This window comes from Bradyrhizobium sp. AUGA SZCCT0160 (assembly GCF_018130105.1).
Taxonomy (GTDB): Bacteria; Pseudomonadota; Alphaproteobacteria; order Rhizobiales; family Xanthobacteraceae; genus Bradyrhizobium.
This window is the reverse complement of the sequence record NZ_JAFCMD010000004.1, coordinates 1-115,343: the sequence shown is the minus strand read 5'-3', so window position 1 is coordinate 115,343 and position 115,343 is coordinate 1. Positions and strand designations below refer to the sequence as shown.

General features: G+C 62.1%; 75 protein-coding genes and 2 tRNA genes (1 of these 77 running past the window's edge). 33 read left to right on the top strand and 44 right to left on the bottom strand.

The genetic code is table 11. From position 1 onward, the window contains the following. The 6 genes from JQ558_RS08680 to JQ558_RS08660 form a co-directional block, all read left to right on the top strand. A protein-coding gene (locus tag JQ558_RS08680; RefSeq protein WP_212293388.1) for a VCBS domain-containing protein crosses the window boundary here: on the top strand, positions 1 to 9,487 show its 3' portion. The gene continues 5,690 nt to the left of window position 1, outside the view; only the last 9,487 of its 15,177 coding nucleotides appear in the window; the start codon falls outside the window, past its left edge; the stop codon is at positions 9,485 to 9,487. 572 nt (positions 9,488 to 10,059) lie between these two features. Continuing rightward, positions 10,060 to 10,776: a hypothetical protein gene (locus JQ558_RS08675; RefSeq protein ID WP_212208664.1), complete on the top strand. Its 717-nt coding sequence runs from the start codon at positions 10,060 to 10,062 to the stop codon at positions 10,774 to 10,776. 75 nt (positions 10,777 to 10,851) lie between these two features. Further along, positions 10,852 to 21,639 (top strand): leukotoxin LktA family filamentous adhesin, encoded by a 10,788-nt coding sequence (locus tag JQ558_RS37165; RefSeq protein WP_249142400.1) that lies wholly within the window; start codon positions 10,852 to 10,854, stop codon positions 21,637 to 21,639. Beyond that, entirely contained in the window at positions 21,636 to 29,153 is a 7,518-nt protein-coding gene (locus tag JQ558_RS37160; RefSeq protein WP_249142399.1) for a beta strand repeat-containing protein, read from the top strand. Before JQ558_RS37165 ends, JQ558_RS37160 begins: the two co-directional genes overlap by 4 nt. A 15-nt stretch (positions 29,154 to 29,168) precedes the next feature. Then, positions 29,169 to 30,830, top strand: coding sequence for a ShlB/FhaC/HecB family hemolysin secretion/activation protein (locus JQ558_RS08665; protein WP_212293387.1), 1,662 nt, complete (start codon positions 29,169 to 29,171; stop codon positions 30,828 to 30,830). A 142-nt stretch (positions 30,831 to 30,972) separates the two neighbouring features. Then, positions 30,973 to 31,785 carry an aspartate dehydrogenase gene (locus tag JQ558_RS08660; RefSeq protein ID WP_212293386.1) on the top strand — a complete coding sequence of 271 codons (813 nt, stop codon included), beginning with the start codon at positions 30,973 to 30,975 and terminating at the stop codon, positions 31,783 to 31,785. Between the two features lie 39 nt (positions 31,786 to 31,824). On the opposite strand, the gene JQ558_RS08655 is transcribed toward JQ558_RS08660, so the two are convergent. Then, positions 31,825 to 32,094, bottom strand: coding sequence for a hypothetical protein (locus tag JQ558_RS08655; RefSeq protein WP_212293385.1), 270 nt, complete (start codon positions 32,092 to 32,094; stop codon positions 31,825 to 31,827). A 742-nt stretch (positions 32,095 to 32,836) separates the two neighbouring features. Here JQ558_RS08655 and JQ558_RS08650 point away from each other — a divergent pair. The 5 genes from JQ558_RS08650 (at position 32,837) to JQ558_RS08630 (ending at position 43,574) form a co-directional block, all read left to right on the top strand. Next, positions 32,837 to 33,979, top strand: coding sequence for a LuxR C-terminal-related transcriptional regulator (locus JQ558_RS08650; RefSeq protein ID WP_212293384.1), 1,143 nt, complete (start codon positions 32,837 to 32,839; stop codon positions 33,977 to 33,979). Between the two features lie 15 nt (positions 33,980 to 33,994). After that, a complete protein-coding gene (locus JQ558_RS08645; RefSeq protein WP_212293383.1) occupies positions 33,995 to 35,170 on the top strand; it encodes a helix-turn-helix transcriptional regulator in 1,176 nt (391 codons plus the stop codon). 405 nt (positions 35,171 to 35,575) lie between these two features. Continuing rightward, a complete protein-coding gene (locus JQ558_RS08640) occupies positions 35,576 to 35,767 on the top strand; it encodes a LuxR C-terminal-related transcriptional regulator (protein ID WP_212208672.1) in 192 nt (63 codons plus the stop codon). Positions 35,768 to 36,145: 378 nt separating this feature from the next. Further along, a complete protein-coding gene (locus JQ558_RS08635) occupies positions 36,146 to 43,018 on the top strand; it encodes an FG-GAP-like repeat-containing protein (protein ID WP_212293382.1) in 6,873 nt (2,290 codons plus the stop codon). A 40-nt stretch (positions 43,019 to 43,058) separates the two neighbouring features. After that, complete coding sequence (locus JQ558_RS08630) at positions 43,059 to 43,574, top strand: hypothetical protein (protein WP_212208674.1); 516 nt, start codon at positions 43,059 to 43,061, stop codon at positions 43,572 to 43,574. Positions 43,575 to 44,076: 502 nt separating this feature from the next. Here JQ558_RS08630 and JQ558_RS08625 read toward each other — a convergent pair. After that, positions 44,077 to 44,166: transfer RNA gene (locus JQ558_RS08625), tRNA-Ser, on the bottom strand. A gap of 781 nt (positions 44,167 to 44,947) precedes the next feature. On the opposite strand from JQ558_RS08625, the gene JQ558_RS08620 reads away from it, so the two are divergent. After that, positions 44,948 to 45,874: a septal ring lytic transglycosylase RlpA family protein gene (locus JQ558_RS08620; RefSeq protein ID WP_212208799.1), complete on the top strand. Its 927-nt coding sequence runs from the start codon at positions 44,948 to 44,950 to the stop codon at positions 45,872 to 45,874. Here JQ558_RS08620 and JQ558_RS08615 read toward each other — a convergent pair. Continuing rightward, entirely contained in the window at positions 45,868 to 46,809 is a 942-nt protein-coding gene (locus tag JQ558_RS08615; protein WP_212275279.1) for an alpha/beta fold hydrolase, read from the bottom strand. The two genes, JQ558_RS08620 and JQ558_RS08615, sit on opposite strands and share 7 nt — an antisense overlap. Before the next feature lie 166 nt (positions 46,810 to 46,975). Here JQ558_RS08615 and JQ558_RS08610 point away from each other — a divergent pair, with 166 nt between their 5' ends. From JQ558_RS08610 to JQ558_RS08600, 3 genes are read left to right on the top strand one after another with little or no spacing between them, the layout of a single operon-like run. Then, complete coding sequence (locus JQ558_RS08610; protein WP_212208699.1) at positions 46,976 to 48,238, top strand: D-alanyl-D-alanine carboxypeptidase family protein; 1,263 nt, start codon at positions 46,976 to 46,978, stop codon at positions 48,236 to 48,238. 2 nt (positions 48,239 to 48,240) lie between these two features. Further along, complete coding sequence (tmk, locus tag JQ558_RS08605; RefSeq protein ID WP_212293381.1) at positions 48,241 to 48,927, top strand: dTMP kinase; 687 nt, start codon at positions 48,241 to 48,243, stop codon at positions 48,925 to 48,927. Continuing rightward, a complete protein-coding gene (locus tag JQ558_RS08600) occupies positions 48,924 to 49,964 on the top strand; it encodes a DNA polymerase III subunit delta' (protein ID WP_212293380.1) in 1,041 nt (346 codons plus the stop codon). The genes tmk and JQ558_RS08600 overlap by 4 nt, the downstream gene beginning before the upstream one ends. Positions 49,965 to 50,005: 41 nt before the next feature. Here the strand turns inward: JQ558_RS08600 and JQ558_RS37150 are convergent, their stop codons facing one another. Continuing rightward, positions 50,006 to 50,392, bottom strand: a complete 387-nt coding sequence (locus JQ558_RS37150) for a hypothetical protein (protein ID WP_249142420.1) — start codon at positions 50,390 to 50,392, stop codon at positions 50,006 to 50,008. On the opposite strand from JQ558_RS37150, the gene metG reads away from it, so the two are divergent. From metG to JQ558_RS08575, 5 genes are all read left to right on the top strand, one after another. Next, positions 50,367 to 51,932, top strand: a complete 1,566-nt coding sequence (metG, locus tag JQ558_RS08595; RefSeq protein WP_249142411.1) for a methionine--tRNA ligase — start codon at positions 50,367 to 50,369, stop codon at positions 51,930 to 51,932. The two genes, JQ558_RS37150 and metG, sit on opposite strands and share 26 nt — an antisense overlap. A 14-nt stretch (positions 51,933 to 51,946) precedes the next feature. Next, positions 51,947 to 52,738, top strand: coding sequence for a TatD family hydrolase (locus tag JQ558_RS08590; RefSeq protein ID WP_212293378.1), 792 nt, complete (start codon positions 51,947 to 51,949; stop codon positions 52,736 to 52,738). Further along, on the top strand, positions 52,735 to 53,541 hold the full coding sequence (locus JQ558_RS08585; RefSeq protein WP_212293377.1) for an MBL fold metallo-hydrolase: 807 nt from the start codon (positions 52,735 to 52,737) through the stop codon (positions 53,539 to 53,541). The genes JQ558_RS08590 and JQ558_RS08585 overlap by 4 nt, the downstream gene beginning before the upstream one ends. Positions 53,542 to 53,618: 77 nt before the next feature. Beyond that, complete coding sequence (locus tag JQ558_RS08580; RefSeq protein WP_212293376.1) at positions 53,619 to 54,617, top strand: L,D-transpeptidase; 999 nt, start codon at positions 53,619 to 53,621, stop codon at positions 54,615 to 54,617. A gap of 163 nt (positions 54,618 to 54,780) precedes the next feature. Then, positions 54,781 to 55,413, top strand: coding sequence for an antibiotic biosynthesis monooxygenase (locus tag JQ558_RS08575; protein ID WP_212293375.1), 633 nt, complete (start codon positions 54,781 to 54,783; stop codon positions 55,411 to 55,413). A 106-nt stretch (positions 55,414 to 55,519) separates the two neighbouring features. Here the strand turns inward: JQ558_RS08575 and JQ558_RS08570 are convergent, their stop codons facing one another. From JQ558_RS08570 to JQ558_RS08550, 5 genes are all read right to left on the bottom strand, one after another. Next, a complete protein-coding gene (locus JQ558_RS08570; RefSeq protein ID WP_212293374.1) occupies positions 55,520 to 57,181 on the bottom strand; it encodes an acyl-CoA synthetase in 1,662 nt (553 codons plus the stop codon). Between the two features lie 27 nt (positions 57,182 to 57,208). Continuing rightward, a complete protein-coding gene (locus JQ558_RS08565; protein ID WP_212293373.1) occupies positions 57,209 to 59,107 on the bottom strand; it encodes a TRAP transporter large permease subunit in 1,899 nt (632 codons plus the stop codon). Positions 59,108 to 59,169: 62 nt separating this feature from the next. Further along, complete coding sequence (locus tag JQ558_RS08560; RefSeq protein WP_212208715.1) at positions 59,170 to 60,189, bottom strand: TRAP transporter substrate-binding protein; 1,020 nt, start codon at positions 60,187 to 60,189, stop codon at positions 59,170 to 59,172. Positions 60,190 to 60,529: 340 nt separating this feature from the next. Then, positions 60,530 to 61,336: an enoyl-CoA hydratase/isomerase family protein gene (locus JQ558_RS08555; protein ID WP_212293372.1), complete on the bottom strand. Its 807-nt coding sequence runs from the start codon at positions 61,334 to 61,336 to the stop codon at positions 60,530 to 60,532. 117 nt (positions 61,337 to 61,453) lie between these two features. Beyond that, the gene (locus JQ558_RS08550; protein ID WP_249142398.1) at positions 61,454 to 62,227 is read right to left on the bottom strand and encodes a hypothetical protein; all 774 of its coding nucleotides are present in this window, start codon (positions 62,225 to 62,227) and stop codon (positions 61,454 to 61,456) included. 62 nt (positions 62,228 to 62,289) lie between these two features. Here JQ558_RS08550 and nthA point away from each other — a divergent pair, with 62 nt between their 5' ends. From nthA to JQ558_RS08520, 6 genes are all read left to right on the top strand, one after another. Further along, a complete protein-coding gene (nthA, locus tag JQ558_RS08545) occupies positions 62,290 to 62,931 on the top strand; it encodes a nitrile hydratase subunit alpha (protein WP_212275257.1) in 642 nt (213 codons plus the stop codon). Further along, the gene (nthB, locus tag JQ558_RS08540; protein WP_212208721.1) at positions 62,931 to 63,590 is read left to right on the top strand and encodes a nitrile hydratase subunit beta; all 660 of its coding nucleotides are present in this window, start codon (positions 62,931 to 62,933) and stop codon (positions 63,588 to 63,590) included. The genes nthA and nthB overlap by 1 nt, the downstream gene beginning before the upstream one ends. Then, the gene (locus tag JQ558_RS08535) at positions 63,590 to 63,973 is read left to right on the top strand and encodes a nitrile hydratase accessory protein (protein ID WP_212208723.1); all 384 of its coding nucleotides are present in this window, start codon (positions 63,590 to 63,592) and stop codon (positions 63,971 to 63,973) included. Before nthB ends, JQ558_RS08535 begins: the two co-directional genes overlap by 1 nt. Before the next feature lie 231 nt (positions 63,974 to 64,204). Next, the gene (locus tag JQ558_RS08530; protein WP_212208724.1) at positions 64,205 to 65,212 is read left to right on the top strand and encodes a TRAP transporter substrate-binding protein; all 1,008 of its coding nucleotides are present in this window, start codon (positions 64,205 to 64,207) and stop codon (positions 65,210 to 65,212) included. Between the two features lie 10 nt (positions 65,213 to 65,222). Beyond that, complete coding sequence (locus tag JQ558_RS08525; protein WP_212275252.1) at positions 65,223 to 65,765, top strand: TRAP transporter small permease; 543 nt, start codon at positions 65,223 to 65,225, stop codon at positions 65,763 to 65,765. Positions 65,766 to 65,791: 26 nt separating this feature from the next. After that, positions 65,792 to 67,084, top strand: coding sequence for a TRAP transporter large permease (locus JQ558_RS08520; RefSeq protein ID WP_212293371.1), 1,293 nt, complete (start codon positions 65,792 to 65,794; stop codon positions 67,082 to 67,084). 3 nt (positions 67,085 to 67,087) lie between these two features. On the opposite strand, the gene queC is transcribed toward JQ558_RS08520, so the two are convergent. Then, positions 67,088 to 67,798 carry a 7-cyano-7-deazaguanine synthase QueC gene (queC, locus tag JQ558_RS08515; protein WP_212293370.1) on the bottom strand — a complete coding sequence of 237 codons (711 nt, stop codon included), beginning with the start codon at positions 67,796 to 67,798 and terminating at the stop codon, positions 67,088 to 67,090. Between the two features lie 133 nt (positions 67,799 to 67,931). Between queC and mazG the strand changes: the two genes are divergently transcribed. Beyond that, positions 67,932 to 68,762 (top strand): nucleoside triphosphate pyrophosphohydrolase, encoded by an 831-nt coding sequence (gene mazG / locus JQ558_RS08510; RefSeq protein WP_212293369.1) that lies wholly within the window; start codon positions 67,932 to 67,934, stop codon positions 68,760 to 68,762. Positions 68,763 to 68,877: 115 nt separating this feature from the next. Then, complete coding sequence (locus tag JQ558_RS08505) at positions 68,878 to 69,285, top strand: nuclear transport factor 2 family protein (protein WP_212293368.1); 408 nt, start codon at positions 68,878 to 68,880, stop codon at positions 69,283 to 69,285. A gap of 22 nt (positions 69,286 to 69,307) precedes the next feature. Here the strand turns inward: JQ558_RS08505 and hflX are convergent, their stop codons facing one another. The 7 genes from hflX to dusB form a co-directional block, all read right to left on the bottom strand. Further along, positions 69,308 to 70,684: a GTPase HflX gene (gene hflX / locus JQ558_RS08500; protein WP_212275246.1), complete on the bottom strand. Its 1,377-nt coding sequence runs from the start codon at positions 70,682 to 70,684 to the stop codon at positions 69,308 to 69,310. A gap of 11 nt (positions 70,685 to 70,695) precedes the next feature. After that, a complete protein-coding gene (gene hfq / locus JQ558_RS08495; RefSeq protein WP_006020546.1) occupies positions 70,696 to 70,944 on the bottom strand; it encodes an RNA chaperone Hfq in 249 nt (82 codons plus the stop codon). 314 nt (positions 70,945 to 71,258) lie between these two features. Next, positions 71,259 to 72,629, bottom strand: coding sequence for a sigma-54 dependent transcriptional regulator (locus tag JQ558_RS08490; RefSeq protein WP_211996903.1), 1,371 nt, complete (start codon positions 72,627 to 72,629; stop codon positions 71,259 to 71,261). A 17-nt stretch (positions 72,630 to 72,646) separates the two neighbouring features. Continuing rightward, positions 72,647 to 74,995: a PAS domain-containing sensor histidine kinase gene (locus tag JQ558_RS08485; protein WP_212275244.1), complete on the bottom strand. Its 2,349-nt coding sequence runs from the start codon at positions 74,993 to 74,995 to the stop codon at positions 72,647 to 72,649. A 146-nt stretch (positions 74,996 to 75,141) separates the two neighbouring features. Continuing rightward, the gene (gene ntrC, locus JQ558_RS08480) at positions 75,142 to 76,584 is read right to left on the bottom strand and encodes a nitrogen regulation protein NR(I) (protein WP_212208736.1); all 1,443 of its coding nucleotides are present in this window, start codon (positions 76,582 to 76,584) and stop codon (positions 75,142 to 75,144) included. A 9-nt stretch (positions 76,585 to 76,593) separates the two neighbouring features. After that, positions 76,594 to 77,769 (bottom strand): nitrogen regulation protein NR(II), encoded by a 1,176-nt coding sequence (locus tag JQ558_RS08475; RefSeq protein WP_192735942.1) that lies wholly within the window; start codon positions 77,767 to 77,769, stop codon positions 76,594 to 76,596. Next, on the bottom strand, positions 77,766 to 78,767 hold the full coding sequence (gene dusB, locus JQ558_RS08470) for a tRNA dihydrouridine synthase DusB (RefSeq protein ID WP_212293527.1): 1,002 nt from the start codon (positions 78,765 to 78,767) through the stop codon (positions 77,766 to 77,768). The genes JQ558_RS08475 and dusB overlap by 4 nt, the downstream gene beginning before the upstream one ends. A gap of 287 nt (positions 78,768 to 79,054) precedes the next feature. Between dusB and JQ558_RS08465 the strand changes: the two genes are divergently transcribed. Both JQ558_RS08465 and JQ558_RS08460 read left to right on the top strand, forming a co-directional pair. After that, positions 79,055 to 80,251, top strand: coding sequence for a bifunctional 2-C-methyl-D-erythritol 4-phosphate cytidylyltransferase/2-C-methyl-D-erythritol 2,4-cyclodiphosphate synthase (locus tag JQ558_RS08465; RefSeq protein WP_212293367.1), 1,197 nt, complete (start codon positions 79,055 to 79,057; stop codon positions 80,249 to 80,251). A 1-nt stretch (position 80,252) separates the two neighbouring features. Beyond that, entirely contained in the window at positions 80,253 to 80,855 is a 603-nt protein-coding gene (locus JQ558_RS08460) for a CinA family protein (protein ID WP_212293366.1), read from the top strand. Between the two features lie 12 nt (positions 80,856 to 80,867). Here the strand turns inward: JQ558_RS08460 and JQ558_RS08455 are convergent, their stop codons facing one another. From JQ558_RS08455 to lipA, 4 genes are read right to left on the bottom strand one after another with little or no spacing between them, the layout of a single operon-like run. After that, on the bottom strand, positions 80,868 to 82,547 hold the full coding sequence (locus JQ558_RS08455) for a thiamine pyrophosphate-binding protein (RefSeq protein ID WP_212293365.1): 1,680 nt from the start codon (positions 82,545 to 82,547) through the stop codon (positions 80,868 to 80,870). A gap of 35 nt (positions 82,548 to 82,582) precedes the next feature. Continuing rightward, the gene (locus tag JQ558_RS08450; RefSeq protein ID WP_212208740.1) at positions 82,583 to 83,503 is read right to left on the bottom strand and encodes an NAD(P)-dependent oxidoreductase; all 921 of its coding nucleotides are present in this window, start codon (positions 83,501 to 83,503) and stop codon (positions 82,583 to 82,585) included. 1 nt (position 83,504) lies between these two features. Further along, positions 83,505 to 83,963 carry a type II toxin-antitoxin system RatA family toxin gene (locus JQ558_RS08445; protein ID WP_212208742.1) on the bottom strand — a complete coding sequence of 153 codons (459 nt, stop codon included), beginning with the start codon at positions 83,961 to 83,963 and terminating at the stop codon, positions 83,505 to 83,507. A gap of 8 nt (positions 83,964 to 83,971) precedes the next feature. Then, positions 83,972 to 84,931 carry a lipoyl synthase gene (gene lipA, locus JQ558_RS08440; RefSeq protein WP_212275230.1) on the bottom strand — a complete coding sequence of 320 codons (960 nt, stop codon included), beginning with the start codon at positions 84,929 to 84,931 and terminating at the stop codon, positions 83,972 to 83,974. A gap of 166 nt (positions 84,932 to 85,097) precedes the next feature. Here lipA and JQ558_RS08435 point away from each other — a divergent pair, with 166 nt between their 5' ends. Further along, complete coding sequence (locus JQ558_RS08435; RefSeq protein WP_212293364.1) at positions 85,098 to 85,703, top strand: DNA-3-methyladenine glycosylase; 606 nt, start codon at positions 85,098 to 85,100, stop codon at positions 85,701 to 85,703. A 636-nt stretch (positions 85,704 to 86,339) separates the two neighbouring features. On the opposite strand, the gene JQ558_RS08430 is transcribed toward JQ558_RS08435, so the two are convergent. The 6 genes from JQ558_RS08430 to JQ558_RS08405 form a co-directional block, all read right to left on the bottom strand. Further along, positions 86,340 to 86,726: a VOC family protein gene (locus tag JQ558_RS08430; RefSeq protein WP_212215124.1), complete on the bottom strand. Its 387-nt coding sequence runs from the start codon at positions 86,724 to 86,726 to the stop codon at positions 86,340 to 86,342. Positions 86,727 to 86,933: 207 nt separating this feature from the next. Beyond that, entirely contained in the window at positions 86,934 to 89,801 is a 2,868-nt protein-coding gene (locus tag JQ558_RS08425; protein WP_212293363.1) for a valine--tRNA ligase, read from the bottom strand. A 236-nt stretch (positions 89,802 to 90,037) separates the two neighbouring features. Next, positions 90,038 to 90,799 (bottom strand): PopZ family protein, encoded by a 762-nt coding sequence (locus JQ558_RS08420; RefSeq protein ID WP_212293362.1) that lies wholly within the window; start codon positions 90,797 to 90,799, stop codon positions 90,038 to 90,040. A gap of 409 nt (positions 90,800 to 91,208) precedes the next feature. Continuing rightward, the gene (locus JQ558_RS08415; protein ID WP_212215118.1) at positions 91,209 to 92,615 is read right to left on the bottom strand and encodes a TolC family outer membrane protein; all 1,407 of its coding nucleotides are present in this window, start codon (positions 92,613 to 92,615) and stop codon (positions 91,209 to 91,211) included. Between the two features lie 280 nt (positions 92,616 to 92,895). Next, positions 92,896 to 93,480: a protein-L-isoaspartate O-methyltransferase gene (locus JQ558_RS08410; protein WP_212215116.1), complete on the bottom strand. Its 585-nt coding sequence runs from the start codon at positions 93,478 to 93,480 to the stop codon at positions 92,896 to 92,898. A gap of 136 nt (positions 93,481 to 93,616) precedes the next feature. Then, positions 93,617 to 93,796 carry a hypothetical protein gene (locus JQ558_RS08405; protein ID WP_212215114.1) on the bottom strand — a complete coding sequence of 60 codons (180 nt, stop codon included), beginning with the start codon at positions 93,794 to 93,796 and terminating at the stop codon, positions 93,617 to 93,619. Positions 93,797 to 94,066: 270 nt separating this feature from the next. Here JQ558_RS08405 and JQ558_RS08400 point away from each other — a divergent pair. Beyond that, positions 94,067 to 94,141, top strand: a tRNA-Asn gene (locus tag JQ558_RS08400). Positions 94,142 to 94,276: 135 nt separating this feature from the next. On the opposite strand, the gene JQ558_RS08395 is transcribed toward JQ558_RS08400, so the two are convergent. Then, positions 94,277 to 94,624, bottom strand: coding sequence for a hypothetical protein (locus tag JQ558_RS08395; protein ID WP_212293361.1), 348 nt, complete (start codon positions 94,622 to 94,624; stop codon positions 94,277 to 94,279). Positions 94,625 to 95,574: 950 nt separating this feature from the next. Here JQ558_RS08395 and JQ558_RS08390 point away from each other — a divergent pair. Beyond that, complete coding sequence (locus JQ558_RS08390) at positions 95,575 to 96,111, top strand: hypothetical protein (protein ID WP_212293360.1); 537 nt, start codon at positions 95,575 to 95,577, stop codon at positions 96,109 to 96,111. Between the two features lie 39 nt (positions 96,112 to 96,150). Here JQ558_RS08390 and JQ558_RS08385 read toward each other — a convergent pair whose 3' ends face one another. The 16 genes from JQ558_RS08385 to JQ558_RS08310 all read right to left on the bottom strand — a co-directional run bounded on the left by JQ558_RS08385 (position 96,151) and on the right by JQ558_RS08310 (position 115,307). Continuing rightward, positions 96,151 to 96,522, bottom strand: a complete 372-nt coding sequence (locus JQ558_RS08385; RefSeq protein WP_312014971.1) for a tetratricopeptide repeat protein — start codon at positions 96,520 to 96,522, stop codon at positions 96,151 to 96,153. 245 nt (positions 96,523 to 96,767) lie between these two features. Beyond that, positions 96,768 to 97,166, bottom strand: coding sequence for a hypothetical protein (locus tag JQ558_RS08380; RefSeq protein WP_212293358.1), 399 nt, complete (start codon positions 97,164 to 97,166; stop codon positions 96,768 to 96,770). Between the two features lie 9 nt (positions 97,167 to 97,175). Continuing rightward, positions 97,176 to 98,783, bottom strand: coding sequence for a type II and III secretion system protein family protein (locus tag JQ558_RS08375; RefSeq protein ID WP_212293357.1), 1,608 nt, complete (start codon positions 98,781 to 98,783; stop codon positions 97,176 to 97,178). 605 nt (positions 98,784 to 99,388) lie between these two features. Next, positions 99,389 to 99,793 carry a TadE family protein gene (locus JQ558_RS08370; RefSeq protein WP_249142397.1) on the bottom strand — a complete coding sequence of 135 codons (405 nt, stop codon included), beginning with the start codon at positions 99,791 to 99,793 and terminating at the stop codon, positions 99,389 to 99,391. Further along, positions 99,793 to 101,121 carry a pilus assembly protein TadG-related protein gene (locus JQ558_RS08365; RefSeq protein ID WP_212293356.1) on the bottom strand — a complete coding sequence of 443 codons (1,329 nt, stop codon included), beginning with the start codon at positions 101,119 to 101,121 and terminating at the stop codon, positions 99,793 to 99,795. Before JQ558_RS08365 ends, JQ558_RS08370 begins: the two co-directional genes overlap by 1 nt. 9 nt (positions 101,122 to 101,130) lie before the next feature. Continuing rightward, on the bottom strand, positions 101,131 to 101,562 hold the full coding sequence (locus tag JQ558_RS08360; protein WP_312014970.1) for a hypothetical protein: 432 nt from the start codon (positions 101,560 to 101,562) through the stop codon (positions 101,131 to 101,133). A 121-nt stretch (positions 101,563 to 101,683) separates the two neighbouring features. After that, a complete protein-coding gene (locus JQ558_RS08355; protein WP_212293355.1) occupies positions 101,684 to 102,328 on the bottom strand; it encodes an isoprenylcysteine carboxylmethyltransferase family protein in 645 nt (214 codons plus the stop codon). A 3-nt stretch (positions 102,329 to 102,331) separates the two neighbouring features. Continuing rightward, positions 102,332 to 103,243, bottom strand: a complete 912-nt coding sequence (locus JQ558_RS08350; RefSeq protein ID WP_212293354.1) for a type II secretion system F family protein — start codon at positions 103,241 to 103,243, stop codon at positions 102,332 to 102,334. Further along, a complete protein-coding gene (locus JQ558_RS08345) occupies positions 103,240 to 104,169 on the bottom strand; it encodes a type II secretion system F family protein (RefSeq protein ID WP_212293353.1) in 930 nt (309 codons plus the stop codon). Before JQ558_RS08345 ends, JQ558_RS08350 begins: the two co-directional genes overlap by 4 nt. After that, positions 104,169 to 105,551 carry a CpaF family protein gene (locus JQ558_RS08340; protein WP_212293352.1) on the bottom strand — a complete coding sequence of 461 codons (1,383 nt, stop codon included), beginning with the start codon at positions 105,549 to 105,551 and terminating at the stop codon, positions 104,169 to 104,171. The genes JQ558_RS08345 and JQ558_RS08340 overlap by 1 nt, the downstream gene beginning before the upstream one ends. Then, on the bottom strand, positions 105,548 to 106,744 hold the full coding sequence (locus tag JQ558_RS08335) for an AAA family ATPase (protein ID WP_212293351.1): 1,197 nt from the start codon (positions 106,742 to 106,744) through the stop codon (positions 105,548 to 105,550). Before JQ558_RS08335 ends, JQ558_RS08340 begins: the two co-directional genes overlap by 4 nt. Next, positions 106,744 to 107,700, bottom strand: coding sequence for a Flp pilus assembly protein CpaB (cpaB, locus tag JQ558_RS08330; RefSeq protein ID WP_212293350.1), 957 nt, complete (start codon positions 107,698 to 107,700; stop codon positions 106,744 to 106,746). The genes JQ558_RS08335 and cpaB overlap by 1 nt, the downstream gene beginning before the upstream one ends. A gap of 1 nt (position 107,701) precedes the next feature. Beyond that, a complete protein-coding gene (locus JQ558_RS08325) occupies positions 107,702 to 108,208 on the bottom strand; it encodes a prepilin peptidase (protein ID WP_212293349.1) in 507 nt (168 codons plus the stop codon). A 61-nt stretch (positions 108,209 to 108,269) separates the two neighbouring features. Further along, positions 108,270 to 108,479, bottom strand: a complete 210-nt coding sequence (locus JQ558_RS08320; protein WP_212293348.1) for a hypothetical protein — start codon at positions 108,477 to 108,479, stop codon at positions 108,270 to 108,272. Between the two features lie 591 nt (positions 108,480 to 109,070). Further along, on the bottom strand, positions 109,071 to 109,529 hold the full coding sequence (locus JQ558_RS08315; protein WP_212293347.1) for a hypothetical protein: 459 nt from the start codon (positions 109,527 to 109,529) through the stop codon (positions 109,071 to 109,073). A gap of 120 nt (positions 109,530 to 109,649) precedes the next feature. Beyond that, positions 109,650 to 115,307 (bottom strand): VCBS domain-containing protein, encoded by a 5,658-nt coding sequence (locus JQ558_RS08310; protein WP_312014975.1) that lies wholly within the window; start codon positions 115,305 to 115,307, stop codon positions 109,650 to 109,652. Between the last annotated feature and the right edge of the window lie 36 nt (positions 115,308 to 115,343).

The window sequence follows — 115,343 nt, the reverse complement described above, 5'->3', positions numbered from 1 at the left end:
TGCGGGTACTGTGATCGGCAATGCGTCGATCGGCACCGACACGCTGCGCTCGATCGAAGGCATTCAAGGCACCCATTTCGCTGACACCTTCAACGCGGCGGGTTACGGTCAGGCGGGCGCGGCCAACTTCAGCAGCACCAACGGCAACTTCAACCAGTTCGAAGGCCTCGGCGGCGACGACATCATCACCGGCAACGGCAACACCCGGCTGGGCTATTTCAACGCGACCGCGGGCGTCACCGTCGTGTTCACCGGTTCAGGCAGCGGCACGGCTGTCGGCAATCCGTCGGTTGGCACGGACACCTTTACCCTCGTCAACGCCGTCACCGGATCTGCTCACGGCGACAGCATCACGGGCGACAACACCAATAACCTCTTTGACGGTGGAGCCGGTGACGACATCATCAACGGCGGCGGCGGTAGCGACACCATCACCGGTGGCGCTGGCAACGATACGATCGATGGCGGCAGCGGCTTCGCCGACATGGCGGTCTATACCGGCGCGCGAGGATCCTACACCCTCAATCTCACCGGAGCAGGTGCCGGATCCATCTCCGGGCCAGATGGCAGCGACACCTTCAATGGCATCGAGGTCCTGCAGTTCAGCAATCAATATCTGCTGACGGCGTCGGGCACCTCGGGTTCACAGGTCAACGTGACCGGGTTGAACTTTGTTGGGGGCCTGATGGTCACGACGGCGACCGGCTCGAACGATGACTTCCTGACGATCGGGCAGCAACTCTCCAATCGCGTCATCAATCTCGGCGACGGTACCAGCGATACGATTACCCTTGGCGTCACCGGCGGTTACAACCTCAATCTCGCTAATGTCGAGAACCTCAAAGGCACCGGCGGCGACGACTCCGTCAGCATGATCACGAACGTCAACGGCCTCGCGATCGATCTTGGTGCTGGCATCAATGGTGACAGCGTCTTCCTGGCGAACGGCGCCAACACGGTAAGCGTCGTCAATGTCGAGAACCTCAACGGCAGCGACTTTGCGGTAGGCAGCGTATCCAATGACACGTTGATCCTCTCGAGCACCGTTAACGGCGTGTCGATCAACCTCGGAAACGGAGTGAACACGATCAATCTGGCGGCGGGGAACAACTCCCTCGTCAACGTCATTGGTACCAACGTCATCAACGGCACAGCCTCCGGCGATACGCTCACCGTCGTCAACGGACTGTATCAGTCCACAGTCGATCTCGGCGGTGGAACCGATACGCTGATCCTGTCGAATGTCTTCAGCACCCTTGGTCTCGTCGGAGTCGAAAACGTAATTGGCGCAGCAGGCGACGATTATCTCGTCCTGCAGAACGCGGTTACTGGCGCCACGTTCGATCTCGGGACCGGCAACGACACCCTCAATCTCGCCAACGGCGTGAACTCTGTCGGCGTCGTGGACGTCGAAGCCATCAACGGCAGCGACTTCGGCGGGTTGAATCCGTCCGACGATACGCTGACACTGCTCAACAATGTCAGCGACATCCGCATCAACCTGGGTGACGGGAACAACACGCTTAACCTCGCGGCCGGAATCAATTCAGTCCAGGGCCACGGCCTCCAGACGATCAACGGCACGACCTCGGACGACGCGCTCACGACGCTGGAGAACGCCGCCGGCAGTACGATTGACCTTGGCGCCGGCACGGACACGCTGAACCTTGGGGTGATCGCCACAGGCGTCACCGTCAGGAACGTCGAGAACGTCAACGGCAGCGCGTTCAACGACACCATCACGATCGCAAACACCTCCGGAACGACCACGGTGACCGGCGGAATGGGTTCGGATTTCATCACCGCCAGCGCCGGACAGGACAACATCCGCTACACCGACGCCGCGCAAGCCGGGATCGGGGGAGGCGAAACCGTCAACGACTTCAACGCTGCCAACGATACGTTCGCGCTCGATCACGTCGCTGGCCTCGCCGGGCAGATCCATTTCGTCGGCAACGGCGCGTTCACTGGCTCGGTAGGGAACCTCCATTCGGAAGCCCGTCTCAACGGCAACACTCTGCAAATCGACGTCGACGGTGACGGACAGATGGGCGCGGGTGACATGGAGATCACCCTCAATGGCCTGAACGGCACGCTCACCGACGCCAACTTCGTCACCTCCGGCGTCAACCACACGCCTACAGACATTTCGCTGGTCGGGTCGTCGATCGCGGAAAACACGACGGCCGGAACCGTTGTTGGCACCTTGTCCGGCACCGATCCGGATGCCGGTGACATCCTGACCTTCAGCATCGTCAATCCCAACGGAATGTTTGCGATCAACGGCAACGATCTCGTCGTCGCCGGTCCGATCGACTACGAGGCGGGTGCGTCACAATCGGTGACGGTGCGCGTTACTGACGCCAGCGGCGCAACGTACGACAAGCTGTTTAACATCGGCGTCACCGATGCGAACGACGCACCCACGGTGATCTCGGGCACGACCGGCAGCGTTGCCGAAAACGCGGCCATCAGCACCGTGGTCTATCAGGCGATCGCCAGCGATCAGGACGCCACCGCGCCCAACAACACGATCACCTGGAGCCTTACCGGCACCGACGCGGCCGCCTTTAGTATCGACGCCAGCGGCAACGTCACCCTGAACGATTCTGCGAACTACGAGTTCAAGAACTCCTACAGCATCAACGTGGTCGCGACCGACGGGGGGACTCTGTCCAGCACCAAGGCGGTCACGATCAGCGTCACCGACGTCAACGAGGCACCGACCAATATCGGGCTCAGCGGCAACACGATCGCCGAGGGCAGCGCCAATGGAACAGTCGTCGGTACGCTCTCGGACGTCGATCCGGACGCGGGCGATTCCGCTACCTACACATTGACCGGCAATGCGGGCGGTCGGTTTGCCGTCAGCAACGGCCAGATCGTCGTCGCCGGCGCGCTGGACTTTGAATCGGCAACCTCGCATCAGATCACGGTCCGGGTAACGGATGGCGGTGGCAACACCTTCGACAAGAACTTCACCATTGGCGTGACTGATGTGACCGGTGTCACCCTGAACGGTGACAGCGACGACAATACGCTGATCGGAACTTCCGAAGCTGACACGCTGAACGGCCTGGGCGGCAATGATTTGCTGAAAGGTCTGGCCGGCAATGACACCCTCGATGGTGGGCTCGGCTTCGATCGGGCGGATTACAGCGACGCCACTGGCGGCATCACGGTCAATCTGGCGGCCGGCACCGTTACGGGTCCGGGTGTCGGCAGCGACACGCTGGTCGGCATCGAGGCCGTCACCGGTAGCAACTTCGCCGACACATTCAATGGCGCCGGATTCACGGGTTCGACCGGCGCGTCGAACACCGTTGTCGGCCAGGACGATTTCGAAGGCCGCGGCGGCGATGACACGATCACCGGCACAGTGAACGCACTTGGTCAAATGACGACCCGCATCACCTACATCAGCGCAGCCACCGGTGTGACGGTAGATTTGGCTGCGGGTATTGCTGACGGCGATGTGAGCGTGGGCCATGACACGTTCACGAACGTCAATTCGATCATAGGCTCGAACCATGACGACACGCTCTACGGCAGCGATAATGCGCTCTTCACCTATGAGACCTATGAAGGTCGCGCGGGCAACGACTTCATCGACGGCCGTGGCGGCTTCGACCAGGTCAATTACAACAACAACCCGGCGACGACGTCGGGTATCGTGATCGAGCTTGCGGACGGGATTGTGACCGGTGACGCCTCCGTGGGCACCGACACGCTCCGTAACGTCGAAGCGGCCCGCGGCACGATCTTCGATGACATTTTCGATGCGACTGGCTTCGGCAGCGCCGGTGCGGTCAATGCCGGCTATAGCGGAGGCTTCAACGATTTCGGCGGGGCGGCCGGCAACGATACGATCATCGGTAACGGCAGCACCCGGCTGAACTACCAGACCGCGGCAAGCAGCATCAGCGTTGATCTCGAAACGAGTGCGCCTGGAACCAACGCGGTCACCGTCGCCGGCGCCGCCAATAGCGTCACCGAAGGGACCGACAGCTTTACCGGCGTCAACGCCGTCCAGGGTTCCATGTTCGGCGATACACTGCTGGGCAGCAGCTTCAACAATACGCTTATCGGACTTGGCGGCGACGACTTCATCGACGGTCGCGGCGGGTTCGATACCGCGGGCTACAACAGCCTGGGCACCGTCACCAGTGGCGTGACCGTCAACATGGGAGCGGGCGCCGCCTCCGGCGACGGGTCGATCGGCGCGGATACGCTGCGCAACATTGAAGGTGTTCAGGGCACCATGCTGGCCGACAGCTATGATGCGAGCACCTATGGTGCTTTGGGGGCGCTGAACGTCAGTTCCAGCAACGGCGCCTTCAACCAGTTCGAGGGATTGGGCGGTAACGACTCCATCACCGGCAACGGCAGTACGCGCGTACTCTATTCCAATTCTTTGGCTGGAGTGACGATCACGATCGGTTTGGGCGGCTCCGGTTCAGCGCACGGAACGGCAGGCGGTGACACGGCCAATGTCGGTACCGACACGTTCGTCAGCGGCGTTAACAGCGCCATCGGCAGCAACAATGCTGACGTCTATGACGCGTCCGGATTTAACAATGGCTACAATTCGTTCCAGGGCAATGCCGGCAACGATCAGATCACCGGCAATGGCGCCACGCAGGTGCAATATGGCAACGCCACCTCTGGTGTGACGATTGCGATCGGTGCCGGTGGCACCGGATCGGCGGCCGGAGATATCTCGGTCGGCACCGACACCTTTACCGGTGGCGTCAACAGTGCGATCGGCAGCAATTCGGCCGACAGCTACGATGCCTCCGCTTATGTCGGCTTCAACGCGTTCCAGGGTCAGGGCGGCAACGACACCATCACCGGCAATGGCGCGACCGAGATCCAGTTCAACAGCGCCACCGGCGGGGTCAACGTCAACCTGTCGACCGGTGTTGTCACTGGCAACGCCTCGGTTGGTGCCGACACCATTACCGGCGGCGTCAACCGTGTGGTTGGCACGAACTTCAACGACACACTGACAGGCGGCGCCGGCAACGAGACGCTTATCGGCAACGGCGGCAACGATACGATCAATGGCGGAGCCGGCAACGACGTCCTCAGCGGCGGCGGGGGAGCCGACAAGTTCGTCTTCGCAACCGGCACCGGCGCGGACACCGTCACGGACTTCGTCCTCGGCTTCGGCAAGCAGATTGACCTGACCGGCATGAACGGCGTTTACAGCTTTGCCGACGTTCAGGCACATGCAACCCAGGTCGGCGGCAACACTGTGCTGACCTTCGGCACGGACAGCATCACGCTGCAGGGCGTGATGTCCGGAAACCTCGCGGCAAGCGACTTCATCTTCGGTTCCAACAGCGCGCCGACGGACATCCTGCTATCCGCCAACTCGATTGCCGAGAACAGCGCCGCAGGAACGGTCGTCGGAACCTTGTCTGACGTCGACGTCGATGTCGGCGATTCCGCGACCTATACGCTGACCAACGATGCGAACGGTCGCTTCGCGATCAGCAACGGACAAATCGTCGTCGTGGGTGGGCTGGATTATGAGACGACAACGTCGCACCAGGTCACCGTGAGAGTCACGGACGGAGGCGGCAATATCTTCGACAAGAGCTTCAGCATTGCCGTGACCAACGCCAACGAGGCGCCGACCAATATTTCGGTCTCGAACGCGGCTGTCCCGCAGGGTAGTGCGAACGGCACGGTCATAGGCGCATTGTCGGCAATTGATCCCGATGCGGGCGATACCGCGGCGTTCTCGCTGGTCGACGGTGCTGGCGGCCAGTTCAACGTGACTGGCGGCAATATCGTGGTGGCAGGTCCGCTGACAGCCGGCGCACAGCAGGTGATCGTACGCGTCACCGACGCCCTTGGACTGACGTTCGACAAGACGATCACGATCAACGTCAATGCCGGTTCAACGATTGTTGGCACGGCGGGATCAGACCCCGCACTGAACGGCACGCCTGGCGACGACCTGATTCAAGGTCTCGGCGGCAATGACCGACTGCAAGGCATGGCCGGCATGGATACGCTCGATGGCGGGTTGGGCTTCGACCGCGCTGTCTACACGGACGCCACTGGCGGTGTCACGGTCAATCTCGCCGCTGGTACCGTATCCGGTGCAGGCGTCGGCAGCGATACGCTGACCGGCATCGAAGGGATCGTCGGCAGCGAATCCGCGGATACCTATGACGCGAGCGGATTTGCCGGCAACACCGGTATTGCAGGCACCAACGTCGGATTCAACGAATTCGAAGGTCGGGGCGGTAATGACACGATCACCAGCTCCGTCAACAGCCAGGGCGCACTGCTGACCCGCATTTCCTACGCCAACGCCGCAACCGGCGTTACCGTTGACCTCGACGCGCATAGCGCGTCCGGCGGCGACGGTAACGACATCCTTGTTGGTTCGGGATTTGCAGGCGTTGTCGGATCGGGTTTTGATGACCAGTTGCTCGGCTCCGCAAATGCTGCCGGAACGGTTGAGGTCTTCGAAGGCCGCGCCGGCAACGACACGATCAATGGCCGGGGCGGCTTCGACCGCGCGGACTATGCGCAGGATCCTGCGGCGCAGGGTGTGGGCATCACCGTAAACCTGGCGATAGGAGAAGTAACCGGCGATCCCACTTTGGTTGGCACGGATACGCTTAGATCCGTCGAATCCGTGCGCGGTACGAACAGCGCCGATACGTTCAACGCCGGCGGCTTCGGCAACGGTCAACCGACCACGCTTAACATCGGCAACAACGGTACCTTCAACGAATTCAACGGCATGGGCGGCAACGACACCATCAACGGTAACGGCAATACGCGCGTTACCTATATCAACGCGACTGGTGGGGTCGTTGTCGACATGCAGACCGGCGGCACACCGGGAACGGGCACCGCGACTGGTGACCTATCGACCGGAACGGACACGTTCAGCGGCGTCAATGCAGTTCAGGCGTCGATGTTCAACGACACGCTAAGCGGCAGCAACAGTACCGGCACCACCGAAACTTTCTTTGGTGCAGCCGGCGATGATTTCATCGACGGCCGAGGCGGCTTCGACGTTGCAACTTACAACAACATCTATTTCTCGACTGGCCCGATAACCGTCAACTTTGCGGCAGGTACCGTAACCGGCGATGCATCGGTCGGCTCCGATACGCTGCGTTCCATCGAGGCGCTTCAAGCGACCAACTTCAACGACGTCTTCGTCGCCACGGGGTATGGTGTTGCGGGCGCTCTCAACGTCAGCAACAGCAGCGGCAACTTCAACCAGTTCGAAGGCCTCGGCGGCAACGATACCATCACTGGTAACGGCAATACGCGCCTTACTCACGGCAATGCCACCGCCGGCGTGACGATCAGCATGCTGGCCGGCACTGTAACTGGAGATAGTTCGGTAGGCAGCGACACGTTTGTCGGCGTCAATAGCGCGAACGGCAGCAATTTGAACGATACCTATAATGCTGCTGGCTTTACCGGCGTCACCTCGGCGGGATCGTTTGGTTCCTTCAATATCTTCGAAGGTCTTGGCGGCGCCGATAACATCACCGGCAACGGCAACACGCGCGTCTCCTACTCCCAGGCGAGCGGAGGCGGGGTCATCGTCAATCTCGCGACGGGCGTCGTGAGTGGCGCGGCCGGCGCGGACGTCATCAGTGGCGGCGTCAACAGCGTCCAGGGGTCGAACCAGGTCGACACCCTTACCGGCGGTTCCAGCGATGAGACCTTCTTCGGCGCCGGTGGCGGCGATACGATCAACGGCGGCGGCGGCAACGACGGCATCACCGGTCAGGGTGGCAACGACCTCATCGACGGTGGTGCCGGTACCGACATGGTGTTCTTCACCGGCGCGCAAGGGACATACACGGTCAATCCGAATACTCCCACGGTTGGACAGACCCAAGTCGTTGACTCCCAGGGAGTGGCCCGGGACGCAACGGACACCCTTAGCAACGTCGAGGTGTTGCACTTCAATGACGCCATCGTGCTGCTGTCATCCGGCACCGTGGGAAGTCCGATCGATATCTCCAGTCAGAACCTCTTCGCTAGCGGCGGGGTGACGGGAACCGGAGGTGATGATTTCCTCACCATTGGTGCCAATGTTAACGGTCGCCAAGTCAACCTGGCAGGAGGTACCGATACCGTTACCGTAAGCGGCACCATGTTCGGTTCATTCTTCTCGCTCGGTCTGGTCGGTGTGGAGAATCTGAAAGGCAGCAACGACGATAACTTTGTCAATCTTACTAACACTGTCACCAGTCTGACCGTTGACCTCGGCGGAGGCGTTGACAATCTCGTTCTGATGGCCGGCAGCAACAGCATGTCAATCGTGAATGTTGAAAGCATCGGCTATGGGGACTTTGGAGCCACTTCCTCCAACGATGCGTTGACCCTGCTGAACAACGTCACCGGCGTGTCCGTCAATCTGGGGAACGGCGACAACACCCTGCAACTCGCGGGTGGAACGAACTCGCTGGGTGACGTCTTCAACGCCAACCACATCAATGGAAGCTCTACCGATGATGCCCTGACGATCGGCGGCTTCTTTGGCAGCGCGGCGAATTCGACCATCGATCTCGGTCTGGGCGACGACGCTGTAACTATCCACTCGGGAAATACGGCATTCGGCCTCGTCGGTGTCGAGCATCTCAACGGCAGCGGTCAGGACAACGCGCTGACCATTCAGACCAACGCTACCGGCCTCGCAATCAATCTCGGCGGAGGAAACGATTCGGTTTGGCTCGCCAACGGCTCGAATTCCGTCAGTGTGACGGACGTGGAGAATGTCAACGGCAGCGACTTCACCGGTGGCATTACCCCCAGCAACGACACGTTGGAGTTGCTCAACAACGTGTCGGGCGTCACCGTCAATCTTGGCGACGGCACCAACACGTTGAATCTCGCTGACGGCAACAACTCGTTCGACGCGCTCCATGGAGTCAATTTTGTTAACGGCACTTCGTCAAGCGATACGTTGACCCTGAATGGCTATCAAGGCTCCGTCGATCTTGGTGGCGGGACCGACACGCTTAACTTGAACGGAGGCTCGTTCAACCTGACCGTGATCGATGTTGAAACGATCAATGGCAGCGCCCTGCAAGACAACCTTACGATCAGCAACACATCGGGTAGCACGACCGTTACAGCGGGTGCGGGCTACGATGGGATTACGGCCGGCGCGGGACAGGACAATTTCCGCTTTACCAGCGTGTCGGATTCGCTCGTGGGCGGCTCGGCTGACCAGATTACCAATTTCGATGCCAGCAGCGATACGTTCACCTTCTCCGGCATCGCGATTGGTGACGATCACATCGAGTATGTCGGCACCGGTGCCTTTGCCGGTAGCGGTCAGGCATCGGCCCATCTGCTTAATAATGGGCCCGGTGCCAACGTCCTGCAGATTGATATCGACGGCGACGGCACAATGACGTCGGCCGACATGGAGATCGGGCTGAACAACCTCAACGGCACGCTGAGTAATTCCAACTTCCTGCTGATCTGACGCAAAATCGGCGCAACATACGCATCGTAATCAAGAAGCCGCGCGCCAAGCGCGGCTTCTTCGCATTCTGCAACTGGAGTGGCGCCGTCTGCTGGCTTTTGAGTTGGCGAATCCCGATTTTTCGATGCCTCACGAGTGTGCGCCGCGTGAGAAATGAGGCGATCTGATCGTGCACTGGATGAGAATCGACACCGTTCGAATTCTCGCCGCCACCGACATTAACGATCGACAGGTCCGCCTGAATGCCAACGGCCCGAACGTTTCCAGGCATCGCAATCCGCTTACAATGCTGTCGCTATAAGCAGCTGATTTGTATCACCAATCCAAAATTCTCCGATGGCATTTGGCTCGAATGTCGCAAGTGCGCAGCATGCCGTATCAGCGCGCACTCGTGTCGGGCCAGCGACGCATCCGCGCCAATATTAGCCATCGGTGCTCATTCTCCCATCGCCGCTATGTTCGGTGTGGGGAACGCGGTATTGTTACGGGGTAACGAGGCCAATTGCTAATTTCCGGTTACCGAATTGCGGCGTTGCCTAAAGTTTATGTCTGGTGTTTCGGAAGGTTTTTGAATGCGCAAGATTTCGATGTTCCTGGCATGTTGCGGTATCGCATCTGTCGTAGCCGGCCCGGCGTATGCACAGGGCACGCCCAAGCAGAAGGCAGTGCCGGCGCCAAGGCCAGCAACCCAGGCCGAGGCGACGGTGCCGGCAGCAGCGGCGGCGGTCGATGAAAAAACCGCCAAAGCGATCGATGGATTCCGTTCTTCGAAGTTCGGCATGAACGAGGCGGATGTCCGCGCGGCGATCACCAAGGATTTCGGCGTCAAGCCGGATGCGATCAAGTCGCAGGACAATCCGGCCGAGCTGACCCGCAGCGTATTGCTGGCCGTTCCGGACCTGCTGCCGAGCGGCGGGATCGCCGAAGTATCCTACGTGTTCGGCTACAAGTCGAAGACGCTCATCCAGGTCGGCACGGTCTGGTCGAAAGGGACGGATCCGGCGATGACGCCGGAGAAGCTGTTCTCGAATGCCAACATTCTGCGCGCCCACTTCCTGGGCGAAGGTTTCAAGCCCGACACCATCGCCGTCAACACGCCCGTCGCCGGCGGTGTCCTGATGTTTCGCGGCAGCGATGCCAAGGATCGATCGGTGATCCTGCTGCTGCAGGGAACGTTCGAGACCAAAGAGAACAACCAGCGGGTCCTGACCCCGACCGGCCTGCTGCTGTTCTATGTGGCCGACACCAAGAGCCCCGACGTTTTCAAGCTCCCGCCTGGTCAATTCTGATGTCGTCCCGCTCCGGATCAACCCGACGCATGGCCGCCGGCCGCGCGCTCTTGTCACCAGCGAAGGTGAGCTGACATGCGTATGCCGCTCTCAGCCAGAAGCGAGGGCGGTCTGACGTTACGCAGGTTCTCGCGCCTGCGTTTCGTCTCGTTGATCTGCATTGCGCAGATGACGATCCTGCCGTTGCTCGGCACCAGTGTAAGAGCGCAGACGGCCAACGTGATCATTCCCGACGGCCGCACCGGAACCAGCCTGCAGACGTCGGGCAATGTCACCAACATCACCACGACCACCGTTTCCGGCGCCAACGCGTTCAATTCGTTTTCGCAGTTCGGGGTCGGGCAGGGCAACACCGTCAACCTGCAGGTGCCCAACGGCAGCCAGAACCTGATCAATATCGTCCGGGACGCGCCGGCTTACGTCAATGGAACGCTCAACTCCTATCAAAACGGCAAAATCGGCGGCAATGTCTATTTCGCCGATCCCTACGGCTTCGTGGTCGGCAAGACCGGCGTCGTCAATGTCGGCAGCCTGAACGTTTCCACGCCGTCGAAGGAATTCACCGACAGCATCATCGGCGCCACCGGGCAGATTAACAACGCCGCCGTAAGCAGCCTGATGAACGGCTCATTCCCGATATCGCCGGACGGCAATATCCGGATTCTCGGCCGTATCAACGCCGCGGATGGGGTTCGTCTGACGGGCCAGAACGTCTTCGTCGGCGGCGGGAGGAGCCAGCGCGAGCGTGTCAACCACGAACATGCCTCCAAATTCGCGGCCTCGGTCAATTCCAAGGGCCTGCGCAGCGCCAGCGCCATCACCGTCCGCAACGGATCAATTCACATCGGGGCGGTCAACAACGCAACCATCTCCGGGCGGCTGACGGCGCGCAGCCGCACCACCACGCCGAGCACGATCACCGTCACCGCCGGAAACAATATCCAACTCGGCAAGAACGCCAGCCTGAGCACCGCCGCCAGCAAGACAGGCGACGCCGGCAACATCACGCTCAAGAGCACCGGCGACCTGACCGTGAAGAGCGGTGCCCGGATCAATGCCAGTTCCGCCAAGGGTAATGCGGCGGTCGTCGATCTGAGCGCCAACGGCATCGTCGACATCGCCAGCGGCGTCAAAGTCAACGTTGCCGCGCCTAACGGCAATGCCGGCAAGCTCATCCTCGATCCGACGGATATCGTTGTCGGCGGGGCCACCGGTGTCGCCGGCGTCAACATGTCAAATGCCACGGTCGCTGCTGCGATCTCCGCGCTCAACGGCACTGGCACATTCACGCTTTTGGCGAGCAACTCGATCACGATCAATGGGAACGGCGTCGTCGACGGCGGGACCACCGTTAACGTGACCCTGAATGCGCCGACGCTGAACCTGCTGGCGGGCAGCTACGTGAGGGGCGACACGGTCGCCCTGAGTGCCAACACGTCGGGTGGCCAGGTCAATATCAATGCGGCCAGCAATGGCGGCGCTCAGGTTTTGACGAACACCGCACTGCAGATCATTGCGTCACGGGTCGTCTTCTCCAGCACCGCCAACATGATCGTCGGCAATGGCAGCACGAGCACCAACACCGGCGCGGCCGGCTTTGTCTCCAATGCCACGATCTCCCGCTACGCCGGCGTACTAGGCGGCGGCGCCACTCTCTCGCTCAGCGCATCGTCGCAGATCACCGTCGACTCCACTGGTATTGTCGACGGCCGCCGCATGAACGGCGCCGTTTCGAACGCACATTCGGTGGAAAACATCGTATTGAGCGCGCCGACGATCAACATTGACAACGGCGGGCAGGTTCTTGCGCAGGCTGTCAATGCCGGCGGCACCAGTTTTACCTCCGGCCGGGTCATCATGAACGCCTTCGGTGCGGGTTCGGGTTTGAACATTTCGGGCACGGTCAAGGGTGCATTCCTTGGCTTCAGTACGGACCAGGCCTCGATCACCGTGGGATCGACGGCCGTGATCGTTGCCGATCCGTCCCGTGTCATCAATTTCAATGGACCATCGATCAACGTAGTGACCGGCGCGAGCATCACCGGCAGCACCGTCGGCTTCTTCTTCAACCAAAGCACGCTGACGGTCGGTGGCGCCTCGCTTACCGGGGGCAACGTACTCGCAAACAACGGCCAAGCCGGCCAGTTGTCGAATGCGATGATCGCCAAATACATCGCGGCGGTAAACGGCTCCGCAACGTTGTTGCTGTCGGCTCAGGCCAACACGCTGAATCTCAACGCCGATGCGGTGATCAACGCCGGCAGCACGATGAAGGTCGCGCTGCAGGCCCGTACGCTCAACGTCATGTCGGGCGCACAGATCACCGCGGGCGCCGCCGCGTTTGCCTTCGACCGGGACAACGTCATCATCGGCAGTTCGGCCGATCCCAGTGCCGGGAGCGCCGGGTTCGTCAACAACACCCAGATCGCCTCGTTGATGCTGGCGCTTTCCGGAGCCAGCGGATTCGAGATATCGGCGAACAATTCGATCACCCTCAACGCGACCGCCGTCATCGATTCACGTTCACTGAACGCCTCGCAGAATTCGCAGGCCAACTCGCGGAACGTTACGTTGAGCGCGCCGACGATCACGATGGTCCAGGGATCGAAGATCCTTGCTCAAGCCGTCAATTTCGGTGGCTCGACCTTCACCAGCGGTGCCGTCACGCTCAACGCGACCGCGAGCGACAACCGGTCATCCGGCCATGCCAGCGCGACGACCGGCATTACGATCGACGGCCAAATCACGGGCGGGGCGATCAACATCAGCGCAACGTCGGAGGCCGTATCAAGTTTCTCGAGCAACATCGTGTCCGATTTTGCAGTTCTCGGACAGGCCATTCCAGGTTTAATCCTGGGCCTCAACGGTGGATATGTCGCCGCAAGCGCAACGGCGAATGTTGCCATCAACAGTCACGCAAACATTACCGGCACCGGCAATGTTACGATCAGCGCGAATGGCAAGGAGGTCGCCGAAGATCCCGTCATCGCCAGCACCTTGCTTGGCCTCTCGCCCGTTGGAGCAGGCGTGGTCGTCGGCACCCTCTCAGGAAACGTCTCGACCAATGTCGCATCCGGCGCGACGATCAGCGCCGGCGGCAGCCTGAACATCAACGCCATCAACGATGCGACGCTCAAGGTTTCCGCGGTGGCTGCGACCACCAGCGCACTCGTCGTTGCGACCGTCGCCTATTCGGAGGCCAACGTCACGACGACGGCGAACGTCGCGACCGGCGCCAACCTGACGGTCGGCACGGCGAGTGGGTCGACCGGCGGCTTCGCGCTGCGCGCGCTGAACAACAACAGTTTCTCGACGTCGGCGACGTCGGTAGCCCTCAGTACCCCGGCGCTGAATGGCGGCGTTGGCGGCGCGGTAGCCATCAGCAATGCCACCACGACCGCGACGGCGACGCTCGGCGCATCGCTCGGCACCTTCGCAAACCGAATGGTCGGCTCCGTGCTGGTCGAGGCCACATCCAACACCCAGTCAAACTCGACCATGGCCTCGACTACCGTCGGCACCCCGGCATTGATTGGAGCCTTGCAAGGTGCGCTGCTTCCCAGCGCTACGGCGCCTGCCAATTTGTTCTTGCTGCAGATGAGCACGCTGTTCCAGTCGGACCTGGGTCTCAAGGCGGCGGCTGCGTTGTCGGTCGCGAATAGTACCCAAAACGCAACGGCGGCGATCGCGCAAAATCCGAGCGGCGGTGCGCCATCGATTTACTCGACCGGAAATGTAGCCGTCGTCAGCAACGTGATCGACGTCGGCGTCCGCAGCAATTCGACGGCCTCTGCGATCGCCTCAAGCTTCCCCGGCGGTACGCCGGAACCCACCGCCGTCAGTGCGGCGGTGGCATGGGGCAAATTCACACATAATTCGAACGCCTATATCGGTGCCGGTACCTTGATCGACGCACCGAATATCGGCGTGACGGCGAACACCTACATGCCGATAACCAATACCTGGCTGAAATGGGCCGGCCTTGGCGAGGTGTTGAGCCACCTCAACGGCACGCTCGGCGTCGGCGGCAACATCCTGACCAGCTACGCCAACTCGAGCGCGACTGCGGGTGAGACCGTCGCGATCGCCGGTTCGTTGAATGACTTTATCGTCAACAACAACACGACGGCATGGGTCGCGACGGGCGCAAGCCTGAACGCGACCTGTACGATCGCGGTTTGCGGTAGTGGCTCGTGGTCGGTGCCGCTTAACAGCGGCGACACACAGGATTTCAGCGCGAACCTCACCGTCGCTGCAAATACGACAACGAATTCTATCAATGCCGCCGGCAATACCGGCGCGCTCGGTCTCGGCTGGGGTAGCTCGTCAGGCGGCTCCTCGCTGGGAGGTGCGCTCAATCTCGTCCTGTTTACCAGCAATACCATTGCCGGCGTGGCTTCCGGCGCATCACTCGGTGCGGCCAACAAAATCGCCGTCGAGGCGGCGACGACCGACCAATTCTTCGGTGTGGCGCCGACATCGGGCAAGGCTGCGGGCGCCCTGGTACTGAATGGGATCACGTCGATCGCGCTGGTCGACAACACCACGCACGCATCGATTGGGCAGGGAGCCCATGTGTCTGCGCCGACGGTCAATATTCACGCGGCACAGGAACTTTCGATGATTTCGCTGGCCGGCGCGTTCTCGGCCGGCGCCGGCTCCGCTGTCGGCATAGCGGTCGCCTATCTCGGTGCGAACACCGACACCGCCGCCTACATCGGTGACAACCGTTGGGATATCAGGTCGGGTCCCTTCATTGACAATGATCGCTTCTCGGGTAACGGCGGTGGAAACGGCACAGTCGCCGCCAACACCCTCGCGCTTAGCGCGACTACCGCAGGCCGCATCACTGCCGCTTCAATCGCGGCCGCGATAACAAGTCCGACATTTTCCAGCTTTGCCAACAAGGCGGAAGCCGTAACCGACGCCGCCACCGGAGGAACCGCAGGCATCGCTACCGGTGCGAGCAAGGTCAGCCAGAAATCAGGGACCTCACCCGATGGCTTCAGCATCGACGTGGCCGGAAGTTCGTCGGTCAGCGATGTCAGCATGGGTACCAGCGCCTTTATTTCCGGTGTGACGGTCAACCGTTTCGATGCGTCGAGCACCACGGCCAGGACGCTGGTTCAGGCGCTCAACGACACTGTACTGAACAACGGATCGGGATCTGCTTCGGCCAACCTCGCCGGAAGCGATTCGCCGAGCAGCCTCGCGATAGGCGGTGCGATTGCCTCGGCGATGTCGAACAACGCAACTCTGGCCTATATCGATAACACGACCATCAATAACCACAGGTCGGTGTCGGTGCAGGCACTGAACGGCGGCGAGCAAACCGTCGTGGCCATTGCCATCGCCGGATCGCAGGGGGGCAATGCCGCGGCGGTATCGGCTTCTGTCGGCATTATCACTGACAGCGTGAACGCCTATATTCAAAACTCCACCATTAACGGCGTCAGCGGCGGCACTTCGCGCTCAGTCGAGGTGGACGCGTATCAAACCAGCAATATCGCGATCGGTGGCGGCTCGTTGTATATGGCGGGCGGCAAGGGCGGCATCGGCGTCACGATGACCTACGCCTCCATTGGCGATCCGACGGGCGGCAAGGCCGCCGACGGGCATATACGCTCGACGTCGATCAACAATTACGACACGCTTACCGTGCTGTCGGATAACGCCGGCGTCATCGCGGCGGGCGGAGCATCCGGCGGAGTCGGAGGCAACGGTCTTGGCGGCGCCATCGTCGTCTCCGAGATCACCTCATCGACGACCGCCTATATCAGCAGCAGTGCCACCGTAAACATCAATGTCACGGGCGCCGTCGTTGTGACTGCTGATAGTGTGGCTATCTCGGCGCTCGACAACGCGCTGTCAGATCTGGTGAGAGTGTCGAACAACAATCAGCTCGCATCATCCAATTGCGGAACCAGTGGCAGCCCTCAAACCTGCGTTGATTTCAGCTACGCGGCTCTTAATGGTGGCACAACGGGTACGCCTCAGGCACCCGGCGCCGCCATCATTTCGGTTGCCGGTTTGATCCAGGTTGGCAAGAACAATGTTGGCGCGTCGATCGTATACGACGATATCGCGACGACACATTCAGCCTACATCGCGGGCGTGCTGCTGACCTCAAGCAGCGGCTCCGTCTCGGTGACTGCGACCGACTCGTCGGAGATCCAGTCCGTTGCAATCGGTGTTGGCGGCGGAAACGGCCAGTTCTCGGGCCTGGCCGGGATGACCATCAGTTCGATTGGTAACACGGTTTCGGCGACCGTTGGCAACGCGCAGTCGAACACCACAAATTCGACTATTGCTTCGACAAATCTCTTTTTGGCCGCGAAGGATACCTCGAAAATTACCGGGACTGCGGCCGTGGCCGGCGTGTCGACGGGAGGCAGCGCCGCTGGCCTTGCCATTGTCTACAGCGACATTTCGAACAATGTGAGCGCCGGAATAACGGGCTCCAAGGTGGTTTCGAGCGGTCGCGTTGCCGTCGCAGCCGAATCGGTCGCCGCGATATCGACAGTTGCTGTCGGTGTCGCCATGTCGTCACAGCTCGGTCTGGCCGGATCGGTCGCCACTAATCTGATGGGCACCAATGTTACAGCCAGCATTTCCGGTGGTGCCGACGTCATCGGCGAGAACAGCGTTGCCGTGCTGGCGACCAACACCGACAACGCTGCGGTCTTCGCCGGCGCCTTTGCTATCTCGAAGGGCTCGGCCGGGGGCGCAGGCTCGCTCGTCACCAACAAGATCACCGGTAATACGTCAGCCTATATCAGCGGCGCTACCACCAAGGTCGATGCGCGCGGCACCAGTTCGTCGGACACCGTGTCCATCAATAGCGGCACCCTCAGGTATGGGCTCGATCTAGGTGCGTTCAGCGCCCCGACCGACGATACGCCCGACCTGAGCGAGACACGTGAGAATGTGCGGGGCCTTTCGGTCGTCGCCAGTTCGCACCAGGCGGTCGTCGCCAACGTGGCCAGCCTGGCCGCGAGCAGCGGCGTTTCGATCATGATCAACCCGATCGTCAACGTGATGTCGGGCGCGACCAAAGCCTATATCGACAGCGCCAGCATCGACACCCGCCTGACCAGCTCCACTTCGTTGCCGCAGATCAACGTCGCCGCCAGCGGCATGTCTTACTCCGGCACGTTCGGCCTCGGGATCGTGGCGCCGACCGGCACCGCGGGCGGCGGCGCGACCATCATCAGCACGACGATGTCGCGCGAAACGTTCGCCTATATCACCAACGCCGAAGTCGGCGGCACGGTCAACGTAGGCGGCGTGGTCTCCCCGACGGTCGGTGCGGTCACGGTGAAAGCCAATGCCGAGCAGCACGCGTCCTCGGTCGCGGTCGGCTTCAACAGCGGTTCGGTCGGCCTCAACGTCTTCAATGCCAGCACGGAAGCCTATGTCGATGGTGGCTCGCTGACCGCCTCGTCACTATCGGTCAAGGCCAAGAACAGTACGGGTATTGCTTCCGCCAACGGCTCCGGCGCCTACGGCAGCAACGTGGCGATCGGCGCCGCCTTCCTGGTTCAGGTCAGTTCGAACAAGACCCTGGCTTATGTCGGCGACGAATACCACTATCGGGGCAACGGCGCGGCGCATAGGACGGCGCTGCAATTGACCGGCGCGCTCGATGTCGATGCAAGAACGATCAACGATTTCCAGGCGTTTTCGGTCGGCGGCGCGATCTCGACCGGCGGCGGGGCTGTTGCTGGCATGGCCAACATCGAGATCGCCAACAACGTCACGATCGCCGGCATCTACGACACCACGTTGACGTCGCCGACCGGCACCGCTGCGGGCGCGGTTACGGTGAACGCCAATGAGGAAGTCTACATCCGGGAGATCGCGGGCGCGCTGTCGGTTGCGACTGGCGGGGTAGGCGTCGGCGCCGCCGCCAACGTGCTGGTGTTCAAGAGCCAGACCACGGCGGAGACCCGCAACAGCAATCTGAACTCGTCCGGGGCGATCAACGTCAATGCCCACAGCATCAAGGAAGTGCAGTCCTATGCCGTGACCGTGGGTGCCGGCAGCTCGGTGGGCATCGGCGCGGCGATTGGCGTCATCCTCATCGGCACCAACACGGCGGACGCCGACACGCAGGGCGACCAGACCGGACAGTTCGGCGGCACCATCGCCGCCGCCAACGCCGGAACCAATTCCAGCCAGGGCAGCGGCGCGGTCGCGAGCGGTACAGCCGGCAATCCGAGCGGCGCCAACGCCACCTCGACCTATGACGTGAGCACCGTGCTGACCGGTGGCAATGACAGCGTCACGGCACAGATCGCGGGCGGCAACGTCACCGGCACCCAGGTCAACGTCAACGCCACCAGCGCCAACGCCGCGCAGCAATTCCTGCTCGGCGCCGGTTTCGGCAAGAATGTCGGCGTCGGCGCCGGTATCGGATACACCACCGTTAACAGCAGCGTTCTGGCCAATCTGAGCGCCATCGTCTCGGCTCCCACGGTCAGCGTCGCAGCTGTCGTGAAGGATGCCACCACCGGGCCTTACGCCGGCAAGACCGTGGACACCGAATCCATTGCCGGTGGCTTGTCGCTTTACTTCGGCGCCCAGGCGGCCGTGGCGGTTGGCAATGTCAGCAATACCGTGACGGCGCAGCTCGGTGGCACGGTGACGGGAACGGGCGGCAACGGCGTTCAGGTGAGCGCACGCGACACCTCGACCCAGGCCGCAACGGCCGGGGGCGGCAGCGGCGGCATCGCGGCCGTCGGCGTTACGATCGCCACCACCGCAAAATCCAGTTCGGTCGCCGCCAAGATCCTGGATAACGCCAGCGTCAACAGTTCGACCGTTGCCGTTACGGCAACCGAAGCCGGCGAATTGTCGGCGTCGGCGACGGCGGTTGCCGGCGGTATTGTCGCCGGCACCGGCGCGGCCGCGACCGCGAGGGAAGATTCCACCGTACTGGCGGAGATCGGCAGCAGTGCCGCGATCACGACCTCCTCGACTGGTCTCGGCACCCTGGTATCGGCTTCGGCGACGCCGGACATCTCGGCGACTTCGCTGGGTGTCGCCGTCGGCGGCGGCGCGATCGGTGTCTCCGTGGCGCTGGCGAGCTCGGCGCTCAACGTCACCTCCCGCGTTGGCAACAGCACCACTTTCACCGGGGGTGACGTTTCCGTCACCGCCATGGCGCTGACGCCCAGCAGCGGCAACGGCATCTATGCCCGTGCGATCGCGGGCGGCGGTGGGTCGCTGATCGGCGTCCAGGGCAGCTACGCCGAGACCAGGGAGAACTCGACGGTCAGTGCCTATGGCGGGACGGGAATTACGCTGCCGGACGGCGACTTCATCATTGCCGCCCAAAACGACAGCAACCAGTACGCGACAGCGACGGGTATCGCGGCCGGCTATATCGCGGCGGGCGCGACCATCAGCAAGGTCACATCCAACGCCACCACGGAGGCCTATCTGGGGGCGGGGGCGATCACCACCGCGAACCATATCGGGATCCTGCAGATCACCGCGGTCGGCACCGACAGCCTTGCGTCCAGCGCGACGGCCGGCTCGGGCGGTACCATCGCCGGCGCCGCGGCGGTCGCGTTGATCAACAACACCGCGACGACGAGCGCGAATCTTTACGGTAACGCGACGTCCAACACGCTTTACCTCGGCGGGCTGAACATCCAGGCCCAGCATCAGACAAATTATGCCGGCAATGGCGACGCCTTCCAGGCGTCCTTTGCCGGCGCCAGCGGCGGCAACGCGACCAACAATATCACCTCGACCACGACGGCCGGGGTCGGAACCAACCTGATCATCCATTCTGCTGGTGGCGACATGCTCGTGATCTCCAACGACATCGTCAATCAGGTCGGTGGCGGAGCGCGGGCAGGGTCGGGCGGCGTGGCTGCGGGCGCCGCGACGGTGAGTGACGCCCATGTCACCCAGAGGGCGACCACGAATATCGGCAGCGGCACGATCCTCAGCCTCAACGACGATCCGTTGACCTCAACGGCCAAGGTCAACATCGAGGCCTACAACTCGCTGCGCACCGTCGACAGCGTCAGCCTGACCGCGGGCGGCTTGTTTGCCGGCGGCGGGGCGCGGTCCAATATGACGGCGAACGCCTACGCCACGGTGAACATTGACGCGACCGAGATCTTCAGCGCCGGTAACCTCTTCATCGGCACGGCGTCGTCGCTGATCGCGTACAACTACGCCAACGCGAACCTCTACGGCGCCATCACCGGCGCCGGCGCCAGCACCAATACCTCGCTGACCGCGAACCAGACCGTCAACGTGAGCGGCGATACGACGCTCCTGGCCTGGGGCCTGCTCAATCTCACCGCCGGCCAGGCCGGCGACGGCAGCAAGTACAGCCAGGTGAGCGCCAACGCGACCACCGTGGTCTACAACCAGGCCTTGATCCCGATTACCGCCGTGTATAGCGGCACGGCCACGGCGCGCAGCTATACCGACCTGAATATCGCCGGCGGCGCGCGGGTGCTCGGCGTGAACAACGTCTCGCTTGCAGCGACCAAAGGCGCCGTATCCGCGAATGGCAGGGGCACCAACTACAATCCATATCTGACGCTGTTCAGCACCGAGAACCACGACAACCACAGCGATGCGACCCAGGTCCGCGGCAACATCTCGCAGAACGGCGTCGTGGTGGCCGGTATCTACAATCAGCAATCGATCCTCATCGCTGTCGGCGCCACCACGCCAACGCTAACAACGACCAGCCCGTACGCGCTGACTCTCGAACTGGTCTCCAATCCAATAATTTCAGCACGGTCAAGAAGTACAATCACCAGACCATCCAGTACGCGGTCGTCAACGGGTTCAATCCCTATCAGACCATCGTCTCGCAGATCGCAACGTTGAGCGGGTTGTCGACGGCGGATGTGCAGACGGTGCTGTCGGGTGCCAATCCCACCATCACGATTGCCACTGCTAATGATCCGACCGGTGATATCCAGCGACAGGTCAACACACTGATCCAGCAGGCGCCGTTCGCCGCCAACGTCGCCGGCGCGTCGATCGCGCTCGGCGATATCATGGTCTCGGGCGGCAACGTCTCGATCCTGGCCGATACGATGAGCGGCACGCAGGTGGCCGGCAAGGCCGCACCGCTTGTCTCGTCCCGCGACTCCGTCTCGATCAACATCGAGAACCAGGGCCTGAACTTCATGTCGGTGTCGAGGATGACGGTGACCGGCGTCAGCGGCGGCCACAATATCTTTACGGGTGCGGCGACCGACACCACGTCGCCTGGCATCACATTCCAGCAGGATCTGACGGGCTCGACGCCGGTCGTCGCCGTAAACGCCAGCTATAACCGCAAGGACCCGAACACCGGCCTCGGCGTCGATCTGAACGGAATCCCGCTGACCAAGACCCCCGATATCTACTTCAACGGTGAGGTCACCAACCTCAACGGCCTGCTCAACATCTCCAACGCGCTCGGCAACGTGGTCGCATCGAAGACCTACAACGCGGCGACGATCCAGGTGGTGGTCCCGAACGGCACCTTCACGTTCAATGGCGGGGTCGGTAGCATCTACAACACCAACGGCACCGTGTCGTCGCAGTGGGCGGGCGTCCAGTTCAGGCCCACCGACACGCTGACCGCCGTCATGACGGCGGCGACGTGGCTCGGAACGTACGGCCAGTACGTTCCAGGCGAGGTCTACATTGCCGGCAACGGCACCTACAAACCGTATACCCATTATTGCTGCAACGGCGGCAGCGGCAGCGCGGCTGCTGTACCGAACAGCGTGGTGTTCACCGCGCGCATGCTCAACCTGTTTTATGACGGCGTTTCGCTTTACTCGGCGATCTTCCTGCCGTCAGGCGAGGGCATTCCTGGAAATCTCGCTCAGATCGAGGGAGCCAATCCTGCCATCGTCTCAACCAGGCCGTGGGAGAAGAGCACCTATGACGGTCAGACCGTGTATGGTGACAACGGAAGCCCGTTCCATTGCTTGGGCTGCGCAGCCTTCTTCCAGGTCATCAACATCCAGTCCGCGGCGGTGACGCCAATAACCGCAGCGACGACCACCACGGCGGCGGCGCCCAACGCCTTTGCCATCGGCAAAGCCATCATCCTGTCGGCGTCGGTGCTCAACGTCAACGGAACCATCCAGAGCGGACAGAGCAGTAACTATTCGGTCAATATCGGCACCAACGCCAGGAACGCCATTGACAGCCTGCGCGCCGACACGCTGGCAAACTTGTCGCTCGCCCAGGCCCAGACCAATGCCCAGAACGGCAATTATCTCGACCTGACCCCGTATCTGACCAAGGTCAACGGCGGCGACGTGCAGGTTGGCGCTCGGTACAACGTGCTGACCGACCAGATCGTGCTGAACAGCGTGGTGCAGGGCACCGGTGGCTATGTCTACTTGAACGGCCGGATCATCAGCACGTCCACGAGCGGCACGTCGCAGGGCAACATCATCGTCAATGGCGGCGCCGGCACGATCACCGTCAACAACACGACCGGGACAACGCTCGTCACCAACACGATTAACACCGGCGTCAGCGCCGCAAGCGTCATCCAGATCGTCGACCAGCTCAAGCAGCAGACCACCTGGTACGTCTACAACGCCGCGGCGCCTGGCGGACAGCAGGTCAGCACCTACCGGACCGCAGGCGTCAACGCGAGCGGCTACAGTTCGGGGATGCTGGTCGGCCTCAGCGGAACCTCGGGCGTGGTCTACCAGCCGCAGGCCAACCAATATTATCAATGGGTCGACACCGCGACGCTGACGCGTCCCGTCACCAGCACTGCCGCGGACTATGGCTGGACCTTCAGCGGCGTCTCGGCCAACTCGCCGACCTATCCCTACACACAGACCACGAGCCTCGTCTCGAACGTGCAGCAGGTCGTCAACGGCGTTGCGACCGGACAGTTGCAGACCGCCAACTTCCAGGAAGTCGTCACGGCGACCGGCGCTTACCATTCAAACAACTTCAACACCGGCAGTGGTGCATGCTGCGGCAGCCTCAAACAGTACAATTGGTACCAGCAGATCTACGACCGCCTGACCTTGACGTTGACGAACACCGTCAAGGCTTCCTACGACATCGGCATCCACTTCAACGGCGGCGGTTCCAGCTCGGTGGCGGTGACATCTGACGCCAGCATCGTGATCAATGGACCGATCAACAATCTGCAGGGCGCAACGACCGTCACCGCGACGGGCGCCAATTCGTCCATTACGGTCGGTGCGACCGCCAATAATCCGCTGATTTCCGGCACCAACGTCACGCTCAGGGCAGATGGCGGTATCGGCTCGCTCGCGGGGACGAAGACGCCGGTGCCGGTTCAGGTCTATGGCGGCAGGCTGAACGCAACATCGATCGACCGTGACATCGCCATTGCCGCGCAGGGATCGCTGGTGATCGGTCAGGTGAAGGCCAATTCGGCAATCGCGGGCAACGCGCCGCAAGGAAACATATTCCTGTCGGCGACCGGCGACATCAATTCGGGTTCACCCTACAACGTCGCCAACCCGGTCGTGGTCGGCAAATCGATCGAGATCAATTCGACCGGCGGCGCCATCGGCGCGGTTTCAGGAGTGAGCAACGGGACAACCGTGCTTACCAACGTCAACCCGCTGGTGGTCCAGGCCACCGGAACGACCCTGGTCAACGGCAGTATCGATGGCGGGGTTCTCAACAGCACTTCCTCGACCGGTACCTACATCGTGCAATCGACCGGCGATCTCCGGCTCGGCAGGGTTTCATCCGGCGGAGCGGTCTTCCTGGCGGCCGCAGCATCCGACGGTGGCACCGCCAACATCCTCAACGGCCTGTCGGCCGGCGGATTGACCGCCGAGCAGAGCGCGCACCTGCAGAGTGTCTGGACGGATCTGAACCTGGTAAGCGGCTCCGCGGCGGCTTCCGTGACCGCCTACGAGTCGATGATCAAGGCGGCCTACAACGATTATTGGCAGCTGCGGAATCTGGCGTTTGCCGACGGCAGCACCTACGCGCTCACCTCGCTGGGAGCCACCGTGCTCAGGGCCCAGGTCGCTGGCAAGCTCGACATCGATCCCGCTGCTGTCACGACGGCTCAGATGAAGACCGAGGCGGAAACGCGGTTTGAAAAGTCCCAATATCTGCTCGGCATCAAGACGGAAGCGCAGCTCACGAAAGATCTCACGACGCTGTTCGGCGCCAACCTTGCCAATAATGGAAACCTGCAGGCGGCGCCGGATCTGACTGTGTCGCTGACGGCCTACAACCCGAACTTCAGCTATTCGCTGTCGACCAGTTCGACGCTCTACGCGAAGATCACATCGGGTTCGCAGTGGACGCAGGACCAGCTCAAATACACCGTGAGCGCCGCCGCCAATCCGGCCACCGCTGTGGCGCCGGCGCCGATCGGCGAACTCACGCCGGCGAACGTCAGCGGCCGGCAAGTTATGCTCTATGCGCCGAACGGTTCGGTCGGCAACCTGGCCAGGCCCGTGGACTTCTCCTTCACCAGCAATGGTTCCTCGTCGTTGTCGGACGTACAGAAGGCCCTGCTGGCCTCGGCCGGTCCGTCACAACTGACGGTGACGCCGACAACCGACCAGGCTACCGGCGTCATCACGTATAATGTGAGCGTGTCGCAGCAGAGCTACGTCGTTCTCAATCCGATCGACGCCGTTGCCGCCAAGGTGCAGAGCGACATCTATCTGGCCAGCAAGTCCGACCTGAAGCTGGGTGGTATCGCCAACGCAACGTTTGGCCCGATCACGGCGGCACAGTCCAACGGCGTGCAGACCGTGAGTGGCGACGTCAAGCTTAACGCCGTCGGCGACATTTTCGCGGGCATTGCCAATCAGCCGGTAATCTCCGGCAACATCAGGGATCTCACCCTGATCTCGGAAACCGGCAACATCGGCCAGGCGCCGGCGGCCGGAACCAACCCGGCGAACAATCCGAACGCCCTCCAGATCGCTTTCGCCAACCCGTCCACCAACCAGCTCGACCAGGTCGTGGCGGCGCAGGGCGGCATCTATCTGAAACAGACCACCGGCGACCTTGTCCTCGGCAACGTCACCGCCGCCGGCGCGATCCAGTTCGCGGCGACCGGCAGCATCTATGCCCAGCCGCAGTTTACCGACCGGACCGCGGTCCATATCGCGGGCGCATCGCTGGACGTGCGCGCCGGTGGCAATGTCGGCTTCAACGGCACGACGGCCCAACCGCTGCAGGTCAAGATATCGGGCGCGATCACTGGCACCTCGGTCGGCGCCATGACGATCCTGGCCCCGTCGGACAACCTGAATATCGGTACGAGCGGAACCTACGGCGGGCTTTCCGCCGGCGGCGCGATGACGCTCCGGACGCCGGTTGGCGCGCTCAATATCAATGCCGACATCACCAGTGACGGCCTGATGCAATTGCTCGCCAACGGCGCGGTGACGTTCACGGCCGGTGCCAGCGCCGATCCGATTGTCGCCCAGAGCACCAACGGCGCGGTGACGCTGGCCTCGGCGTCGCTCACCATGGGCGCCTACACCGCCATCAACGCCGCGGGCGTGATCACCGTGGCGACCACCGGGGATGCCACGCTCGGCCAGCTCAACTCGTCGGCATCCTATGCCGCGGCCGGCAATGCGGCTTCCATCGTGGTTTCGGCCGGCGGCGTCTCCGCGGGCGCGATCCTGAGCAACGCCGACGGCCAGACCAACCTGGTAGCCTCGGGCGCCAACGCGCGGATCGCGCTCAACGCCAACAGCATCGGGACATCGACGCAGCGGATCGCCTTGAACGCGCCATACCTGGCCGCCACGGCGACCGATGGCGGCATCTATATCGGCGCGCTGGCTGACCTTGAGGCGAGCCTGTTGTCGGCCGTCAAGGGTAGCGTGGACGTGCAGGGCAGCGGCAGTCTGACGCTGAACAGCGTCTTGGCCGGCACGGCGACCGGCGCCAACGGCACCTTCACCGCACGGGCAACCACCAGCGGCAGCAACATCGTCGTCGGGTCGGCCGCCAGCAGCGGCAGCCAGACGGTTCATGCCGACGGTAACGTGACCTTCAACCAGCTTGGCGCGACGGGCGCCGGCAGCGATCCCGGCGACATCACCGTCAACGCCGATCACGGGTTTATCCTGGCGCAGACGGTCACGAGCGGCGGCGTCACGACGCCGGGTTCGGTCGCGGCCAATGGTTCGGCTTCGCTGACGGCGGCCACCACCATCACCGGTTCAACGCTGTCCGCGACGACCGGATCGGCCTCGCTGCTGGCCGGCGGCCTGATCGACTGGACCGCGCTGACCGCGGGCACGACGCTGGGTGTCAACTCGACCGGCGGCAGCATCACGCTCAGGACCGCGCAGAGCGGCGGCAGCCTGACCCTGCATGCCAGCCAGAACGTCACGTTCAACCAGCTGTCCGCCACCGGCATCACCGGCGACGTCGGGAACGTCAACGTCAACGCCGCCAACGGCTTCATCCTGGCCGAGACCGTCGTTGCCGGCGGTGTCACGACGGCGGGCTCGGTCCCAGCCAATGGCTCGGTTTCGCTGACGGCCGCCACGACCATCACCGGCACGACGCTGGCGGCGACCACCGGTTCGGCTTCGCTGCTGGCCGCGGGCCTGATCGACTGGACCGCGCTGGTCGCGGGTACGACGTTGGGGATCAGTTCGACCGGCGGCAGCGTCACGCTCAGGACCGCGCAGAGCGGCGGTAGCCAGACGCTGCACGCCAGTCAGAACGTCACGTTCAACCAGCTGGCCGCCACCGGCATCAGCAGCGACGTCGGAAACATCAACGTCAATGCCGCCAACGGCTTCATCCTGGTAGAGACTGTCGTTGCCGGCGGCGTCACAACGCCGGGTTCGGTCTCAGCCAATGGCTCAGCTTCGCTGACGGCCGCCACGACCATCACCGGCACGACGCTGGCGGCGACGACCGGTTCGGCCTCGCTCCTGGCCGCCGGCCTGATCGACTGGACCGCTCTGACAGCAGGTACGACGCTGGGGGTCAATTCGACTGGCAGCAGCATCGCGCTTGCGTCAGCACAGAGCGGCGGCACGCAAACGCTGCACGCCAGGCAGAACGTGACGTTCAATCAGCTCACCACCAGCGGCATCGCGGGTGACGCGGGCAACGTCAACATCAACGCCGATACCGGCAAGCTCGCCGGCGGCTCGATCAATGCCCATGGTTCCGCCAGCCTGATCGCGGCGACCAGCAACACCGGCAACAACCTCACGGCCGTCACCGGCGGCGCGTTGCTGCAGGGAACGCTGATCGACTGGACCAACCTCAACGCTGCCGGCGCACTCGGCATCACCGCGACGGCGAACGGGATCACGCTGGGAACGGCGATCGGCGGCGGCACCCAGACCTTGCAGGCGCATGGCGACATCGTCTTCGAGCAGCTGACTGCCAATGGCATCCCCGGCGATGCCGGTGACGTCAATCTGAGCTCCAACTTCGGGTCAATCCTGGGCGGATCGGTCTATGCCAATGGCGACACCCGTTTCGATACGGCGGGCTCGATCAGCCTCGATCAGATCCGGGGCAATACGGTCGCGCTGTCCGCTCCCGGCGACCTCACCATCAAATGGGTTGGCGTCGTCAAGCGACTGGATCTTGCCGCCAACACCATCAACGTCGTCGGCGGGCAAATTCCATCGACGCCATTGATCCCGCTGATCATGAACGTCACCGGTTACAAAGGCGGCGTCGCGACCTCGGCCAATCTCAACATCGATCCGGATACGATCATCGTGAACCAGTTCAGGGTCGTTGACGCGAACTTCGTCACCGACGCGCCGAACGTCACGATCGTCAACGGCTTCGTGCCGGGCCAGCTGATGCTGACGACGCTGACCCAACGGATCCTGCTGGACAACCGTTCGCCGTCTCCGTCGAACTGGGCGACGCTGCAGCTCTACCAGCCGGGCGGCGTGTTCACGATGAGCCACAACGGCAACGCCAACGTCACCGACAGCTACGTCGTTCTCTACAATGGCGACATCTCGGCGACCGTGACCAACTATGTGGGTTCGCACACCTGCTGCAGCAGCTTCACCGGCTCGATGGCGATCCGCAACATCGCCAACGATACGGAGGGCACGGAAACGCTCAACACCTGGTTGGCGCAAAAGAGCGGCGCCGAAACGTTCTACCTGCTTGGCCTTGCCGGAAACGCGAGACTGGAGGCGCTGCTCACCCCGAAGCCGGTTGAGGTGATCGGATCGGGACGGGCCGTGAATATTGAGGGGCTTACGGAAACCAGGAAGCTTCGGCAGCTCCAGCGTGAAGGGCGCAAGAACGGCCGTCCGGGCTGGAACAGCACCGGGCTTGATGGACGTGCAAAAGGGAATGCCAATCGGTTCGCGGATGCCAGGGAGAATGGCAATCCGGTAGTTCAGTTCTAAGGCAACAGGTTTTCAATGCGTAGGCAGGCAATAGCATTGGGCATCGGGCTTGCACTGTTGTGCAATGCATCCGCGCGCGCGCAGCTCGCCCCGCAGGTCAACCCCGGCGCCATCCAGACCGACATCGATCGCCAGCGGCAGCAACTCGAGCGGCAGAGCCAACCGCCCAAGCTCCAGGGCCCGGGCGTGGTCGGCGGCGAGCGGGAAAAGACCCAAACCCTGAAACCAGGTGGTCCAAAATTCCTGCTGCGCAAGCTTGAATTAGATTCATCCAAGTTCATCACGCCCGAAGAGCTCGACGAGATTGCGAAGAAATATATCGGCAAGAACGCCGATATCGCGACGCTTCAGCAGGTCGTAGCCGACATCAACGCGGTCTATGCCGAACGCGGGATCGTCACAGGGATCGCGACGCTGCCGGATCAGGATGCCAAGGGCGGGATCGTTCGTATCAAGCTGACGGAAGGCCGTCTGCAAAAGACCACCATCGAGGGCAACAAGCAGACGTCGACGTCTTATATCCTGCCGCGCGTCCAGGCGCCGGAAGGTGAAGTCCTCGATGTGCCGAAGCTCAACCGCGATGTGATCTGGTTCAATCGAACCAACGACGTGCAGATCAAGGCGTTGTTGCAGCCGGGGACCAGCTTCGGCCTGACCGACCTGCAATTCGCCGTTATCGAACCACCCACCGATACACTGCAATTATTTACCGACAATCAGGGTGTCCAGAACACCGGCCGGTTCGAGGGCGGCGCGTTTTACCGGCGTCACGGCCTGTTCGGCGTGGACGATCGCCTGACGTTCTATGGGGTGAGGTCGGACGGAAATCTCAACGGCAACGTCGCCTACAACATTCCGGTAAACCCCTGGGGCGGCCGCGTCGGCCTGAGTTACACGCAAGGCAAGATCAAGATCATCGACGGACCGTTCGTCGCGCTCGACGTAACCGGGCGGTCGACCCAGGCCTCCATCAATTTCAGCCAGCCGGCCTGGGTTACCCAGAATTGGCTGCTGCTGCTCAACGCGGCCCAGACCGACGGCAATACGGTAAGCCGGTTTAGCACCGTCGCGGTCACCAGCGACCGCTATCAGCGATCCACGGGCGGGTTTTCGTTGACCAATTCCGGCAACAATTATTCCATCACCGTCTCGCCGTCGATGAACTACATCGAGTGGCACGATTACATCCTGAACGGCAACCGAACCTTCAATACCTATACCGGCAGTGCGATAGCGTCGGGGGTGGGCCCTGCCAATTTCAGCGCCAATCTCTTGGGCAGCTGGCAATATTCGCCGACGAAGCTGTTGCCGGGCGACCAGATCTTTTCGATCGGCGGCCCGACCACCGTGCGCGGCTATCCCACCAATGCGGTGGCCGGCGACAGCGGCTACTACGTCAACGCTGAACTGCACTACAACTGGTCGGCCATTCTCAAGGGCCTGGACACGTATGTGTTCACCGATTGGGGCGCGGTGTACTCGACATTCCCCGGCATCGTGGAATTGGCTTCGATCGGGGTGGGTTTCTCGTGGACGATGGCGCCCTCGCTGACGTTCGAGGGCAGCTATGCAACGCCCCTGAAACTGGCGATCTCCACCCAGCGGCACTATGAATACTATGGCCGGTTTATCTTCCGGCCCCTGCTGATGTTCCCCAAGCAGAACGTGCCCGGATAGGCACGCGGCCAGGATTCTGGCGAACCGCCCCGAAACATCTCCGGCAATGCTCTGACGTCCCCGGTGGCCGCGTTGCCATTCTCGACGCGTGTCCGGGAAATGCTATGCAGGGCACCTGAGCGATTTCCAGGGAGTTCGTTCGATGCCCAACCCATCGAGGCGCGTCGCCGTCGTCGGCCTTGGTCCGATCGGGCGTAAGGTTGTGGAAGTCCTGGATCAAGGCATCGACGGTCTGGTCCTCGCGGCGGTATCGGTACAGGACCCGGCGAAGCATGGCGATTTTCTCGCCAAGTTGAAGCGTTCGCCCGCCGTCTTGCCAATCGACGAGCTCTGCGCAGCGGCCGATATCGTGATTGAGTGCGCACCCAGCAAGCTCGTTCGATCGATTGTCATCCCGTTCGTGAGCCGCGGAAAGACCGCGATCGTCCTGAGCGTGGGCGCGCTTCTCGAGAACGATGATCTCATTGCGCTGGCCAGGCAGAACGGCGGCCAGATCGTGGTGCCGACCGGTGCGCTGATCGGTCTCGACGCCGTCACCGCCGCGGCGGAAGGCAATATCCAGTCGGTCAGGATGGTGACGCGAAAGCCGCTCAACGGCCTCGCCGGGGCTCCCTATCTGGTCGAAAACAACATCGACATTGCCGGCATCACCGAGCCCCTGAAGATTTTCGAGGGCACCGCGCGGGACGCCGCCAAGGGCTTTCCGGCGAATCTCAATGTTGCCGTGGCGCTTTCGCTGGCGGGCCTTGGGCCCGACCGGACCACGCTGCAGATCTGGGCCGACCCGACCGTGACCCGAAACGTGCACCGCGTTGAAGTGGAATCGGATTCCGCACGCTTTTCGATGACGATAGAAAACATTCCCTCGGAAAACCCCAAGACCGGCCGCATCACGGCACTTTCGGTCATTGCATATTTGCGCAAGCAGGGCGCAGCCGTGCGCGTCGGAACCTGAGCACTTCCGGATCAGGTCGTCACGGGCAGGGCAGGCGCCTCACTTCGTCAAGGCCATCCATCGCTCCGTGGCCCCGATCGCCGCCGACCAAAGCTGATCCGCAGGCTGACCGCGGTGCAGCGCCTTGCCGACCTCGCAGATCGCCATGAATGCACCAGAGCGCGCCTCTTCGACCTCGAGCGGCTGCTCGCCGCTTCCCTGAACCAGGCCGACCAGCCCGTTCAGGATCGGCAAGGCCGCCTGCGCCGGCTGATCTTCGGCAGCCTTCAAGGCGTCCAGCACCCGCGTCGCTTTTTCGAGATCACTCATGGCCACTTGCAAACTCGAGGGATGAAGAGCCCAGGATAGGCTGGATAATCGTCCAATATTGGCGGAAGGGGTGTCCTGTCAACCTCGTTGGCATTGCTTATCTTTTCTCGTCGTCCGATCAAGACCCACGGTCTAGGCTACGGCTGGAGGAGGCTAATCCAACTAGAGGAAGTGCGAACCCATCGCCGTTAAGTGGCCACAGAGGTGACAGAGCGACCGCAAGCACGTTGTCGCACCAGACTCGAAAGCGTAATATTCCGGCGGCAGGGTTGTAATGGGCTGCATCGAACATCCGATTCCGGCTTGTGGCCCGACATCGTAGGACAACGGGGTACGCCCTCTGGGGTACGCCCTCCAGCGGGAGCACGCCTTGCCTTCCAGACGGAAAATGCGCCAGAATGAGACACGCGCGTTGGGCGCCTGACAGCTGCTCATAAAACGGCGACGCACACCGAACTCGCCGTTTCGTTCAAACTGGCAGCGTCGATGCCATCGGTAGGCACCGCAGTGACGGCGCCGGAGTTCGCGTGCTCAATTAGACCTTGGATAATTCGTCGGCACTTTGCGCTGCTTCGACATGCTCACGATCCTGAGCCGGATCGGCGCGATGGAAAGTGCGATCACCGGACATAGCCCTGCGGCATAGGCTTCGAGATGACGCTAGGCCTTGGGAGATTAGCCGGCGGACTTAAAATGGGTTTGGTCATTGCTCTTTTGGGCGCGTCAATGATTGGACGCAAGGATGGCTGTTTCCACCAAAGCTCTGCTTGAGACAGTCGATCAGATCTACCTGGCGGGCTGCGATCCTGCGCGCTGGCCGGAGGTGGTCGCGAGTTGCCAGAGCCTGTTTCCAGGCACGGCCTTCAGTTTCTTCATTAGCCTGGATGGCCTTGGGCATGATCCGATCTCAACCACGACCGGCTGGGACCCGGACTGGATCAGGCAGTACTTCGAGCATTTCCATAAGTTGAACCCGTTTAATGACTTGCTGCGGTCCAACGTGGGGCAGGTGGTGCGGGAATCTCACCTCGTCAGTCGGGATTGGCTGGAGCGGCAGCCATTCTACCAGGAATGGCTGAAGCCCGCGGGCAACTATACCCATGGCGCCAATCTGACGCTGGCACGCGATTCCAGGTCATTAGCGCGGCTCAGCATCGACATTCCAGAACGTCTTTCGCACCTCGAAGCGCCGGCCACTGAATTCCTGCAACGTGTAGGCTCGCACTTTTTACGTGCGTTCGCGTTGACCTCGTGCCTGCATGCCGCGCGGGTTGCCGAAGCGGGATTGCAGGGGCTGCTGGATCGAGTCTCGGGGGCCGCATTCCTGGTGCACCAGCCGCGCAAGGTGGTGGCCGTCAATCAACGCGCCGTCGTTTTGCTTGAGCAAGGTCTGCTCCTGCGCATCTCGCCAGCATCGGAGCTGATGTTCGCCGCGCATCATACCGACGAGAAGCTTAGTCACGCGCTCCAAAGTACTTTTGCGCCCCCCACGCTATCTCCGGCGAACTTCACAGTGATGAATGGGAGCAGTAAACGCTACGCGGTTCTCGTGTTGCCGTTCAGGACCTCAAGGACGCTCGCCACGGTTGGCGCGGATCGCGGGCTTGCCCTCGTATTGATCAACGACCGACGACGTGCGCCAGTGCCTCCGAGCGAATTGCTCAAGAGCCTCTATGGGCTGTCGCATGCCGAAGCGAATGTCGTCCTGCGCATCACTGAGGGCAACAGTATGCAGACCGCTGCCGATCGGCTTGGCATATGTCGCGCAACCGCGCGTAATCAGCTGGCAGCTGCCATGGCCAAGCTCGGCGTGCATCGGCAGGCGGAGTTGGTTGGCGTCGTGGCAGCCGTCGCGCCGCGTCTGGACCTCGACCCGGACGAGTGACTGGAGAACGGTGCCATGCGGAGCTTCCACGAGAGAGAACTCCCGCGACTGCTCGATCTGCTCTACGACGCGGCGCTTGATCCCGAACGATGGCAGGCATTCCTCGATGCGCTGCCTGGCGCATTTGGTGGCGCGTGGGGCGTCTTGCACTCCTATGATGTGGCTACGGCAGCGGCACCTTCGTTCCGACATTTCGGGGACGATCCCGCATTCAACTCGTCATATGCAGACTATTTCCACAGCATTAATCCTTACCCACCGGCACGCTTCGAAGCCATCCCTGTCGGAAAGGTAATTCGCGCGAGCGACTTTCTGGACGCCGAGTTCGTTGAACGCACCGAGTTCTACGCCGACTTTATGAAGCCGCTGGGCATCACCGCCGATCATTTGGGTGTATCGCTCCACAACGACGGGAACGGCGTGACGCTTCTTGCCATCTGTCCGCACGCATCGGTGTATCGCAAAAACAGGGAGACATACGAATGCCAGTTCGCGCTGCTGGTGCCACACCTGATGCGTGCCGTCGAGATCAATCGCGTCATGGCGGCTGCGCGCACTGCGGAGCGAGCGCTTGGGACCAGCCTTGATGCGCTGAAGCTCGCAGCGTTCGTGGTCGATGGGGCCGGGCGGCTCCTGCTCGCCAATCAAAAGGCTGAAGACCTGTTGCGACGCGAAAGTGTGCTGCGCACGGATCATTCGAAGCGGCTGCGTGCTGCCAATTGCACGGAGAATGTAGCGTTAGAAGCCGCAATTTCACACGCCTTCCGCCCGCCCACGGCGCTCACGACGCAGCCAGTCCGTTTGACCTCGCGCGCGTCCGGACAGGCGTTCATCGCCTGGCCCGTGCCCATGCGGTCGGAGCAACCAAACGGACCGAACCATCGCTCGCAATTTATGCTCGATCTCCGCGGCGAGACGACCGTTCTTGTGCTCGTGGTCGCGGCCGAGTGTGCGTTATCCATTCCTCCAGAGGCGATCCAGGCGGCCTTCAAATTGTCCGCCGCCGAGGCGCGGCTCGTCAGCGCGCTGATCGCGGGCCAGACGCTGGCGGAATATGCCCGCGACAGCGGGCACTCGCGCAACACCGTGCGCAACCAGCTCGCGTCCGCTCTCGAAAAGACCGACACGCGGCGGCAAGCTGAGCTCGTGGCCGCGATCGTCGGAACGCTGGGCATACTCGGATGTCGGTGAGACTCCGGCGCTGCATCTGGACCTGGAGGCGAACGAGTAATGGGACGTGCCGGATTGATATCGAGGTATTCGTGCTCGACATCCTTGGTCGCGTGGTATTCTCCAATCGCGCGGGGCAATGTCTCCTTGGTGATGGACTTGACATCGTCGACCAGCGGCTGCGCATCCACGCGGCGGTCGACGCTGCGATCGGGCAGGTGTCGAGCCGTGGCGCGCGCCGAGCAACACTCGATCCCAAACCCATCCTGGTTGAACGACCCAGGTCACATCGCTCCCTCGCCATTTATGTATTGCCCGTCGCCGGCCACGCGGTAGCGGCACACGAATTCCTGGTCCATGCACACGCCGTCGTCCTTGCGATCGACCGGTCGTCCATTGGACCGCCCGACCCAAGTGTCGTCCGCGATGTTTTTGACGTTCGGCGAGGCCAAGGTTGCGGCCCTTGTTGGCTCCGGTCTCTCTGCAAGGGAGACGGCCGAGAAGCTCGGAATACCGAACGAAACTGTCCGAAATGTCCTGAAGCGGGTGTTCTACAAGGTCGGTGTGTCCCGGCAGAACGAGCTCGCCGCGCTGCTGTCGAAGCTTGTATTGCACTGACGCTGGCCACGGTTCGCGGATTGTGGCATTTCGCGTCTCGCTGAGGTTACCCAGGCAAATGGCTCCGTGGCTGCACGCGACCTTGGCATGTTGACCGTCTTGGCTGGTCCCGACGCTCAATCGTGGGTGCCCCTTTCCAAGCAAATTTCTGGGAAATTCAGATCCGAAGGGTGTGCGGGGTTCGCAGGGTTACGCGATCCTCGCTAGACCCACTTGGGTCAAGCCCACCCCACGCAACCTCGATAGGCTTACCTCGAACGAGGTACAGGGCGATTGGTACATTTGCATCATTCGCGCCGCTCGCAGCCTGTTCAGAATTCGAGCGCTCAGCCGCCCAAGAAAACAAAAATCAGACGCGGCCACTGAGGGGAGGTTGCAATGGCGGTACAATTGATCGGCAGCGAGTTCCTGGTCAACACCTCGACGGCAAACGATCAGTCCCAGCCAATCATCACCGCGCTGGCCGACGGGCGTTTTGTCGTCGCGTGGACTGATTTAAGTCAGACGGGCGGCGACACGTCCTCGTGGGCGGTGCGGGCGCAGGTGTTCAACGCCGATGGCACGCCGGCCGGCTCCGAGTTCCTGGTCAACACGACGACGGCAAGCGATCAGTTCGAACCCACCATTACCGCCCTGGTCGACGGGCGTTTTGTGGTCGCGTGGACTGATGACAGCCCGACGAACGGCGCTGCCGTGCGCGCGCAGGTCTTCAACGCCGACGGCACGCCGTCCGGGTCCGAGTTCCTGGTCAACACCGTGACGACTAGCCTGGTTAGGCCCGCCATAACCGCCCTGGCCGACGGGCGTTTCGTCATCGCGTGGGACGATTTCGACGCGGTTGTCGGGTACGAAGTGCGGGCGCAGGTATTCGACGCCGACGGCGCGCCGTCTGGCTCCGAGTTTCCCGTCAACACCACAACGGCAAGTCAGCAAGTTGAGCCCGTAGTCACTGCCCTGGCCGACGGGCGTTTCGTCGTCGCGTGGATGGATGTCAGTGAGACGGGCGGCGACACGTCCTCGTGGGCGGTGCGGGCGCAGGTATTCAACGCCGACGGCGCGCCCTCCGGGTCCGAGTTCCTGGTCAACACGACTACGGCAAGCTTTCAGTACCTGCCAACCATCACCGCGCTGGCCGACGGGCGTTTTGTCGTCGCGTGGATCGATGACAGCCGGACGGGCGGCGACACGTCCGGGCTCGCCGTGCGGGCGCAGATATTCAACGCCGATGGCGCGCCGTCCGGATCCGAACTCCTGGTCAACAGCACGACGGCAGGCAATCAGTCCGACCCAACCATCACCGCGTTGGCCGACGGGCGTTTTGTGATCGCGTGGACCGATGACAGCCAGACGGGCGACGACACGTCCTTGTCGGCGGTGCGGGCGCAGGTGTTCGACGCCGATGGCGCGCCGTCCGGCTCCGAGTTCCTGGTCAACACCACAATGACAGGTAACCAAGTTGAGCCCGCAATCACCGCCCTGACCGATCGGCGATTTGTCGTCGCTTGGACTGATGCCAGTCAGGCGGGCGGCGACACGTCCGGCGCTGCCGTGCGGGCGCAGATCTTCGAAATCAGCCCCGACAACCATACGCCCGCCATCACGTCGGACGGCGGCGGTGACACGGCAACCGACTCGGTCGCCGAGAACGAAACGCCCGTCACGACGGTTACGGCCACCGACCCGGATCCCGGTCAGTCGCTCATCTACGCGATCACTGGTGGGGCGGACGCGAGCCTGTTCACCATCGACGCCAACACCGGCGCGCTTTCGTTCAACATAGCCGCCGACTTCGAGGCACCCGCCGACGCCGGCGGCAACAACATCTACGACGTCACGGTTCAAGTCTCCGACGGCGCCGGCGGCACCGACACGCAGGCGATTGCCGTCTCCGTAACCAATCATAACGAGGCGCCGGCAGCCGGCGCCGACAACCTGGATGCGATCAGGCTGCAGGAGCGCGCCTACAATCTCAACCCGGTGAATGGTCACTGGTATCGCATCGAACAGGGCGCGCTGACCGGCGCGCTGACCTACGAGCAGGCAAGAGCCCAGGCCGCCAGCTACGGCGGCTATCTCGCCACCATCACCGACGGCCAGGAGAACGCCTTCATCCATGGCCTGGTCCAGGGCGTTCAGCTCAACCCATCGATCTCCGATCCATTTGCGAACCGCGGCGCGTGGCTCGGCGGCACGGATGCAGCGGTCGAGGGCACCTGGGTGTGGGAGACGGGCCCGGAGACGGGACAGGCGTTCTGGCAGGCACCCGGCACGACCTTCATCTACGCCAGCTGGAACCCGGTCGAGCCGAACAACGCCGGAAACGAAGACCATGTCTTCATGGGCAACAACGGCAACTGGTACGACTTCCCCGGTCCGAACGCGGTCGCCGGCTACGTCGTCGAGACCGAGATCGGCCGGCCGGGCGACGGCTCCTTCACCAACGAGGATACGGCTCAGACGATCGCCGCGGCGACACTGCTCGCCAACGACAGCGATGTCGATGCCGGCACGACGCTCGCACTCACTGGCGTCAGCGCCATCAGTGCGTTCGGCGCCACGGTGACGCTCAACGGTTCGACCATCTCCTACGATCCGAGCAGCGCGGCTCAGCTGCAGGCACTCGCCGCAGGCCAGTTTGTGACGGACACCTTCACCTACACTGTCAGCGACGGCCAGGGCGGCACATCGACCGCGACCGTGACGCTGACCGTATCCGGCCTCGACGATGCGCCTGTGAATAACGCGCCGGCTTTCCTCGGCGGTGACGGCACGGTGACCACGGCTATCGGCACGTCTGACGACTTCGGTCGCGGCATCGCGCTGCAGCCCGATGGCAAGATCCTCGTGGCCGGCCGAAGCACTGACAGCACCAGTAACGACTTCGCCCTGACCCGCTACAACGTCGACGGCAGTCTCGATACGAGCTTCGGTAGCGATGGCAAGGTGACAACGCCGATAGGTGCGTCCGACGACCATGGCTTCAGCGTTGTCGTGATGCCCGACGGCAGGATTGTTGTGGCGGGCCACGCAGCCATCGGCTCGACCGTCGATTTTGCCGTAGTGCGCTACAACGCCGACGGCAGTCTCGACACGACGTTCGACGCTGACGGCGTTGTCACAACGAGCGTGGGTTCTTCCGACGATTTCGGCCAAAGCATCGCGTTGCAGCCTGACGGCAAGTTCCTGGTTTCAGGCTATACGTTCTATGGCTCTGAATTCGATTTCTCCCTCGTTCGCTACAACGCCGACGGCAGTCTCGACACCGACTTCGGCAGCGGCGGCAAAGTGATCACGGACATCGCCTTCCACGACGCCAGCTACAGTGTGGTACTGCAGCCCGACGGCAAGATCCTGATTGCGGGCCACAGCTTCACCGGGGCCGGGCCCAATGATTTCGCTCTTGCTCGCTACAATGCTGACGGCAGCCTGGACACGAGCTTCAGTGGCGACGGCAAGCTAACGACAGACTTCGGCTCCACCAATGACGTCGGCCAAGGCGTCGCCATCCAATCCGACGGCAAGATTGTGGTCGCAGGCGTCAGCTCAAGCGGCTCCGGCTTCGACTTCGCGGTCGCCCGGTACAATGTCGATGGCACGCTCGACACCACGTTTGATGCCGACGGCCGAGTGAAGACTGACTTCCTGCTGGGGGACGACTCCGGCACCGGCGTCACCGTGCAGCCCGATGGCAAGATTTTGGTGGCCGGCAGTAGCTTCAACGGCACCAATACCGATTTCGCGCTCGTTCGATACAACGCCGATGGTAGCCTTGATGAGAGCTTTGGCAACGGCGGCAAGGCGACGACGCAGATCGGCGTCGGGGCGGACGAAGGCTACAGCATCAAGGTGCAGCCCGACGGAAAGATTCTGGTGTCGGGATTCAGCAACAACGGCTCGAACGCCGACTTCGCGCTTGTCCGCTACAACGCTGACGGCAGCCTGGATGCTACTTTCGACTCGCCGGCAACCGTGGCGGTATCAATCGCGGAGAATACGACTGCGGTCACGACCCTGGCCGCCACCGACCCCGATGCCGGACAAACGCTCACCTATTCCGTCGTCGGCGGCGCCGATGCATCGAAGTTCACGATCAACGCTACGACCGGCGCGCTGGCCTTCACCGCGGCGCCGAATTTCGAGACACCGACCGACGCGGGCGGCAACAACACCTACGACATCACGGTGCAGGTTTCCGACGGCCAAGGCGGCACCGACATGCAAGCCGTTGCGGTGACCGTGACGAACGTGGATGAGATCGCACCCACGGTCGCGAGCATCACGCGCAACGACGCCACGACCACCAGCTCCCAAGTGGTGCACTACACGGTGACGTTCTCCGAGCCGGTGACGGGCGTCGACGCGAGCCAGTTCTCGCTGACGACGACCGGTGCCTTGACCGGCGCCAGCATCGCCGGCGTGACCTCAGTATCGGGCAGCGGTGGCGCGCAGTACGTCGTCGCAGTCGATACAGGCGCAGGCGACGGCACGGTCACCCTTGGCGTCACGGGAGCGAACGTGCGCGACCTTGCCGGCAATGGTCTCGCCGGCGGCGCGTTCCAATTGGCGTCGTCAATCCCTGGCGCCAGTGGCCACGTCACGAGCGCGGACTTCGACGGCGACGGCAATCAAGATCTCGTAACCGAATCTTCGACCTCGGAGGTGTCGGTGTGGCTCGGCAATGGCGACGGCACGTTCCAGCCGGCCGCCATCTACAACGCCGGCCACGATCTCAATGGCATTTCGGTCGCTGATCTCAACAACGACGGCTGGATCGATCTCGCCATATCGAATGGCGGCGGCAGCGGTGCAGTCGCTGTTCTTCTCGGCAATGGCGACGGAACTTTCCAAACGGCGATTTCATCTCCGACAAACAGCTCTCATGCCACCAATTCGGCGATCGCAGACCTGAACGATGACGGGAACCTTGATATCCTTGTGGCGCGAAACGCCTTTGGTGGCGATGTTTCTGTGTTGCTCGGCAACGGCGACGGCACATTCAATGCGCTGACGGCATTGCCGTCGCATTCGGATGTCACTGGTGTTGCAGCAGCCGATCTCAATGGCGACGGCATTGAGGACGTCGCTTTCTCCAATGTCCCCGGAGCGTTTGGCATCCAGGTCTATATTGGCGCCGGCGACGGATCGTTCACCGAAGCGCCCGGCGTTCCGGCCGCCACACACACTCTCTCGGTGGCGCTCGATGATCTTGATGGCGACAGCGACAACGATCTGGCCTTCACGTCTTATGACGGCACGGTGTCGGTGGCGCTGGGGAACGGCGATGGAACGTTTGGATCGGTCGTTTCCTACACAGTCGGCCTGCCAAGCGACGGCGTTGGTCCAGGCAACGTAACAATCGAAGATGTGAACGGCGATGGCGCAGGCGACCTTCTGGTCGCCAGTCCCCTTCTGAATAGTCTGGCGATCCTTCTCGGCAATGGCGACGGCAGCTTCCAGGCGGCGCAACAAGCCGCAACAGGTGGTGATGTCTCCGGCTGGGTATCTGTCACCGATCTCAATGGCGATGGGCGCCCCGATGCGGCCGTCGCCAATTTCGGCTCGATTTCGATCTCGATCCTGCAAAACGGCCCGCTGACTGTAGCGGGCCCAGCATACACAATCGACAAGAACGACGCGCCCTCCATCACGTCCAATGGCGGCGGGGCGACGGCCGTGACCTCGATCGCCGAGAACACGATGTTGGTGACGACGCTTGCGGCGACTGATCCGGATGCTGAGCAGACGCTCAGCTTCTCGATTATCGGTGGTGCGGACGCAAGCCTCTTTACGATTGACGCCAGCACCGGCGCACTGTCCTTCAGCACGTCACCCGATTTCGAGGCAGCCGCCGATGCAGGCGGCAACAACATTTACGAGCTCACCGTGCAGGTCTCCGACGGCGCCGGTGGATTCGACACGCAGGCGATCGCAGTCACAGTGCAGAACGTGCCCGGCGTATCGCAGACGGGCAACGGATCCGCAAATACGCTGACGGGCACAGCCGAGGAAGACACGCTCAATGGTGCGGGCGGGAACGACACGTTGCGGGGGCTCGCAGGAAACGACGTGCTCATTGGCGGCGCTGGCGCCGACACACTCGATGGCGGAACTGGTGGAGACACGATGACCGGTGGAGCAGGCAACGACACATACGAGGTGGACAGTCTGCAGGACATCGTGGTCGAGAATTCAGGCGAAGGCACCGATACCATCCGCTCCGCGCTCGCGGCGTTTTCCCTAGCCGCGATCGCCAACGTGGAGAACTTCACATTCGTCGGCACCGGAAATTTCGCTGGCACCGGCAGCGCGCTCGCCAATACCATCACCGGCGGCGCCGGCAATGACACGCTCGACGGAGCGACAGGGGCCGACCGGCTGGTCGGCCTTGGGGGGGATGACGCTTACTTTGTCGACAACGCGTCCGATGTCGTCGTCGAGGCGGCGAGTGCGGGTACAGACGGCGTGATGGCTGCGATCGCTGCTTATTCCTTGTCAGCAAACACCGAAAATCTGACCTATACCGGGACCGGCACTTTCAACGGGACCGGCAACGGCCTGGCCAACACGATCACTGGCGGCAGCAACGCTGACACCCTGTCGGGTGCGGGTGGGGATGACGTAATAATCGGCCTGAGTGGAAATGACACGATCAGCGGTGGTGCGGGGGACGACACCTTCGTTGCGAAAGCCGGCGACGGCAACGACAGCTACGCCGGCAATGGCGGAAGTGACACCTATAGTCTTGCCGGACTCACGGCTGGTGCGACCATCAACCTGACCACGGGGGCAGCGAGCAGCAGCGAGACGGGTACCGATAGCCTCAACGCGATCGAGAACGTGGTGGCAGGCTCCGGGCAGGACAGCATTACGGCCGCTAATGGGAAAAATGCGTTTACCGGCGGAGCAGACAACGACACCTTTGTCTTCGCAAGTACTGCCACCGCTGGCATTGGTGCCAATCGGGATCTGATCACCGACTTTTCGGCTGGGGATCGCATCGATCTGAGCGGAATCGACGCCAACGGCAGCCAAGCCGGTACCCCTGACTTCGTGTTTATTGGCCAGATCACCAACATCGTCGGCGGCATCGGCCAACTCGGACGCGGCCAAGTTGGGTACCACTACGAGACGGACGCAAACGGCATCGAGCACACAATCGTAGAGGGTAACGTTGACGCCGATGCGGCGGCGGAATTCCAGGTCGACTTGGTCGGCCGTCACATACTTAGCGCAGGGGACTTCGTACTCTAAATGTGAACTGTCCATTGGCCGCAATTAACGGGAGAGAGCAATGACAATTTCTCACGCGCTTTTCGCATTGTCTTCGATTGCCGCCGTTTTGACGGCTACCACCGTGCAGGCGCAGAGCATTCCACCGGAAGGACCCGTGTCCGTCACATTTACGGCGACGCCAATTCCGCTCCCCAAGTCGATGCCGATTGGCGCCGGCAAGGAGTTTGACCTGCTGAACCAAGCGATGACGGCAACGAACGACGCGGGAAACCCTGTGCTCAACAACATGGGTGGACGCTGCCAGTTTAGCAGGCTCAGGGATCCGTCCGCGAAGACGGTGGAAGTGCACGGGTTCTGCACTTATGTCGACAAGGACGGCGATCAAACTTTTGAACAATGCGATTTCGTGCCGGGGCAACCCAATAACTGCAAGATAACTGGCGGGACCGGCAAATTCGACGGACTCCAGGCCGCGCTCGTCATTACCATCAACCCGCTCAAGGGCAACTTCGACGGCATCAGTCAAGTCATTGGCCATAAGAAAGGCACGTACAAGTTTGTCAAAACTAACTGAGACCAGCTGAATTTCGTGGCTACTTGTGTGCCAAGCGAGGTCCGCGATTTATAACTGCGCCGTACAGCCGTGTACCTTGCTTGTCATTGGCTGTGCATGAGGAAATTCATGAGACGCGAATCTAATTCTCGGTCGCAAGCCATAGCTAACTGGACACCAGCGTAGGGAGGCAATCGCTCGGAGGGAGGCGGGCGAGGTGCTAACGGACATTGCGCGGTCGTATCATGTCAGTCACGATAAGTAGAGTGAGTTGATTTCGCTATGGGAAGATCAGGAGATCGGCTGACGAGGCATTCGTTGATTTTTAGCCGACTTCTTAGCGCCTTATTCCCTACCGCCGTGGCTTTCAACCGTAGCTTTGGTGCTGCGTTCTGCCGAGCGTTTCCGAAATGTGAACGATTCCAATTCGGTTTTCAGGTGAGTAGGGAGATGGACGTTCCGGCGCAAGGCTCTGCTTTTGTTGGGGATTCCGAACAATGGCGAACAAGGAAGAACAGTATACTGGCGGAAGGGGTGGGATTCGAACCCACGGTACCCTTGCAGGCACGCCGGTTTTCAAGACCGGTGCCTTAAACCACTCGGCCACCCTTCCGTCTTTGGATGTCAGCGACTTAGCAGGGGCGTGCCGCCGGGGAAAGCGTCATTTCGCGCGGTGAGGATGCCATCCCGCCCAGTAATGCGGAAGGCCGTCGTCCTAGCCGAGCGCGAACGCCAGCAAGCTCGAGCACAGCAGCACCAGGCTGGCCGTGGTCAGTGCGAGGAATCCGTTGGAGACCAAATCGTGGTTGCGCATGATACACCTGCCACTCTGGATGCTCGTCCGAATTTATTAAAGCTTTCCGAATCTCCCGCCTCGAAAGAGGTGATGCGTCTTTCTGCCCGGGGCCAAAGCCACCGGCAGGACCTGAAAGTCAGGCCCGGGAACGATAGCCTTCGAATGCATGAGCCAGGAAAATCGCCGCGCTCACCAAGCCCATAATCGCTGTAACCGTCTCAATCATCGCACAAATCCTTTGCGCCCCTCCACGCACAGAACGACTGCGGCGTTGCACAGTCAAAAAGATTCAGTGGCCGAAACGACAGATCCGGGCCGAGTGATGATTTGCTGCAACAGATTGTCCGAATGCGGGACAGGGCAGGGAAGCCTTGGTGGCGGTCGTCACAATGAAGCCCGTAAATCGCCGGGGGACCGAGGCAAACCCGAGGCGACAGTGGATAGCAACCATTGATTCACCACGGCGGCGCGCACCGCATTTCCGCCGTGTTCGGGTTGCGATATCTTTACGACTTGGTGCGGAGGTGGGCCGTATCAAGGAATCAGGCCATGCAGCCTCAACGGAGGCATGCGGCCGTGAGAATGGTAATTGGGGCAAATGGGGATTCGACGGCCGAAATCGATGGTCCGGGTGGCGCGTGGCGCTGCTGCCGTGGCCGCCTGCGTCCTCCTCGCCAATTGCGCCTCGTCGGGCAAGTTCGCGAGCCGCGTCGATCCGAAATACGGCGTTTCCTCGAGCCCCCGGGTGGTGGCGATGGGCGAGCCCGTGCCGAAGGGCGGCGGCACCTACCGAATCGGCAAGCCCTACACCGTTGCGGGGCGGGTCTATGTGCCCGAGGAAGACCCTGACTATCGCGCGGAAGGCATGGCCTCCTGGTATGGCGACGATTTCCATGGCCGGCTGACCGCCAATGGCGAAGTATTCGACATGCTCTCGCTGACGGCAGCCCATCCAACGCTGCCGATCCCCAGCTACGCCCGCGTCACCAACTTGCGTAACGGCAAATCGCTGGTGGTTCGCGTCAATGATCGCGGCCCATACCATGGCAATCGCCTCATAGACGTGTCGAACAAGGCGGCTGAACTGCTTGATTTCAAAAGCAATGGCGTCGCCAAGGTCCGCGTCGAATATGTTGGGCGGGCCCCCCTGGAGGGTTCCGACGACCGCCAGCTGATGGCGACCTTGCGGACCGGCGTTCCGGCGCCGTCACCATCCACAGTGCGTGTGGCTTCCGCCCGGCCGTTCGTTCCCGAGATGCCGTCCTCCGCGGGCCGGATCCGGGGCGAGGTTCCGATGCCGGAGGGGCGGCCCTATAGCCTCGGCAACACGTCGGCCGACTACGCCTCGATCAATGCGACCTCTGAAATGTCGACGTCGAACCGCACCCGGGGCCGGGCGCTGGAAAACCCACGGGCGGTCTCTTACGAAAACGAGGCGGGCTATACGGCCGCGCCTCGCGCAGCCTATCTGCCGATCGATCCGCGGGGCCCGAGCGAGGTTCTGAGCGGGCGCGGGCTCTACTGATTCTTCAGGAAGGCGATCAACGCGGCGTTGACCTCATCGGGCCGTTCCTGCTGAACCCAGTGACCGGCGCCGTCGATGATCAGCTTTTGCCGCAGGTTAGGCAGCACCCGCTCCAGTTCGGTAACGCGCTTGGCGCCGATCAGGCCGGTGATGACGGAATCTTTCGATCCCGCAACGAACAATGACGGCTGATGGATCTGCGCCCCCTGCCAGGGGGCGGTCAGTTCCCAGTTGCGGTCGAGATTGCGGTACCAGTTCAGTCCGCCGCGGAAGCCCGACTCCCGATAGACCTTGGCAAAATAGGCGATGTCGGCCTCATCAAGCCAATCCGGCAGCTTCACGACGGGGCTGATGTTGCCGAGAAAGCCCTTGCCCTCGGTGATGTAGAGCGCGGCCGGGTCGGACACCCCGCGCCCGAGCACCAGGCGCATGGTCCAGGCGACGTCCCGCTCGAATTCGGCCTCGGCAACGCCGGGGGTCTGAAAGTATTGCCAATAGAAATTGGTGATTCCACCCTCGCGCAGGCTCTCCAGCGGCCGGCCCCGGCCGCGGAACGGGGGCGGGACGCTGAGGCCCGCGACTTTCGTAAAGACGTCGGGGCGGAACATCGCCGCGTGCCAGGCAACCGGCGCGCCCCAGTCATGGCCGACAATGACGGCCTGCTTTTCGCCCAGCGCCGACACCAGCGCGACCATGTCGCCGACAGTGTCGAAGATGCTGTATGCCCCGACATCGGCGGGCGCGCTGCTGCGGCCAAAGCCGCGCATGTCCGGGGCCACGACATGGAAACCGGCTGCCGCGATCGCAGGGATCTGGTGCCGCCACGAATAGGACAATTCGGGCCAGCCGTGACAGAGCAGCACCAGCGGACCCTGACCTTGCTCGAGCACAAACAACTCGATCCCGCCTGCGGAAATGGTGCGTGAGGATGGCATCGCGTTTCCGCCCTGTTTTTTGTATCCTGTCGGGAAATTGCAGCGCACGGGAGGATACGGTCGTTCGGTCGGCGCCGCAATTGGATCGCCTGATCCACAAGTCCGAAAACCTGTGTTGTTTGCGATACTTCCAACTGTTAGAACGCCGGGATTCAGGACATCGCCAATGGCTGCCGACAGACCCGTTTCCCGCAAAGCTGACGCCGCGGCCGCACGTCCGTGGCGGGGCCTGATCGCGGCCACGCTGGCACTGGCCGTCGGCTGGGGCGGGATCGTCTACGCCGCCAACAACAGCGTGCAGGGTGGCAAGAAGGAAGCGGAGGGCGGTTTTGACGGCGATGCGCCGACCGCGATCCTGATCGAGGCCACCAGCGGAAGCGTGTTGTTCGAAAAGAACGCCGACGAGTTGCGGGCGCCGTCGAGCATGCTGAAGCTGATGACGACCGAGGTGGTGTTCAACGCCGTCAAGACCGGCAAGGTCAAACTGACCGACGAATACCGCATCAGCGAAAACGCCTGGCGCAAAGGCGGCGCGCCGGCGGGCGGCTCGACCATGTTCGCCATCCTCAACAGCAAGGTTTCGGTCGACGATCTTCTGAAGGGTGCGATCATTCAGAGCGGCAATGATTCCTGCATCGCGCTCGCCGAGGGGATGGCTGGAAACGAGAAGATCTTTGCCGCCGAATTCCTGACCAAGCGTGCGCGCGAGCTCGGCATGACCAGGTCGACCTTCGGCAATTCCAACGGGCTGCCCGATCCCGCCAATAAGATGACGGTGCGCGAACTGGCTGTCCTCGCGCGCCATATCATTCAAACCTATCCGGACATGTACAAGCTGTTCGCGGAGAGGGAGTTCACCTGGAACAAGATCCGGCAACAGAACCGCAATCCGCTGTTGAACTCGCTTAGCGGTGCCGACGGGCTGAAGACCGGTTTCACCAAGGAGGGTGGCTACGGGATGGTCGGCTCCGCCGTCCAGAACGACATCCGGCTGATTGTCGTGATCAACGGGCTCGAAGACCCCGACGATCGCGCCTCGGAAGCCAAGAAAATGCTGGAATGGGGGTTCCGCAATTTCGAGGCGCGGACGCTGTTCGCCGCCAATCAACAGGTCGGATACGCCAAGGTGTTCGGCGGTGAAAGCCGATCGGTCAAGCTTGCGAGCCGCGAGCCGATCAAGGTGATGGTGCCGAAGAACGGCAACGAAAAACTGATCGCGCGCCTGGTCTATAGCGGCCCGGTGCGGGCGCCGGTCGCCGAGGGCCAGCCGGTCGGAGTGGTGCGGGTCTGGCGCGGCGGCAATGTCGCGATGGAGGCGCCGGTCTATGCTGCGGAGGCGGTCGCGACCGGTTCGACGATGCGCCGGGCGATCGACGGCGCCAGCGAGCTTGTCATCGGCGTGTTCCGCGCGAGCACAGAGAAGCTCTGATTATGGCCGAAGCAACGGTTAGCCGGCCTTCGGGACGCGGAAAGTTCATTTCGTTCGAAGGCGGCGAGGGCTCCGGAAAGTCCACGCAGATCAAGAAACTGGCCGACCGCCTTGCAACGGTAAAACTGCGCGCGATCGTCACCCGCGAGCCCGGCGGCTCTCCGGGCGCCGAAATCATCCGTCATGTCGTGCTGTCGGGCATGGGCAAGCTGCTGGGGCCGGAGGCGGAAACGCTGCTGTTTGCCGCCGCCCGCGACGACCATGTGCGCACGGTGATTCAGCCGGCGCTCAGCCAGGGGATCTGGGTGCTGTGCGACCGGTTTTCGGATTCGACGCGTGCCTATCAGGGCCGGCTGGGGCAGGTCTCGCCCGCCGTGCTCAACGCCATGCAGCGGGTCACCATCGGCGATCTCAAGCCGGACCTGACCATCATCCTCGATATCCCCGTTGAAGTCGGACTGAAGCGCGCCGCCGCCCGCCGCGGCAACGGCGCGCCCGACCGTTTCGAGGCGGAGGACGTCAAGTTCCATCAGGATTTGCGCGATGCCTACCAGCAGATCGCCGCGGAAGATCCGAAGCGTTGCGCGTTGATCGACGCGAATGCCGATACCGACACGGTCGCCGCCCGCGTTTGGAAGGCGTTGCGCGATCACCTGTTCGCTATTTCCTCGACGGCGAGTTCCGCATGAGCGCCCGCAAGGTCGAGCAGGACACCGCAGTCCGGCATCCCCGCGAAACGCCTGACCTGTTCGGGCATCGCGATGCCGAGATCGCGCTGATCAACGCCTACCGCAGTGGACGCATTCCGCATGCCTGGCTGATCGGTGGCGCGCAGGGCATCGGCAAGGCGACGTTGGCCTATCGCATGGCGCGGTTCGTGCTGACGCATCCCAACCCGTTGTCGCCTTCGGTGCAGCGCGCGGAGACGCTGGCCGTCGATCCCGCCGATCCCGTTGCGCGGCAGGTTGCCAATGGCGCCCATGGCGGGCTGTTGGTGCTGGAGCGCAGCCTGAACGACCGCGGCGTGATGCGCACGGTCATCACCGTCGACGAGACGCGCGAGACGATCTCGTTCTTCGGCTCGACCGCGGCCGTCGACGGCTGGCGGGTCTGCATCGTTGATACCGTCGACGAGCTCAATCCCAATGCGGCGAATGCGCTGCTCAAGATTCTCGAAGAGCCGCCGCAGCGATCACTGTTCCTGCTCGTCAGTCATTCGCCGGCGCGGGCGCTGCCGACCATCCTGTCCCGTTGCCGCAAATTGCCGCTGCGGCCGCTGGCGACTGGCGACGTTATCCGCGCCGCCGCACAGGCTGCGAACATGATGGCGGATGATCCCGCGCTTGCGGAAGCGGCAGAGGCGGCGGAGGGAAGTGTCTCACGCGCGGTCACGCTGCTCGGCGGCGATGCGCTGAAATTGCAGCAACGGACCGCGGCGCTGCTGGCGACCCTGCCGCATGTCGACCCCCGCGAATTGCACGCGCTGGGTGACGCTCTGGGCGGCAGCGACCGCGTGGCCCTTGCCGCCTTCGTCGATGGCGTCGATCGCTGGATCGGCGAAAAGCTGCGCGCGGATGACGCCAACGCCAACCTGCCGCGCCTTGCACGGCTGGCGGAGGTATGGGAAAAGATCATCCGCGCCGCGCGCGATACGGAATCGTACAATCTGGAACGAAAACCGCTGGTTTTCTCGGTGTTCGGGATGCTCGCGGAAGCCACGCGGTGACGCTCCGTTTGATATCAATCCGGACAATCTGATTTGAACGCTTAAAGGAAATTCGTGGTGGCGAAGGCTAAAAAGAAAACCTCCAAAAAGAAAAAGGCCAAGGCCCGCAAGTCTTCGCCAGCGCGCACCACCAAAAAGGCCAGCGCTAAAAAGCGTGTCGTGAAGAAATCGCGCAAGGCGTCGAAGAAGGCTGCCAAGAAAACCGTCAAGAAATCCGTGAAGAAGACAGCAAAGAAGGCCGTAAAGAAGTCTTCTAAGACACCTTCGAAGAAACCGGCGAAGAAATCAGCGGCCAAGAAATCCGTTGCAGCCCCCAAAACGCCGAGTGCCGTCGACAGGACCTCGTCAGCCGAAAAGAAGCCTGCTGCAACGCCGCGTGCGAAGGCGCCTGCTACCGCGGCGCTGGCCTCGGCCGCGCCGCGGGACAAGGTCTTCTATGTCACGACGCCAATCTTCTACCCGAATGGCATACCGCACATCGGGCATGCCTATACCGCGATGGTCACCGACGCGATCGCCCGCTTTCAGCGGCTCGACGGCTTCGATGTCCGGTTTCTGACGGGAACCGACGAGCACGGCCTCAAGATGCAGCAAACCGCGGTTGCGGAGGGTCTCACGCCGCTGGCTCTTGCGGATCGCAACTCCGCGCGCTTTCGCGACATGATGACTGCGCTCAACATTTCATACGACGATTACATCCGCACCACCGAGCCGCGCCACAAACGGGCATGCCAGGCACTCTGGAGCGCGATCGAGAAGAACGGAGATATCTATCTCGACAAGTACGCCGGCTGGTATTCGGTCCGTCAGGAGGCTTATTTCGACGAAGCGGAAACCACCGTCGGGGACGATGGCATTCGCCGCGAGCCGCTGGGCTCGCCGGTCGAGTGGACCGAGGAAGAGACCTATTTCTTCCGCCTGTCGGCCTATCAGGACAAGTTGCTCGCCCTCTATGCTGACGTGCCCGACTTCGTGCTGCCGCGCGAGCGGCTCAATGAAGTTGCGAGCTTTGTCAAAGGCGGCCTGAAGGATCTATCGGTCTCGCGAACGACGTTCGACTGGGGCATCGAGGTGCCGGGCGCTCCGTCCCATGTGATGTATGTCTGGATGGACGCGCTCACGAACTATATTACGGCCGCCGGCTACCCCGACGTCGAGAGCGCCGAATTCCAGCGTTACTGGCCGGCCAATCTGCACGTCACCGGCAAGGATATCGTGCGTTTCCACGCCGTCTACTGGCCCGCCTTCCTGATGTCGGCCGGCGTCGAGGTCCCCCATCGTGTCTTCAGCCACGGCTTCCTGCTCAACCGCGGTGAGAAGATGTCGAAATCTGTCGGCAACGTCGTTGATCCCTTCGCCATGGCGGCGCAGTACGGCGTCGATCAGATACGCTATTTCTTCATGCGCGAAGTGTCGTTCGGCCAGGACGGCAGCTACAACCACGAGGCCATCGTCGCGCGCGTCAATGCCGATCTCGCCAATGATCTCGGCAATCTGGCGCAGCGTTCGCTTTCCATGATCGCCAAACAACTCGGCGGCATCTTGCCGGAGCCCGGTGAATTCAGCGACAACGACAAGGCGATCCTGGCACAGGCCGATGGAATGCTCGAAGCGTCGCGCACGGCGATGGCGACGCAGCAGATCCATCAATGGCTGAGCGCGGTGTGGGCCGTGGTGGCGGAAGCCAACCGCTATTTCGCGGGCGAGGCGCCTTGGGCGCTGGCGAAGACCGATCCGGCGCGGCAGAAGACCGTGTTGTACGTGACCGCGGAAGTCGTGCGCCAGGTCGCCATCCTGGCACAGCCAGTGATGCCGGAATCCTCAGCCAAGCTGCTGGACAGTCTCGGTATCCCCCAAGATATCAAGTCGCGCAATTTTGCAGCGCTTTCAACGCGTATCGCGGCTGGCACAGCGTTGCCGGCGCCGGTCGGGGTGTTTCCGCGCTACGTCGAACCAAAGGCAGATTGATCGGTTCGAACGCCATGCTCGTCGACAGCCACTGCCATCTCGACTTTCCTGATTTCGCCGACGATCTCGACGGCATCGTCGCGCGCGCCGAGACGTCAGGCGTCGGTCGCATCGTCACCATCTCGACGCGGGTGAGGCGGCTCGGCGGCCTGCTGCAAATCGCCGAGCGGTTTCCGAATGTCTATTGCTCGGTCGGCACCCATCCGCACCACGCCGACGAGGAAGACGGCATTTCCGCGGCCGAATTGATCGAACTGACGAAGCATCCGAAGGTCGTGGCGCTGGGCGAGGCGGGGCTGGATAATTTCTACGATGACGGCTCCCCGGAAGCGCAGGAGCGCGGCTTTCGCGCCCACATCGCCGCCGCGCGCGCAACCGGCCTGCCGCTGGTCATACACACGCGCGACGCCGATGAAGGTTGCGGTCGCATCCTCGAAGAGGAAATGGCCAAGGGGCCGTTTCGAGCGGTGCTGCATTGCTACACTGGCGGGCGCGAACTGGCGATGCAGGCGATCTCGCTGGGACTTTCGATCTCGTTCACGGGCATCCTGACGTTCAAGAAATCAGAGGCCTTGCGCGAACTCGCCGCAGAACTGCCGGCCGACCGCATCATGGTCGAAACCGATGCGCCATATCTCGCGCCCGGCAAATTCCGTGGCAAGCGCAACGAGCCATCCTACGTGGTCGAGGTGGCCAAGGTGCTGGCGGAGGCGCGCGGGGTTTCGCTTGAGGAAATATCGCGCCAGACCACCGAGAACTTCTTCCACCTGTTTTCCAAGGTGCCTGCGCCGAAAGCGGTCACATGACGCTGACGCTGACGATCCTCGGCTGTGGTTCCTCCGCCGGCGTGCCGCGTCCGGCGCTCGGTTGGGGCGCCTGCGATCCCAACAATCCCAGGAATCGGCGCCGTCGTTGTTCGTTGCTGGTTGAGCGCACGGGCGCCCACGGAACCACGCGGATCGTGATCGACACTTCGCCCGACCTGCGCGAGCAATTGATCGACGCTAATGTCGACCATATCGACGCGGTGTTTTTGACGCATGAGCACGCCGACCAGACCCATGGCATCGATGATTTGCGTTCGGTCGTGCTGCACCAGCGCCGCCGCATTCCCACCTACTTCAATCAGTCGACCGCGAAAGACATCATGGCGCGGTTCTCTTATTGCTTCATCGCGCCCGAGGGTAGCGATTATCCGCCGATCCTGACGCGTCATTCCATCGAAGCCGGCGAGAGCCACACGACACAGGGGAAGGGCGGCCCGGTGGAGCTTTCCGCCTTCCTGGTTCACCACGGCAAGATTCCCGCGCTGGGATTTCGCATTGGGGATGCCGCCTACACACCCGACCTCCACGACATTCCCGAGGAGAGCTGGCATGCCCTCGAAAACCTCGAACTCTGGATCATCGACGGGCTGCGCTATGCCGGGCATCCCAGCCATTTCAGCATCAACGACGCGCTGTCCTGGATCGGACGCTTCAAGCCGCGCCGCGCCGTCATCACCAACATGCATTCCGACCTCGATTACGAGGTGCTGCGCCAGAGCCTGCCGGCCGGCGTGATCCCGGCTTTTGACGGGATGCGCCTGACGCTGGAGCGGGCGGCCTAAGGCCCAGCCGACGCGGGGGAACTTCGTCGGCACGAACTGATTATCACTGGAGTTTCCGCTTCCAGGAGTGAGCCGAGATGATCCGCCGCCTGTTGGCCGCACCGGTCCTGTGGGTCTGGCTGATATTGCCGGCGGCCGGCCTGGACGCCGCATCGATCAACAATGCAGAATTTGAATCTGCAAGACCTCCGGCAGAAAGAAAAGTCGATCCGCTCGTCGTCAAGGTGCAGGTCCTGCTCGATCGCGCGCGGTTTTCTCCGGGAGAAATCGACGGCAAGCTCGGCGAAAACGCGCAGAAGGCGTTAAGGGCTTTCGCCGAGGCGAAGGGTTTGAAGCCGGCTCAGGCACTGACGCCGGAGGTATGGAATGCGCTTACCGGGACAAGCTCGGATGCCGTCGTTATCGAGTACAAGATTTCCAGTGACGATATCAAAGGGCCCTTCCTGGAAAAGCTTCCCGCCAGGATGGAGGCCATGCGAGACCTCAAGGCTGTTGGCTATACGAGCCCGCGTGAGGGCCTCGCCGAGAAATTTCACATGAGTGAGGGACTGCTGGAAGCTCTGAACCCCGGAAAGAAGTTCGATAAGGCAGGTGAAGCGGTTTGGGTCACGGCCGTGGCCGGCAACGACGCCAAATTGAAGGCTGAACGGATTGAGGTGGATAAATCGCGCCAGACCGTAAAGGTCTTTGCCTCCTCCGGCGAGCTTGTCGCGTTCTTTCCAGCGACGGTCGGGAGTAAGGAAAAGCCAACCCCCAGCGGTACGCTCAAAGTCGTGTCCGCCGATGCCAACCCGAACTACCGCTATAATCCCGACTACAAATTCAAGGGTGTCAGATCAAAAGAGGCCTTCACCATCAAACCCGGCCCGAACAACCCCGTGGGAATCTATTGGATAGGGCTTTCAGCGGAGGGGTATGGCATCCACGGCACGTCCAACCCTTCGACGGTCAGCAAGTCTGAATCCAACGGTTGCGTTCGGCTGACCAATTGGGATGCCGGCTTGCTGGGCAAGAGCGTCAAGAAGGGAACAGCGGTCGTTTTCGTCGAGCAGCCGCCGGCGAGCGGAAAGAGCTAGATCGTCCGAGCGCGGTTCAAGCCGAACCACTTCCTGTCATCACCAACAGGATTATGAAGTGCTGCGTCAGACTCTGCAGGCTGGCGTGATCGGGCCCATGACGGTTGATGCTGGAGCGGGTGGAGCAAACGGACTACGTTGGGGAAAAAGCAGGGGTAGTGTAATGATCGGCCTGTTCTTCGAAGTTCAGACAAGGCCCGGGCGCCGGGACCAGTATCTCAATCTCGCCGCTTCACTGAAGCCCGAGCTTGAGGCCATGGGCGGCTGTCTTTTCATTGACCGCTTCAGGAGTTTGACACAGGAAAACCTGCTGCTGTCCTACCAGATATGGCAGGACGAGGGCGCCCTGACGGCCTGGCGGGCCCATGGCCACCATCACGAGGTCCAGACGGCCGGCCGCGAGAAAGTCTTTTCGGACTACCGCATTCGCGTCGCTCAGCTCGTTCACGAAGAGCGGCCGGGACAACCTGTCTGGCAGCCGAAGAAGCGGACGCCCTACAACGACCCTTCCCGCCGTCCGCCGACCTATGTGCTGGCGGCGGAATCGCGAAGCGCCGAACTTTCAGTCTCAACCGATTGGCGCCGCGCCGCGTTCACGAGCGTCTATCGCGAAGGACAGTATGCCCACCTGATCGACGTGCCGGACGAAGCGGGCGGTGCCGCATTCGGTGCGCGGCTATTTGCCGATCCCACGACGGAATATTTCCGCGTCTTCGAGGTCATGCGCGACTACGGCATGTACGAGCGGGCCAAGGCGCCGCAGTATTATCCGCCGGTCAGGAGAGAGCAGGTGTAGTTCGTAGGGTGGGCAAAGCGAAGCGTGCCCACCACTCTCGAGGAATTCGACGAACGATGGTGCGCACGACGCCTACGCGCCTTCGCCCACCCTACGGTCTACGAATTCACGCCGAAATCGCCTTTGCCGAATCCACCTGATTGCGCAGCAGGAACTTTTGAATTTTCCCCGTCGACGTCTTCGGAATAACGCCGAACACCACGGCCTTCGGGGTCTTGAAGCCGGACATGTGGCCGCGGCAGAACGCGATGATGTCGGCTTCGGTTGCTTTCGCGCCTTCTTTCAGCTCAACGAAGGCGCAGGGCACTTCGCCCCATTTCGGATCTGGCTTTGCCACGACAGCTGCGAACAGCACAGCCGGGTGCTTGTAGAGGATGTCCTCGACCTCGACCGAGGAGATGTTCTCGCCTCCAGAAATGATGATGTCCTTGGAGCGATCCTTGATGATGACGTAGCCGCTCTCATCGAGCACGCCGAGATCGCCGGTGTGAAACCAGCCGCCGGCAAAGGCTTCCTGGGTGGCCTTCTCGTTCTTGAGATAGCCTTTCATCACGATATTGCCGCGGAACATCACCTCGCCAATGGTCTCACCGTCGCGCGGCACTTCGCGCATGGTTTCGGGATCGAGCACGGTGACGCCTTCCTGCAGCGGGTAGGGCACGCCCTGCCGGCGCTTGAGCTGGGCGCGTTGATCGGCCGGCAATTCATCCCAGCCCGGCTGCTCGGCGCAGACCGACGCCGGGCCATAGACCTCGGTCAGGCCGTAGACATGCGTCAGCTTGATGCCGATGCTCTCGGCGCCTTCGAGCACGGCAACGGGAGGCGCTGCGCCTGCGATCAATCCCACCACGGGCCGCGCCTTGGCGCCTTTGGGGGCGTCCGGCGCGTTGATCAGCGTGTTGTAGACGATCGGCGCGCCGCACATGTGGGTGACGCCGTGCTTGGGGATCAGTTCAAAGATCTTCGACGGGTCTACCTTGCGCAGGCAGACATTGACGCCGGCTGAGGCCGCGACGGTCCACGGAAAGCACCAGCCGTTGCAGTGAAACATCGGGAGCGTCCAGAGATAGACCGGATGCTGGCCGAGATTGCCGGCGAGGATGTTGCTGACGGCATTGAGATAAGCGCCGCGGTGATGGGTTACGACGCCCTTCGGATTGCCCGTCGTGCCTGATGTGTAGCTCAGCGCGATCGCGTCCCATTCGTCGCCGGGCAGGCGTGCCACGAAACCGGGATCGCCCTGCGCTACTGCGGCCTCATATTCCAGTTCGCCGATCCGCTTGCCGCCGGCAAAGGCCGCATCGTCGACGTCGATGACATCAGGTTTGAGTCCCTTCATCAGCGCCAGCGCTTCCGTGATCACGCCGGAAAATTCCGGATCGACCAGGATGATCTTGGCGCCGCCATGATCGAGCTGAAACGCAATCGAGGGCGCGTCGAGCCGGATGTTGAGCGCATTCAGCACCGCGCCCGCCATCGGCACCGCAAAATGCAGTTCGTTCATTGCGGGAATATTCGGCAGCATCGCCGCGACCGTATCGCCGTTGCCGATGCCGCGGCCGGCGAGATAGGAGGCAAAGCGACGGCAGCGCTCATAGGTCTGCGACCAGGTGAAGACGCGGCCTTCGTAGACGGTGCTGACGGCGTCGGGGTAAACAGCCGCGCTGCGTGCGAGGAAGCTCAGCGGCGTCAGCGGCACGTAATTCGCCGGCGTCTTGTCCAATCCGATGCTGTATTGACCTTGGTCTGGAGTTTGGGCTGCGCTCATCGGCTCTGTCCCATCGCTAAAATGTACCTACAAGAACCCGATCGAAATCCACGGGAAGATCGCCACAATAATAAGTCCGACCATCAGCGCCAGCAGATAACCCCAGATCGGCTTGATCCCTTCGGCCGGATCGACGCGTCCGATGGCGCAGGCGGCATAATAGCCCACTCCGAACGGCGGCGCGAATAGCCCGATACCCATCGCCAGAATAACGATCATGGCATAGTGGACCTCGTGCACGCCCACCGCGCGGGCGATCGGAAACAACAGCGGCCCGAACAGCACGATGGCCGGAATGCCCTCCAGCACGCTGCCGAGGATCACGAAGGCCACGATCGACACCGCGATGAAGGTCGCCGAACCGCCGGGCAGGCCGGTCATGGCCGCCGCCAGCGTCCGCGAAAAGCCGGACTGGGTCAGGCCCCACGCCATCCCGGTGGCGCAGCCGATGATCAGCAGGATGGCGCCCGACAGGCACGCCGTCTCGACCAGCATCGGCATGATCCGCCGCCAGTCGAAATTGCGGTAGATCAACAGCCCGTAGATCAGGTAGCCGACCACGAAGGCGTAGACGATCCCGATCGTGGACACTTCGGTCGCGGTCGCGATGCCCTCGACCACGGCGTAGCGGATCACGAAAGGCAGCGCCACGGCGGGCAGGGCGATGATGAACGCACGGACGATCTCGCCGCCGCTGGCTCTCGCAACATGTGTCAAATCCTCGTCGCGGTAACGCCACCACACCAGCGCCGACAGCGTGATCGCCAACACCACGCCCGGCAGCAGACCGCCGGTGAACAGCGCCGCAATCGATACGCCGGTGACCGAGCCGATCGTGATCAGCACGAGGCTTGGCGGAATGGTTTCGGTCTGGGCACCGGTGGCCGAGAGCAGGGCGACCAGATCGCCCGGCTTGGCGCCCCGCGCCTTCATCTCCGGAAACAGGACAGGCGCCACGGCGGCCATGTCGGCGGCCTTGGAGCCGGAGATACCTGAGACCAGGTACATCGCGCCGACCAGCACGTAATGCAGCCCGCCCCGGACATGGCCCAGCAGGCTGGCCAGGAACGCCACCATGGCGCGCGCCATGCCGGTCATCTCGATCAGTAACCCCAGAAACACGAACAGCGGCACCGACAGCAGGATGAGGTGGCTCATGCCCTCGTCCATGCGGCCGACCAGCACCATCAGGGGCGTATTGGTGGTCAGCGCCAGATAGCCGTACGTCGCCAGCCCGAATCCGAACGCAATGGGAACGCCCGCGAACACGCAGAAGCCGGCCACGCCAACGAAGAAGATGATCAGGTTGAGGTTGCCGAGCGGCTTCAGCGAGCCCTTCAGCAGCCAGAAGGCCGCAATGACAAGCGCAACCGACAGGATGGCTGCGAAAACGGTACGGGCGTTGCCCGCACGTATCAGCCGCAGCAACGCAAACAGCGCCATCAGCGCGATGCCGACCGGCAGCGCCGCCGCCCGCCAGATATTGGTGACCTGCAGCGCCGGCGTGGTGATGTAGCTTTCCTCATAGGCGTACTCAAAGGCCGGCCAGGCGATCATTAGAAGGAACGCCAGCGCGGCCGAGGTCGCGACCAGATCGAGATAGGCGCGCAGCGCAGGCTTGGCGCTCGCGACCACGGCCGTCATCCGCATGTGCTCGGCACGCCTGAACGCCACGGCGGCCCCCAGCATCGCCAGCCACAGGAACAGCATCGAGGCCAGTTCGTCCGACCAGATCAACGGCCGGTGCATGCCGTAACGCGCCACCACGCCCGCGAACAGGATCACGATCTCGGCGACGACCAGGAGCGCTGCCGGGATCTCAACCAGCATCCCAAGGAAGTTTTCTATGGACGCGAGCAGGGACCGGCGGCGAGGGGGCTCAGCCACCTCGCCGGTCACGGTCTCGGTCAGTTCGGCATGAGCCATCGCAGCGCCCTGCACCACAGCATGAACCAAAGACAGGATAGGGGTCTGAGACCCCTATCCGGCTACGACAGCTTGCCGACGGACTTTTCCAGCAGCTCCCAGGCCTGTTCACCGTATTTGCCCTTCCATTCCGCATAGAAGCCGGCCGAGCGAAGTTTGTCGCGGAACGGCGTGACATTGGGCTGGTTGAACGCAAGGCCTTTGCCGGCCAATTCCTGCTGCAGTCCGGCATTGAGCTTGGCGACGTCTTCGCGTTCCTTGACGCCCGCGGCGTTGATGTTTTTGGCGACGATGGTCCGGACATCCTCCGGGAGTTTTTCCCACGCGCGGCGGTTGGCCAGGAACCAGAAGCCGTCCCACATGTGGTTGGTCAGCGAACAGAACTTTTGCACCTCGTAGAGCTTGGCGGTCGAGATGATCGCCAGCGGGTTTTCCTGGCCCTCGACGATCTTGGTCTGCAGCGCGGAATAGACCTCGCTGAAATTGATCGAGGCGGGCGCCGCATCGAACGCCCTAAACATCGAGGTCCAGAGCGGCGAAACCGGCACCCGGATCTTGAAGCCCTTGAGGTCCTCAGGCCCGTTGATCGGCTTGCTCGACGACGTGGTCTGGCGGAACCCGTTGTCCCAGATCTTGTCCATGACCACGAGGTTGGCCTTGGTGATCTCGCCGCGGACATAGGCGCCCAGCCCGCCATCCATGGCCTTCCAGACCGTGTCGTAATCCGGGAATGCGAAGCCGATGCCGCTGATGGACGCCGCCGGCACCAGCGTCGCCAGGATCAGGCCTGACAGCGTGAAAAACTCGACGCCGCCGGACCTGATCTGGCTCAGCATGTCGGTGTCGGAACCGAGCTGGTTGTTGGGGAAAATCTGCAGGTCGAACCGGCCATTGGTTTCGGCCTTGATCGCCGCCGCCATCTCCTTGGCGCGGGCGTTCAACGGATGGCCGTCCGGGAGATTGTTGGCGTATTTGTAGGTGAATTCGGCGGTCTGGGCGCGCGCCACGAACGGGGCGCCGATGCCACCCAAAACCGCTGACGCAGCGGATGCCTTGAGAAGCGTGCGTCGTGAAAAACTCATCTGGTTTCTCCCTTGAGGGTTGTTGTTCTTGAGACCCGATCCCATGCGGACCGGATGCTGCGAGCGATCTCGCCGGGGCGGCTTATTGCAGCGTCCGCCGGCCGCGGCAATATCGGTTTTCGGGACGCAGCCGCGAGCAGTCATGCGTTGGCTTTTGCCGGCTGTCTGAGGCTGCGCTCTAGATCGAAAAGCCGGGCCAATCTGATCTGGCTTAGAAGGAATTCGCGCTAAATATCTGATCTAATTGTAGATATAAATATTCCATAATATACCTTATGCGAATCTAGGATATTGCGCATCAGGCACGAGGCGGCACGGCTATGCCGCTCGAAGCCCATTCCTATCGTCCTTTGAACGTCGGCTTCCGCCGCTCCAGGAACGCCGCGACACCTTCCTTGTGATCTTCGCTCAGGCTCGCCAGCGCGAACTGGTCGACGTCCATGTGGCTGGTGAGATCGTCGAGCGCGTGGGTGAGCCGGTTGACGGTCAGCTTGGTCATGGCGACCGACAGCGGCGGCTGGGCGGCGACCTTGGCCGCGAGCGCCATGGCGGCGTCGAACGCCTGGCCGGGTTCGGCGACCTCCTCGACCAGCCGCCATTCATAGGCCTCGGCTGCGGTGATGCGGTGGTCGGCCAGGACCACGGCCTGCTTGGTCCGGGCCGGTCCCATCAGGTGCAGCATGCGCGGCACGCTCTGCCAGCTCATGTTCATGCCGAGCCCGATCTCGGGCACGCGCATGTGGGCGTCGCGGGCCATGACGCGGAAATCCAGCGCCACCGCCAGCGCGACGCCGCCGCCGACGCAGAAGCCTTCGATGGCGCCGATCGTGATCTGTTCCATGTCCTGCCAGGCCCGCGTCAGGCGCGGACCGAGCTTCAGATGGCGGCGCAGGGTGCCGAGGTCCATGGTTTTCCGCGCCCGACCCTCGGGGTCCTTGAGATCGAAGCCGGCCGTGAACGCCTTGGCGGCGCCTGTCAGCACCACGACCGAGGTCGCGCCGTCATCCTCAAAACTGCGGGCGGCATCGGTAAGCTGGCGCATCGCCTCCGGCGACATCGCGTTGATGCCATCGCCCCGGTCGAAGCGGACGACAGCGATGCGGCCATCGGGCCCAAGGCCTTTTTCAATGGTGACAAACCTGGTCAAGCGGCGTCTCCCTGCCCGTTATTTTTGAAAACCTTAGCGCACAAATGGGCGCTCGGCCCGCGCGCTGTTTGCATGCCGGCCCCTCCTGCCCGGCGGTGCAACCGGCAGCGTCTGAGCTCACAAATGGCCGGTACGCTGATGGTCGGGTTTGCCTCCCGGCACCGGAAAGCGGATCGTGGTGCCAAGGGTGATCCAGTTGGCGTTTTCGCCCGATATATTGTGGCCAAAGATCAGGTCGACCGAGAATATGTCGTTCGGCCGGTAGCGAATGCCGGTCTGAAACCGCGGCCGGATCGCGCTAGGCTCGTCCGACTGGCCGGCCTGGCCGAACGCTTCGATGGTCCACTGCAACGTGTCCGAGAGTTTCCAGTCAAAGCCGGCGCCATAGACCAGGTAATGCCGGTCGGCCATGCGGTCCCACATCCAGCCGCCGTTGAGATTGATCCGCATCGTCTCGGACAGCCTGTACGTCACTGGCACGACCGCGAACGCTGTGAGGTTATCTCCGGTCAACGCGTCGAATGATCCGCCTGCATAAAACGACAGGCCGAACCTTCCCACGCCGGTCGGAATGAAGTTCCACTTGGCCTTGGGCGTGAGGCTGGTGCTCCAGTCGCCGTCGCTGCGCGACCGAACGGTCTGCATGCTTAATTCCACCGGCCTGAAAATATTCACCGCGCAGGATGGATTGGCCACGGCTGTAAAATCTGTGTTGGTCGCCGCCTGCAGCCAGCTCTCGACCTTGCAGGACCCGGCCTCGGCAATGTCGGCGGCGTCGACCGCATAGGCGCCGTTGGCGGCGCGCGCATCGCCAGCCGGAAGCCAAATCGGAAGCCAGGCCGAAATGGCCGCTGCCGCCGCGATTGCGATGCGCCCCGCCCCAATCCCCATGGCCAAATGCTAGCAGAGTCTTCGCCTCGACATAGCCCGGATTTTGCGACTATCTTGGCCGCATGACAGGCCATGACCACGACCACCACGACCATCACCACGATCACGACCATTCGGAATTGTCGGAGACCGAGCTGCGGGTGCGCGCGCTGGAATCGATCCTGACCGAAAAGGGCTATGTCGATCCGGCCTCGCTCGATCTTCTGATCGACCTGTATGAAAAGAAGATCGGTCCGCGCAACGGCATCCGCGTCGTCGCAAAAGCCTGGAGCGATCCGGCCTATCACGCGCGGCTGATGAAGGATGCGACGGCGGCGATCGCCGAGCTCGACTATAGCGGGCGACAAGGCGAGCACATGGTGGTGGTCGAGAACACACCCGAACAGCACAACATGGTCGTCTGCACGCTCTGCTCCTGCTATCCGCATCCGGTGCTCGGGCTGCCGCCGGTGTGGTACAAATCCGCGCCCTACCGTTCCCGCGCCGTCTCCGATCCGCGCGGCGTGTTGCAGGATTTTGGTGTCACCCTGCCCGAGAAAACAAAGATCCGCGTCTGGGATTCGACCGCGGAAATCCGCTACCTCGTGCTGCCGATGCGGCCCAAAGGCACGGACGGCTGGAGCGCCGAGCAGCTCGCCGAACTCGTTACCCGCGACAGCATGATCGGCACCGGATTGCCGAGGCAGCCCGGCGAGGCCGCCTGATGGACGGCGCGCACGACATGGGCGGCGCCAAAGGGTTTGGGCCCGTCGTACCCGAACCGAACGAGCCGGTTTTTCACGGCGAATGGGAGCGCCGCGCCTTCGCGCTGACGGTTGCGATGTCGCGTCCCGGCGGCTGGAACATCGACATGTCGCGCTTTGCGCGCGAGAACCGTCCGCCCGAGGATTACCTCAGCAAGAGCTATTTCCAGATCTGGCTGGCCGGTCTGGAAACGTTGATGATCGAACGCGGACTGGTGACATCAGAGGAAATCGAGGCCGGCAAGGTGCTCTCGCCGCCCAAGCCCGACGTCAAGACCCTGCCCCCGCAGGACGTCGTGCCGACGATCCGGCGTGGCGCCTCGACCGAACGCCCGGCAACGTCGCCTGCGCTGTTCGCGGTCGGCGAAACGGTGCGGATGAAAGAGATCCATCCGCAGACGCATACGCGGCTGCCGCAATATGTCCGCGGGCATCTCGGCACGATCGAGCTCAATCACGGGTGCCATGTGTTTGCCGATCTCAATTCGCTCGGCGTCGGCGAGAACCCGCAATGGCTCTACACCGTGCGGTTCGACGGACCGGAATTGTGGGGCAAGGACACCGACCCGACGCTCAGCATTTCAGTCGACGCCTGGGAATCCTATCTGGAGCGCGCGTGATGAATTTGACCCCGCAACAGGCGATGCGGGCGGCGGTTGCCGTCCCCGGCGTGCCGCGCGACGAGGACGGCCCGGTGTTTCGGGAGCCCTGGGAGGCCCGCGCCTTCGCCATGGCGCTCGCACTGCACGAGGCCGGGGTGTTCACCTGGAAGGAATGGGCGGAGACGCTGGGCTCAGAGATCAAGCGCGCCCAGGCCGCCGGCGATCCCGATACGGGCGAGACCTATTACCAGCACTGGCTGGCGACGCTGGAGACGCTGGTCGCCGCCAAGGGCGTCACGACGTCGGATGTCCTGCACCGCTATCGCGACGCGTGGGATCACGCTGCCGACCGCACCCCGCATGGTGCGCCGATCGAGCTGACGCCGGGTGATTTCGGTTAGCCTCGCGTCTGCGCCCTTTGAGGCCCGTCATTTCCAACGCGTCGATCGCCCGCGATCGGCCGACGGTGCCTGAACCATCCAATCAATGGATCATTCGATCCAATAATTAATCTGTCGCGGCATCGGTCCCTGTTTACTTCGCCAATCCGGGCTGCATAGTCTAATCAGGAAAATAAGGCTGTCGGCCAACGATGCCGGCAACGACAAATAAAACATCGAGGGAGGACGATCATGAAGCGAAGAGATTTTCTCGGAGCTGGCGCCGCGACGTTTGCTTTGGCTGCCACGGGCGGCATCGGCAGTGCGGGACGCGCGTTTGCCCAGACCAAGATGGTCATCAGAGCATCGGACGTTCATCCGCTCGGCTACCCGACGGTCGAAGCCGTGGTGCGCATGGGCAAGAAGCTGGAAAAAGCCACCGACGGCCGCCTTACCATTCAGATGTTCCCGTCGATGCAGCTTGGCGGCGAAAAGGAGATGATCGAGCAGGCCCAGCTCGGCGCGCTGCAGATGGCGCGGATTTCCGTCGGCGCCGTCGGCCCGGTCGTGGACGACGTCAATGTCTTCAACATGCCGTTCGTGTTCCGCGATTCCAAGCACATGGAAGCGGTGATCGATGGTGAGATCGGCGACGAGCTGCTGGCGAAGATTTCGGCGAACGAGAAGACCAATCTGATCGCACTGTGCTGGATGAATGCGGGCTCGCGCAACATCTACAACAGCAAACGGCCGATCAAGACGATGGCGGATTTGAAGGGCCTCAAGGTCCGCATGATGGGCAACCCGCTGTTCGTCGATACGATGAACGCGCTTGGCGGCAACGGTGTCGCCCTGGGCTTCGACCAGGTCTTCAGCTCGATGCAGACCGGCGTGATCGACGGCGCGGAGAACAACCCGCCCTCCTTCATCGCCCAGAACCACAATCAGGTGGCAAAATACTTCACCATGACCGAGCACCTGATCATCCCCGAACTGCTCGTCTTCTCGAAGATCTCGTGGCAGAAGCTGACGCCTGCGGATCAGGCGCTGATCAAGAAGCTGTCGAAGGAATGCCAGGCCGAACAGCGGGTGCTGTGGCACGAGGCGGAGAAGGTTGCGATCGACAAAATGAAGGCCGCCGGCACCGAGATGATCATGGACGTCGACAAGAAGCCCTGGCGCGATGCGGTCAAGCCGGTGTGGGACAAGTACGGCGCCAAATACGCCGAGATGGTCAAGCGCATCGACGCCGTGAAATAGGGCTTGGCGAATGAGTACGCAGTCCGGCGTGGCCGGCGATCCCGGAGCCGGGCTGTTCCGCAGCGCCATGAATGCGGTCTACTGGACCGCCGCCGCGATTGCGTGCGTGGCGCTGGTCCTGGTCTCCGCGATCATTCCCTGGGCGGTTTACACCCGCTATGTCCTGAACAGCGCCTCGTCCTGGCCCGAGCCGCTGGCCGTCTTGCTGACGGTCGGCATCACCTTCATCGGCGCCGCGAATTGCTATCGCCAGCGCATCCACATGAACATGACCGTGGGCACCGATCTCCTGCCCCCTCGCCTGCGCGGGGCAGCCGCCGTGATCAGTGAGCTGCTGATGGGTGCCGTGGCGGTTTTCATGATGGTGTGGGGCATGAAGCTCGCGCTGGCGACCTGGGGGAATTCAGTCGATGAGTTTCCCTGGCTTTCCGTCGGCATCACTTACCTGCCGATCCCGATCAGCGGCGCGATGATGCTGCTGTTCGTGATCGAACGGCTGACCATCGGGCCTCCGCCGTCAAGCGGCGGCGATCCCCACGTCCCTATCGAATAGCGTTTCTCTTCCAGCACGGACGTCCGATGGATATCGCGGTTCTCCTTCTCAGCATGTGTGTGTTCTTCGCCATCGGCATGCCGATCGCCTATGCTATGGCGCTGTCCGCACTGGTCGGCGCGCTGTGGATCGACCTCCCGGTTGCCGCGGTCATGCAGCAACTGGCCAGCGGCGTCGGCAAGGTATCGATGCTGACCATTCCGTTTTTTGTCCTCGCCGGCGCGATCATGGCCGAGGGTGGCATGGCACGGCGGTTGGTGGACTTTGCCGCCGTCATCGTCGGCTTCACGCGCATGCGCGGCGGGCTGTCGCAAGTCAATATTCTTGCCACCACGATCATGAGCGGCATCTCCGGATCTTCCGTCGCCGATACGTCCGCGATCGGCTCAGTCATGATCCCGCAGATGGCCAAGAAGGGTTACCCCCGCGTCTTCGCAACCAACGTCACCATCAGCGCCTCGCTGCAGGCCATCGTCGTTCCGCCGAGCCACAACGCCGTGATCTATTCGCTGGCGACCGGCGGGGTCGTCTCGATCACGAGCCTGTTCCTGGCGGGAATCCTGCCCGGCTTGCTGTTGGGCTTTTCGCTGATGCTGTTGTGCTTGTTCTACGCCTATCGCGACAAGCATCCGAAGGGCGAGCCGGTGCCGATCCGGCAGGCCGCCAAAATGCTGGTCGAAGCCCTCTGGGGCATCGTGACGCTGGTGATCGTGCTCGGCGGCATCCTCACGGGCGTCTTTACGCCGATCGAGGCCGGCGCCGTGGCCTGCGTCTGGGCGTTCTTCGTCACCATGTTCGTCTACCGCGACTACAAATGGTCGGAACTGCCGCAGCTGGCCTACCGGACGCTGCAGACCGTGGCCATGGTGCTGACGCTGGTCGCCACCGCATCCTGCTTCGGCTACATCGCCGCCGTGATGCAGATGCCCGCCAAGATGACCGAATTCTTCGTCGCGATTTCAGCCAACAAATACGTGCTGCTGATGTGGCTCAACATCATGCTGCTGGTGCTGGGCACCGCGCTCGATCTCGCGCCGCTGTTGCTGATCTGTACGCCGATCCTGCTGCCGGTGGTCAAGAGCTTCGGCATCGATCCCGTGCATTTCGGCATCGTCATGCTGCTCAATCTGGGCATCGGGCTGTTGACGCCGCCGGTGGGCACGACGCTGTTCGTCGGTTGCGCGATCGGCAAGGTTTCGGTCGACGATATTATGCGCGAAATCTGGCCGTTCTACTACGTGATGTTCGCGGTGCTGATGCTCGTGACCTACATCCCGGCGATCTCGCTGTGGTTGCCGCACTCGTTCGGATTTCACTAGCGCTTACGTGCCGGCATATTCGCGCCAGCCCTTGGCGCGCAACGCGCAGGCCGGGCATTTGCCGCAGCCATAGCCCCAATCGTGCTGGTCGCCCCGCTCGCCGAGATAACAGGTGTGGGAATGTTCGCGGATCAGGTCGACCAGCCCTGCCCCGCCGAGGTCATGTGCAAGCTTCCAGGTCGAGGCCTTGTCCAGCCACATCAGCGGCGTGTGCAGTTCGAATTGTCTGGCCATGCCGAGATTGAGCGCGGACTGCAGCGCCTTGATGGTCTCGTCACGGCAGTCCGGGTAGCCGGAATAATCCGTCTCGCACATGCCGCCGATGATGTGGCGGATGCCGCGCCGGTACGCCAGCGCCGCTGCGAAGGTCAGGAACACGAGATTGCGGCCGGGAACGAATGTATTGGGCAGTCCGTCCTCGCCCATCGCGATCGCGACATCGCGCGTCAGCGCGGTGTCGGAAATCTCCGCCAGCGTCGGAATCTCGAGCGTATGGCTCTCGCCAAGCCTCGAAGCCCAGTCCGGCCGCAATGATTTGATGCCCGAGAGCAGACGATCCCGGCACCCAAGCTCAATTGCGTGACGCTGGCCGTAACTGAATCCCAGCATTTCGACGCGCGCGAAGCGCTGCAGGGCCCAGGCCAGGCAGGTGGTGGAATCCTGTCCGCCGGAAAACAGCACCAGCGCGGTTTCGGATTGGAACGGATCGCTCATGGAGCCCCATTACCATCCCCGGGCGCGCAGGCCAATCGGTGGAAATCAATCCGGTTTCGGCGCGTTCCGCTGGGATCGGTCCGCCGCTTGCGGCATAAAGCCGTGTCTTTCCTCTCCCGGCGTCGGTACACCCATGACCCCTTCCCGCGATATTTCCCGGCTGCTCGAAATCATGGCGGCGCTGCGCACGCCGGTCACCGGTTGCCCGTGGGATCTCGAACAGAATTTTGCGACGATCGCGCCCTACACCATCGAGGAAGCCTATGAGGTCGTCGACGCCATCACCCGCGGCGATCTCGACGATCTCCGTGAGGAACTCGGCGATCTCCTGCTGCAGGTCGTCTATCACGCACGCATGGCCGAAGAACAGAACGCCTTTGCTTTCGGCGACGTCGTCGAGGCGGTCACAAGAAAGATGATAAGGCGGCACCCGCACGTCTTCGCCGACAAGGACGGCAACATCCAGCCGGCCGGCGTCAAGAGCGCCTGGGAGCGCATCAAGGCCGAGGAAAAGGCCGAACGCGCCGTGCGCCGGCCGCCGGAGTCGGCTGGACCCACATCGTTGCTGTCCAGCGTCAAGGCCGGTCAGCCCGCGCTGACGCGCGCGATGGAATTGCAGCGCAAGGCCTCGACCGTCGGCTTCGACTGGAACGATCCCCGAGCCGTGCTGCACAAGATCCGCGAGGAGGCTGACGAGATCGAGGCCGCGCTCGACAAGGGCGATGCGGAAGAGCTCGCAAGCGAGACCGGCGATCTCCTGTTCGCCCTGGTCAATCTGGCGCGGCATGTCGGCGCCGATCCCGAAGCAGCGCTGCGCGGCACCAACGCGAAATTCGAGCGCCGCTTTGCGTACATCGAACGCGCGTTGGCGGCGAACGGACGTTCATTAGAAGTGGCGACACTGGAAGAGATGGACGCGCTGTGGAATGAGGCGAAACGCAAGGAGCGGTCGGCCGCCCGCTGAACCCATACAGTGGGCATGCACGAAGTCGTGAACGGGCAGTCCTTCAGGTGGTGTCGGTTCGACACCGTCTTACTCGTCCTTGGGGTATCGATAATGACGATCCCGGAGGGGCAGCATGACTGCGAACAAATCAGAGGAAATCAAAATACGCCGTTTGATTGAAGAATGGGCTCTTGGGGTACGCTCCCGCGAAATAGAGGCCGTCCTCGCTCACCACACCGGCGATATGGTGATGTTCGACGTGCCGCCGCCTGTCGAATTGCGCGGCATTGACGCCTATCGAAATTCGTGGACTGCGTTCTTCAACTGGCTCGAAGAAGGAAGCGGCATGTTCGAGATCGCTCAGCTCGATGTAAAAGCTGGCGACACCGTCGCATTCGCCACGGCATTACTCCGGTGCGGAACAAGAGCCTCGCTGGAGCAGGACAGCACACCCCAGCTGCGCCTGACTGTCGGCTTGCGGAAAGTTGACGGTGCATGGAAAATCGCGCACGAACACCATTCGTTTCCCGCCGAGCCATAGTGCGCCAGGAACACGATGAGCTTCAAGCCACATGCGGCACGGCCGCAAAGCGGCTGACCACGATATCGCGTTTGGTTTCGTCGACCCGCACCGTCATGTCGAACCGCTCGCCGTGAAGCTCCTTGGTGAGCACTTCGGCGTTACGATGCAGCCAGCTGATGCCGGCGCCATCGGAGGCGTCGATCGACAGATCGAGCGTCATCCGGAAGGCGGCGAGCCGATCCTCGATCGCGGTCAGCAGCGTCTCGATCCCCTCGCCGGTCTCGGCGGATACCAGGAAGCACGGCCGCTCTTCTGGCCGGCGCGCGGCGATGTTGCGCAGGTTGTCACGCTCCTCGGGATCGAAGCGATCGATCTTGTTCCAGACTTCGAGGATGCGCGCGCCTGCGTCCGGGTCGATCCCGAGCTGGCGCAGCACGGCATCGACGTCGCGCTCCTGTGCCTCTGCGTCCTCGTGCGAGATGTCGCGGACGTGCAGGATGATGTCCGCTTCCAGCACCTCTTCCAGCGTGGCGCGAAACGCGGCCACCAGTTGCGTCGGCAGGTTGGAAATGAATCCGACCGTGTCCGACAGCATCGCCTTGCCGCCATGCGGCAGGCTCAGCGCGCGCAATGTAGGATCCAGTGTAGCAAACAGCATGTCGGCGGCCTGGACGTCGGCGCGGGTCAGGCGGTTGAACAGCGTCGACTTGCCGGCGTTGGTGTAGCCGACCAGCGCGACGACGCGATACGGCACCCGCTGGCGGCCGGCACGATGCAGCCGCCGCGTCGCCTGCACCTTCTTGATTTCGTTCTCAAGGCGCGTGATGCGGTCGCCGATCAGGCGTCGGTCGGCCTCGATCTGGGTCTCGCCTGGGCCGCCCATGAAGCCGAAGCCGCCGCGCTGGCGCTCCAGATGGGTCCATGATCGCACCAGCCGGCTGCGCTGATAATTCAGATGCGCGAGCTCGACCTGCAGCGAACCTTCCTTGGTCTTGGCGCGACGGCCGAAGATTTCCAGGATCAGTCCGGTACGGTCAAGCACCTTGGTGTCCCAGGCCTTCTCGAGATTACGCTGCTGGATCGGTGACAACGCGCAGTCCATCACCACGAGTTCAATGTCATGGCCTTTGATGAGGCCGAGGATCTCCTCGACCTTGCCCTTTCCGAGATAGGTGGCAGGCCTGATCTGGCTGATCGGAGCGATCAGGGAATCGGCGACCGACAGGTCGATGGCGCGCGCCAGACCTGCGGCCTCCTCCAGCCGCGCCTCGGAATCGCGCACAGCCTCGTTCGCTTGCGCATCGACATCGCCGCGGCGCATACGCAAATAAGGACCGATGACGATCACCCGCCCGGTCTGTTTGCCCCCCGCCGACCGCGGACGGTCGGCGCCCCCTTCACGATTGAGGGGTTCCAATCAGGTCACTCTCAAGCCGGAGCATCCTCGCCGCCTTCGAACAACTGGATCGGAGCGCCCGGCATGATGGTCGAGATCGCGTGCTTGTATACAAGCTGCGAGTGACCGTCGCGCCGAAGCAGCAGGCAGAAATTGTCGAACCAGGTGACAATCCCCTGCAGCTTTACTCCGTTGACCAGAAAGATCGTTAGTGGCGTTTTGGTTTTGCGAACGTGATTTAGGAAGGTGTCTTGTAGGTTTTGTGCGCGGTCTGCCGCCATTGTTTTTGTCCCGCCGTCTTGTGCTTCTTTTTGTTAACCGGTTGTTGCTCTCTGACGGAGCCTGCCCCGGCTGCCGGCTTCCCCTGAGATCCCCCTCCGGTCGGCTCGGCAGTTCGATTAGAGGGTACGCGCGGTTTTTAGGCAAGCCAGTTCGCGCGTCACCCACGCGGAACCTAGTGACCATTCTCCGTAGAACTCCGGAAAGAGATGAATATTCTCAAGCAACTGCATGGATCGGCGGCGTAGATCGCTTGCGGCCGCTGCCCGGCTAGCACGCGAATAAGCGATGCAAATAGCTTTCGCGCAACACGTGCTCAACCAACTCCGAGCGCCTTGAGCTTGCGATGCAGGGCCGACCGCTCCATGCCGACGAATTCCGCCGTGCGAGAGATGTTGCCCGAGAACCGGCTGATCTGGGCAATCAGATAGTCGCGCTCGAACACTTCGCGCGCTTCGCGCAGTGGCAAGCCCATGATGTGTTCGCCATTGTTGCTGGTCGGCATGGCCGGCACCATCGAGCCGACGTCCTGCGGCAACATGTCGGCGGTGACGATCGCTTCCGGACCGCCGCCGGCCAGGATCATCACCCGCTCGACGTTGTTGCGGAGTTGGCGGACGTTGCCGGGCCAGACATGCGACTGCAGCACCGCCATCGCATCCTGGCCGATCTGGCGTTTCGGCAGGCCGGTCGCGATCGATATCTGATCCATGAAATAGTCGATCAGCTCGGGAATGTCCTCGCGGCGTTCCGACAGCGGCGGCACCCGGATCGGCACCACCGATAGCCGGTGATACAGGTCCTCGCGGAAGCGCCCTTCGGATATCTCCTCTTCCAGATTACGCGCGGTCGAGGAGATGATGCGGACGTCGACATGGACCTTGGCGGTGCCGCCGGAGCGCTGGAAGGTCTGATCGACCAGCACGCGCAGGATCTTGTTCTGGGTTTCGCGCGGCATGTCGGCGATTTCGTCGATGAACAGCGTGCCGCCGTGGGCCTCTTCGAGTGCGCCGGCCTTGCGCGCCTGTTCGCCATTGGTCTGCTCGACCCCGAACATTTCGACTTCCATCCGCTCCGGCGTGATCGCCGCTGCGTTGATGACGACGAACGGCCCTTCGGCGCGGCTCGATGCGTGATGCAGCGTCCGCGCCGCCAGCTCCTTGCCTGAACCGGGAGGGCCGACGATCAGAATGCGGCTGTTGGCCTTGGCTGCCCGGTCGATGGTCTGGCGCAGCTGGTTCATGCAGGCGGAGCGCCCGGTCAGAACGCTAGCAGCCGGAGCCAGTTGCTTGAGTTCTTTTACCTCGCGCTTGAGGCGCGAGGTCTCCAGCGCCCGTGTCGCCACCAGGATCAGGCGGTCCGATTTGAAGGGCTTTTCGATGAAGTCATAGGCGCCGCGCTTGATCGCGGCGACGGCCGTTTCGATGTTGCCGTGGCCGGAGATCATCACCACGGGCACGTCGGCGTGATCCTTCTTGATTTGCTCGAGCAATTGCAGGCCGTCGAGCTTGGAGCCCTGCAGCCAGATGTCGAGAAACACCAGATGGGGGCGACGGTTGGCGATCTCGGCGAGCGCCGAATCGCTGTCGCGCGCGGTCCGCGTGCTGAAGCCCTCATCGTCCAGAATGCCCGCAACAAGGTCCCGGATATCTGCTTCGTCGTCGACAATCAGAATGTCACTGGCCATGGGTTACACCTGTCTTGTCAGTTGCCTGTTGCGGCTTTGATTTTTGGTTCATCATTAGTCGCGTTTGCCGCCTCATTGGTTTCGGAAGCCGGCGCTTTTGTTTCGTCGCCCTGCTCTTTTACGGCCGCAGCCGGTTCTTTCGCTTCAGCCTTCGGCGCCTGACCGGAGACGGCAAAGCGCAACCGCATCCATGCCCCGCGCTGCCCCGGCCGGAAGTCAGAGGCATCCTTGAGCTCGATGCGGCCGCCATGGTCTTCCAGCACCCGACCGACGATCGCGAGCCCAAGCCCGGTGCCCTTCTGCCGCGTCGTCACGTAAGGCTCTAGCAGGCGCGCGCGAGCCGTCTTAGGCAGGCCGATACCGTTGTCTATCACGTCGATCACGATATCGTCGTTCTCTTGCGCGGCGACGACATCGATGCGACCCTTGCCAAGCTCGTCCGGCGGAACCTGCTCGATCGCTTCGGTCGCGTTCTTGATGATGTTGGTCAAAGCCTGCGAAATCAGCCGGCGGTCGAACTGCGCCCGAATCGGGTCTTGCTTGATTTCGGTCTCGATATCGAGGTCGGGATGCCCGACTTTCATCAGGAATACCGCCTGCCGTACGGTATCGGCAACGTCCTCGCCTTCCATCACCGGCTTCGGCATCCGCGCAAAGCGGGAGAACTCGTCGACCATCCGCCTGATGTCGTCGACCTGGCGCACGATGGTGTCGGTGCATTGCTCGAAGATGCCCTTGTCCTCGATAATGACCTTGCCGAACTTGCGGCGGATACGTTCGGCCGAAAGCTGGATCGGCGTCAGCGGATTCTTGATTTCGTGGGCGATGCGGCGCGCCACGTCGCCCCAGGCCGAGGTGCGCTGCGCAGAAACCAAATCCGTGATGTCGTCGAGCGTGATGATGTAGCTGTCGCGCGATTGCCCGGTCTGTTCGGCGCTGACGCGGACCGACAGATTGCTCTCATGGCCGTCGCGGGTGATGGTGATCTGGCCCTGCACCAGCTTCTGCGTACCCTCGCGGGCGGTTTTCATCATGTCGTCGAGTTCGGGCAGCACGTCCGACAGCGGATGATCGAGCGTTTCCGATTCCACATGACCGATGAGTTTTTCCGCCGAACGGTTCAAGATGCCGACGCTGCCGGAGGCATCGACGCCGATGATGCCGGCGCTGGCCGAGGACAGCACCGCTTCGATGAAACGGCGGCGGCTGTCGATCAGGTCGCTGGCGCTGACCAGTTCATCGCGCTGGGTGCGCAGTTCCTGGGTCATCTTGTTGAAGGTCTCGCCCAATTGGGCCAGATCGCCTTCCGATTTATGGACGGGTACCTGGACGTGCAGATCGCCGGTGGAGACGATGTTGGCGGCGCTCATCAAATTACGGATCGGCGCCACCAGCCAGTTGGCAAAGTTCAACCCGATCAGCACTGACGCCATCAGAATCGTAAGCGCGATCACCGCGAACATCAGCGCGAAGGCGACCTGAATGCCGAGCCGGCGTGCTTCGATCTGGGCATATTCGGCGACGCTGGCCTGGGTCTGCCGCAACTGCCCAACCACCCGTGGATCGAGCAGGCGCGCGACGTAGAGGAAGGTATCGTCGAAGGCCCGCAGGCGGACCACCGCGGCGACGTAATTCTCTTCCGGGAAAACCGAAATCTCGGGTTTGTCCTCGCCGACATTGTCGAGCAATTCCTTTGGCGGCGTCGCAAAGGCTTGCCTGATGCCGGTTTGCGCGGACACCACGACGTTGCCTTCCTTGTCGAGCAGCATGGTGCCCGGCAAGTTGCGCTTGGAGGCACTCGCCGTCAGCAATTCCAGAAACGTACGCCGGTCCTGGACGAACAACGGCCACGCGTTGGCGATATCATTGGCCATGCCCAGGATGTCGCCATTGATGAGCTGCGCGTGCTCGTAGGTGTAGGCCCGCGCGATGATCAGCGAATTCTGGATTACCTCCCGCGTCGGGCCCGAGAATAGCCGGTCGAGGCCGCGATCGATGGTGACGTTGGCCACGATCGCCACCAGCACTGCCGGCAGCACGGCAATCACCGAGAACAGACCCACGATCTGGACGTGCAGCCTGGCCGCCGCCTTGCCGCGGCGCCGCGCCTGCACCACCAGCCAGACTTCGCGGATGATGATGGCAACCAGCAACAGGATGCATGCGGCATTGATCAGCAGGAAGGAGTAGACGACGTTGCGCGAAGGTTCGATCGGTGTCAGGCCGCTCAGCACCACAAAGGTCAGGAACGCCGACAGCAGCGCGATCCCGACCGCAAACGGCGCCACCCATTTCCGCAGGATTCCTCCTGTGGATTGGGCAAGCGACGGGTCAAACGTAGGAGCCGAGGTCTCTGCGGTGGTCATTCCGGCAATCGGTGATCTGAAAGGTCTTGTGTCCGCCTGCCGCGGACTGATGCATTCATATCACAATGTTGCCAAATTGCGACAATTCCGCGGCGCAGCCCGCCGCGAAAGCGTTCTGTACCAGCATTTCGACGATGTCTAACCGGCTAGCCCCCGCTGCGGTAGACCTGAATATCCAGATCCCGGATCTTCTTCCGCAGCGTGTTGCGGTTGAGGCCGAGCAAATCGGCGGCGCGGATTTGGTTGCCCCGTGTCGCCGCGAGCGCCGCCGTGAGCAGCGGCACCTCGATCTCCTTGAGGATGCGATGGTAGAGGCCCGGCGGCGGCACGCCGTTCGGGAAGCCCGAGAAGTGCGACGACAGGTAGGCCTCGACCGCGCCGCCGAGATTCTCGACGCCGAGCGGCGCACTGCCCCCCGACGCCACGGCCGGCGGCGCCAACTCGCCGTCGATCACCGAGCCCGTGATGACGTCCTGCGGATAGAGCGCAGCGAGCCGGCGTGCGAGATTTTCGAGTTCGCGCACGTTGCCGGGCCAGCGGTGCTGCTTGAGCCGCTCCAGCGCCAGCGTGTCCAGCTTCTTGGGCGGCAGCCCGTCTTTCTCGGCGAGCGAGAAGAAATGCCGGATCAGGTCCGGCAGATCCTCGATGCGCTCGCGCAGCGGCGGCAGCCGCAGCGGCACCACGTTGAGACGGAAGAACAGGTCTTCCCGGAACAGGCCTTGCTGGATCAGGATGCGCAGATCCTTGTTGCTCGCCGCCACGATCCGCACGTCGGTCTTGATCGGGGTACGCCCGCCCACCGTGGTGTATTCGCCCTGCTGCAGTACCCGCAGCAACCTGGTCTGCGCTTCCATCGGCATGTCACCGATTTCGTCGAGAAACAGCGTACCGCCCTCGGCCTGTTCGAACCGGCCGGAAGCCCGCGTATTGGCGCCGGTGAACGCGCCGCGTTCATGGCCGAACAGTTCAGACTCGATCAGATCGCGCGGGATCGCCGCCATGTTGACCGCCACGAAGGGGCCGTTGCGCCGCTTGCCGTAATCATGCAGCGCGCGGGCGACCAGCTCCTTGCCGGTGCCGGACTCGCCGGAGATCATCACGGTAAGGTCGGTCTGCATCAGACGCGCCAGCACGCGGTAGATTTCCTGCATCGCCGGCGAACGGCCGACCAGCGGGATCGAATCGAATTCGCCCTCGTCGGCGGCGCTCGACACCCGCTCCTTCGGCTCCGCCAGCGCCCGGCCGACGATCGTGATCAGCTCCTTCAGGTCGAAGGGCTTCGGCAGATATTCATAGGCGCCGCGCTCCGAGGCCCGGATCGCCGTCATGAAGGTGTTCTGTGCGCTCATGACGATGACGGGAAGGTTCGGCCGCATCTTCTTGATCCGCGGCAGCAGGTCGAACGCGTTCTCGTCGGGCATCACGACGTCGGTGATGACGAGGTCGCCCTCGCCCTGGCTCACCCATCGCCACAGCGTCGCCGCGTTTCCGGTCAGGCGCACCTCATATCCGGCGCGCGAGAGAGCCTGGTTTAAGACTGTGCGGATGGCGGTGTCGTCATCAGCGACAAGTATACTACCTGCGGGCATTGATATTCCTCATCTTGCGGCCTGTGAGGCAGGCGATGGCGTACCCGAAACGTCATCGCGATTGCTTTGGTCGAATTGTTTGGTGGCGCTGAACATCGGCAGCAGCACGCGAAACGTGGTCTTCCGCGGCTGGGATTCGCATTCGATGATACCGCCGTGATCGCCGACGATTTTCGCGACGAGCGCGAGACCGAGCCCGCTGCCGGTTTGCTTGGTGGTCACGAACGGATCGAACAGGTTCGGCAACAGGTCTTCCGGCACGCCGGAGCCGTTGTCCTTGACGCAGAATTCAAGCGGCAGCGATACCCGCGACTTCTTGCCCGGCACCGACAGGCGGACACCCGGGCGGAACGCGGTGGTAAGCTGGATTTCGGCATCGCTGCCGAGATCGGCGACCGCCTCGGCGGCGTTCTTCACCAGATTGAGGAAGACCTGAATGAGCTGGTCCTGATTGGCCAGCACCGGCGGCAGCGACGGATCGTATTCCTCGACAAAGCGGACGTTGCGGGCAAAGCCCGATTGCGCCAGTCGTTTGACGTGGTCGAGCACGGAATGAATGTTGACGGGACCGCGCGCCACCGGCCGGTCGTCGCCGAACACTTCCATGCGGTCGACCAGCGTGACGATGCGGTCGGCCTCGTCGCAGATCAGCCGCGTCAGCATGCGGTCCTCGGATGAGGCCGCCTGCTCCAGCAATTGCGCCGCGCCGCGAATGCCGGACAGCGGGTTCTTGATTTCATGCGCCAGCATCGCCGCCAGCGCGATCACCGAACGCGCCGCGCTCCGATGCGTCAATTGACGGTCCATCTTGTCGGCGATGGTGCGCTCCTGCAGCATCACGACGATGTGGCCCGGCCGCTCCGTCAGCGGCGCGACGTGAAGATCGACCTGGCGGTCGCCGCCGATCCTGGGCGTGCCGAGATCGACCTTGTACTCGTTGACCGGCGAGCCGCTCGATCGCACCTGATCGATCAGCGCCAGCAGCGGACTGCCGAATGGCACCAGCTCCTTCAGCGACTGCCGTTGCAGGAACTGGGTCGAAATCTCGAAGAACGATTCGGCGGCGATGTTGGCGTCGATGATGCGCCCGTCGGGCGCGATCAGCAGCACCGGATTCGGCAGCGCATTGAGGATCGCATCGCTTTCGGAGGGCAAGCGCCGGCGTTGTTCTGCGGCCGAATTCATGCTGCAGCACTCCATGCAAAATCGTCGTAGGCGTCCTGGAGCGATCGATGTACCCGGTGCGGATCCTCCGAAGTCAGTATCTTTTGCCGCCAGCTCTTGAGTTTCTCCGCCGGCGCGCGGCTGCATTCGGCAGCGATCTCGAGCGCCCAGCCGAGATGCTTGCGCGCGTGCTTGAGGCCGATGCGCAAGCCGTAAAGGCGGCAGACTTCGTCATAGAGCGCGCGGATGTGGGCGAGTTGTTCGGCCAACGAGGGGGCGGCTTCGGGCTTTCCGGTTTCCAGCTGGCGTCCGATCTGGCCGGGCAACCAGGGCTGCCCCAGCGCACCGCGCCCGATCATCACGGCATCGGCGTCAGACATTCCGAGCGCGCTGACCGCCTTTTCGAACGACGTGATGTCACCGTTGACGACGAGCGGCACCGAGATCGCATCCTTGACCGCGCGCACCGCGCTCCAGTCCGCCTCGCCCTTGTAGAATTGACAGCGCGTGCGGCCGTGCACCGAAATCATCTGCACGCCGGCGGCTTCCGCGCGGCGGGCGAGTTCGGGGGCGTTGAGCGAGCCGTGATCCCAGCCGAGGCGCATCTTCAGCGTCACCGGAACCTTGACGGCCGCGATCGTCGCCTCGATCAGTTTGAGCGCATGGTCGAGATCGCGCATCAGCGCCGAGCCGGACTGGCCGCCGGTCACGTGACGCGCCGGGCACCCCATGTTGATATCGATGATGTCGGCGCCACCAGCCTCGGCAATCCTCGCCCCTTCCGACATCCAGTGGGTTTGACAGCCTGCAAGCTGAACCACATGCGGGCCGATCCCGGTCGCCTCGCAACGCAACACCGACATCGGCCGGCCATGCACGAGATCGTCGCTGGCGGTCATCTCGGAGACGACGAGTCCCGCCCCAAGGGCGGCGGCAAGGCGTCGAAAGGGGACATCGGTAATGCCGGACATCGGCGCCAGAAGAACCCGGTTGGCGACCGAAATGTCGCCTATCTTCAACGTCTTAGGGCGTGGGTCGTCCAAGCCGGTCACGGTGTTCTCATTGGTAGGGCAGCAGCGGCATTGCTACTGTCGGCGCATATTGTGAGCACAAATCTTGTGCAGTCAAGCTTCATGCCTACACTTTAGACAGTTCTATCATTTGTGCAAGTGCACTGCAACAAAAACTGCTTTTCCCACAGCTATTGGGAAACGCTCTGTTTTTACGCATTCGGCATGGTAAGGGCTGTGCGCCGCAGGGGCCCGATCCCCTCTCCTCAACCCGATCCGTCCGTAACTAGAGTCAAATGCCGAAACCTGAGCGTACAGCAGCCATCCTCGTCGCAGCGGGGCGCGGACTTCGCGCCGGCGCGGGAGGGCCCAAACAATACCGTACGATCGGCGGGCAGACCGTGATCTTCCGGGCGATGGAAGCGTTCTGCCGCCACCCCGACGTCTTCGCCGTGCAGCCGGTTGTGAATCCCGATGATGCTGCGGTCTTCAACGAGGCCGTCGCGGGGTTGCGCCATCAACCACCAACCAATGGCGGCGCGACGCGCCAGGCGTCGGTGCACGCCGGCCTCGAGGCGCTGGCCAGCGAGAAGCCCGACATCGTTCTGATCCACGACGCAGCGCGCCCATTCGTGACACCAGCGGTGATTTCGCGCGCGATCGACGCCGCCGGCCGCACTGGCGCTGCGGTTCCTGCGATTGCCGTCACCGATACGATCAAACAGGTTGGTGAGGCCGGCAATGTCGAGGCCACGCCGGACCGCGCGCGGCTGCGCATCGCGCAGACGCCGCAGGCGTTTCGTTTCGACGTGATCCTCGAGGCGCATCGCCGCGCGGCGCGCGAGGGACGCAGCGATTTCACCGATGATGCCGCGCTCGCCGAATGGGCGGGATTGACGGTGGCGACCTTTGAAGGCGATCCTGCGAACATGAAGCTCACGACCCCTGAAGATTTCGTCCGCGAGGAAGCCCGCCTCGGCGCCATGCTCGGCGACATCAGGACCGGCACCGGCTACGACGTGCACGCCTTCGGCGACGGCGATCATCTGATGATCTGCGGCGTCCGCGTGCCGCACACGCACGGCTTTCTCGCCCATTCGGACGGCGACGTCGGCCTGCACGCCATGGTCGATGCCATCCTCGGCGCGCTGGCGGACGGCGATATCGGTTCGCACTTCCCGCCCAGCGATCCGCAGTGGAAGGGCGCTGCTTCCGACAAGTTCCTCAAATATGCGGTCGATCGCGTCACCGCGCGTGGCGGGCGGATTGCCAATCTCGAGGTCACCTTGATCTGCGAGCGGCCCAAGATCGGACCGCTGCGCGATGTCATGCGCGCGCGCATCGCCGAGATCACCGGGCTCGACATCTCCCGCGTCGCCGTCAAGGCGACCACCAGCGAACGGCTTGGCTTTACCGGCCGCGAGGAAGGCATCGCCGCGACCGCGAGCGCCACCATCCGCCTTCCTTGGGACGATCAAGGCCGGAGCCAATAGCATGAGCGGCAGCGACGCCCGCGCCCTCTCCCGCTCGCTGCTCGATCTATGCCGGATGCGCAAGCTGACGATTGCAACCGCGGAATCCTGCACCGGCGGACTGGTCGCGGGCGCGCTCACGGATATTCCCGGCTCCTCCGACGTCATCGACCGCGGCTTTGTCACATACTCCAATGATGCCAAGCGCGCGATGCTCGGCGTCAAGGTAACGACGCTGGCGACCTTCGGTGCGGTCAGCAAGGAAACCGCTACCGCGATGGCGGTCGGCGCGCTGGAGAAGGCCGGCGTCGATCTGGCCGTCTCCATCACCGGCATCGCCGGTCCCGGTGGCGCCACACCCGGCAAGCCGGTTGGGCTCGTGCATTTCGCGGTCGCCTCGCGCGACGGCCGCATCCTGCATCGCGAACGTCGCTTTGGCGCCATCGGCCGCACCAGCGTGCGCCAGCGCTCGGTGGTCGAGGCGCTGCGCATGCTGATGGAACTGGCGCGCGGACCGCAGGCATCCGTCAAACCGCGCCGCGCGGCCGTCAGCCGGCTCCGCCCGCGTGTCGCGCGATCGACCCGCGGCAGCGCCGTCAAGCGACGACGGCCGCCGAGATCCTAGCGATCCGCCACTTCACTTCGCCGCGGCCAAAGCCTTGGCGCGGGTTTCGCTGAGCGAGGCCGCCGGCGTCAGCGCCTCCGGGCTGATCGTGAGTTCGATGATCGCCGGCAAGCGCGAAGCGACCGCCTCGTCGAAGGCCTTTGCAAAATCCTCGGTACGGTCGACCCGGGCGCCGAAGCCGCCAAATGCACGCGCGAGCGCGGCGAAATCAGGGTTCGCCAGATTGGTGCCGGACACCCGGCCGGGATAGTGCCGCTCCTGATGCATGCGGATGGTGCCGTACATGCCGTTATTGCAGACGATCACGATGAGAGGCAGCCGGTTTTCGACCGCGGTCATGAACTCGTTCCCGGTCATCTGAAAGCAGCCGTCGCCGGCGAATGCGATCACCGGTCGGTTCGGGTGCAGATGCTTGGCCGCAACCGCCGCCGGCAAGCCGTATCCCATTGAGCCCGATGTCGGCGCCAGTTCGGTACGGAATTGACGATAGCGCCAGAAGCGATGAACCCAGACCGCGTAATTGCCGGCGCCGTTGCAGATGATCGCATCCTCCGGCAGCCGTTCGCTGAGATCGCGCACGATCCGCGACAGCTGAACATCGCCGGGCGAACGGGTCGGCTCATTAAAGGCAAGATAGTCCGCATGCGCCGCCTTGAGTTCGTCGCCGCGCGGCTGATGCTTCGGCTTCAGTCGGCTGATCGCAGCCGCGAACGCCGCGCTCCCCGAAATGATGCCCAGTTTCGGCGCGTAGACGCGGCCGATCTCCTCGGGATCCGGATAGATGTGAACCAGCGGCTGCTTCGGCTGCGGAATGTCGAACAGGCTATACCCCGATGTCGTGATTTCCCCGAGCCGGGCGCCGAGCGCAATGATCAGATCGCTGTCCCGAATCCGTTCGGCGAATTTCGGGGAGATGCCGATGCCGACATGGCCGGCGTACGCAGCGTGCAGATTGTCGAAATAATCCTGGCACCGGAATGAAGCGCTGACAGGCACCTCATGCGCGGTCGCGAAGGTTTCGAGATCGCGGCGCGCTTTATCGCTCCATCCGCCGCCGCCGACGATCAGCAACGGCTTGCGGGCCGCGGCCAGCAACTCCTCGAACTGTTGCAGGCTTTCCGCGCCCGGCGCGACGGTTTGCGGCTTGTAAGGCTGCGCATCGGGAACGTCAGCCTCGTCGGTCAGCATGTCCTCAGGCAGCGCCAGCACCACCGGACCGGGCCGGCCGGAAGTCGCGGTATAAAACGCCCGCGAGATGAATTCCGGAATCCGCCGCGCGTCGTCGATCTGCGCGACCCATTTGGTCATCGGCCCGAACATCTGCCGGTAATCGATTTCCTGGAACGCCTCGCGTTCCATCATGTCCCGCCCGACCTGGCCGAGCAGCAGGATCATCGGCGTCGAATCCTGAAACGCGACATGAACGCCCGCGGAGGCGTTGGTGGCGCCGGGGCCGCGCGTCGCAAAGGCAATGCCGGGCTTTCCGGTGAGCTTGCCATAGGCGTCAGCCATCATGGCCGCGCCGCCCTCATGCCGGGAATTGACGAAGCAGACCCGCTGGTTCTGGTACATGCCGTCGAGCGCAGCCAGAAAACTTTCCCCGGGCACGCCGAACACGGTGTCGGCACCGTGCAGGGCCAGTTGATCGATCAGAATATGCCCGCCGGTGCGCGTGGGTGCCTTGATGTCCATCACTTGGTCCTTTTGTTCTGCAAGTCGTGTAGAATTCAACCGCCTTGATTTCGATCTTTCGGCCGCACGCGCGCCTCGACGCCGGTGACGGCCTCGTAAGCCTTGATCACGGCCGTGCAGGATTCGCCGTCATGACCGAGCAAGGCGGCCTGCCGGTAGGTCTGGTGCACGGCATCGGCCATGAAACCGGGCAATCCGGCGTCTTCCAGCCAGCGCGCGTAATAGCGCACGTCCTTGCGGGCGTTCGCCAGCGACATCAGCGGGGTAAAGTCGCCGTCGAGCGTCGCCTGGCCGTAGAGGTCGAGCATGCCGCTCTTGCCGCCGGCGGCCGAGATGATGGTGATCAGCTGCTTGAGATCGAGGCCGTCCTTCGCCGCCAGCGCAAACCCCTCGCACCACGCCGCGACGTTGGCAAAGGCGATGTAGTTGTGGATCAGCTTGAGGCGGATGGCGTGGCCGAGCGGGCCGATGTGGAAGATGTTCTCCGCATAGCGCTCGAAATAGGGCCTGAGTTCTGCGAGCAAGTCGCCGTCACCGCCATAGAGCACATTGACCTTGCCGGCGTCCGCGTGCTTCGGGGTCCGCGTCATCGGCGCCTCGGCATAACGCCCGCCGGCTGCACGCACCAGTCGATCGAGTTTATCGACCATTTGCGGGCTGCCGGTGGTGTGATCGACGACCACGAAATTCGGCGCCGGTCTGGCGAGCAGTCCGTCGGGTCCCGTCAGCAGCGCCTCGACGTCCTCGGCGGCATTGACGCAAATCATGATGATGCGGCATTCGCCGATGTCGCGAAGACCGCCCGCCGCCGTCGCGCCCTGGGATTTGGCAATGGCAACCGCCTCAGGGTTCAAATCGTACGCCGTGACGGCGACGCCCTTGGCGAGGAGGTTCTTGACCAGCCCGCGCCCCATTCCGCCCAAGCCGATGAAGCCGACGCGTTCCAATGCCGTCATGTCACGCCCGCTTTCCATAAACCACATTCGCCCGCTTTTCGAACGCCGCGGCAAAGCGCTGGAACGCGGCGTCGAACATCGTGCCCATCAGCATCGCCAGCATCCGGCTCTTGAATTCGTAAGCTAAGAAGAAGCCGACATCGCAATCGGTTTCGGATTTGGGTTCGAAGGTCCAGCGGTTTTCCAGATTGCTGAACGGGCCCTTCAGATACTCCACCATGATCTTCAGATTGGGACGGTCCAGCGTCACCCGGCTGGTGAAGGATTCCCGCACCAGCTTGAACGACACCGTCATGTCGGCGACCACGATCTCGGTGCCGTCAGGCTGCGGCGTGCGCTGACGGATTTTCAGCGAATGGCACAACGGCACGAATTCCGGATAGCGCTCGACGTCGGCGACCAGATCGAACATCTGCTGGGCGGTGTGATGTGCCCGCCGCTTGCTTGAAAACCTAGGCATCGGCTATCTCAGCGGGATCGCGCTGCACGCGCCGCCTGCAGCCTGGCGAAATCATCGCCGGCATGATGCGAGGAGCGGGTCAGCGGGCTCGCCGACACCATCAGAAACCCCTTGGTGTAGGCAACCTTCTCGTAGCCTGCGAACTCGTCCGGGGTCACGTAGCGCATCACGGCGTGGTGCTTGCGGGTCGGCTGCAGATATTGCCCGATGGTGAGGAAGTCCACATCCGCCGAGCGCAGATCGTCCATCACCTGGAGCACCTCGTGGCGCTCCTCGCCGAGGCCCACCATGATGCCGGACTTGGTGAAGATGGTCGGATCGATTTCCTTGACCCGCTGCAACAGCCGGATCGAATGGAAGTAACGCGCGCCCGGCCGCACCGTGAGATAGCGCGACGGCACGGTTTCCAGATTGTGGTTGAACACGTCGGGTTTTGCAGCCGCGACGATCTCCAGCGCGCCTTCCTTGCGCAGGAAATCCGGCGTCAGGATCTCGATGGTCGTGGACGGGCAGCGGGCGCGGATCGCGCGGATGGTTTGGGCAAAATGCTCCGCGCCGCCATCGGCGAGATCGTCACGATCCACTGAGGTCACGACGATATGGGCGAGCCCGAGCTTGAAGGTGGCTTCCGCGACATGTTCCGGCTCGGCGGCATCGAGCGCGCCGGGCATCCCGGTCTTGACGTTGCAGAACGCGCAGGCGCGCGTGCAGGTGTCCCCCATGATCATGAAGGTGGCGTGTTTCTTGTCCCAGCACTCGCCGATATTCGGGCAGCCGGCCTCCTCGCACACCGTGACGAGGCCATTCTCTTTCACGATCTTGCGGGTATCGGCGTAGCCGCGGGTATTCGGCGCGCGCACCCTGATCCAGTCCGGCTTCGGCGGCGACAGCGCATCCGGCCGGTTCACCTTTTCGGGGTGGCGCGGGCGAACCTGGTTGGACGAGACGGTATCGACGAGAACGACCATTTGAAGCCTGAATATGTCCGAAAACTCTTGGAAACCTTAGCTAATCCGTGTCGCACTGCGCCGCAACCTCAGTTGCGGAAGGCCCGCAACCGGCTCGCCGAACCTAGCAGAAACATGCAAGATATTGCGACCTTTCCCTCCTGTTCCCGCTGATTCTCACCTCAAAATGGTTCAAATCTCCAATCCGGCCGAAGCAAAGGTCCCTCGCCTCGGCAAGGCGCTGAAACGCGCGTTTTTTGCCCGCAGCGTGCATGAGGTGGCGCCCGACCTGATCGGCGCCACGCTGCTCATCGACGGCGTCGGCGGCATCATTGTCGAGGTCGAGGCCTATCATCACACCGATCCGGCCGCGCATTCGTACCGGGGTCCGACGCCGCGGAACCTCGTGATGTTCGGCCCGCCCGGTTTTTCCTACGTCTATCGCTCCTACGGCATTCATTGGTGCGTCAATTTCGTCTGCGAAAAAGAAGGCTCGGCCAGCGCGGTGCTGATCCGCGCGCTGCAACCGACCCACGGCATTCCGGCGATGCGCCGCCGCCGCGGCCTGCATGACGAGCGCACGCTGTGCTCGGGTCCCGGCAAACTGTGCGAGGCGCTGGGGATCACGATCAAGCACAGCGAACTCCCGCTCGATGCGCCGCCGATCAGCTTGCATGCGCGCCTTGGCGACGTGGAGATCGTCACCGGCATTCGCATCGGCATCACCAAGGCAGTGGATTTTCCGTGGCGGTATGGATTGAAGGGCTCGCGGTTTTTGAGCAAGGCGTTTTGATCGTTTCGTCATTGCGAGGAGCACTTGTGACGAAGCAATCCATTCTTTCTTTGCCGCACGATGGATTGCTTCGCTGCGCTCGCAACGACGTGGAAACAGTTTCGCATTCTCGCGACGCATTGCGCCCGAGGTTTGCAAGTGACTTCCTTGCCCTCGAGAATAGAGGGCGCAGGGAAGACCGGGTGCGCGCTGCACCCGCGGTCTCGTGTGCGAATTGTGCTAAGTAGGCTGCACACGAGCATACAGGGCAGCGGAGAACACCCAGCCTTCCCTGCGCAATGGCTTTACGGCTTATGACGCGCTCTCCCCGGTGAGACGGCCTCTATTGCCACCGTCGCCCCTCGGAAGCGTTAGCTCCCTTAAGGCTTAACGCCGTTACGGGCGCCAGGACCACTCGCTTTCGCCGTACGCTTCAGCCGCGACCGTCAATCGCAACTGTTACGTCCATCGCAACCCGCCCCTCGTCGTGACGACGGCCGACGCCCCTCTGAGTGGGACGGGATAACGCAGACTCGTAGAGATGATTTGCCCGACGGCGAAAGCGAAATATTTTTTATTTCGGGGCTTGACACAGTTTCTGACAATCAGAATTGATTTGCCCGTCGTGTCAGTTTGTCGCGGCGGTATCTCGCTTTTTCACACCGCGTGATGGCACACGGCCTCGATACGGTTGCCGTCGGGATCACGCAGGAACGCGGCGTAATACGATGCGTGATAGTCGCGCAGACCCGGCGCCCCGTCGTCGGTGCCGCCGGCGGCAATGCCGGCGTCCCAGAAGGCATCGACCTGGGTTTGCCATCGCGCCTTGAAGCACCAGTGGCGGCCAAAGGCGTCCTCGGGCTTCGGACCCTTGCGGATGGTGAGATAGACCCGGTCCGGATACGCCGGGCGCGCCCGTTCGCCATAGCCGAGCCAGTCGTCACGACGGCCGACCTTGACGACCCCGAGTGCTTTCATGATGGCGTCGTAGAACCGCTCGGCGGCGGCGATGTCGGAGACGGTGATGGAGACGTGGTCCAGCATGCTAGTTGGCTCCGAACTGATGTGATCCGTCATCCCCGGACGAACGCACTTGCGTTCGCTCGGGAGGCGCTCGCCGTCTTCGGCGAGCCTCGAAGGATGAATCGGCCACAGACGGGCCGTCGTCCTTCGAGGCTCGCCGAAGAGGCTCGCGCCTCCAGCGACAACGGCGAAGCCGTTGCGCGGGGATGACGGATCGAACAGCGTTCTCTACGACGCGTTCTTCAGCCGCTCCAGCGCTTCGAGAATCTTTTCTTTGCGCGCCACGGCCGCCTCGCGCTTTTCTTTCTCTTCCTCGACGATCTCTTCGGGCGCATTGGCCACGAATTTTTCGTTGCCGAGCTTGGCGTCGACGCGTTTGATGTCGGCGTCGGCCTTGGCGATTTCCTTGTCGAGCCTGGCTTTCTCGGCCGCCAGATCGATCACGCCCTTGAGCGGCAGCGCCACGACTTCGCCGCGCACCAATAGCTGCACGGCGCCTTCCGGCGGACGATCGGCAAAGGATATCTCGCCAAGCCGCGCCATGCGCTTGACGGTATCGCTCCAGCGTTGCGCACGATCCTTGGTCTCGTCGGAAGCACCGGCCAGCACCAGCGGCGTTAGCGTCGCAGGCGCGATATTCATTTCCGCGCGCACCGAGCGGATCGCGGTGACGAGGTCGACCACCCAGCCGATTTCGGCTTCCGCTGCAGGATCGCTGAAATCACCGGCGTCGAGGGCGGCCATGATCGGCGGGATCAGCGCATCGTTCGGGCCCGCCAACGCCATCGATGCGAGTTGGTCCGCCGTCGCCGCCCCTGCCTTGCGCGGCCATTCCGCCAGCACCAGCAGGCCGTCGCGCTTGGCCGTCACCGCCCACAATTCCTCGGTGATGAAGGGCATGAACGGATGCAGCAGCTTCAGGATTTCGTCGCGCGCCCAAGCGACCATCGCGCGGGTCTCGGTCTTCGCCGCGCCCTCCTCGCCCAGCAACATCGGCTTTGCGAGTTCGATGTACCAGTCGCAATAGACGTTCCAGACGAAGCGATAGATCGCATTCGCCGCGTCGTTGAAGCGATAGGCCTCGATCGCCTCGGTGACTTCACGGGTAGCGCGCGAGGTTTCATGCGCGATCCAGCGGTTGAGGGTTTCGTTGGCGCTCGTGTGATCGAAACCCGCCGGCATGACGCAGCCATTCATCTCGGCAAAGCGGCAGGAATTCCACAGCTTGGTCGCGAAATTGCGATTGGTTTCAACGAGTTGCGGCGACAGCTTGATATCATGGTTATGCGCGGCGCCGCGCGCCAGCGCAAAGCGCAATGCGTCGGCGCCAAAGTCGTCGATGACGCCGAGGGGATCGATGACGTTGCCTTTCGACTTCGACATCTTCGCGCCCTTCTCATCGCGAACCAGGCGGTGGATGTAGACGGTCGAGAACGGGGCTTCCTTCTTGAAGTGGAGGCCCATCATCATCATCCGGGCGACCCAGAAGAAGATGATGTCCCAGCCGGTCACCAGCACGTTGGTCGGATAGTAACGCCCAAGCTCCGGCGTCTCGTCGGGCCAGCCGAGCGTCGAGAACGGCCACAGGCCTGAGGAGAACCAGGTGTCGAGCACGTCTTCATCGCGCGTGATGAAGCCTTCACGCTGGGCGGGATCCTCCGCCATCGCCTGCCCCTGCTCCGGCGTGATGACTTCCTGCTCGACGTAATAGCCGAGCGCGTTGCCGACGGCTTCCTCTTCGGTCTCGGCGACGAACACCTTGCCGTCAGGCCCGTACCAGGCCGGGATCTGGTGGCCCCACCAGAGCTGGCGGGAAATGCACCAGGGCTGGATGTTCTCCATCCATTCGAAATAGGTCTTTTCCCAGTTCTTCGGCACGAACGTCGTCGCGCCGCTGTGCACCGCCGCCATCGCGGGCTGCGCCATCGTCTTGGCGTCGACATACCATTGGTCGGTCAGATACGGCTCGAGCACGGTGCCGGAACGATCGCCATGCGGCACCATGTGGGTGTTGGGCTCGATCTTCTCGAGGAAACCAAATTCCTCCAGGCGCGTGACAATCCGCTTGCGGGCGGCGAAGCGCTCGACGTTGTGGAATTCCTCGGCGAACTGCGACGCGCCTTCCGGCAGGTCTCGCAGATAATCTTCGTTATCGACAAGCGCGAGGCATCCCTCCTGATCGAGCACGCTGACCCGTGCCAGGCCGTGCCGCTTGCCGACCTCGAAGTCATTGAAATCGTGCGCCGGCGTGATCTTGACCGCGCCCGATCCCTTCTCGGGATCGGCGTAGTCGTCGCCGATGATCGGAATGCGGCGGCCGACCAGCGGCAGGATGACGTGCTGGCCGATCAGGTGACCGAGCCGTTCGTTGTCCGGATGCACGGCAACCGCCGTGTCGCCCAGCATCGTCTCGGGCCGCGTGGTCGCAACCACGATGAAGGTGGTGGGATCGTCGGGGCTGAAGGTCTTGCCCTCGATCGGATAGCGCAGGTACCATAGGCTGCCCTTGACCTCGACCTGCTGCACTTCGAGATCCGAGATTGCGGTCAGCAATTTCGTGTCCCAGTTCACCAGGCGCTTGTCTTTGTAGATCAGGCCTTCGCGGTGCAGTTCGACGAACACTTTTACGACCGCGCGCGACAGGCCCTCGTCCATGGTGAAGCGTTCGCGCGACCAGTCGCAGGAGGCACCGAGCCGCTTTAGCTGGTTGACGATGACACCGCCGCTTTCGGCCTTCCACTGCCAGACCCGCTCGAGGAATTTCGCGCGCCCCAATTCGCGGCGGCCCGGCTCCTGCCGTTCCATCAATTGCCGCTCGACCACCATCTGGGTGGCGATGCCGGCATGATCGGTGCCCGGTTGCCACAGCACGTCGCGGCCACGCATCCGCTCGAAGCGGCAGAGGATGTCCTGCAAGGTGTTGTTGAGCGCGTGGCCCATGTGCAGCGAGCCGGTGACGTTCGGCGGCGGGATCACTATGGTGAAGGGCTCGGCGTCGCGCCGCTCGGGGCGGCCGGCCTTGAACGCGCCGCTCTCCTCCCAGATGGCCGACATGCGGCTTTCGATATCGGCGGGCTGGTAGTTTTTCTCGATCATGACAATGCAATTGGGGTCTTGAGGAAGCGATAGCGTTTTCGGGCGAATTTTGGATCGGTTCGCGCCAGGAAAACGCGTTCAAAACAACAGACTAGCGCCCGACTCTGAAGCAATCAGGAACGTTACTGGCTCCTAGAAAGCCGCCACAAGGCATCAAGTCAACCGGACCTGTACGCCGAAAGCACGATAAAGCCCAATGGTGGTGGCTGAATAAGGGCCAAACGGCTGCAGGCTGGTTAGCGCCCGCGCGAAACCCGCTCGATTTCGGCTTTGACGAGCTTCTCCACCAAGCCCGGGAGATTGTCGTCGAGCCAGGATTTCAGCATCGGCCGCAGCATTTCCTTGACCAGATCTTCCAGCGTCCGGGCGTTGTTGCTGAGCACGGTGTTGGCCAGCGAATTGAAGGCGGATTCGACCGCGGAGACGGTCGAGCGCGACAATATCTGCTGCGCCGGCGAAGCTGCCGCGGCGCTTTCAAACGGCGGCGGCTCGTAGGCCGGCTGCCGGTGCAGCGTCTTGGCGGCGGCGGTCTCGGTGAACTCGATGTCGTCCTGCGGCTCGATCTTGTGGAATGAAGATGCCGCGGGCTGCGGATCCGGCACCGCCATCTCATCGGTGAGCTCGAACACGTCGGCCTCGGGCTGCGCCGGCCGAATGTCGGCCTCTGGCGTCGCCGCGTCGAGGCTTGCCAGCATCGCGTCGATGTCGTCCTGGTTGTTACTGGCGGCGGGCTCCGGCGCAGGCGCGGGCCTGGGCGCAGCGGCGGCTGGCTTTGCTTCAGAAGGTTTGGGAGCGATCGCCGACGGCGGAATATCCTTCATCGCCGTCGGCCTGGCGGCCGGAGGCTCGGGCTTCGCTGATGGCGGCGGGCTGGCGGGCTTCTCGGCTGCAGCCGGCTTTGCGTCAGCAGGTTTGGCTTCGTCGTCAGCGATGATACGACGGATCGACGCCAGAATCTCCTCCATCGAGGGCTCTTGGACCTTTGCAGGCTGCGTCATCGCCGACTCCACATCGAAACCATTTTACACCAAGCCACTCGGGATTTGCCGGTTCCGGATATGCAGGCCGGGATTTTCATCGCGCAAGCCAGACTTGTCCCCAGATCAACCCCACACGATACGTCGCGCGGGGTTCCGCTCCCCAAAAGCAACCCGGCTCGCGGCCTGTAGACGTAAAAGCTGTGCGAATCGCCCTGCTGCCTCCAAGAAAGTTATGTCACGGCAACAAGTGATTGCAACAACACACCCGGCGTACTCCCCGTCGGGTGGTGAATCATTCCGGCCGAATGACATTGTCATCCCACGATGACGCTTGTCATCCGGAGGTCACGCTCGTGATCCTCAGGGATCACGCTTGTGATTCCCAAGGAGACGCTTGTCATCCCGCACGCATGCGGGTGGCGGGATATCAGCGGCCGTCGGGCGTGCGAACACCGGCCCAGCTGTCGCGCACCTGATGATAATGCACGCTCGGATCATAGGTCGTGGTCGGCAGCTTGAGCACGATCGGAGACAAGCGCCCGATCGTGTTGAGCACCGAGTAGGACGCGACGACGCGGTCGTGCTGGGCGGTGACCAGCGCGACACGCGCGTTGACCAGCGCCTGCTGCGCGTTCAAGACGTCGAGCGTGGTGCGCTGTCCGGCTTTGGCTTCCTCGCGCACGCCGTTGAGCGCGATCTCGGACGCCGTCACCTGCGCCTGTGCCGACTGCACCTGCGCCTTGCCGGCCACCAACTGTCCCCAGGCGGTGACGACGTTGGCGCGGGCCTGATCCCGCTGCTGTTCGAGAGTGAGGCGCTGCTGCGCCAGGGTTTCCTTGGATTGGCGGATCAACGAATATTCGGCGCCGCCATTGTAGATCGGGACATTGAGCTGCGCGACGGCCGACGCCCCGAACGTACTGAAGACCGTCATCTGCTGTTCGTAGGCCTGCTGCACCGATGCCACCAGGTTCACGGTCGGCAACAACGCGCCCTCGTTGACCTTGACCTGCATGTAACTGACGTCGATGCCGTACATCGCCGCGGTGACGTTCGGATTTTGCGTCAGGCCGAGTTCGACGGCGCCGGGCAGCGTGCCCGGCAAAAAGCGATCGACCGGCGAACCCGGGGCCAGCGCTACCGGCTCATTGCCGATGATGCGGCGGAAGTTCGAACGCGTCGTGTTCAGGTTGGACTCGGCGGTGAGCTGCTGGGTCCTGCCGGCGGCCAACTGTGCTTCCGATTGCGCGACGTCGGTGCGGGTCACTTCGCCGACATTGAAACGGTCCTTGGTCTGCTTCAGCGTCTGCTCGAGCACGCGAACGTTGCTCTTCTGAACCTCGACGATCGCGGAGTCGCGCAGATAGTCCATGTAGATCGTGGCCGCCGACAGCAGCACGGTCTGCTCCAGCGCCCGCAAGGCTTCGCGCGCACCGGAAACCTGACTTTCGGCGGCGCGGGTCCTGTTGGCGGTCTGCTGACCATTGAACACATTCTGCGTGATGGTGGCGCCGACGCTGCGCGGCGCATTGGTGCCATGAACTCCGGTCCGCACGATCACGTCCGGGGTGCCGCCGGACGTCAGGCGGGTATCGGTATATTGATAACCGGCGCTGGCGGTGACGGCGACCCTCGGGCGATAGCCCGACAATGCCTGTGGCACGGCTTCGTCGGTGAAGCGCACCTGGGCGCGCTGCGCGTTTAACTGTGGGTTGTTCTGATAGGCGCGCACCAGCGCGGCCTCGATCGTATCGGCAAGGGCGGGCGTCGGGCCCATCAAAGTTAACAGAAGGACCGAAGCCGCAGCTCCGGCAAAAACCTTCACCCCACGCATCAATGGTGATCCAATCATCTAGTTCGCCGGCCAAAACACAACCGGACGCCGCTTCAGTCGAAGTGAGTCCCGGCTCACCTTATTCCGCACCGGGCCCCGACGGAACCACCCAGCAAGCGAAACCGGTCGAAACTCTTCACGTGGGGCAAACGGGCCACACTTCTGATTCAGAACGGGATTTTAACCGCCTCAGCGGGCGGCTTTTTGTTTTGACGCGTTTTCCGGGCGCGATCCGGGTTCCACCCCGAATCAAGTCCGGGGCAAGCTTTCGCTTGAAAGCCTAAAAAACGAACGCTGGAAGCCGCTCCATGCCCGGCAGCACCGGCACGGCGGCGTCGAACAGCGCCCGGTTCCCGAAATCGCCATGGGAACGCGTCACGATGGTAGCCCGCTGCGGCTGCGACATCGCGAAAACGCCGACCAGCCGGCCGCCGTCCCGGAGTTGCCCATAGAGCTTTTGCGGCACGACCTCGGTCGCGCCGTTCAGGACGATGACGTCGAAGGGCGCCCTGGCGGGATCCCCGTCGGCGCCTGTCGCGCTATGGACCTGCCTGGCAAACTTTCCGATCACGGCGGCGGCGTATCCGCTGGCGCAGCCCACCACCAGAACATTGTCGGTTTCCTTGATTTCGGCGGCCTGCAGCATCTTCGCCAGCACCGCCGGCTGGATCAGGAACTGCTTTTCCGAAGCGCCCTCGCCGACCTCGAGATCGAGGTCCAGATAGGCCAGAGCGCGCTTGTTTTCGGGGACAAAGGTCTCGCGCGGCACCGCCAGCATGGCGTCGATGATGCGGATATCGGTGACGTCGCTGGGACGCACCTGACCATCGACCATTTTCTGGCGCGCGGTCGAAAAACCGGACATTGGCGAAGACCCTGAAAGCAAGCGGCGTTGCCGCCGGAGAGCTGAAACCGGGGTCATCTTTGGTACAAGCTCCGGCAAAACGCAACACGCCGGACAGGCGGGCCTGCCAGGTGCAGGATTCGGAAGGAAAGGCGCCCTACTCGATCGTGACCGCAAGCCGGCCGATCAGCTGCGCCACCTCGTCCAGATGCTCGGAATCATGTTCCACAAGCGCTTGCGCCAGCCGGAACAGGCATTCGTCGTCGCTGAGATCAGGAATGTCGCTCGGCACGATCGACGGCACGGCTCTCATCAGGTCGGCGGCATTGGCTGGCATCGATTCGGCTCCCGTGAAACCCGGCAATTCCAAAACTCGGATCGGATTGAGTCGAATTGGCGGCTAGCGCCATGCTCCGCGCGGATGCCGCCTTTGCCCAGGCGCGTTGCCGGTTATGTCCCGCGCCGGACCGGATTTGGCGGCAAATCCTTGAACCGCCGGGGATTTCAGGCCCCGTACACCATCGCACCGGGGATGGACATTTGGTCCTTTGCAAGCCCGAAAGGCTTTGTTATACGCTCCCGGCTCGCGAACATTTGTTTCGCCTATTCCTCGGTAGCTCAGCGGTAGAGCATTCGACTGTTAATCGAATGGTCGCTGGTTCGAATCCAGCCCGGGGAGCCAGCAAATTCAATTGGTTCTCAGCGTTCGACGTGGCGCCCGAGGGGCGCCTTCTGCATCGAGGCCACCTTCAAACGGTCGACGCTGCGGATTTTTTTCCCCCACCGATGCGGCTGTTCAATCAGGGAGCCGATTTGCTCAGCCGTTACCTGCCGGCTCGGCAAACGACAGCGCGAGCCGCAAAAATTCTTCGCGGTCAAATTCAACTTCACCGAATGCACCGCGCAAGACCAGCGGACAGGTCGCGGCTGCCTTGAAGGCTGCTTCATTGATCAGCTTGTATTCGCGGCCGTGCAGATTGATCGTAAGGCCAAATAACGCTTGAAGTCGGTAGCTGATAGCGACCAGATCAGCGGTGCTTGCTTCCCTGGACAGTGCATTGATGATTGAAACGGTGGCGTTCTCGAATCCACGGGGGCCGTCCTCAGCCGCGCTGTTGGCGCGGATCAGAAGATCGGCGCAAACTTCTCGTACTGGCTCGCCCATATAAGGTTCCTGCGAAGTTGGGGATCACTCACGATGACACAATGCAGGGTGCAAAAACGGAAGATTGAGGGCTTGTCCCACCTATTCACAGGGTACGGCCACAAGCGCTGCTCGGTGCGGAACGACGCGGTTCAGCCTTGGTGCGCTTCCGGCGCGGCGCTGGAGTAAGCCAATGAAAGAGCTGAGGTACTCCGAACGAGTTCGGAAAGATCGACCGAGCTGCGGTAACTTGCGGAGGCCGTTGGCAATCCGCCATTGCCGGTCGGTTGGAATGGGCGGCCTCAGGACAGCCCGGTCCCCCCGGCCCCGGGACCGCCTATCCACCGCTCAGGGGCCGCCAACAGGCGTTCCGTGACACTGCGCTCGGCGAGTGCGCCGTTGACCACGGCTAGCGTCGTCATTCGTTGCTCTCCCTCGCTTTCCAGTATTGAGAATCATGCGTCCTGAGCGGCAACGTACATGATCCGAACTAATCACCCGTCGCGCCGGCAGCGACCATAGGGCGCTGAAGAAGGGGCTCGCGCCAGCGCCAGGAATGATCGATGATCCGATCGCCAACCAGGAACGACCAGGGATCTTCGATCTTGAGCTGAACGCCCTCAGAGTGGTGACAGCGAATCGGAGCACAGGGAGAAACCGGGGCAGTGACAATCAGACCGCCTTATTCGACGTCGGGAGTTAGGGGGCCCGATCCGCCTGAACGGACTGACGGAGCGGATGATGGTGCGAACCATCATCCGTCCGCGCAGGAAAGCCGCCAAACGATTGCGCTTCATACGGCTGACGCGGCGCCTCAGGACGCTCCCGCCTTCTTGCGACGGGGCTTCGGTTCCAAGCTTCAAGGACCGAGCGGTCAATCGTCTCGGCTATCGAGGCCCCTCACCTACGCCGCCACGAAAATGCACTCTATCGCCGAGCGTTGGCGCCGCCATTTCGCGCAGGATACTTCAATGCCAGAAGCCGAACACCGTTTTGCAGTGATAGGAGGCGCTGCATTTGCAATCCTGACCGTGGTCGTGGTCGTTGCAGGCATCGGCGCCGCCATTGCGGTTGGTCAGATAAAGTCCCTGAAGTCAGACGTTGCCATGCTCCAGCGAGAGCTCCTGCCGCTCAGGGAGCGTCTTGGAAAACTAGAGCAAACGGAAAAGACCAGGAGAGACGCTGGCCAACAAGTGGCGGCGCAGGACGAGGCCTCCTCGGAAAAGAACAAGGCTGGTGGGGAGACCCGCTCCGATCAAGCCGCACTCAATCTCTCGCAAGAAGAGGCTCAGCTGATCAAGGTATACATCAAGCCGACCCCTTCGGGCACAGCCGCGCCAGCGATCAACGTCGGCGATCCCATAGCCGGCGCAACGATTCCCTTGCCGTCGGCTGTCACGGAGAAGGTGCCCAGATTGTCAGGAGCCAGATTTACGACCCGCAACGGCGCGATCATTATCAGCATGAAGAACAGCCGCCGCGCCGATGCCGTGTTAGGTCCCAACTAGACGTGAGCCGGCCACGACTCACAATATCAGGGCCAATTGTTATGGCTGGTTATTCGGCGGCCTCTCAATGAACCGCCGGCTGCCATTGAGCAGCTCAAGGTTATTGATGACCACGACGTTGGTCGGATCGAGCGAATAAGCCCTCTCAAACTTTCGCCGCGCCGCATTCAGATTGCCGCGCAGCATGTATGAATATCCCTGATCATTCAGCAGCTGAACGGTTTCGCCCCCCAGCTTGGTCGCCTGCGCGTAAGCCTGATCGGCGAGATCAAAACGACGCAGGCGATCGTAGCTCGCTGCGAGCCCCATCCAGGCCGTCAAATCCTTCGGCGATTTCTCGACGGCGTCCTTGAAATAGCGCTGGGCGATCCCGTAACTGCCGCGGTTGAAATGCTCCAGCCCAAGCCGCACGGGCTCGTCGGAAGGATAATATTTGACGTCGGTCGGTTCCTGTATGGGGTCCGCGCCCGCGGGATTCGCAGGAGCGTGGATAGCCGCCTCTCTCGTTGTGGTGTCACACGCCGCAAGGCCTGTCGCCAACCAGCAACAGGTCAACATTAGAATGAGACGCCGCATAACCCTTTGTCCCCCGCCCCGGTCCATCGGACCGGTGCACCGTTCGAAAAATCATCACTAATTTTGCTTACCAAAACCGATTACCTAACCCCTGCGCCACCGACCGGCACCGATACGCCAGCCGTCGATCCAGCCCCCAATCCATCAATGCTAATACTCTGGGTTGGGACAGTCCGCACGCCCATCTGCTTGCCCCCTTCGCCGATGTCGGGAAGCTGATCCACCGGCTGCTTCGTGTTGCCATAGCGTGTGACGGCGGCGCCCACGCGTCGAGCGTCATACGCGATCCTGCGATCACCGACGTAGCGCGGCCATGGATGGATTGTGTGGGTGACGGCGTTGACCTGTTTGGCGTCGCCGGCGCTCATCGTGATGGTGTCGGAACGCTGGAAGTAGCGATCCACTTCGTCGTGCCCCGCCAATCCATAGCAGCCCCCGAGCAGGAGCGGAGCGAATATGGCCAGCAATCTGATGCGCATAGCTCGTCCTCAGTTCAGGGTTTTGATCGCTGGTCCAGAAACGGGAACCGGCGCACGCACGGTGAGCTCGGGGGCAATGATGTGGCCGTACGGTCCCTTCACCTCGCCACCGGAATTGACGTAATCGTTGTAGCGCTTTTTCACTTCCATCTGGCCGTTGAGGAAGAAATCGACGTCGTTGGCCGGCAGACGCGAGTCGAGCGGCGATGCCAGCGCCTGTCCGGGTACGGCCGGTGCAACCAGGCGCGGCGTCACGATGATCACCAGATCGGTTTCCTGCTGCTGGTAGGACGAAGAGCGGAACAGCGTCCCGAGCACCGGCACCGAGCCGATCCAGGGCAATTGCGAGACGTCCTGCCGGTTGCGGGTTTGCAACAGACCGGCGATGGCGAAGCTCTGGCCATCGCGCAACTCGACCGTGGTGCGCGCGTCGCGCCGCGACAATGCTGGGATGGTCGTCCCCCCGATCGTGACTGCGTTCTGGAAATCCAGCTCGCTGACCGAGGGTTCAACCCGAAGGTTGATCACGCCGCGCGAGAGAACGGTGGGCACGAAGGCCAGCTCAACACCGAACTTCTTGAATTCGATAGTAACGGTGGGAAAGGTGCCCGCAACCGGCGTAGAGGCTACCGGCACTGGAAATTCACCGCCGGCCAGGAAGCGCGCGGCGTCGCCGGACAGTGCCATCAGGTTTGGCTCGGCGAGTCGACGCAACAGGCCCTTGGTTTCCAGAGCTGTTACCAGCAGGTCAACCGAGGCGCCGTTTTTCGTCCTGAGGACGCTGGTTAGCAGGCTACCGAACGGGAGCGATCCGTTAATCGCGCTGCTTGCTAACGTACCCGCGGTGTCGAGTAGCGGTATAGTGCCGGGTGGAGGGCCTGTGTTAGGCATTGGAACGCGACCGCTGAGGGTGTTAATGTTACCAAGCCCGGTATTGCCGATGTTCGTGCCGCTGGCGTTGGCGCCGAAGAGGTTCATACCAAGGTCACGGCCAGCAAGGCGGTTGACCTCGAGAAAGCGCACCTCCAGCATGACCTGCTGCGGCGCCGCTACATTCATGGCGTTGACGACGACGCCACCTTTCGTAACGGTGCTGGTCGCGATCGCCATGGCCCGCTCAGCCGCAACCGCATCGACGGCGGTTCCGCTGAGCACGACCTGCCCCTCGTTGGACGAGACGCGAATACCCTGCATGCCGGTGCTGCTGCGGATGTTATGCTGCAGATTGCCGGTATCGATCCCCACCTCGACGTCGAGGATCCCGATCTGTTTCATCGACGAATCGAACAGGATGACGTTGGTGGTGCCGGTCTGCTTGCCCTGGATGTAGATCAGGTGATCGCTCAGCGACTTCACGTCGACAATGTCAGGCGAGCCCGCGACAATCGTCGAAAAGGCCGTATCGACCCTGAAGGTGCGCGACTTGTTGACGGTCACCTTGACCCGCTGGACGTCGTTCATTTCGCTGACGAAGACGCCGCTGGAGGACCCGCCCCGCCGATCTGCAGCGCCCGCGCGCTCAACGGAACCAAACAAGGCAAGCGCAGCGCCAACTGCGATCACGCCCGAGGCGAGAAGACTCCCGCCTGCCCTAGCCGAAACGCGACCGCCCTGCATTCGATTCCCCCTCGACGCGATCCACTTCTGTCCCCGTAAACTTACGGTCTCAGCCTCTTAGCAACTCTCCTTCGCGCACCCCGTCGCAAAGCTTACCACTTTGTCCCACTACAAATCGTTACTTCGCATTCCCGGCGCGCTCTGGCCTCAGTGAAGACACTTCCCGGTCTCCCGCTCGCCGCGTATACGACTTCAAGATCATCGTCCTTCATGCTCCTCGCTTGCAAGGAAAGACCCTCATTAGGTTGCTGCAACATCAGCGAATATTTCCCAATGTTGCGAGCGAGCACCACCTTTTTGTGCAATGCGAAAACCAGCGCCGCCAACACGCGATCGCCTGCCGTCCGTCATATTCCCGATGAGTTGCATATAGCCCGCTAGGTTCCTCCATCTCGCGCGTCAGACGCCCCGATTTGCTTGCGCCGAAATTCGCGCAGACTCGACGATGGAAACCGCGGGCCGAATCGAGGACCTTGCCGACCAATGTCTCGCGCCAAAGGCCGACCAGGATTCGGCTCATGCATGCCGCTTCGCTCTCGCTGGACGGCGATCGCCATCGTTGTGGGCTCGTCGAGTATTCAACGGATTGATGCCCGAGAATGTGCCTAGAAAGGAATTGTGGTGGACGCGCTCGGGCTGTTCAATGTTGTGCCCCATATCGGCATCAGCATGCTGAAAGTCACAGATGCCGTAACAGTAATTGCGCTGCCGCCCGTCGTCGTGCTCAGCGTCGGCGAAAGACCGCCTATCATTGGGGCAACGGCCTTTTTCTCCGCAAGGGATGGCAGGGGATCACCGGCACAGGTCGGTGAAGTTTTCTTCATTACGCTATGGACGAAGCAGTCGTTGATCATCCAGGTCCGCGCACCAGCGTTCGCGAGCGTCCGCAATGACTGCATCGTGATGGCGTAACGCCCAAGATCGAAGATGGCGAACATCAATGTGAAAAGCGGCACGGCGACGAGGCAAAATTCCATCGCGGCGACGCCACGCTGATCGAGCTTTTTCATCAATGCACCAACTGGACGTACCGGCTGCTGGCTAACTTCGTTTGCGATGGACACCCTGTGGTATCGAAGGTCGCATTGCCGTTGAACGCGACCGACTTGGAGATCAACTCGCCACACGCTCCGCCGGCCAAGTTCAGCGTCGGGTTGCCCTGAAACGTCACATTCGCGCTCGGCAAGTACATGATCCCCTTCAATTCGATACCGGAAGTTCCGCCAAGTTGTACGTCGTTCGGGCCGTTCTTCTTCGTATCAGGATCAGTGATCTTGTAGAGCGCCATATTGGCGAACAGGCCCGCGTGGGGTTGAAGTGCCGACGGAAGCTGTGAGGCTGCGACCGACGGGTTGCCAGTGAGATTGAGAGCACTATTGCCAGTCACCTTCAAACTCGCGCCGGGCAACAGGATGAACAGTGCCGTGCCGGAGATCGACACGCCGCCAGTCAGGGTGAATGTGTCAGAGATGAAATAGACCCCACCTGTCAATGTGGGGCCGGTGCCATTACCTTCCAATTTAAACTTGTCGTTCCTGCAAGGGGTCGCGGCACTGTAAGCGGTCAGAGCGCTACCTGAACACTTCGCGAGTGCCGGTACCGTAACCGCGTCAAGCGCGGCGAAGGGATTGGGGATTGGCGCCGGCATATAGGTTAGCGCGGGATTGCAGAACTGCGCTTGACCAGTGCAGCCGCCGACGCTCGATAGCGAGCCGAGATTCATGGTCATCCCGCCGCCAGTGAAGTCGATTGCATCCTTGGCCGTACTGTTCGAGGCCATACCGCAATTGGGCGCATTGATGTTCGGGCTGCCTTGAAAACTGACAGAGCCTGTCAACGCCAGGACGCATGGCGGCGCCTCCAGAGCTTGTACTTTGGCAACGGCTGTCGCACCTATATTGACGGTGGTCAAACCAAGCACCCTCGCCAGATATGCCGGCTGTTGCTGGCTCACAGTGGCCTGAACATACGTTCCGGCTATCCCCTTCCATGAAGCGAGCGAAGCGACCTGGACGGTATGCGAAACTCCTGCCGGGCTGGCGACACACTTGGAGCCGGGATAGGAGGTGCCCGAGTTGCAGAACGCGTTCTGTGCCGCGGCTTGCTTGGCGCGATAGTCCACGGTTTGTGCAACCGTGCACGTCGATAGATCCTTTAAGCATAACTCCTGCACGGCGCCCGAATAGGCCGCCGCGTCGGCGGCATTCTGCGCGTGCTGCCTGGTCACGTACCACGATCCCGCTTCGCCTCCGAGCGCGACCACGCCTATCAGAGGCACCAGGGCGACAACGGTTGCGAAGGCGACTGAACCACGACGAGAGCGAAGCAGGCTACGCATGGCACACTCCTATTGAAACCGTTCACCGTAGGACAGTGTGAACGAACAAGGATTGGCGTTACCACTCTGACAGATCACCGACCTCAACAGGATGGGCGCCATGGTGACGGTCGTTGAGTACGTATAGTGCTTGGGCGAAGCAGAGTTTCCCGCGGAGCAGGCAGCCATGGTATCGCTGCAAACGACCTGGAGATTCTCGATGGGATAACCCGAAACAGAAGTCGGGAGTGCTGACTTCCAGCCAGCCCAATCGGTGATGTCCTTTGGCGGGTCGTACTGGATCTTTTGCCCGAAGGCGCGCAACGCCTCCCACGCGGCTACATACCGGAAGCCCGCGGCCGCAACGTCGGCAAGCGGCAGCATAAGGCCCACCACAAGGAAAAGGTAAACGATCAGCATCTCAAACGCGGTAGCGCCGCGCTGATCCGCGATGAAAAACACTCTACGGCTCACGAGCCTATCTCGACAGGGCGACAAATGCAGCACGTTGGCCCCTCCGCGCAGTATCAGACCGATGCAGATCAACACGCACGTCCATAACAAGCCGGCCATTCATGACCACTCACCAAACATAAGGTATCAATCTCCAGCGTGACGCTTCGTAACTGGAGTACTCAGGGAGGCTGCGCCGAAGCAGGTCTTCTTCGTAAAGAATCCGGCACACCTGGACGCCGATATGCAGGAACAGCACGATCACCGTTGCCAGTGTCAGGTGTTGCAGCACCACACCCAGTATTACGATTTCTTCTGCGAGATAGAGCGGATGCTTGATCCATCGATAGGGACCGGTTTGCACCACTGTGCGCGCCTGCGGCACCAAGCTGAACGACCGCCCCAGGTGCCGGATGGTGACAAGCATCATGATCAAGCCGATCAGCACGCAAGCGGTGGACAGCAAGTTTGGCAACGCATCGTCGGTCTTGCCGAGGAAAGTAATCGACCACGGCATGTAGCTGCCGACGAACGCAGCTATTCTGGGCAGCAACCCATCCGCATGGGCCTTTGCCGGTGACCTGGTTATGATCAACAGCGCCAGGAGCATGTAGAAGATCGCAAGGCAAAAACTTGACAGAAGCGATGGCCAGGGATCGGTAAAAGACCCAACTCTGATGGCGACCAAAAGCGCCAGCAACATGAACCACGAGCTGCCGAGCACCTGCATCGTCCACTCGTAAGTCCGGCTTTTCGACAGGGTGACCGCGCTCATGGCTTACTTCATCCCGAAGTTGGAGAATGTTCGTACGAGGTGCAGAATGGGACTTCCTCCCATAATGATGAACATGGCTGGAAGCAGGAACAACACCATCGGAATGGTCAGTTTGGCGCCCAGCTTGTGTGCTCTTTCTTCCAGCTTGGTAATACGTTCTCGCCGGAGATCGACAGCGATACTGCGCAGAACCTGGCTCAATGGTGTTCCGTACTGCATGCTTTGGCTGACCATGGTGCCGAAGCGGCGAAGTCCATCTGACATAGATCCCAATTTCTCGAAGGCGTCGCCCCGATTTGGCAGTATCCGGAGATCATCAATAAGTCCGTACAAGACCCGGGCCATGGCTGGATTGGTCTGGTTCATTTCTTCCGCTACTCGTCCCAGCGCGCTCTCCAGGCCCATTCCCGCCTCGCTGCACACAACCAGCAAATCGATCATATCCGGCGTGCCTAGCCGAATGGCGGCATCAAAACGCCGTTTCAGCACCAACAGAATCAACCGCGGGCCCAAAATTCCGATCACCACGCCAATGAGAGTGAAGACCAGCACATCCGTCAGTGGCTTCCCCGTAAGCTGCGCAACAAGCACGGCGATAATCGGGCATAAGAACATGCTGACGGTTTTGACGCCGATCCAGATCGGCAAGGTTCGATGATGATTAAAACCTGACGATTGAAGGACCGTTCGTAGTTGTTCCAGATTTTCCTCAGCGTAGAAGCGCCGATACCGCAGGCCGAGCGATGAAAACCAACCTGTCATGTCTTGCAGGGGTGCCGACCGGCCCGGAACGCCCATCACGGCGTTTGATACCCGTGTGTCCAATGCGCGAAGATGTACTTCGTGGATGATCAACACGCAGGTCGCAGTCGCAAGCGCTAAGGTGAGGACCACCAAACCGAGACCAACAGTCATAGTTCTGTTTCCCGTCTGACCATCCAGCGGATAACGAAGTGCCCGATAACCACTGAGGCTATCGCGTAAGCCAGAAGCTTGTTTCCAGTCGGATCAGTGAACAATAGATCGACATTGTGCGGATTGGCCAGGTACAGCATTCCACCCGCAATCAAGGGCGAGACTGTAAGTGCGCGTGAGGAAAAGATCACCTCTCCTGCCAGCGCTTTGGCGCGAGCAGCCAGCGCAACACGCTGAGTCACGGTGTCTCCCAGCGTCTGTAAGGTTTCCGCCAAGCTGCCACCGGACTTCAACTGGACTGCAAGCGTCACCGCAAACATCGCATACTCTGCCACTTGCGTTCGCCGATAGATGGCTTCGATGGCTTCCTCCGGAGGTCTTCCCAGATTCAGTTCGCTGCATACGATGGCAAACTGCCCGGCGGTTGGTTGCGGCATCTCGCGCGCGATCGTGCGAAATGCTTCGTTCACGGGCAGCCCGGATCGAACAGTACTTGTCACTATCTGGATCGTGTCAGGCAGCTGTCGGAAAAGTTGGCTGGCGAGACGGCGCTGCTGCCATCCAAGCAGGCCTCGCACCACCATCAGGGCCACAATGGCAGCCGCGAGGGACACGTGGAGGATGGAGAACTTCAGCAGGCTATTGGCATAAAAGATCGCGCCTGCTGCGATGACGCCGGCAAGTACCGCATACGCGGGGTGCCAATCGTAAGCCATCCCTGCCTTGTAATTCACCAAGCGGTGGAGGAGCTGCCATCGGGACCCGGCCTCCAACCGACGAATGGAGGGCAGGTCGGCCGAAACTGAAATCGGCAGAGCTATCGCTAGCTGCCGATCGATGCGTCGTTGACGTGCGTCAAGCCACAACGTCGTGGCTGCCGCGCATACCAGCAGCACCAGGTCAATGGTTGTTAAAAACTCCGGCATCACAGTTGCCTCATCGCCTCGGCCCAGGCTCGATCGAGCCCAAAATACGCAAGACGGCTCTTGAATTTCGGAACTGCGTTGGTGGATTTGTAGGTGCCCGAGATCCGCCCGTGAATATCCTCGTGTTCGTATTCGAACGCCGCGATGTCATTGGTAGTGATCACGTCGCCTTCCAGGCCAATGACCTCGCTGATTTGGACAATGCGACGCTGCCCGTCCCGCATGCGTTCAATCTGCACGATGATATCCAATGCGGCGACGATCTGGGATCGGATCGCCCGCAGCGGCAGATTTGGCTGTCCCATCTGCACCATGTTTTCAATACGGGTCATTGCGTCGCGGGAGCTGTTGGCATGCACCGTAGAGATCGAACCATCGTGTCCGGTGTTCATCGCCTGCAGCATGTCAAACGCTTCAGCGCCGCGCACCTCGCCTACGACGATCCGGTCAGGACGCATCCGCAGCGCATTCCACACCAGATCGCGTTGTGTCACCTGCCCCGTGCCTTCGAGGCTCGGGGGCCGGGTCTCCAGGCTGATGACGTGCGGCTGTCGGAGCTGCAACTCTGCCGCGTCCTCGATGGTGACAACGCGTTCACTGTGATCGATGAACTGGCTCATGGCGTTCAACAGCGTCGTCTTGCCGGAACCAGTACCGCCGGAGACCAGAACATTGAGCCGAGACCGGCTGGCAATCTCCAGCAGTTGAGCCATGGCCGGGGTCAATGTGCCGTTTTCGATCATTCCCGCCATATCGAGACGGCGACTTGGAAACTTTCGGATCGAAATGCAGGGGCTATGAATCGCCAGCGGCGGGAAGATGATGTTGACCCGGCTGCCGTCCGGCAAGCGGCAATCCACCATCGGACTGGATTCGTCGATACGCCGTCCAACTTGCGCTGCGATTTTCTGCGCCACCGATGCGATGTGATCATTGTCGCGGAATCGGACCGCGATCCGTTCCAGCTTGCCGCTTCGCTCGACGTAAATGTTACTGGGTCCGTTGACCATGATGTCGTTGATCGTTTGATCCAGCAGAAGCGGACGGAGCGGCCCGTAGCCGGTCATGTCGTCCGCAATCTCGTCAGCTAGCTGAAACTGCTCGCGACCTGACAGTTCGAGCCGTTCCTGGTTGGCGATTCCGTGGATGATCTCCTCGATCTGTCGCCGGAGAACATCGCGCGAAACAGTTGCGGCCACCGATGGTTCAATCTGCTCAATGACGCGTTCGCGCAGCGTAGCTGGCATCACCGGCCCCGGATTCGAAGGTTCGTCGCGCCTTGGCGCTGGTGCAGGCAAGCTCGGCGACGACGCAGGCAAGCTTGGCGTCAGTGCAGGCAAACGAGCTGGCGTGTCGTCTTCGCGCCTACCAAACTTTTTCATAGCCCGAGCAGCCTCCTCAACCGTCCCTTCCGCTCGGCGCCGACACCGGTGATTTCCCGTACAATCGGGGCGAGGTGACGTCGCAGTCCTGATACGTGCTTAAGAGCTGGAATTCCGAGATTGACCGCTTGGGTCATCCCCTTCCCGAGATCGGGAATCACCATGTCCGGTTCCGCGCCCAAGGCCTTGACCATCGTGGCCCTGGGAAGCCCCCCGGGACGATTGGCGCGGTTGAGCAAGGTAAAGACTCGATCCTTACCGGCGATGTTGGTGACGGCTGCCCGGAGTGCATGGGCATTGCGAAGGCCCGTCACTTCCGCTTCCAGCAGCACCAGCACATGACGCGAAAGTGTGATCACCGGATGGATGGACGGCGGAAACGGCACCGGTACATCGACGACGATGTAATTGAACCGTTGACGGAGAAGACCCAGCACGTGTCTCACTCCCGCCTCGGTGATGTTCAGCTGCGCATCCAGCTCCTCATCGGCGGAAATCAGGCAAACCCGCTCGTTGACATCGATCGCCGCACGTTCGAGGAATAGCGTGTCCGCCCGCATCGGGTTTTCCAGAGCGATGCGCAATCCGGGCCCAGGCTGAACACCCAACATCACTGCCGTTTCGCCGCCCTGGAGATGAAGGTCGAGCAGCGCGACCTTGGCCTTGGTGGTCTCGGCCAGCTGCAGTGCGAGATTGATCGCGATACTCGTTGCGCCGGCGCCGCCCTGCGCACCGCAGATCGAGATCACATGCCCACCGCGATCGATGTGACCGGGCGCCACGTCGCCGAGCAGTTTCGGGCGCAGCTGGTCCAGCACCATGTCCCGCGTGAGCGGCCGCGGAAGATACTCCGTCAGGCCGAGCTCCATAAGCTCGCGGTAGAAGGTGATCTCCCTGCTCTCACCGATCAGAGCCACCCGGACATCGGGTGGGCATACGCCGGCCAGCCTTTCCAGCTCGGTAAACGGATCCTCGACGTCGCTGATGTCCGCCACCAACGCGGATAGCTCGGTGTCGGTTTCGAGCATCCGTATGGCATGACGGATCGTGCCCCGCCTGATCGACAGGTTGCTGCCGTCGAGGCCTTTGCGCAGGGCTGCAGCACTCAGCTCGTCATTTACGAAACAGACGATACGGTCGCGCGTGACAACAGATGTGGATTCTTCAGGTGGATTGACTGCGACCATGCTCATCAACGTTTCTCCAGCAACTTGTCAGCCTGTGCTATCGTCGCCGCGGTTGGGCGGGCCGCTTCCGGCGATCCGTCACAGCTGTCGCTGCTGTCCGAGTTTTGTTTCCTGACGGAGTATTGCTTGACCTGACCGCCGGAATGAATCGCCACCGATGCACTCTGGCCGGCAATTGCATTCTGCCGGGCAATCTCAGGCGACACGTCGCAGCTCGACGTAGCCGCGGCATCCGCCGTATCCCACTGCTCGACGGCTGACCGTACGGCCAGGGAGAGCGTTCCGAGCTGTTTTGCGACGGTGACCTTCTTGACCTGCCCTGACGTAAGCTCCAGCGACACCGTTTGCGCCTGCTTGCCCGCCAACACACCAGCGGTTCGACCGCCTTGCGTAATCTCCTGGTCAATCGCAATGATCCGAACATTGCGTAGAATGGCTTCGCTCAAGGCGCGCCGCGCGGGATCTGCTTTCTCGAACACTTGAGTCAACACGACATCCACATGATCACCCGGCCTGATCAGGCCCGAGACGCCGGACTCCTCGTCGACCTTGATGCTGATGGCACGGCTGTCCGGCGCCAGGACGCTCGCAAGGAAACCCCGGTCTCGCGGACGCAGGATGTCTTGCAAAGTCACGGGGCTGCCGGCGTCGACGAACTTGCGAACCAGAGAACCGGGCAATCCGATCTTGGAGTCCGGCGTTTCAAGGATCGCCCCTGCTGGAACACGTTCCGGCGGCACCGAGCGCACTGTGAAATCTTCGTCGCGGGCCAATGTACCTCTTGGTAGCGGACGTGCCGCAACAAAATATCCGACAGTTGAAGGCGGCGGCGGCGCCTTCTCCGTGACCTGTACTACCGGGACCTGCTCTTTCGGCAGCATCATGCTGTAGGCAATAAGCCCGAGCGCAGCGGTCGCGAGCAAAAACACCATAATGATCGAGAGACGCAAAGCGGATGACATATCAGAATCCTTTGCTGAAACTGGTCCAGATACCACCGCACGCTATGGCAACCCCATAAGGAAGCGGCGCGTGTCGCAAATGGCGCCAGCGCTCCACCGCGTAGACGCGGCGTGCGAACGACGATCCGGCGGGCGCCAGCCTGGGGTATGGCAGGATGCGCATCATCAGATGCACCAGGGCAAGGACGCCGCCAGCCAACGCGGTGATGGTCAACAACTGAATTACGTCCGTCGGCGGGAGACCAATCGCCAAAGCAACCAGCAACTTGACGTCGCCGCCGCCGATCAGTCCCCGCTGGTAGATGACCAACAGCAGCAGCAGCAGGATCGTCGCTGTTATCAGCGACTGGGCAACCTGCATCGGGCTAGCCAATTGACCGGCAATGCCGAGGAGCGCCAGCGCCAGACAAATTTCATTTCGGATCAATCGCGTCGCGATATCGATCGTTGCGACATAGAGCAGCAACAGGATTTCGAGAAACGAGACTGTGGGAGCAATCCAACTCATGAATGCATGCCCTAAATAAAGTGGGGGCAGACTTCGCTGCCCCCTTTGGGGAGATGCCGTATTACACGGCCGCAGTGAAAGCGGTGGTAATAGCGGTGATTCCGCCAGTCAGCGCCGTCCCAATCGCACCACCAGCTCCAATACCGAACACGGCCGACACTGCGCCAATGATACAAACCGCGACGATGATGTACTCGAACGACACCACACCGTCCTGATCAGTGCGCAGACGTTTGAACGTTTCGGTCGTCTTGATGTAATGCTTCAACATAGGAGAAATCCCTTCTTTTAAGATGAATTGCCGCAGTTGCCATTGGCAGACAAAGTCGGTGCCAACACAGTGCGTTTATAATATCGGGCCTGAAAGTTGTCGTTGCCGCTGAATAGTGCGGCTCGGATTTCCGGAGGTACCTCGAAAGTGCCGGCGGTACTCCGGCCTCAACGCGGTATACCGTGTTAATACGGGGTAACTATATCAAGATGCTACGGCGTGCGAACGTTGCAACACCAGCGCCGCACAACCAGGGTACATCGCCGAAGCAACGTAGTTGGTCAGATGCACCATGATCATTCGGTCACGCGATCAGCCAGCGGCTATCTGAACCGAAGCCGTCGCATGATCGAGAATGAAGGGCACGTCTTTCTGCTTTTTTGCGCGCCATATTACTTTGGAGTGCGTGCCTTCAGTACTTCCGAGCAGGATCCTGCATGGCAGCCTCGCTGCCCTACTCTCCAAATCATTGCGGCTCAAATCGAAATTCCCGCGCGGCCTTGGAGGATTTGTTTTTGCACTGTGTGCGCGACGACCCGACGCTTTGCCTGACGGCGCTTGGTGCGCGCATGGATTTATGATCGGTTCAACTCACATCCCTGGGCTCACTTGTTGAGTTCGCCGGCAACCGGGGAAGCAAGCAATGCGTCCGCGCTCTTGGTCAGCCCCGCAGCCACTTGTCGTGCGGCATCCGGAGACAGCGCATAGCCTTCCTGGTTTTCCAGCCGGTGATTGAGAATAAGCAGGACCAGGGCCCCTGCCTTCGGTGTCCGCCGTCACGGCGAAGGTCTTCGGGATTTCAAATCTGACTTCATTCAGGTTGCCCCCCGATCGAGCACTCAGCTTGGGACCCACGGCGGAGCCCGCGGGAACCGCTACTGACCCAAGCTTGCCCCGCGCGCTGACCAGCGCATCGATAAAATCGTCCAGGCACTCGCGCGCGATTTTCAGCTCCACGTCGCCAATGTACTTCCCGCTTCCATCGACGATGACTTCCTTCTTGTCATCCGAGAGCCTGGACGACTTTACCTCGCCGATCCTGATCGCCATTTATGAACGCTCCGGGCCAAGCCTACCCTGCCCTGATCATACTCTTTCTCACGTTCCAGGACCATCGTCGGGCATCGCTCCATCAGCTCCGCACTGTATCCAGAGCATTCTGTCGGTCAGCTAAATCAGATCGTCACGGTATGACAGAAGTGTGCCCGTCGTATCGTCTGCCGAGAATACGAAGCCGTCCGCCGAGTAGTCGCCGAACAACGAGATATTGGCAGTGTGAACGCCGTCGCTCACCGTCAGGGTTCCGCCGGTCTCCTCCGAATTCTCAGCGTAGCTTACGCTGGTGCCTTCCCCAAATGTGATATCGAGCAGATCGATCTGGTCGTCCTCGTCAAATCCCGAAACAATTCCGCTGAAGTCGAAGGAGTCGCCAAGCTTGAGCGTCCCCGTCGCCTCGGCAGCAAACGTTACGTTAGCAGATGACGCTGCTTCGAACTCGATCGTGGCTACACCATCGATCAATGCAGTGCCGCTGCCAGTTACGGTGCCGTTGAGGGTGATGTCTGCTCCATTCGCCCACAGCAATCCGGAATTATCAAGGTTGCTGTCGATGACCAGCCCGCCGCTGCCGGTCGCTTCGAGCGTTCCGGAATTGACAACAATGTTCGCACCGGTATCGATTTCGAGTGAATTGATGCCGGTGGCGATGATCGTACCTTGGTTGACCAGGATCATCTGCCCGGCGCCAAGCTGCCCGGCGCCCGAGATCGTGTTGTCCACGTTCGTCAGCGTGACGTCCGAGACCGTTCCCGTGATCACGTTCTCGGTGCTGTCGGACAGGATGAGCTGCCCGGCGCCTTCTAGCGTGATGCCATACTGGATAAGCTGAAGGTCGGTTTCAGCACCTGTCGAGTTCAATTCGATCGTGCCGGTGTTTTCGATGATGCCGCTCAGCGGCAGAATCGCGCCATTGCTGATCACCATGTGGCCGGTGTTCTCCGTGACCGGTGTCTGGTCGAAGACGAAGTCATCAGCGGTGAGCGAAGCGGCATCGATCCCATTCAGCGTGATCGTTTGACCGTCAGCGAGCGTGATCACCGCGTTGCCGGCCGCGTCGTTTGCCGTATGCGCCTGGATGTCGCCGAAGCCAGTGAAGTCGGCATAGCCAATCAGATCGATCTGATCGGAGGCAGCGTCGAAGCTATAGATCACGTCATGGCCGATCGGCTGGGAGAACACGAACAGGTCTTGGCCGCTGGAGCCGGTCAGGTTGTCGTCGCCCGAGATGGCGAAGATCGGATTGCCGGGGGCGAAGGCTTCGACGTTGTCGGTGAGCACCGAGAAGCCGTCCGTGCCATCGGCGTTGGTCCAGGTCATTGCGACGCTGAGTGCCATGGCGCCTGCGAACTCCGCGGGCGTGGTAACGGTGAGCGTGGACACGTCACTGGTCCGGACCGTCCAGGTGCCATTTCCGTTGTCGGTGCCATTGCTCACCGTCCAGCCGGCAGGGGCGCCACAGATCGTAACTGTCACCTCGCCATCGACTCCAGCGGGATTCGTGAGAGCCAGGTTTATCGGCGAACCGGCGACACCAGCCGGTGCCACGACATAGTCCGCGACAACATTCGGCGAGCCGACGGCTGTCACGCTCGTATAGTTGCTGAACGTTGCGATGAGCGTTGTTGTCCCAGCGCCATTCGCGTCGGAGTCGTGATACAAAGCAACACGATTGCTTCCGGCTACGTCTGAGTAAGCCAAGACAAACACACCCCCGTCGAAGTCGCCATTCTGGTTGCTTAGGAGCGAATTGATTTCGCCAGTCGTGTCTGCCGCGTCCGCATTGGTTAAGTCGAAAATGACAAGATCTGCCGCCTGTCCGGAGGGTGATATATCCGTTCCACTTCCTCCCAGACCCGCAGTTGTAACAGTTACGATTGTATTGAAGCCATTGCCGCTTCCTGCATAACTGAATCCGGTTAGATACAACGTGTCGTCGGCAGTGACGAAATCCGTGATAATGTCGCTGGTACCGTTAAGCACGAATGTGTCGTTGCCCGTGCCTCCGGTTAGCGTGTCCACACCGCCCGCGCCGACGAGCAAGTCGTTGCCACCGCCGCCGTCGAGGGTGTCGGCGCCTGCACCACCAAACAGCAGGTCGTTCCCGGTATTGCCGGTGTGCGTTGATCCGTTAGCGTCGGAGACCAGGATCGTGTTGACGCCGGCGGCCGATTGAGCAGCCGCGGAGTCCGCATCTGTCAGGAGAAGCGTGTAGGGCGAGGAGCTGAGCGCATAACCGCCGAACGTCGCGCCGCCAGAGAAGGTCAGGAATTCGACCTGGTTGGTAGCAGCATTGTTGAACTGGTTCGTCACCGTGACGGTCGTGCTGGCCACCGCAATGCTGAGATTGCCCGCATTGTTGGTGATGTTCGTGTCGCTGAAGCTCAGGGTCGTCAAAGTTGCCCCGGCGGTATTGAACGCGATGGTGTCGGTGCCCGCGCCCGTTGAGCTCGCATCGCCATTTTCGTCTATCGTGTCGGTGTCGTCAGCCAGGTCGAAGACATACGTGTCATTGCCCGCGCCGCCGCGCAGTTGATCATTGTCGTTGCCGCCGACGATGAGATCGTTTCCGCCTGCACCGTTGATGGTGTCGTTGCCGTCATTGCCAAACAGAAGATCGTTTCCGCTGTTGCCGCTAATCGGGTTGGTGCCGCCGTCGTCCGCCATGATTGTGTTGACGCCGGCGGCAGCACTGGGAGCGCCGTCGTCATCCGTGCTGAGCGTGTAGGGAGACGAGCCCAGGCTATAGCCCGCGAAGGTCGCTCCACCGACGAAGGTGAGCGTTTCCACGGTGTTGCCAGCTGCTGTATCAAAGTGACCAGAAACGGTAATCGTATCTGTTGCCCCATAGACGACGAACAGATTTCCATTCCCGGTACCATTGCTTGCATCGGAAAAGTTCAGGGTCGTGAACGTTGCGCCATTGGTGCCGATTAAGATCGCATCCGTCCCGGACGTTTCATTAATCGTGTCGCTGCCATCACCCGAGCCGCGGAAGGCATAGGTGTCATTCCCAGCGCCGCCATTCAGCGCGTCTGTGCCGGTATAGCCAAAGATCACATCGTTGCCGCCTGTGCCGGTGATGGCAGGGTTTTCCGTCGCATTCGGGCGATCGATCGTTGCCGTAACCGCGGGGCTGCTCGCGTTGCCCACACCATCGATCGTTTGGTAGCTGAACGAACCGTCGGCTGTCGCATCATCGTTGAAGGTGATGAAGCCGGTGCCCTGCCCGCCATCGGTGTGAGTGACAGAGGTCGCACCTGAAGAGCCCGCGACTGGTCCATTCCTTACGTCCACAGCGCCATTGGCTGTGTCGTTCAGCAGCAGCAGCCACTCAGGAATTTCGATGGTGTCGTTGTTGGCGAGAATTGTCTCGCCGGCGCCTTCGTGTACCGGCGTGACATCGAAGATCGCCGTATCGGTCGCGATTGAGAATGCCGTCGAGCCACCGGCGGGCGTCGGGTCAGCAAGGGCGCCATTGGTCCCGGTGTCCTGGTCCCAGGCCCGGAACGTAATGTTGGCTGCGCCGTCGTAGTCGGCATTCGGCTGGAAGTAGAGCAGTGTATTGGCATCCGCAGCGAGAAGCCGAGCCGAGTCATCGGTAACTGCGCCGAGCGCGTTCCAGTTCGTGCCACCGTTGATGGAGTAGAACCACGTGCCATTGGCTGTGTCAGCTGCGATCACCGCAATGCCGGTGACTGTGTCGTCGACGTCGGTGACATTGTCGAGACCACCAGCCGGGGAATCTGGATCGACGAGTTGCGAAACCAGCGTGCCAACGGCACCCACCGGCGCACCCGCATCCTCTGCGACCGCAGTCCCGGCCGGCGTTGCCGCCGCATTGAGCACCGGCGCGTCGTTGGTGCCGGTGATGGTGAACGTGACGTCCTGAATGGCGGAGTCCGTCGTGCCATCATTGACCCTGACCTGGTAGGTGATAGTCAGCTGTTGACCTGCTTGCAGGAAGTCGAGGCTAGCTGCCGCGGGATCGTAGCTGTAGCCGATGTTGACTGCACTCCCGGTCGAGGTCGTGCCGGTGAGCGTGAAGGCACCGCCAGCAGTCAGCGCCGCAGCGCCAGCCGGTAGCGAGAATGCGCCGCCATTGAGCAGCACCGTCGGGCTGCCAACCACCGAAGCGGTCAGCGTGTCGCCCACGTCGAGGTCGGCGACCGAGAAGGTGCCGTTGATCGCAGCCAGATCCTGCGCCGAAGCGGCGGCCAGCTCGGCCACTGCCCCTGGATTGGTTGTGTCGCTCAGCACCGGCGCATCATTGGTCCCGGTGATGGTGAAGGTCACGTCTTGGGTGCCTGAGTTCGTCGTGCCGTCATTGACCTGCACCACATAGGTGATGGTTAGGCTCTGGCCTAAACGCAGGAAGTCGAGGTTGGCTGCCGCCGGATCGTAGTTGTAGCCGATGTTGACGGCGCCGCCATTCGAGCTCGCCCCGGCGACCGAAAAGGCCCCGCCTGCCGTCAGCGCCGCAGCCCCCGCCGGCAAGGTGAATGCACCGCCGTTGAGCAGGACCGTCGGGCTGCCCACAATGCTCGCCGTCAGCGTGTCGCCAACGTCGATATCGCTGAGCGAGAAATTACCGGTGATCGCCGCCAGATCCTGCGCCGAGCCATTGCTCAGTTCCGCAACCGCCGTCGGGTTGGTGGTGTCGCTCAGCACGGGCGCGTCGTTGGTGCCGGTGACGGTGACGGTGACCGATTGCGTGTCGGTGCCGCCGTTGCCGTCCGAAATGGTGACGGTGAAGCTCTCGGTCGCGGTCTCGCCGACCGCCAGATACTGGGTGGCGCTGTTGGCGACGTTGTACGTCCAGGTCACGGTGCCGTCGCCGGCGCCGGTCGCCGCGTCGGTCACAACCGGCGTCAGCGTGCCGCCGAGCGTATTGCCGAGGGCCGCGGTGGCGCTGGCGGAATGCAGATCGATCAGATCGATGTCGTCGAAGGTGATGGCGCCGGTGGTCGACAGAGTCGTCGCGTTGTCGTCTTCGGTGACCGCGCCGGTTGCAACCGCCGCCGAGATCTCCGGGGCGTCATTGGTACCGGTGACCGTGATTTGCAGTGTCGTGGCGTTGGATACGGCGTTCGAGGGGTCCTTGTCAGTATAGGTGAACGTGTCAACCACCGTAACGCCCGTGGCCAAACTGTTGGCCGTGTCGGCTACATAGCTGTAGGAGCCGTTGGCATTCAGCGTCAGATGACCATAGATGCCGGCGATCGAGCTACCGACTCCTACGCCCTGCGTCACGGCGCCGGTGCCCGCGACCACGCCAGATACCACCAGCGTGTTGGTGGCATTGTCGACATCGGTATCGGCCACCGATCCCCCGGTGGTGCCCTGGATCACGCCATTCGCGGCAGTCACCGTGAGGGTCGCATCCTCATTCACCGCCCCGGTGTCGGCATGCGCCACAGGCGCGTCGTTGGTCCCGGTGATGGTGATGGTCAGGTCGGCGACGCTGGTGTCGCCGTCCTCGTCGGTCAGCGTGTAGCTGAAGGTCTCGGTCAGCGTCTCGCCGGGCGCCAGCTGCTGCACCAGCGGATTGGCGTTGTCGAGCGTATAGGTATAGCCGCCATCGGCCGCCAGCACGATCGCGCCGTAGCTGCCCGGGCCACTGCCGTTCAGCGTGGTTACGTTCTGCGCCGCGGTGCCGTCACCCAGGGTATCGTTGCCGCGCACATTGCCGGCGACCGAGACGGTGTCCTCGGCGATGCTGTCGGTATCCGCCGCCGCCACCGGCAGATCGTCGGTGCCGGTGATGGTGATGGTGAGGTCGGCGACGCTGGTGTCGCCGTCCTCGTC

Excerpts from the sequence above, each read along its gene's own strand:
- JQ558_RS08675 (WP_212208664.1), top strand. The coding sequence starts at position 10,060 with ATGCGCAAGATTTCGATGTTCCTGGCATGTTGCGGTATCGCATCTGTC.
- JQ558_RS37165 (WP_249142400.1), top strand. The coding sequence starts at position 10,852 with ATGCGTATGCCGCTCTCAGCCAGAAGCGAGGGCGGTCTGACGTTACGC.
- JQ558_RS08665 (WP_212293387.1), top strand. The coding sequence starts at position 29,169 with ATGCGTAGGCAGGCAATAGCATTGGGCATCGGGCTTGCACTGTTGTGC.
- JQ558_RS08660 (WP_212293386.1), top strand. The coding sequence starts at position 30,973 with ATGCCCAACCCATCGAGGCGCGTCGCCGTCGTCGGCCTTGGTCCGATC.
- JQ558_RS08655 (WP_212293385.1), bottom strand. The coding sequence starts at position 32,094 with ATGAGTGATCTCGAAAAAGCGACGCGGGTGCTGGACGCCTTGAAGGCT.
- JQ558_RS08650 (WP_212293384.1), top strand. The coding sequence starts at position 32,837 with ATGGCTGTTTCCACCAAAGCTCTGCTTGAGACAGTCGATCAGATCTAC.
- JQ558_RS08645 (WP_212293383.1), top strand. The coding sequence starts at position 33,995 with ATGCGGAGCTTCCACGAGAGAGAACTCCCGCGACTGCTCGATCTGCTC.
- JQ558_RS08640 (WP_212208672.1), top strand. The coding sequence starts at position 35,576 with ATGTTTTTGACGTTCGGCGAGGCCAAGGTTGCGGCCCTTGTTGGCTCC.
- JQ558_RS08635 (WP_212293382.1), top strand. The coding sequence starts at position 36,146 with ATGGCGGTACAATTGATCGGCAGCGAGTTCCTGGTCAACACCTCGACG.
- JQ558_RS08630 (WP_212208674.1), top strand. The coding sequence starts at position 43,059 with ATGACAATTTCTCACGCGCTTTTCGCATTGTCTTCGATTGCCGCCGTT.
- JQ558_RS08620 (WP_212208799.1), top strand. The coding sequence starts at position 44,948 with ATGGGGATTCGACGGCCGAAATCGATGGTCCGGGTGGCGCGTGGCGCT.
- JQ558_RS08615 (WP_212275279.1), bottom strand. The coding sequence starts at position 46,809 with ATGCCATCCTCACGCACCATTTCCGCAGGCGGGATCGAGTTGTTTGTG.
- JQ558_RS08610 (WP_212208699.1), top strand. The coding sequence starts at position 46,976 with ATGGCTGCCGACAGACCCGTTTCCCGCAAAGCTGACGCCGCGGCCGCA.
- tmk (WP_212293381.1), top strand. The coding sequence starts at position 48,241 with ATGGCCGAAGCAACGGTTAGCCGGCCTTCGGGACGCGGAAAGTTCATT.
- JQ558_RS08600 (WP_212293380.1), top strand. The coding sequence starts at position 48,924 with ATGAGCGCCCGCAAGGTCGAGCAGGACACCGCAGTCCGGCATCCCCGC.
- JQ558_RS08590 (WP_212293378.1), top strand. The coding sequence starts at position 51,947 with ATGCTCGTCGACAGCCACTGCCATCTCGACTTTCCTGATTTCGCCGAC.
- JQ558_RS08585 (WP_212293377.1), top strand. The coding sequence starts at position 52,735 with ATGACGCTGACGCTGACGATCCTCGGCTGTGGTTCCTCCGCCGGCGTG.
- JQ558_RS08580 (WP_212293376.1), top strand. The coding sequence starts at position 53,619 with ATGATCCGCCGCCTGTTGGCCGCACCGGTCCTGTGGGTCTGGCTGATA.
- JQ558_RS08575 (WP_212293375.1), top strand. The coding sequence starts at position 54,781 with ATGATCGGCCTGTTCTTCGAAGTTCAGACAAGGCCCGGGCGCCGGGAC.
- JQ558_RS08570 (WP_212293374.1), bottom strand. The coding sequence starts at position 57,181 with ATGAGCGCAGCCCAAACTCCAGACCAAGGTCAATACAGCATCGGATTG.
- JQ558_RS08565 (WP_212293373.1), bottom strand. The coding sequence starts at position 59,107 with ATGGCTCATGCCGAACTGACCGAGACCGTGACCGGCGAGGTGGCTGAG.
- JQ558_RS08560 (WP_212208715.1), bottom strand. The coding sequence starts at position 60,189 with ATGAGTTTTTCACGACGCACGCTTCTCAAGGCATCCGCTGCGTCAGCG.
- JQ558_RS08550 (WP_249142398.1), bottom strand. The coding sequence starts at position 62,227 with ATGGGGATTGGGGCGGGGCGCATCGCAATCGCGGCGGCAGCGGCCATT.
- nthA (WP_212275257.1), top strand. The coding sequence starts at position 62,290 with ATGACAGGCCATGACCACGACCACCACGACCATCACCACGATCACGAC.
- nthB (WP_212208721.1), top strand. The coding sequence starts at position 62,931 with ATGGACGGCGCGCACGACATGGGCGGCGCCAAAGGGTTTGGGCCCGTC.
- JQ558_RS08535 (WP_212208723.1), top strand. The coding sequence starts at position 63,590 with ATGAATTTGACCCCGCAACAGGCGATGCGGGCGGCGGTTGCCGTCCCC.
- JQ558_RS08530 (WP_212208724.1), top strand. The coding sequence starts at position 64,205 with ATGAAGCGAAGAGATTTTCTCGGAGCTGGCGCCGCGACGTTTGCTTTG.
- JQ558_RS08525 (WP_212275252.1), top strand. The coding sequence starts at position 65,223 with ATGAGTACGCAGTCCGGCGTGGCCGGCGATCCCGGAGCCGGGCTGTTC.
- JQ558_RS08520 (WP_212293371.1), top strand. The coding sequence starts at position 65,792 with ATGGATATCGCGGTTCTCCTTCTCAGCATGTGTGTGTTCTTCGCCATC.
- queC (WP_212293370.1), bottom strand. The coding sequence starts at position 67,798 with ATGAGCGATCCGTTCCAATCCGAAACCGCGCTGGTGCTGTTTTCCGGC.
- mazG (WP_212293369.1), top strand. The coding sequence starts at position 67,932 with ATGACCCCTTCCCGCGATATTTCCCGGCTGCTCGAAATCATGGCGGCG.
- JQ558_RS08505 (WP_212293368.1), top strand. The coding sequence starts at position 68,878 with ATGACTGCGAACAAATCAGAGGAAATCAAAATACGCCGTTTGATTGAA.
- hfq (WP_006020546.1), bottom strand. The coding sequence starts at position 70,944 with ATGGCGGCAGACCGCGCACAAAACCTACAAGACACCTTCCTAAATCAC.
- JQ558_RS08490 (WP_211996903.1), bottom strand. The coding sequence starts at position 72,629 with ATGGCCAGTGACATTCTGATTGTCGACGACGAAGCAGATATCCGGGAC.
- JQ558_RS08485 (WP_212275244.1), bottom strand. The coding sequence starts at position 74,995 with ATGACCACCGCAGAGACCTCGGCTCCTACGTTTGACCCGTCGCTTGCC.
- ntrC (WP_212208736.1), bottom strand. The coding sequence starts at position 76,584 with ATGCCCGCAGGTAGTATACTTGTCGCTGATGACGACACCGCCATCCGC.
- JQ558_RS08475 (WP_192735942.1), bottom strand. The coding sequence starts at position 77,769 with ATGAATTCGGCCGCAGAACAACGCCGGCGCTTGCCCTCCGAAAGCGAT.
- JQ558_RS08465 (WP_212293367.1), top strand. The coding sequence starts at position 79,055 with ATGCCGAAACCTGAGCGTACAGCAGCCATCCTCGTCGCAGCGGGGCGC.
- JQ558_RS08460 (WP_212293366.1), top strand. The coding sequence starts at position 80,253 with ATGAGCGGCAGCGACGCCCGCGCCCTCTCCCGCTCGCTGCTCGATCTA.
- JQ558_RS08455 (WP_212293365.1), bottom strand. The coding sequence starts at position 82,547 with ATGGACATCAAGGCACCCACGCGCACCGGCGGGCATATTCTGATCGAT.
- JQ558_RS08450 (WP_212208740.1), bottom strand. The coding sequence starts at position 83,503 with ATGACGGCATTGGAACGCGTCGGCTTCATCGGCTTGGGCGGAATGGGG.
- JQ558_RS08445 (WP_212208742.1), bottom strand. The coding sequence starts at position 83,963 with ATGCCTAGGTTTTCAAGCAAGCGGCGGGCACATCACACCGCCCAGCAG.
- lipA (WP_212275230.1), bottom strand. The coding sequence starts at position 84,931 with ATGGTCGTTCTCGTCGATACCGTCTCGTCCAACCAGGTTCGCCCGCGC.
- JQ558_RS08435 (WP_212293364.1), top strand. The coding sequence starts at position 85,098 with ATGGTTCAAATCTCCAATCCGGCCGAAGCAAAGGTCCCTCGCCTCGGC.
- JQ558_RS08430 (WP_212215124.1), bottom strand. The coding sequence starts at position 86,726 with ATGCTGGACCACGTCTCCATCACCGTCTCCGACATCGCCGCCGCCGAG.
- JQ558_RS08425 (WP_212293363.1), bottom strand. The coding sequence starts at position 89,801 with ATGATCGAGAAAAACTACCAGCCCGCCGATATCGAAAGCCGCATGTCG.
- JQ558_RS08420 (WP_212293362.1), bottom strand. The coding sequence starts at position 90,799 with ATGACGCAGCCTGCAAAGGTCCAAGAGCCCTCGATGGAGGAGATTCTG.
- JQ558_RS08415 (WP_212215118.1), bottom strand. The coding sequence starts at position 92,615 with ATGCGTGGGGTGAAGGTTTTTGCCGGAGCTGCGGCTTCGGTCCTTCTG.
- JQ558_RS08410 (WP_212215116.1), bottom strand. The coding sequence starts at position 93,480 with ATGTCCGGTTTTTCGACCGCGCGCCAGAAAATGGTCGATGGTCAGGTG.
- JQ558_RS08405 (WP_212215114.1), bottom strand. The coding sequence starts at position 93,796 with ATGCCAGCCAATGCCGCCGACCTGATGAGAGCCGTGCCGTCGATCGTG.
- JQ558_RS08395 (WP_212293361.1), bottom strand. The coding sequence starts at position 94,624 with ATGGGCGAGCCAGTACGAGAAGTTTGCGCCGATCTTCTGATCCGCGCC.
- JQ558_RS08390 (WP_212293360.1), top strand. The coding sequence starts at position 95,575 with ATGCCAGAAGCCGAACACCGTTTTGCAGTGATAGGAGGCGCTGCATTT.
- JQ558_RS08380 (WP_212293358.1), bottom strand. The coding sequence starts at position 97,166 with ATGCGCATCAGATTGCTGGCCATATTCGCTCCGCTCCTGCTCGGGGGC.
- JQ558_RS08375 (WP_212293357.1), bottom strand. The coding sequence starts at position 98,783 with ATGCAGGGCGGTCGCGTTTCGGCTAGGGCAGGCGGGAGTCTTCTCGCC.
- JQ558_RS08370 (WP_249142397.1), bottom strand. The coding sequence starts at position 99,793 with ATGAAAAAGCTCGATCAGCGTGGCGTCGCCGCGATGGAATTTTGCCTC.
- JQ558_RS08365 (WP_212293356.1), bottom strand. The coding sequence starts at position 101,121 with ATGCGTAGCCTGCTTCGCTCTCGTCGTGGTTCAGTCGCCTTCGCAACC.
- JQ558_RS08355 (WP_212293355.1), bottom strand. The coding sequence starts at position 102,328 with ATGAGCGCGGTCACCCTGTCGAAAAGCCGGACTTACGAGTGGACGATG.
- JQ558_RS08350 (WP_212293354.1), bottom strand. The coding sequence starts at position 103,243 with ATGACTGTTGGTCTCGGTTTGGTGGTCCTCACCTTAGCGCTTGCGACT.
- JQ558_RS08345 (WP_212293353.1), bottom strand. The coding sequence starts at position 104,169 with ATGCCGGAGTTTTTAACAACCATTGACCTGGTGCTGCTGGTATGCGCG.
- JQ558_RS08340 (WP_212293352.1), bottom strand. The coding sequence starts at position 105,551 with ATGAAAAAGTTTGGTAGGCGCGAAGACGACACGCCAGCTCGTTTGCCT.
- JQ558_RS08335 (WP_212293351.1), bottom strand. The coding sequence starts at position 106,744 with ATGAGCATGGTCGCAGTCAATCCACCTGAAGAATCCACATCTGTTGTC.
- cpaB (WP_212293350.1), bottom strand. The coding sequence starts at position 107,700 with ATGTCATCCGCTTTGCGTCTCTCGATCATTATGGTGTTTTTGCTCGCG.
- JQ558_RS08325 (WP_212293349.1), bottom strand. The coding sequence starts at position 108,208 with ATGAGTTGGATTGCTCCCACAGTCTCGTTTCTCGAAATCCTGTTGCTG.
- JQ558_RS08320 (WP_212293348.1), bottom strand. The coding sequence starts at position 108,479 with ATGTTGAAGCATTACATCAAGACGACCGAAACGTTCAAACGTCTGCGC.
- JQ558_RS08315 (WP_212293347.1), bottom strand. The coding sequence starts at position 109,529 with ATGGCGATCAGGATCGGCGAGGTAAAGTCGTCCAGGCTCTCGGATGAC.